At 68.2% G+C, this 115,343-nt stretch carries 99 protein-coding genes and 3 tRNA genes (2 of these 102 running past the window's edge); 60 read left to right on the top strand and 42 right to left on the bottom strand.

The window, feature by feature from the left end:
• Together ACWDZ6_RS04330 and ACWDZ6_RS04335 are read right to left on the bottom strand one after the other, a co-directional pair.
• Positions 1-638, bottom strand: partial view of a glycosyltransferase family 87 protein gene (locus tag ACWDZ6_RS04330; RefSeq protein WP_451501617.1) — the start only. Its footprint begins 886 nt before the window's first position; the window shows 638 of its 1,524 coding nt (coding positions 1-638); its start codon is at positions 636-638; its stop codon lies beyond the left edge, outside the window.
• A 114-nt stretch (positions 639-752) separates the two neighbouring features.
• A complete protein-coding gene (locus ACWDZ6_RS04335; protein WP_451501618.1) occupies positions 753-3,452 on the bottom strand; it encodes a transglycosylase domain-containing protein in 2,700 nt (899 codons plus the stop codon).
• 360 nt (positions 3,453-3,812) lie between these two features.
• On the opposite strand from ACWDZ6_RS04335, the gene ACWDZ6_RS04340 reads away from it, so the two are divergent.
• The 4 genes from ACWDZ6_RS04340 to ACWDZ6_RS04355 all read left to right on the top strand — a co-directional run bounded on the left by ACWDZ6_RS04340 (position 3,813) and on the right by ACWDZ6_RS04355 (position 7,636).
• Positions 3,813-4,529, top strand: a complete 717-nt coding sequence (locus tag ACWDZ6_RS04340; RefSeq protein WP_451501619.1) for a helix-turn-helix transcriptional regulator — start codon at positions 3,813-3,815, stop codon at positions 4,527-4,529.
• 58 nt (positions 4,530-4,587) lie between these two features.
• Positions 4,588-5,670, top strand: coding sequence for an inositol-3-phosphate synthase (locus tag ACWDZ6_RS04345; protein ID WP_326651126.1), 1,083 nt, complete (start codon positions 4,588-4,590; stop codon positions 5,668-5,670).
• A 77-nt stretch (positions 5,671-5,747) separates the two neighbouring features.
• Positions 5,748-7,016 carry an MFS transporter gene (locus ACWDZ6_RS04350; protein ID WP_451501620.1) on the top strand — a complete coding sequence of 423 codons (1,269 nt, stop codon included), beginning with the start codon at positions 5,748-5,750 and terminating at the stop codon, positions 7,014-7,016.
• A 50-nt stretch (positions 7,017-7,066) separates the two neighbouring features.
• Complete coding sequence (locus tag ACWDZ6_RS04355) at positions 7,067-7,636, top strand: LppU/SCO3897 family protein (RefSeq protein ID WP_451501621.1); 570 nt, start codon at positions 7,067-7,069, stop codon at positions 7,634-7,636.
• A gap of 91 nt (positions 7,637-7,727) precedes the next feature.
• On the opposite strand, the gene ACWDZ6_RS04360 is transcribed toward ACWDZ6_RS04355, so the two are convergent.
• Positions 7,728-9,176, bottom strand: a complete 1,449-nt coding sequence (locus ACWDZ6_RS04360; protein ID WP_451501622.1) for a CCA tRNA nucleotidyltransferase — start codon at positions 9,174-9,176, stop codon at positions 7,728-7,730.
• Positions 9,177-9,358: 182 nt separating this feature from the next.
• Between ACWDZ6_RS04360 and ACWDZ6_RS04365 the strand changes: the two genes are divergently transcribed.
• From ACWDZ6_RS04365 to trxA, 7 genes are all read left to right on the top strand, one after another.
• The gene (locus tag ACWDZ6_RS04365; protein ID WP_451501623.1) at positions 9,359-11,695 is read left to right on the top strand and encodes a DUF6049 family protein; all 2,337 of its coding nucleotides are present in this window, start codon (positions 9,359-9,361) and stop codon (positions 11,693-11,695) included.
• A gap of 45 nt (positions 11,696-11,740) precedes the next feature.
• A complete protein-coding gene (gene murJ / locus ACWDZ6_RS04370) occupies positions 11,741-13,894 on the top strand; it encodes a murein biosynthesis integral membrane protein MurJ (RefSeq protein ID WP_451501624.1) in 2,154 nt (717 codons plus the stop codon).
• 118 nt (positions 13,895-14,012) lie between these two features.
• Positions 14,013-15,713, top strand: a complete 1,701-nt coding sequence (locus ACWDZ6_RS04375; RefSeq protein WP_451501625.1) for a protein kinase family protein — start codon at positions 14,013-14,015, stop codon at positions 15,711-15,713.
• Between the two features lie 25 nt (positions 15,714-15,738).
• Positions 15,739-16,443, top strand: coding sequence for an RNA polymerase sigma factor SigM (sigM, locus tag ACWDZ6_RS04380; RefSeq protein WP_326651135.1), 705 nt, complete (start codon positions 15,739-15,741; stop codon positions 16,441-16,443).
• Positions 16,440-17,342 (top strand): zf-HC2 domain-containing protein, encoded by a 903-nt coding sequence (locus ACWDZ6_RS04385; protein ID WP_451501626.1) that lies wholly within the window; start codon positions 16,440-16,442, stop codon positions 17,340-17,342. Before sigM ends, ACWDZ6_RS04385 begins: the two co-directional genes overlap by 4 nt.
• A 126-nt stretch (positions 17,343-17,468) precedes the next feature.
• On the top strand, positions 17,469-18,443 hold the full coding sequence (trxB, locus tag ACWDZ6_RS04390; protein ID WP_366731411.1) for a thioredoxin-disulfide reductase: 975 nt from the start codon (positions 17,469-17,471) through the stop codon (positions 18,441-18,443).
• A gap of 53 nt (positions 18,444-18,496) precedes the next feature.
• The gene (trxA, locus tag ACWDZ6_RS04395) at positions 18,497-18,829 is read left to right on the top strand and encodes a thioredoxin (RefSeq protein ID WP_142214727.1); all 333 of its coding nucleotides are present in this window, start codon (positions 18,497-18,499) and stop codon (positions 18,827-18,829) included.
• Between the two features lie 75 nt (positions 18,830-18,904).
• On the opposite strand, the gene ACWDZ6_RS04400 is transcribed toward trxA, so the two are convergent.
• From ACWDZ6_RS04400 to rpmH, 9 genes are all read right to left on the bottom strand, one after another.
• On the bottom strand, positions 18,905-19,522 hold the full coding sequence (locus tag ACWDZ6_RS04400) for a GNAT family N-acetyltransferase (RefSeq protein WP_326651139.1): 618 nt from the start codon (positions 19,520-19,522) through the stop codon (positions 18,905-18,907).
• Positions 19,523-19,828: 306 nt separating this feature from the next.
• Positions 19,829-20,926, bottom strand: coding sequence for a ParB/RepB/Spo0J family partition protein (locus ACWDZ6_RS04405; protein WP_451501627.1), 1,098 nt, complete (start codon positions 20,924-20,926; stop codon positions 19,829-19,831).
• Positions 20,923-21,999 carry a ParA family protein gene (locus ACWDZ6_RS04410; RefSeq protein WP_366731414.1) on the bottom strand — a complete coding sequence of 359 codons (1,077 nt, stop codon included), beginning with the start codon at positions 21,997-21,999 and terminating at the stop codon, positions 20,923-20,925. The genes ACWDZ6_RS04405 and ACWDZ6_RS04410 overlap by 4 nt, the downstream gene beginning before the upstream one ends.
• 265 nt (positions 22,000-22,264) lie before the next feature.
• Entirely contained in the window at positions 22,265-22,981 is a 717-nt protein-coding gene (gene rsmG / locus ACWDZ6_RS04415) for a 16S rRNA (guanine(527)-N(7))-methyltransferase RsmG (RefSeq protein WP_451501628.1), read from the bottom strand.
• 113 nt (positions 22,982-23,094) lie between these two features.
• The gene (locus ACWDZ6_RS04420; protein ID WP_366731416.1) at positions 23,095-23,607 is read right to left on the bottom strand and encodes a Jag family protein; all 513 of its coding nucleotides are present in this window, start codon (positions 23,605-23,607) and stop codon (positions 23,095-23,097) included.
• An 18-nt stretch (positions 23,608-23,625) separates the two neighbouring features.
• Positions 23,626-24,891, bottom strand: a complete 1,266-nt coding sequence (gene yidC / locus ACWDZ6_RS04425) for a membrane protein insertase YidC (RefSeq protein WP_451501629.1) — start codon at positions 24,889-24,891, stop codon at positions 23,626-23,628.
• Positions 24,892-24,894: 3 nt separating this feature from the next.
• Complete coding sequence (yidD, locus tag ACWDZ6_RS04430) at positions 24,895-25,254, bottom strand: membrane protein insertion efficiency factor YidD (protein WP_351453947.1); 360 nt, start codon at positions 25,252-25,254, stop codon at positions 24,895-24,897.
• On the bottom strand, positions 25,251-25,622 hold the full coding sequence (rnpA, locus tag ACWDZ6_RS04435) for a ribonuclease P protein component (RefSeq protein WP_326651147.1): 372 nt from the start codon (positions 25,620-25,622) through the stop codon (positions 25,251-25,253). Before rnpA ends, yidD begins: the two co-directional genes overlap by 4 nt.
• 18 nt (positions 25,623-25,640) lie before the next feature.
• Positions 25,641-25,778 carry a 50S ribosomal protein L34 gene (rpmH, locus tag ACWDZ6_RS04440; RefSeq protein WP_006381191.1) on the bottom strand — a complete coding sequence of 46 codons (138 nt, stop codon included), beginning with the start codon at positions 25,776-25,778 and terminating at the stop codon, positions 25,641-25,643.
• A 365-nt stretch (positions 25,779-26,143) separates the two neighbouring features.
• On the opposite strand from rpmH, the gene dnaA reads away from it, so the two are divergent.
• The 12 genes from dnaA to ACWDZ6_RS04500 all read left to right on the top strand — a co-directional run bounded on the left by dnaA (position 26,144) and on the right by ACWDZ6_RS04500 (position 43,395).
• Positions 26,144-27,928, top strand: a complete 1,785-nt coding sequence (gene dnaA, locus ACWDZ6_RS04445; RefSeq protein WP_451501630.1) for a chromosomal replication initiator protein DnaA — start codon at positions 26,144-26,146, stop codon at positions 27,926-27,928.
• Positions 27,929-28,766: 838 nt separating this feature from the next.
• Positions 28,767-29,897 carry a DNA polymerase III subunit beta gene (gene dnaN / locus ACWDZ6_RS04450; RefSeq protein ID WP_366731420.1) on the top strand — a complete coding sequence of 377 codons (1,131 nt, stop codon included), beginning with the start codon at positions 28,767-28,769 and terminating at the stop codon, positions 29,895-29,897.
• Positions 29,898-30,034: 137 nt separating this feature from the next.
• Entirely contained in the window at positions 30,035-30,910 is an 876-nt protein-coding gene (gene gnd, locus ACWDZ6_RS04455; protein WP_326651151.1) for a phosphogluconate dehydrogenase (NAD(+)-dependent, decarboxylating), read from the top strand.
• A 30-nt stretch (positions 30,911-30,940) separates the two neighbouring features.
• On the top strand, positions 30,941-32,071 hold the full coding sequence (gene recF, locus ACWDZ6_RS04460; protein WP_451501631.1) for a DNA replication/repair protein RecF: 1,131 nt from the start codon (positions 30,941-30,943) through the stop codon (positions 32,069-32,071).
• Positions 32,068-32,622, top strand: a complete 555-nt coding sequence (locus tag ACWDZ6_RS04465; RefSeq protein ID WP_451501632.1) for a DUF721 domain-containing protein — start codon at positions 32,068-32,070, stop codon at positions 32,620-32,622. The genes recF and ACWDZ6_RS04465 overlap by 4 nt, the downstream gene beginning before the upstream one ends.
• 855 nt (positions 32,623-33,477) lie before the next feature.
• Entirely contained in the window at positions 33,478-35,544 is a 2,067-nt protein-coding gene (gene gyrB / locus ACWDZ6_RS04470) for a DNA topoisomerase (ATP-hydrolyzing) subunit B (protein ID WP_451501633.1), read from the top strand.
• Between the two features lie 41 nt (positions 35,545-35,585).
• The gene (gyrA, locus tag ACWDZ6_RS04475) at positions 35,586-38,177 is read left to right on the top strand and encodes a DNA gyrase subunit A (RefSeq protein ID WP_451501634.1); all 2,592 of its coding nucleotides are present in this window, start codon (positions 35,586-35,588) and stop codon (positions 38,175-38,177) included.
• 87 nt (positions 38,178-38,264) lie between these two features.
• Positions 38,265-38,813: a DUF3566 domain-containing protein gene (locus ACWDZ6_RS04480; RefSeq protein ID WP_451501909.1), complete on the top strand. Its 549-nt coding sequence runs from the start codon at positions 38,265-38,267 to the stop codon at positions 38,811-38,813.
• A gap of 59 nt (positions 38,814-38,872) precedes the next feature.
• Positions 38,873-38,949 (top strand) — tRNA-Ile (locus tag ACWDZ6_RS04485).
• 694 nt (positions 38,950-39,643) lie between these two features.
• Positions 39,644-39,778 carry a DLW-39 family protein gene (locus tag ACWDZ6_RS04490; protein WP_003958712.1) on the top strand — a complete coding sequence of 45 codons (135 nt, stop codon included), beginning with the start codon at positions 39,644-39,646 and terminating at the stop codon, positions 39,776-39,778.
• Positions 39,779-39,952: 174 nt separating this feature from the next.
• The gene (locus ACWDZ6_RS04495; RefSeq protein WP_451501635.1) at positions 39,953-41,950 is read left to right on the top strand and encodes a vWA domain-containing protein; all 1,998 of its coding nucleotides are present in this window, start codon (positions 39,953-39,955) and stop codon (positions 41,948-41,950) included.
• Positions 41,947-43,395 (top strand): hypothetical protein, encoded by a 1,449-nt coding sequence (locus ACWDZ6_RS04500; RefSeq protein WP_451501636.1) that lies wholly within the window; start codon positions 41,947-41,949, stop codon positions 43,393-43,395. The genes ACWDZ6_RS04495 and ACWDZ6_RS04500 overlap by 4 nt, the downstream gene beginning before the upstream one ends.
• 15 nt (positions 43,396-43,410) lie before the next feature.
• On the opposite strand, the gene ACWDZ6_RS04505 is transcribed toward ACWDZ6_RS04500, so the two are convergent.
• Both ACWDZ6_RS04505 and ACWDZ6_RS04510 read right to left on the bottom strand, forming a co-directional pair.
• Complete coding sequence (locus ACWDZ6_RS04505; protein WP_451501637.1) at positions 43,411-44,775, bottom strand: protein kinase domain-containing protein; 1,365 nt, start codon at positions 44,773-44,775, stop codon at positions 43,411-43,413.
• 46 nt (positions 44,776-44,821) lie between these two features.
• Positions 44,822-45,370, bottom strand: coding sequence for a helix-turn-helix domain-containing protein (locus ACWDZ6_RS04510; protein WP_326651161.1), 549 nt, complete (start codon positions 45,368-45,370; stop codon positions 44,822-44,824).
• Between the two features lie 181 nt (positions 45,371-45,551).
• On the opposite strand from ACWDZ6_RS04510, the gene ACWDZ6_RS04515 reads away from it, so the two are divergent.
• Together ACWDZ6_RS04515 and ACWDZ6_RS04520 are read left to right on the top strand one after the other, a co-directional pair.
• A tRNA-Ala gene (locus tag ACWDZ6_RS04515) sits at positions 45,552-45,624 on the top strand.
• Between the two features lie 214 nt (positions 45,625-45,838).
• Positions 45,839-46,255, top strand: a complete 417-nt coding sequence (locus ACWDZ6_RS04520) for a DUF6344 domain-containing protein (protein WP_451501638.1) — start codon at positions 45,839-45,841, stop codon at positions 46,253-46,255.
• 55 nt (positions 46,256-46,310) lie between these two features.
• Here the strand turns inward: ACWDZ6_RS04520 and ACWDZ6_RS04525 are convergent, their stop codons facing one another.
• Positions 46,311-46,991, bottom strand: coding sequence for a DUF5324 family protein (locus tag ACWDZ6_RS04525; protein ID WP_366731431.1), 681 nt, complete (start codon positions 46,989-46,991; stop codon positions 46,311-46,313).
• Positions 46,992-47,264: 273 nt separating this feature from the next.
• Here ACWDZ6_RS04525 and ACWDZ6_RS04530 point away from each other — a divergent pair, with 273 nt between their 5' ends.
• Both ACWDZ6_RS04530 and ACWDZ6_RS04535 read left to right on the top strand, forming a co-directional pair.
• On the top strand, positions 47,265-47,798 hold the full coding sequence (locus ACWDZ6_RS04530) for a peptidylprolyl isomerase (protein WP_326651164.1): 534 nt from the start codon (positions 47,265-47,267) through the stop codon (positions 47,796-47,798).
• 167 nt (positions 47,799-47,965) lie between these two features.
• On the top strand, positions 47,966-48,862 hold the full coding sequence (locus ACWDZ6_RS04535) for a rhomboid family intramembrane serine protease (protein ID WP_451501639.1): 897 nt from the start codon (positions 47,966-47,968) through the stop codon (positions 48,860-48,862).
• Between the two features lie 257 nt (positions 48,863-49,119).
• Here the strand turns inward: ACWDZ6_RS04535 and crgA are convergent, their stop codons facing one another.
• Entirely contained in the window at positions 49,120-49,377 is a 258-nt protein-coding gene (crgA, locus tag ACWDZ6_RS04540; RefSeq protein WP_326651166.1) for a cell division protein CrgA, read from the bottom strand.
• Between the two features lie 211 nt (positions 49,378-49,588).
• Here crgA and ACWDZ6_RS04545 point away from each other — a divergent pair, with 211 nt between their 5' ends.
• From ACWDZ6_RS04545 to ACWDZ6_RS04570, 6 genes are read left to right on the top strand one after another with little or no spacing between them, the layout of a single operon-like run.
• Entirely contained in the window at positions 49,589-50,332 is a 744-nt protein-coding gene (locus ACWDZ6_RS04545; RefSeq protein ID WP_451501640.1) for a DUF881 domain-containing protein, read from the top strand.
• 35 nt (positions 50,333-50,367) lie between these two features.
• Positions 50,368-51,054 (top strand): class E sortase, encoded by a 687-nt coding sequence (locus tag ACWDZ6_RS04550; RefSeq protein WP_451501641.1) that lies wholly within the window; start codon positions 50,368-50,370, stop codon positions 51,052-51,054.
• 56 nt (positions 51,055-51,110) lie between these two features.
• The gene (locus tag ACWDZ6_RS04555; protein WP_307662312.1) at positions 51,111-51,284 is read left to right on the top strand and encodes a hypothetical protein; all 174 of its coding nucleotides are present in this window, start codon (positions 51,111-51,113) and stop codon (positions 51,282-51,284) included.
• Entirely contained in the window at positions 51,281-51,919 is a 639-nt protein-coding gene (locus tag ACWDZ6_RS04560; protein WP_326651169.1) for an aminodeoxychorismate/anthranilate synthase component II, read from the top strand. The genes ACWDZ6_RS04555 and ACWDZ6_RS04560 overlap by 4 nt, the downstream gene beginning before the upstream one ends.
• A complete protein-coding gene (locus ACWDZ6_RS04565) occupies positions 51,916-53,109 on the top strand; it encodes a class E sortase (RefSeq protein ID WP_451501642.1) in 1,194 nt (397 codons plus the stop codon). Before ACWDZ6_RS04560 ends, ACWDZ6_RS04565 begins: the two co-directional genes overlap by 4 nt.
• Positions 53,110-53,142: 33 nt before the next feature.
• A complete protein-coding gene (locus tag ACWDZ6_RS04570) occupies positions 53,143-53,817 on the top strand; it encodes a class E sortase (protein WP_389180070.1) in 675 nt (224 codons plus the stop codon).
• A 95-nt stretch (positions 53,818-53,912) separates the two neighbouring features.
• On the opposite strand, the gene ACWDZ6_RS04575 is transcribed toward ACWDZ6_RS04570, so the two are convergent.
• From ACWDZ6_RS04575 to ACWDZ6_RS04605, 7 genes are all read right to left on the bottom strand, one after another.
• A complete protein-coding gene (locus tag ACWDZ6_RS04575; RefSeq protein WP_451501643.1) occupies positions 53,913-54,962 on the bottom strand; it encodes a restriction endonuclease in 1,050 nt (349 codons plus the stop codon).
• A gap of 208 nt (positions 54,963-55,170) precedes the next feature.
• Positions 55,171-57,135, bottom strand: a complete 1,965-nt coding sequence (gene pknB / locus ACWDZ6_RS04580; RefSeq protein WP_451501644.1) for a Stk1 family PASTA domain-containing Ser/Thr kinase — start codon at positions 57,133-57,135, stop codon at positions 55,171-55,173.
• Between the two features lie 168 nt (positions 57,136-57,303).
• The gene (locus ACWDZ6_RS04585; protein WP_389180079.1) at positions 57,304-58,773 is read right to left on the bottom strand and encodes a peptidoglycan D,D-transpeptidase FtsI family protein; all 1,470 of its coding nucleotides are present in this window, start codon (positions 58,771-58,773) and stop codon (positions 57,304-57,306) included.
• A complete protein-coding gene (locus tag ACWDZ6_RS04590) occupies positions 58,770-60,179 on the bottom strand; it encodes an FtsW/RodA/SpoVE family cell cycle protein (protein ID WP_389180081.1) in 1,410 nt (469 codons plus the stop codon). The genes ACWDZ6_RS04585 and ACWDZ6_RS04590 overlap by 4 nt, the downstream gene beginning before the upstream one ends.
• A 25-nt stretch (positions 60,180-60,204) precedes the next feature.
• Positions 60,205-61,701 carry a PP2C family protein-serine/threonine phosphatase gene (locus tag ACWDZ6_RS04595; protein WP_451501645.1) on the bottom strand — a complete coding sequence of 499 codons (1,497 nt, stop codon included), beginning with the start codon at positions 61,699-61,701 and terminating at the stop codon, positions 60,205-60,207.
• Positions 61,702-61,830: 129 nt separating this feature from the next.
• Entirely contained in the window at positions 61,831-62,352 is a 522-nt protein-coding gene (locus ACWDZ6_RS04600) for an FHA domain-containing protein FhaB/FipA (RefSeq protein ID WP_351453879.1), read from the bottom strand.
• Positions 62,353-62,362: 10 nt separating this feature from the next.
• Positions 62,363-63,211 (bottom strand): DUF3662 and FHA domain-containing protein, encoded by an 849-nt coding sequence (locus tag ACWDZ6_RS04605; RefSeq protein ID WP_366731445.1) that lies wholly within the window; start codon positions 63,209-63,211, stop codon positions 62,363-62,365.
• 316 nt (positions 63,212-63,527) lie between these two features.
• Between ACWDZ6_RS04605 and ACWDZ6_RS04610 the strand changes: the two genes are divergently transcribed.
• The 4 genes from ACWDZ6_RS04610 (at position 63,528) to ACWDZ6_RS04625 (ending at position 69,048) form a co-directional block, all read left to right on the top strand.
• Positions 63,528-63,611: transfer RNA gene (locus tag ACWDZ6_RS04610), tRNA-Leu, on the top strand.
• Positions 63,612-64,539: 928 nt separating this feature from the next.
• The gene (locus ACWDZ6_RS04615) at positions 64,540-66,573 is read left to right on the top strand and encodes an APC family permease (RefSeq protein ID WP_451501646.1); all 2,034 of its coding nucleotides are present in this window, start codon (positions 64,540-64,542) and stop codon (positions 66,571-66,573) included.
• Positions 66,574-66,664: 91 nt separating this feature from the next.
• Positions 66,665-68,353 carry a sensor histidine kinase gene (locus ACWDZ6_RS04620; protein WP_451501647.1) on the top strand — a complete coding sequence of 563 codons (1,689 nt, stop codon included), beginning with the start codon at positions 66,665-66,667 and terminating at the stop codon, positions 68,351-68,353.
• Between the two features lie 35 nt (positions 68,354-68,388).
• Entirely contained in the window at positions 68,389-69,048 is a 660-nt protein-coding gene (locus ACWDZ6_RS04625) for a response regulator transcription factor (protein WP_451501910.1), read from the top strand.
• A gap of 192 nt (positions 69,049-69,240) precedes the next feature.
• Here ACWDZ6_RS04625 and ACWDZ6_RS04630 read toward each other — a convergent pair whose 3' ends face one another.
• The gene (locus ACWDZ6_RS04630; RefSeq protein ID WP_451501648.1) at positions 69,241-69,855 is read right to left on the bottom strand and encodes an FMN-dependent NADH-azoreductase; all 615 of its coding nucleotides are present in this window, start codon (positions 69,853-69,855) and stop codon (positions 69,241-69,243) included.
• A 110-nt stretch (positions 69,856-69,965) separates the two neighbouring features.
• On the opposite strand from ACWDZ6_RS04630, the gene ACWDZ6_RS04635 reads away from it, so the two are divergent.
• The 4 genes from ACWDZ6_RS04635 (at position 69,966) to ACWDZ6_RS04650 (ending at position 73,195) form a co-directional block, all read left to right on the top strand.
• Positions 69,966-70,316, top strand: coding sequence for a winged helix-turn-helix transcriptional regulator (locus ACWDZ6_RS04635; RefSeq protein WP_451501649.1), 351 nt, complete (start codon positions 69,966-69,968; stop codon positions 70,314-70,316).
• A gap of 121 nt (positions 70,317-70,437) precedes the next feature.
• Positions 70,438-71,919 carry a DUF2252 domain-containing protein gene (locus ACWDZ6_RS04640; protein ID WP_451501650.1) on the top strand — a complete coding sequence of 494 codons (1,482 nt, stop codon included), beginning with the start codon at positions 70,438-70,440 and terminating at the stop codon, positions 71,917-71,919.
• Between the two features lie 33 nt (positions 71,920-71,952).
• Positions 71,953-72,786: a J domain-containing protein gene (locus ACWDZ6_RS04645; protein ID WP_451501651.1), complete on the top strand. Its 834-nt coding sequence runs from the start codon at positions 71,953-71,955 to the stop codon at positions 72,784-72,786.
• Between the two features lie 64 nt (positions 72,787-72,850).
• Complete coding sequence (locus ACWDZ6_RS04650) at positions 72,851-73,195, top strand: rhodanese-like domain-containing protein (protein ID WP_351452808.1); 345 nt, start codon at positions 72,851-72,853, stop codon at positions 73,193-73,195.
• Positions 73,196-73,224: 29 nt separating this feature from the next.
• On the opposite strand, the gene ACWDZ6_RS04655 is transcribed toward ACWDZ6_RS04650, so the two are convergent.
• The 6 genes from ACWDZ6_RS04655 to paaA all read right to left on the bottom strand — a co-directional run bounded on the left by ACWDZ6_RS04655 (position 73,225) and on the right by paaA (position 78,113).
• On the bottom strand, positions 73,225-74,382 hold the full coding sequence (locus tag ACWDZ6_RS04655) for an acyl-CoA dehydrogenase family protein (RefSeq protein WP_451501652.1): 1,158 nt from the start codon (positions 74,380-74,382) through the stop codon (positions 73,225-73,227).
• A 152-nt stretch (positions 74,383-74,534) separates the two neighbouring features.
• Positions 74,535-75,590, bottom strand: coding sequence for a 2Fe-2S iron-sulfur cluster-binding protein (locus ACWDZ6_RS04660; protein WP_451501653.1), 1,056 nt, complete (start codon positions 75,588-75,590; stop codon positions 74,535-74,537).
• Positions 75,591-76,139, bottom strand: coding sequence for a 1,2-phenylacetyl-CoA epoxidase subunit PaaD (gene paaD / locus ACWDZ6_RS04665; protein WP_451501911.1), 549 nt, complete (start codon positions 76,137-76,139; stop codon positions 75,591-75,593).
• Positions 76,140-76,147: 8 nt separating this feature from the next.
• Positions 76,148-76,864, bottom strand: coding sequence for a 1,2-phenylacetyl-CoA epoxidase subunit PaaC (paaC, locus tag ACWDZ6_RS04670; protein WP_451501654.1), 717 nt, complete (start codon positions 76,862-76,864; stop codon positions 76,148-76,150).
• Complete coding sequence (paaB, locus tag ACWDZ6_RS04675; protein ID WP_326651202.1) at positions 76,861-77,151, bottom strand: 1,2-phenylacetyl-CoA epoxidase subunit PaaB; 291 nt, start codon at positions 77,149-77,151, stop codon at positions 76,861-76,863. The genes paaC and paaB overlap by 4 nt, the downstream gene beginning before the upstream one ends.
• A complete protein-coding gene (gene paaA / locus ACWDZ6_RS04680; protein ID WP_451501655.1) occupies positions 77,148-78,113 on the bottom strand; it encodes a 1,2-phenylacetyl-CoA epoxidase subunit PaaA in 966 nt (321 codons plus the stop codon). Before paaA ends, paaB begins: the two co-directional genes overlap by 4 nt.
• Before the next feature lie 113 nt (positions 78,114-78,226).
• Here paaA and ACWDZ6_RS04685 point away from each other — a divergent pair, with 113 nt between their 5' ends.
• The 3 genes from ACWDZ6_RS04685 to ACWDZ6_RS04695 are packed head-to-tail and all read left to right on the top strand — an operon-like array spanning position 78,227 to position 81,011.
• Positions 78,227-79,144 (top strand): DUF5819 family protein, encoded by a 918-nt coding sequence (locus ACWDZ6_RS04685; protein WP_451501656.1) that lies wholly within the window; start codon positions 78,227-78,229, stop codon positions 79,142-79,144.
• Complete coding sequence (locus ACWDZ6_RS04690; RefSeq protein WP_451501657.1) at positions 79,141-80,337, top strand: HTTM domain-containing protein; 1,197 nt, start codon at positions 79,141-79,143, stop codon at positions 80,335-80,337. The genes ACWDZ6_RS04685 and ACWDZ6_RS04690 overlap by 4 nt, the downstream gene beginning before the upstream one ends.
• A complete protein-coding gene (locus ACWDZ6_RS04695; RefSeq protein WP_451501658.1) occupies positions 80,334-81,011 on the top strand; it encodes a TrmH family RNA methyltransferase in 678 nt (225 codons plus the stop codon). Before ACWDZ6_RS04690 ends, ACWDZ6_RS04695 begins: the two co-directional genes overlap by 4 nt.
• An 80-nt stretch (positions 81,012-81,091) precedes the next feature.
• Here ACWDZ6_RS04695 and paaN read toward each other — a convergent pair whose 3' ends face one another.
• Positions 81,092-82,753 (bottom strand): phenylacetic acid degradation protein PaaN, encoded by a 1,662-nt coding sequence (gene paaN / locus ACWDZ6_RS04700; protein WP_451501659.1) that lies wholly within the window; start codon positions 82,751-82,753, stop codon positions 81,092-81,094.
• 123 nt (positions 82,754-82,876) lie between these two features.
• Between paaN and ACWDZ6_RS04705 the strand changes: the two genes are divergently transcribed.
• Complete coding sequence (locus ACWDZ6_RS04705; protein WP_451501660.1) at positions 82,877-84,406, top strand: 3-hydroxyacyl-CoA dehydrogenase; 1,530 nt, start codon at positions 82,877-82,879, stop codon at positions 84,404-84,406.
• Entirely contained in the window at positions 84,403-84,996 is a 594-nt protein-coding gene (locus ACWDZ6_RS04710; RefSeq protein ID WP_366731476.1) for a TetR/AcrR family transcriptional regulator, read from the top strand. The genes ACWDZ6_RS04705 and ACWDZ6_RS04710 overlap by 4 nt, the downstream gene beginning before the upstream one ends.
• Before the next feature lie 72 nt (positions 84,997-85,068).
• Here the strand turns inward: ACWDZ6_RS04710 and ACWDZ6_RS04715 are convergent, their stop codons facing one another.
• A complete protein-coding gene (locus tag ACWDZ6_RS04715; protein WP_451501912.1) occupies positions 85,069-85,596 on the bottom strand; it encodes an Lrp/AsnC family transcriptional regulator in 528 nt (175 codons plus the stop codon).
• 227 nt (positions 85,597-85,823) lie between these two features.
• Here ACWDZ6_RS04715 and pdhA (ACWDZ6_RS04720) point away from each other — a divergent pair, with 227 nt between their 5' ends.
• The 7 genes from pdhA (ACWDZ6_RS04720) to ACWDZ6_RS04750 all read left to right on the top strand — a co-directional run bounded on the left by pdhA (ACWDZ6_RS04720) (position 85,824) and on the right by ACWDZ6_RS04750 (position 93,843).
• On the top strand, positions 85,824-86,963 hold the full coding sequence (gene pdhA, locus ACWDZ6_RS04720) for a pyruvate dehydrogenase (acetyl-transferring) E1 component subunit alpha (protein ID WP_451501913.1): 1,140 nt from the start codon (positions 85,824-85,826) through the stop codon (positions 86,961-86,963).
• Entirely contained in the window at positions 86,960-87,964 is a 1,005-nt protein-coding gene (locus tag ACWDZ6_RS04725) for an alpha-ketoacid dehydrogenase subunit beta (RefSeq protein WP_451501661.1), read from the top strand. Before pdhA (ACWDZ6_RS04720) ends, ACWDZ6_RS04725 begins: the two co-directional genes overlap by 4 nt.
• The gene (locus ACWDZ6_RS04730) at positions 87,964-89,379 is read left to right on the top strand and encodes a dihydrolipoamide acetyltransferase family protein (protein ID WP_451501662.1); all 1,416 of its coding nucleotides are present in this window, start codon (positions 87,964-87,966) and stop codon (positions 89,377-89,379) included. Before ACWDZ6_RS04725 ends, ACWDZ6_RS04730 begins: the two co-directional genes overlap by 1 nt.
• Before the next feature lie 87 nt (positions 89,380-89,466).
• Positions 89,467-90,381, top strand: a complete 915-nt coding sequence (locus tag ACWDZ6_RS04735; RefSeq protein ID WP_451501663.1) for an NTP transferase domain-containing protein — start codon at positions 89,467-89,469, stop codon at positions 90,379-90,381.
• On the top strand, positions 90,378-91,751 hold the full coding sequence (locus ACWDZ6_RS04740; RefSeq protein WP_451501664.1) for a molybdopterin molybdotransferase MoeA: 1,374 nt from the start codon (positions 90,378-90,380) through the stop codon (positions 91,749-91,751). Before ACWDZ6_RS04735 ends, ACWDZ6_RS04740 begins: the two co-directional genes overlap by 4 nt.
• Positions 91,748-92,827 (top strand): potassium channel family protein, encoded by a 1,080-nt coding sequence (locus tag ACWDZ6_RS04745; RefSeq protein WP_451501665.1) that lies wholly within the window; start codon positions 91,748-91,750, stop codon positions 92,825-92,827. Before ACWDZ6_RS04740 ends, ACWDZ6_RS04745 begins: the two co-directional genes overlap by 4 nt.
• A gap of 26 nt (positions 92,828-92,853) precedes the next feature.
• A complete protein-coding gene (locus ACWDZ6_RS04750) occupies positions 92,854-93,843 on the top strand; it encodes an NAD(P)H-quinone oxidoreductase (RefSeq protein ID WP_451501666.1) in 990 nt (329 codons plus the stop codon).
• A gap of 912 nt (positions 93,844-94,755) precedes the next feature.
• Here the strand turns inward: ACWDZ6_RS04750 and ACWDZ6_RS04755 are convergent.
• The 6 genes from ACWDZ6_RS04755 to ACWDZ6_RS04780 form a co-directional block, all read right to left on the bottom strand.
• Positions 94,756-95,298 (bottom strand): bacterial proteasome activator family protein, encoded by a 543-nt coding sequence (locus tag ACWDZ6_RS04755; RefSeq protein ID WP_351452849.1) that lies wholly within the window; start codon positions 95,296-95,298, stop codon positions 94,756-94,758.
• A 98-nt stretch (positions 95,299-95,396) separates the two neighbouring features.
• Positions 95,397-98,264, bottom strand: coding sequence for an FtsX-like permease family protein (locus ACWDZ6_RS04760; RefSeq protein WP_451501667.1), 2,868 nt, complete (start codon positions 98,262-98,264; stop codon positions 95,397-95,399).
• Positions 98,261-99,013 (bottom strand): ABC transporter ATP-binding protein, encoded by a 753-nt coding sequence (locus tag ACWDZ6_RS04765; protein ID WP_351452855.1) that lies wholly within the window; start codon positions 99,011-99,013, stop codon positions 98,261-98,263. The genes ACWDZ6_RS04760 and ACWDZ6_RS04765 overlap by 4 nt, the downstream gene beginning before the upstream one ends.
• Positions 99,014-99,143: 130 nt before the next feature.
• On the bottom strand, positions 99,144-99,860 hold the full coding sequence (locus tag ACWDZ6_RS04770; RefSeq protein WP_451501668.1) for a PadR family transcriptional regulator: 717 nt from the start codon (positions 99,858-99,860) through the stop codon (positions 99,144-99,146).
• Between the two features lie 84 nt (positions 99,861-99,944).
• The gene (locus ACWDZ6_RS04775) at positions 99,945-100,547 is read right to left on the bottom strand and encodes a hypothetical protein (RefSeq protein ID WP_451501669.1); all 603 of its coding nucleotides are present in this window, start codon (positions 100,545-100,547) and stop codon (positions 99,945-99,947) included.
• Between the two features lie 160 nt (positions 100,548-100,707).
• Positions 100,708-102,333: a protein kinase domain-containing protein gene (locus ACWDZ6_RS04780; RefSeq protein WP_451501670.1), complete on the bottom strand. Its 1,626-nt coding sequence runs from the start codon at positions 102,331-102,333 to the stop codon at positions 100,708-100,710.
• A gap of 395 nt (positions 102,334-102,728) precedes the next feature.
• Here ACWDZ6_RS04780 and ACWDZ6_RS04785 point away from each other — a divergent pair, with 395 nt between their 5' ends.
• On the top strand, positions 102,729-104,285 hold the full coding sequence (locus ACWDZ6_RS04785) for a protein kinase domain-containing protein (protein ID WP_366731492.1): 1,557 nt from the start codon (positions 102,729-102,731) through the stop codon (positions 104,283-104,285).
• Positions 104,286-104,365: 80 nt separating this feature from the next.
• Here the strand turns inward: ACWDZ6_RS04785 and ACWDZ6_RS04790 are convergent, their stop codons facing one another.
• The gene (locus ACWDZ6_RS04790; RefSeq protein ID WP_366731493.1) at positions 104,366-105,373 is read right to left on the bottom strand and encodes a phosphotransferase; all 1,008 of its coding nucleotides are present in this window, start codon (positions 105,371-105,373) and stop codon (positions 104,366-104,368) included.
• Positions 105,374-105,920: 547 nt separating this feature from the next.
• On the opposite strand from ACWDZ6_RS04790, the gene pdhA (ACWDZ6_RS04795) reads away from it, so the two are divergent.
• From pdhA (ACWDZ6_RS04795) to ACWDZ6_RS04815, 5 genes are all read left to right on the top strand, one after another.
• Entirely contained in the window at positions 105,921-107,069 is a 1,149-nt protein-coding gene (gene pdhA, locus ACWDZ6_RS04795) for a pyruvate dehydrogenase (acetyl-transferring) E1 component subunit alpha (protein ID WP_366731494.1), read from the top strand.
• A gap of 2 nt (positions 107,070-107,071) precedes the next feature.
• Entirely contained in the window at positions 107,072-108,052 is a 981-nt protein-coding gene (locus tag ACWDZ6_RS04800) for an alpha-ketoacid dehydrogenase subunit beta (RefSeq protein WP_451501671.1), read from the top strand.
• Between the two features lie 14 nt (positions 108,053-108,066).
• Positions 108,067-109,506 (top strand): dihydrolipoamide acetyltransferase family protein, encoded by a 1,440-nt coding sequence (locus ACWDZ6_RS04805; RefSeq protein ID WP_451501672.1) that lies wholly within the window; start codon positions 108,067-108,069, stop codon positions 109,504-109,506.
• A gap of 198 nt (positions 109,507-109,704) precedes the next feature.
• Positions 109,705-110,397, top strand: a complete 693-nt coding sequence (locus ACWDZ6_RS04810) for an HAD family hydrolase (protein ID WP_451501673.1) — start codon at positions 109,705-109,707, stop codon at positions 110,395-110,397.
• Between the two features lie 253 nt (positions 110,398-110,650).
• On the top strand, positions 110,651-111,379 hold the full coding sequence (locus ACWDZ6_RS04815) for a helix-turn-helix transcriptional regulator (RefSeq protein WP_326651231.1): 729 nt from the start codon (positions 110,651-110,653) through the stop codon (positions 111,377-111,379).
• A 9-nt stretch (positions 111,380-111,388) separates the two neighbouring features.
• Here ACWDZ6_RS04815 and ACWDZ6_RS04820 read toward each other — a convergent pair whose 3' ends face one another.
• From ACWDZ6_RS04820 to ACWDZ6_RS04830, 3 genes are all read right to left on the bottom strand, one after another.
• Positions 111,389-112,333: a Vgb family protein gene (locus tag ACWDZ6_RS04820; RefSeq protein WP_451501674.1), complete on the bottom strand. Its 945-nt coding sequence runs from the start codon at positions 112,331-112,333 to the stop codon at positions 111,389-111,391.
• 95 nt (positions 112,334-112,428) lie between these two features.
• Positions 112,429-113,781: a lipopolysaccharide biosynthesis protein RfbH gene (gene rfbH, locus ACWDZ6_RS04825; RefSeq protein ID WP_451501675.1), complete on the bottom strand. Its 1,353-nt coding sequence runs from the start codon at positions 113,779-113,781 to the stop codon at positions 112,429-112,431.
• 83 nt (positions 113,782-113,864) lie between these two features.
• On the bottom strand, positions 113,865-115,007 hold the full coding sequence (locus ACWDZ6_RS04830) for a nucleotide disphospho-sugar-binding domain-containing protein (protein WP_451501676.1): 1,143 nt from the start codon (positions 115,005-115,007) through the stop codon (positions 113,865-113,867).
• Positions 115,008-115,182: 175 nt separating this feature from the next.
• Here ACWDZ6_RS04830 and rfbB point away from each other — a divergent pair, with 175 nt between their 5' ends.
• Positions 115,183-115,343: the start of a dTDP-glucose 4,6-dehydratase gene (gene rfbB, locus ACWDZ6_RS04835; RefSeq protein ID WP_366731501.1), read on the top strand. It continues 814 nt past the right edge of the window; 161 of the gene's 975 nt are visible here — the first part of the coding sequence; its start codon is at positions 115,183-115,185; the stop codon falls past the right edge of the window.

Raw genomic sequence — 115,343 nt, forward strand, 5'->3', positions numbered from 1 at the left:
AGCATCGCGGCGGCCGTGAGCGCCACGGCCAGCAGATCCCAGTTGATGGTCGCGGTGAGCGCGAAAGCGGGCGCCAGGGCCACCAGCAGCGCGTCCCAGGGGCGGTGGCGATGTGTGCGGGTCACACAGACGGCGATGACCGCGGTACAGATCATCAGCATGCCCGCATTGACCATCCAGTACATCTGCTCCTGGTTCTGCATGGAGCCGCCGGCCACGTCGAGCCATGACGCGACCTGCATGAACAGCCCCGTCAGGACGGGGTATTCCAGGTACTCCATGTCCCCGGGCAACCGGTCGAAGTACGGAATGCGGCCTTCGGAGAAGCCGCGTCCCAGGTACAGGTGCGGAATGTCCGAGTAGCAGGCGTGCGTGTACTGCGAGCTGGCGCCCCTGAACCAGGCCCAGTCGTAACACGGCATCTTCTGCACCATGCCGAGCGCAAACATCCCGATCGCCACGAGTGCGACGACACGCACGGGAGTGAGCCAGCCGTTGCCGCCGCGCCGGGCCCAGCGGCCGGCGGGACCGCCGATCAGCTCGCTGCCGGCGGCGGCGACGGAGTCCCGCCACGTGGGCCGTACGTCCGGCCGGTCCTGGTACACGCTCATCTCATCTGCGCTGGGCATGCTGCACATCCTGCCGTACGGGGCTCGGGACAGGGCGAGGGCCGCCGCACCGGAGGCACAGGTTGCTGTGCGTACCGGGCGGCGGCCCTCGTGGCGTTGCGGAAGCCGGCCCTGGACCGGCTGCTAATTCCCGGAGCCGCCTCCGATGAAGCCTCCGTTGCCGTTGGTCCCTGGTGGTGTCGTAGACGGACTTGTCGAAGGCGTCCCGGTGGGTCCGCCGTTGGCTCCGCCCTTGCCGTTGCCGCCGCCATTGGCGCCACCCGCGGCGCCACACGTCCAGTCCTGCCACGGATCGCACGACTGGCTCGGGTCGGGAGAGCCGGACGGCGAGCTCGACGGCGAGCTGGACGGCGTCGAGGACGGGGTGCTGGACGGCGTGGCCGACGGCGTCGGGGCCGGGCTGGAGGCGCCCCCGCCCCAGACGGCCTCACCGATGGGCTCGGGGTCGGGGAAGCCCTCGGGGTTCGTGTTCTTGAGCGCGTCCCTCATGTACGTCTGCCAGATCTCGGAGGGGAACGACGCTCCGTGGATCTTGTCCTGGCCACCGGTGCCGTACATCTCGAGGAACTCGCGCTTCTTGTTCTTCTCGTTGTCGTCGAGCCGGTACATGTCGATGGCGGTCGACAGCTGCGGCGTGTAGCCGACGAACCAGGCCGACTTGTTGCCGTCGGTCGTACCGGTCTTGCCGGCGACCTGCCGGCCGGGGAGCCGGGCGTTCTTGCCGGTGCCCTCGGGATCGTCGACGACAGACCTGAGTACGTCGGTCACATTGCTCGCGACGGCCGTCGAGAAGGCCTGCTTGGTCCTGTCCTCGTGCTCGTAGACCGTCGTGGACTCATGCTCGACCTTTCTGACGGAGAACGGCTCGCGCTGCTTGCCGTTGGCCGCGAATGTCGAGTAGGCGCCGGCCATGCGGATGGCGCTGGGGGAGGAAATACCGATCGAGAAGGACGGGACGTTCGACTTGGACAAGGAGGTCTCGAGCAGGCCGGCCTTCACCGCCGCCTTTCTCACCTCCGGGATTCCGATGTCCATGCCCAGCTGCACGAAGGGCGAGTTGGCAGAGTGGATCATGGCTTCACGCAAGGTGATGTTCTTGAACGACTCGCCACCATCGTTGGTCTGCAGCCACTCCTCTCCCTTCTCGTTCTTCCAGATGGAACCGTTGTACTCCTTGATCTTGAGCTTGTTCTTGCCGTTGTAGACGCTCTTGTCGGGGTCGACGATCTTGCGGTAATCCGGCCCCTGGTCCTCGGGCCCCCTGGGATCGCGCACGCCGTTTTCCATCGCGGCCGCCAGGACAAACGGCTTGAAGGTCGATCCGACCTGGGCTCCGGTCTCGTTGGCGTTGTTGGTGAAGTGCTTGGTCGCGTCGTCGCCGCCGTAGATGGCAGCGATCGCGCCGGTCTTCGGGTTGACCGAGGCGCCGCCGAACTGCACAAAGGTGTCCGTGTTCGGGCGCTTCTTGGGCTTGATGTTGGCGTCCTGGACCTTCTTGACCGCGGCCTTCAGCTTTTCGACCTTGTCCCTCTCGAAGGTCGTGTGAATCTCGTAGCCGCCCTTCGCGAGGTCGTCGGCGTCGATGCCCCGGTCGTTGTTATTGAGGAAGTTGGACTTGGCAAGGTCCACCAGGTAGCCGACCTGCCCGCTCAGCTGGGCGTTCTTCTTGATCGGATCGGTCTTCGGGAGCTTTGTGAACGTGGCCCGCTTGGCGGCGGGGAGATGGCCGTCCTTGACCATCTCGTCGAGGATCCAGTTCCAGCGCTCGGTGGCGCGGGCCGTGTTGGCCTGGGGCGTCGCCGCAGGGTCGATGTCCACGGCGCCGGCCGGGTCGTAGTAGGTCGCGCCCTTGAGGAGCGAGGCCAGGAACGCGCACTGCCCGGCGTTCAGATCCTTGGCATTCGTTCCGTAGTACGTGCGGGCGGCGGCCTGGATGCCGTAGGCCCCCCGGCCGTAGTACGAGGTGTTCAGATAGCCGGCCATGATGTCCGACTTGTCCAGCTCGGTGCCGACCCTTATGGAGATGAACAGCTCCTTGAACTTACGGCTCAGGGTCTGGGACTGGTCGCCGAGCCGTGCGTTCTTCACATACTGCTGGGTGATGGTGGAACCACCCTGGGTCTGCCCGCCCTTGGCCATGTTCACCAGGGCTCGGCCAATACCCATCGGGTCGATGCCGGAGTCGGTCTTGAACGTCTTGTTCTCCGCCGAGATCACCGCGTTCTGCATGTCCTCGGGGATCTGCGCGATCGGGACGATCTGCCGGTTGATCTCACCGCCGGTGGCGGCCATCTGAGTGTCGTCGGCCCAGTAGTAGACGTTGTTCTGCGCCTCGGCCGTCTTGTTCGGGTCCGGAACGCCCACCATCGCGTACGCGATGGTGGCGGCGGCCATCAGACTGCCGACGAAGCCCAGGCACAGCCCGGTGACGAGCTTCCACGACGGCATCCACCGCCGCCATCCGTACTTGTTGTGGCGCGGGTAGTCGATCAGCCGCTTCTTGGACGGCCGCCCACCGCGGCCGGGACCGTCATGGCTCCCGCCACCGCCACCGCCGCCGCGTCGGCCGCCACCGCGACCTCCGTGGCCGGCGCCCACGCCTTCTTCCACGCGCCGGCGACCACCGCCGTTGCGCTGGGCGGCCCGGCGGGCTTCGGCGCGGCCGGTGTACGGACGCTCCTCGCCATACGAGGCGGAAGGGGAGCCTGACGTGGTACCCCGGTTCGGGGCTGCGCGGCGGCCAGCGGGCGGCTGGGCGGCGCGCCGGGCCCCGGCCCGTCCGCCACCCGGCTGCTGCGGCGGTTTGCGACGGTGCTCGCTCATCGAACGACTACTCCTCGGGCAGGCGAGACGCCTGGAAGCGGCAGTTGAGTTCCGGTCCCCCCGAAATGGATACGGACCAGCTCCGCAAGGAACTCATCCGCTGTGCATCCACGCCAAGGACGCTCACAGGCGTCACATGGTTCCCGGCGGTCTGCATGCCGCACAGACTACGCACGGTCGAAACCCACCTAGCGTCTAAATTCACTCCAAATCAGTCAAATCGCCCCCCATGAATTGACGATGTGACGCCGTTCACCATGACCCCTCTTGTCGCAACAGCAACGTCGTTCTATCGTGCTGATGTATCGACTCGATACATCAGCACGACATAAGAGGACCGGCACGGCGAGGGAGGCGACGATGAGCAGGCGCTCCGGCATCCTCGAGTTCGCCGTGCTCGGCCTTCTCCGTGAGGCCCCAATGCATGGGTATGAGCTGCGGAAACGGCTCAATACCTCGCTGGGGATCTTCCGGGCCTTCAGCTACGGGACCCTCTACCCCTGCCTCAAGACGCTGGTCGCCAACGGCTGGTTGATCGAGGAGCCGGGAAGCGCTCCTGAGGACGCCCTCGCCGCATCACTCGCAGGGCGCCGCGCCAAGATCGTCTATCGGTTGACCGCGGAAGGTAAGGAGCACTTCGAGGAGCTGCTCTCGCACACGGGCCCGGACACCTGGGAGGACGAGCATTTCGCGGCTCGCTTCGCCTTCTTCGGGCAGACGGAGCGCGAGGTGCGGATGCGGGTGCTCGAGGGCCGTCGCAGCCGGCTGGAGGAACGTCTGGAGAAGATGAGCGCCTCCCTGGCTCGTACCCGCGAGCGCCTCGACGACTACACGCTTGAGCTGCAGCGCCATGGCATGGAATCCGTGGAGCGCGAAGTGCGCTGGCTGAACGAGCTCATCGAGAGCGAGCGATCGGGGCGGGAACGGCGACTGCCCTCACCCGAGAACTCTGCTCAGCAGGACAACACACCTGGAGCGACGGGCGGCCTGCCCCGGCACAGGGGTGCCGAGTCGTCCGGGGGCACGTCCCCGGGACCCTCCACCCCGCCGGATCCGTCCGACGACACCGCCAAGTGAAGCTCTGCGATCCGCAGGGTTTCATCGGAATACCGAGATCACACAGGGAGCAACCGGAATGGGTTCGGTTCGTGTAGCCATCGTCGGCGTGGGCAACTGCGCCGCCTCGCTGGTGCAGGGCGTCGAGTTCTACAAGGACGCCGACCCGGCCGGCAAGGTGCCGGGTCTGATGCACGTCCAGTTCGGCGACTATCACGTCTCTGACGTCGAGTTCGTTGCCGCCTTCGACGTGGACGCCAAGAAGGTCGGCCTCGACCTGGCGGACGCCATCGGCGCCAGCGAGAACAACACCATCAAGATCTGCGACGTGCCGAACTCGGGCGTCACCGTCCAGCGTGGCCACACCTACGACGGCCTGGGCAAGTACTACCGCCAGACCATCGAGGAGTCGGCCGAGGCTCCGGTCGACATCGTCCAGACCCTCAAGGACAAGCAGGTCGACGTCCTGGTCTGCTACCTGCCCGTCGGTTCCGAGGACGCTGCGAAGTACTACGCGCAGTGCGCCATCGACGCCAAGGTCGGCTTCGTCAACGCTCTCCCGGTCTTCATCGCCGGCACCAAGGAGTGGGCGGACAAGTTCACCGAGGCCGGCGTACCGATCGTCGGCGACGACATCAAGTCGCAGGTCGGTGCCACCATCACGCACCGCGTCATGGCGAAGCTCTTCGAGGACCGGGGCGTCGTCCTGGACCGCACGATGCAGCTGAACGTCGGCGGCAACATGGACTTCAAGAACATGCTCGAGCGTGAGCGCCTGGAGTCCAAGAAGATCTCCAAGACGCAGGCTGTCACCTCGCAGATCCGCGACCGCGACATGGGCGCGGACAACGTCCACATCGGTCCTTCGGACTACGTGGCCTGGCTGGACGACCGCAAGTGGGCGTACGTCCGCCTCGAGGGCCGTGCCTTCGGCGAGGTCCCGCTGAACCTCGAGTACAAGCTTGAGGTCTGGGACTCCCCGAACTCCGCGGGCATCATCATCGACGCCGTCCGCGCCGCGAAGATCGCTATGGACCGCGGCATCGGTGGCCCGATCCTCTCCGCGTCCTCGTACTTCATGAAGTCCCCGCCGGTCCAGTACTTCGACGACGAGGCTCGCGAGAACGTCGAGAAGTTCATCAAGGGCGAGGTCGAGCGCTAAGCGTCCGTCCTGCTCAATCGCGGAGGGTCCCCGGGTAATCCGCCCGGGGACCCTCCGCGTATGTGACGCTTGCTCGCATGCCTGTCGTACGTGATCTGCGCGTACTCCTGCGCCTGAGTGACTTCCGCCGGCTGCTGACGGTCCGGCTGCTCTCCCAGTCGGCCGACGGCGTCTACCAGGTGGCGCTCACCGCGTATGTGGTCTTCTCCCCGGAGAGACAGACCTCCCCGGCCGCGATCGCCTCCGCCATGGCCGTGCTGCTCCTGCCGTACTCCCTGATCGGCCCCTTCGCCGGCGTCCTGCTGGACCGCTGGCAGCGCCGTCAGATCCTCCTGTACGGGAATCTGCTGCGGGCCCTGCTGGCCAGCAGCACCGCACTGCTGATTCTGGCCTCGGCGCCCGACTGGCTCTTCTACGCCTCGGCCCTGTCCGTCACAGCGGTCAACCGCTTTGTGCTGGCCGGCCTCTCTGCCGCGCTGCCCCGTGTGGTCGACGCCGACCGGCTCGTCATGGCGAACTCTCTCTCGCCCACGGCCGGCACCCTCGCCGCGACCGCGGGTGGCGGACTCGCCTTCGCGGTACGGCTGGTGTCCGAGGACTCCGATGCCGCGGTGGTGCTGCTCGGCTCTGCCCTATACCTCTGCTCGGCACTGGCCTCGCTACGGATGGCACGTGAACTGCTGGGCCCCGAGCAAGAGTTGGTGCAGCCACGGCTGACTGCCGTGCTGGCATCAACGGCGCATGGTCTCGTGGCCGGACTGCGGCATCTCTCCGAGCGGCGCAGGGCAGCCCGTGTGCTGGCCGCGATGACGCTGATGCGCTTCTGCTACGGCGCGCTGACGGTGATGGCGCTGATGCTCTGCCGGTACGCCTGGTCCGGCACGGAGTCGGACGGACTTGCGCTGCTCGGTCTGGCCATCGGCATCTCGGGGGCGGGGTTCTTCGCGGCGGCGGTGCTGACTCCGTGGGCGGTCGGCCGGGTCGGTCAGTACGGATGGATGGTGTGGTGCGCGGGGACGGCTGCCGTTCTCGAACCGGCGCTGGGGCTGCCGTTCGCCCCTGTACCGATACTGATCGCCGCGTTCGTCCTGGGGCTCATCACCCAAGGCGCAAAGATCTCGACGGACACCGTGGTGCAGACATCAGTGGACGACGCCTATCGCGGCAGGATCTTCTCCCTCTATGACGTGCTGTTCAACGTCGCCTTCGTGGGAGCCGCGGGAGTCGCCGCGCTGATGCTGCCCCCTGACGGCCGGTCGGTTCCCCTGGTCGTCGTGGTCGCGGTCATTTACGCGGTTGTCGCCGCAGCCATGGCCCGTTGGAGCCGTGTTGGCACGGTGCTATAGCGTGCCCGCGTCAAACAAACGATCACAAGCGTTCACGGGGGACTACCCGCATGACTTATCCGCCGCAGCAGGGCTCAGGCGCGTATGGACACCCTGCCCCGCACGCACAGCAACCCCAGCAGCCATACCCGCCGCAGCCCGGCTACGGATATCCGCAGCAGCAACAGCAGCCCTACCCGCCGCAGCCTCAGCCGGGGTACGGCCACCCTCAGCAGCAGGGGCAGCCCTACCCTCCGCAGCAGCAGTGGGGCGCACCGCCGCCCCCGGCGCCCTCATCCGGTGGCGGCGGCCTCGGCGCCAAGACCATCCTGAAGATCATCGTGGCCGTCATAGCCCTGATCGTCTTTGCGATCGTCTACTTCATGAGCCAGGACGACGCCGACAAGGCGGAAGCCGGCGACTGCATGAAGAGCAGCGGATCCACGGCCAGCGCCGATCTTGAGGTCGTGGACTGCGGCGACTCCAAGGCTGCCTACAAGGTCGTCGAGGTCCTCCCCAACACGACGGACACGACGCGCTGCGAAGGTAAGTCCGACGCCAGCTATGTCGAGCAGACACGCGGGGGAAGGCGCAGCTCGGGCACCCGATTCGTGCTCTGCCTGAACGAGATCAAGAAGTAGCCACATACGCCGAGGGGCGGTGTTTCACGTGAAACACCGCCCCTCGGCGTATCGAAGCGGCGCCATGTTTCACGTGAAACATGGCGCCGTTTCACGCTCCGTCCTGGGCCGCCCACCATTCCTTCAGCGCCGCGACCGCAGCATCATGCCCCATCGGCCCGTTCTCCAGCCGCAGCTCCAGCAGGAACGCATACGCCTTGCCGATCACCGGCCCGGGACCCACGCCCAGGATCTCCTGGATCTGATTGCCGTCCAGATCGGGCCTGATGGCATCCAACTCCTCCTGCTCCTGAAGCTGCGCGATGCGCTGCTCCAGCCCGTCGTAGGCCCGGGAGAGGGCGCTCGCCTTGCGCTTGTTGCGCGTGGTGCAATCCGAACGAGTCAGCTTGTGCAACCGGGTCAGCAGCGGCCCCGCATCACGTACGTACCGCCGCACCGCCGAGTCGGTCCACTCGCCGGCCCCGTACCCATGGAAGCGCAGATGCAGCTCGACCAGCCGCGAGACGTCCTTGACCATGTCGTTGGAGTACTTGAGCGCAGTCATCCGCTTCTTGGTCATCTTCGCGCCCACCACCTCGTGGTGATGGAAGGAGACCCGGCCGTCCTGCTCGAAGCGCCGCGTCCGCGGCTTTCCGATGTCATGGAAGAGCGCGGCCAACCTCAGCACGAGGTCCGGGCCCTCCTCCTCCAGTTCGATGGCCTGCTCCAGGACGATCAGGGAGTGCTCGTACACATCCTTGTGCCGGTGGTGCTCGTCGCTCTCGAGACGCAACGAAGGCAGTTCGGGCAGCACATGGTCCGCGAGACCGGTGTCGACGAGCAGCGCCAGCCCTTCGCGCGGATACGCGCAAAGGATCAGCTTGTTCAGCTCTTCTCGCACCCGTTCGGCGGAGACGATCTCAATGCGCTCCGACATCGCCTTCATCGCCGCCACGACCTCGGGCGCCACCTCGAAGTCCAACTGCGCGGCGAAGCGCGCAGCCCGCATCATGCGCAGCGGGTCGTCGGAGAATGACTCCTCGGGCGTACCGGGGGTCCGCAGGACACACGCGGCGAGATCCTCCAGACCGCCGTGCGGATCGATGAACTCCTTCTCCGGCAGCGCCACGGCCATCGCGTTCACAGTGAAATCGCGGCGTACGAGGTCTTCCTCGATCGAATCGCCGTAGGAAACCTCAGGCTTCCGCGAGGTCCTGTCGTACGCCTCCGAACGATAAGTGGTGACCTCGATCTGGTAGCCGTCCTTCTGGCAGCCGACCGTACCGAAGGCGATCCCGACCTCCCACACCGAGTCCGCCCACGGACGGACGATCTTCAGTACGTCCTCGGGACGGGCGTCCGTCGTGAAGTCCAGGTCATTGCCGAGCCGGCCGAGCAGTGCGTCCCGGACCGAGCCGCCGACCAGGGCAAGGGTGAACCCGGCCTCCTGGAAGCGGCGGGCCAGGTCGTCGGCGACAGGGGACACCCGCAGCAGTTCACTCACCGCGCGGCGTTGCACCTGGCTCAGTGCAGTGGGGTTGTCTTCATTGGCATTCGGCACAACAGAAAAGGGTACGTGCCCGGGCCGACCGGAGCGCCCCTGTTTCCGGCGGCACCGGAAGCACCCTTGCGATCATGTGGGGCACTCCGCGGCACTTCGGAGCCGCGCACCTCGTTACCATGCGTGGACGCAGGAACCGAGAAGCAACCAGAGGCACCAGACGACGAGGGACGGGCGAGCGCGTGGCCAAGGCGGCAGACTTCAAGGGGATGAGTCCTTCTCCTGCCCGCCGGTGGCTGCGACGGACAGCCTCCGTGATCACCGGCGCCCTGCTCGTGGCCGGGCTGCTGTGCGGTCCTGCCGCCCCTTCTCCGTATGCCGCCGACACCGCCGACGCCGCCACAAACTCCCGCACGGTCGATGTGTCTCTCGACACTCTTACACCGGTCGCCCCCGGTAAGAGCGACACACTCACCATCTCCGGCTCGGTGTACAACAAAGGCAAGCAGACCGTCACCGACGCTCAGGTCGATCTTCGGGTGGGGCCGGCACTGTCCAGCAGGACCGCCATCGACCGTGTCGGCGCGCGGACCGGCTATGCCTCGGGCATCGATGGTGAGCCGGTCGACGCCAAATACACGGTCAAGATCCCGAAGCTCCCCTCCCACATCAGCCGCGACTTCACCCTGTCGGTCCCGGTGAGTGAGCTCGGGCTCGACGACGACGGCGTCTACCAGCTCGGTGTGTCCCTGTCCGGTCAGACCCCGGCCGAGCCCTTCGAGCATGTGCTGGGCATCGAGCGCACCTTCCTGCCCTGGCAGCCCGAGGCCGCAGCGAAGAAAACCCAGTTCACCTATCTTTGGCCGCTGATCTCTTCGACGCACCTCACCTCGGAAACAGGGTCCGACGAGCAGCAGACCCCGGTCTTCGAGGACGAGACTCTGGCCAGGGAACTTGCCCCCGGCGGGCGACTCGAGCAGCTCGTCTCGCTCGGCAGCGATCTGCCCGTGACCTGGGTCATCGACCCGGATCTGCTGGCCACCGTCGATGCGATGACAAGGAACTACCGGGTCAAGAACGGGACCACCACAGTCGCGGGAAAGAACCAGGCCCTTGCCAAGCGGTGGCTGCGCTCCGTCGAAGCCGCAGTGCAGGGGCGCAAAGTCGTCGCCCTGCCGTTCGCCGACCCTGATCTGGCGTCCCTGGCACACCGCGGCAAGGACGTCTCCGGCTCGCTCAGCCATCTGCAGCCGGCCACCGAAGTCGCGGAGACGACGGTGGAGACGATCGTCCATGTGAAGCCGACCGTCGACTTCGCCTGGCCGGTGGACGGAGCGATCGACTCCTCGATCGTCGATGTCGCCACCTCCGCCGGCGCCCACAAGGTGATCGCCCGCAGCGACAGCCTGCGGGACGACCTGTCGTACACGCCCAGCTCGGCGCGGCCGATCGGCGGCGGGACGACGGCGGTGGTCGCCGACGACCGGCTCTCCACCGCTTTCCAGGGCGACATGCTCTCGACCGGATCTTCCACTCTCGCTGTGCAGGAGTTCCTCGCTCAGACGCTCGCTCTGACGCTGCAGGCCCCGGCCAAGGAGCGGAGCATCGTCGTCGCCCCGCAGCGGATGCCAACGGCGTCCCAGGCGCAATCCATGGCCGGCGCCCTGAAGGCCCTCAATGCTCAGCGGTGGACCCGGCCACTCGACCTGGTCGCAGCTGCGGGCGCCAAGCCCGACGCCGATGCCACGACCAGGGTGCCGCCCTCCTCCCGCTACCCCGGTCAGCTGAGGAAGCAGGAGCTGCCGGGCCAGGCGTTCCAGGACATCAGGACCACACAGAGCACCCTGGACAACTTCAAGGTCATCCTCACCGCACAGGACCGGGTGGTGACGCCCTTCGGACGGGCAATCGACCGGGAGATGTCCACGTCCTGGCGCGGCAGCCCCGCGGCGGCCCAGCAGTACCGCGACAGTGTGCGGAGCTACCTGCAGAGCCTCACCGAAGAGGTGCAGCTGATCGAGAAGTCGCAGGTGACCCTGTCGGGGCGCAGTGCGACCATTCCGGTCACCGTGCAGAACAAGCTGGTCCAGGGCATCGACCATCTGGTGCTGCGGCTGAAGTCGGACAACCCCACACGCCTCAGCCTCGACCACGACAAGGGCATCGCCGAGCAGCCGATCAAGGTCGAGGGCGGCCACAGTCAGTCGGTGAAATTCGCCGCTTCGGCCAACGCCAACGGCCCTGTGCAGATGACGGCCCAGCTCTACACCGAGGACGGCAAGCCGTACGGCCTGCCCATGGAGTTCACGGTGAAGGTATCCGAGATCACACCTACTGTGATGCTCGTCATCGCGGGAGGTGTCCTGCTGCTCGTCCTCGCAGGCGTCAGGATGTACAGCCAGCGCAAGCGCGCGGCTGCCCGCGAGGCGGCCGCGGAGGACCCAGAGGCTGCTGAGCGCACTGAGGGCTCGGAAGGTGACATCGACAGCCCCGATCCCGGGCAGGCGAGTGACCCGACACCGGACACCGGACCGGAAAGCGGCGACCCGTCGGACACGGGTGAGAAAGTGGACCGTTGAGCGATGTCTTGGCCGGCCGGCCGGGGACGATGAGGTGGGGTAGCAATGAACGCGCCGTACGACGGTGACCGCGGTCAGGGCGCGGGCGGAGACCCGATGGACCAGGTTCCTCCGCCGCCGCAGCCTGCCCCGGACCCGTACACACAGGACCCGTACGTCCAGGATGCCTACGCCCGTGATCCGTACCAGGCGCAGGATCTGTCCGCCCAGGACCCGGTGGCCGAGGCGCTCTACGACCGCGCCTCGCACCCGCCGCCTGCGGCTCCGGGCACATATCCGGAGCCGCAGGCGCTGTACCAGCAGCCGCCGACTCCGCAGCATGCCCCGGACCCCCGTGTCTGGGCACAGACCCCGCCGCCCGAGCCCGCCGGACCGTCGCGTCATCTCCCGTACGGGGAGAACGCCGGCACCACCCAGTTCACGGGCGTGGACGACTTGGTCACCCGAGCAGGCGAGGAGGAACCGGAGCCTGACGCGTTCGCGCACCTTTTCCGGGACCAGCAGGCCTCCGGTCAGCCCTCGCCCGATTCCGAGCCGATCCCGGCGACGCCCGCCCCCAAGAAGGCGAGCGGCCGGGTCTCCGGCCTGATGAAGTCCAGCGCGGTGATGGCGGCGGGCACCCTGGTCTCCCGACTCACCGGCTTCGTACGCAGCCTGGTGATCACCGCTGCGCTGGGCGCCTCACTGCTCGGTGACACCTACACCGTGGCGTACACCCTGCCGACGATGATCTACATCCTCACTGTTGGAGGCGGCCTCAACTCCGTCTTCGTGCCGCAGCTGGTGCGCTCGATGAAGAACGACGAGGACGGCGGCGAGGCCTACGCCAACCGTCTGCTCACCCTCGTCATGGTGGCGCTCGGAATCATCGTCGCCATCGCGGTATTCGCGGCACCACTGCTCATCCATCTGATGTCCGACACCATCGCCAGCAGACCGGCGGCCAACAGCGTCGCTGTGACCTTCGCCCGGTACTGCCTGCCCACGATATTCTTCATGGGCGTACACGTGGTGATGGGCCAGATCCTCAACGCACGTGGGAAGTTCGGCGCGATGATGTGGACTCCGGTCCTCAACAACATCGTCATGATCGCCACATTTGGCCTGTTCATCTGGGTCTACGGCACCTCTGCCGAATCCCAGATGGGTGTCCAGACGATCCCGCCGGAGGGTGTCCGGCTGCTGGGCATCGGGACCCTGCTCGGTCTCGTCGTCCAGGCCCTGTCGATGATCCCGTATCTGCGCGAGACAGGGTTCCGCTTCCGTCCCCGCTTCGACTGGAAGGGCCACGGGCTCGGCAAGACGGTCAAGCTGGCCAAGTGGACCGTGCTGTTCGTTCTTGCCAACCAGGCGGGTGTGCTGGTCGTTACCCAGCTCGCCACCGCCGCCGGTGAGGCTTCCGGGAGGTCGGGCGCCGGCATCCTCGCCTACACCAACGCCCAGCTGATCTGGGGCATGCCGCAGGCCATCATCACCGTCTCGGTGATGGCCGCCCTGCTGCCCCGCATCTCCCGCGCCGCCCACGACAACGACCCGGGGGCCGTGCGCGACGACATCTCGCAGGGCCTGCGGAACTCCGCGGTCGCCATCGTCCCGGTCGCGTTCGCATTCCTCGCCCTCGGCGTCCCGATGTCCACTCTCCTGTTCGCCTCCAGCGGCCTGGAGTCCGCCCGGGGGATGGGCTTCATCCTCATGGCGTTCGGTCTCGGCCTCATCCCGTTCTCCGTGCAGTACGTCGTACTGCGCGGCTTCTACGCGTACGAGGACACCCGCACGCCCTTCTACAACACCGTCATCGTCGCCGGAGTCAATGCAGCGGCCTCCGCGCTCTGTTACGCGGTCCTGGCGCCCCAGTGGGCGGTTGTGGGTATGGGCGCCTCCTACGGGCTCGCCTACGCCGTGGGCGTGGGCGTCGCCTGGCGTCGGCTGAAGAACCGGCTGGGCGGCGACCTGGACGGCTCCCGCATCATGCGTACGTACACCCGGCTCGGCATGGCCTCCGTCCCGGCGGCGATCGCCGGCGGCGCGGTCGCCTTCTTCGTCATGAAGGGGCTCGGCAACGGCGCCGGAGGCTCGCTCGTCGCGCTGGTCGCCGGCGGAACCGTGCTGCTCGGCGTCTTCTTCGTCGCCGCGAAGCGAATGCGCATCGACGAGCTCAACGCCCTGGTAGGCATGGTCCGTGGACGCCTCGGACGCTAGGGCAGCGAGTACCGCACAACCATCGTCGGCCGCCGTGTGTCGTGCATAGCGGCCGACTGTGGGCACAATTGGCATGGCTGTTGGATAGGGCGCAACGGATGGGGAGGCAGGAGCGACGGTGGCGGAACGTAGCACGGCTGCCGTCGACGTGGCCGAGAACAGCGGAGACGAACCGCTGACCGCGCAGGCGGACAAGGCCACGACCGACGGGGCGGCGGAATCCCAGAACTCGGCGGAGAAGACCGCACCGGACACGGGCAGCGAACGGCAGGACACCGAACCCGCCATCGCGGCACCCGAACTGCACAGTGGCCACAAGCTCGCCAGACGCTACCGCCTCGAGGAGTGCGTCACCCGTCTGGACGGATTCAGCAGCTGGCGTGCTGTCGACGAGAAGTTGCGTCGTGCGGTAGGAGTGCATCTGCTCCCGGCCGATCACCCGAGGGCGCGCTCCGTGCTCGCGGCGGCCCGCTCCTCCGCGCTCCTCGGCGACCCTCGATTCGTACAGGTCCTGGATGCCGTCGAAGAGAACGATCTCGTCTACGTCGTCCATGAGTGGATTCCGGACGCGACCGAGCTGACGGCTCTGCTCGCCATGGGCCCCATGGAGCCTCACGACGCGTACCAGCTGGTCGACCAGCTCTCCCAGGCCATGGCCGCGGCGCACCGTGAGGGCCTTGCCCACCTCAGGCTCACTCCGGGCGCGGTGCTGCGGAGCTCTACCGGGCAGTACCGGATCCGCGGCCTCGCGGTGAACGCCGCTCTGCGCGGAATCACCGCCGAGGGGCCGCAGCGCGCCGACACCGAGGCGATCGGTGCGCTTCTCTACGCGGCACTGACGCATCGGTGGCCGTACGAGAACGACGCGTACGGCCTCTCCGGGCTGCCCAAGGGCGTGGGGCTGCTCGCCCCCGACCAGGTGCGGGCCGGCGTTCACCGCGGTCTCTCGGAACTCGCCATGCGGGCCCTGGTCAACGACGGTGCCACCGCCTCCCGCCAGGAGCCGCCGTGCACCACGCCCGACGAGCTGGCCAAGGCCGTGGCAGCGATGCCGCGCATCCGGCCGCCGGAGCCGGCGTTCGCCTCACCACCGGAGTACCAGCGCACGACCTACCAGCAGGGCAACTACGCCCGTCCTGCGCCCCGCCCGGGCACAAACGCTGCCCAGCCGGTTCCCGCCCCTCCGGCACCGCTCCAGAGCCGCACCGGCAAGGTCCTCAAGTGGACCGTGGCCGCGCTTCTCATCGCCGCGCTGGGGCTGGGCAGCTGGCAGGTGGCGGACAAGCTGATCGACCGCGACAAGGACCGGGGCGATCCGGGCAACTCGCAGACGGACAGCGGCGAAAAGAACGCCGCGCCCGCTTCCGGCAAGCCGGTCGCCATCGCCGGTGCCCGTGACTTCGACCCGTTCGGGGATCATTCCGAGAAACCGGCCGGGATAAAGGACAGCTACGACGGCGACCCCGCGACCTACTGGACCACCGACGGCTACTTCCAGAGCGGGGACTTCGGACGGCTGAAGCCGGGCGTCGGCATCATTCTCGATCTCGGCAAGGTCCAGCAGGTCGGCACCGTGGACGTCTCGTTCCTCGGCGGAGACACCTCCGTGGAACTGCGGGCAGCGTCCGAAGATGCCTCGTCCGAGCCAACAACCCTCGACGGCTTCAAGAAGGTCGCCAACGGATCCGGTTCAAATGTGTCCCTCAAGCCCGGCGAGCCAGTGCGGGCGCGGTACGTTCTGGTCTGGCTGACCAAACTGCCGCAGAGCGGCGAGGGCAACTTCCGGGGCAAGGTCTCGGAGATCAAGATCACCAGCTGACGGCATCAGGGGAGGGGGCTCACCGTTGGACGACGCGACACTCGGCGACACAAGCGACCAGGACCTTCTGGCACGCCACGTCGCGGGGGACCCGGATGCCTTCGGTGAGCTGGTAAGGCGCCACCGTGACAGGCTCTGGGCCGTCGCCCTGCGCACTTTGGGCGACCGTGAGGAGGCTGCGGACGCGGTCCAGGACGCTCTTGTCTCCGCCTTCCGGGCCGCCCATACCTTCCGCGGCCAGTCCGCCGTCACCACCTGGCTCCATCGCATCACCGTGAACGCCTGTCTCGACCGGGCCCGCAAGGCTGCCTCGCGGAAAACCTCCCCCGTCGACGACACCGAAAGACTGGAGCAGCTCCTTGAGCCTCATGAGTCCGCCGAGGCTCCGGTCGAGCGTAAGGATGTCCACCGCGAACTAGTGGCCGCGCTGGCGAAGCTTCCCGTCGATCAGCGAGCCGCGCTGGTGCTGGTCGATATGCAGGGCTACCCCGTCGCGGAGGCGGCCCGCGTCCTCGATGTGCCCACCGGGACCGTCAAGAGCCGCTGCGCGCGTGGGCGGGCACGGCTGTTGCCCATGCTCACTCATCTGCGGAGCGACACCGGGGATAACACCGAGGTCAGCATGGGAAGGAACCGGACGCCGGGGACATCCGTCCCACCGGCGTCGGGACAAAGGGACGCAGGGCCGAATGACCCTGCAGCTGTGAAGGGCGGAGGTGGGCGCGCGTGACATCCACAGCCGACACGGCTCAGCACCCTGACGTTTCGGAGATCTCCGACCTCACCGAAGGTCTTCTCCCTCCGGAGCGTACGGCCGATGTGCGACAGCATCTCGACGGGTGTCCCCTGTGCGCGGATGTACGTACATCGCTTGAGGAGATCCGTGGGCTGCTCGGCACGCTTCCCGGAGCGCAACGGATGCCTGCCGACATCGCCGGTCGTATCGACGCCGCTCTGGCCGCCGAGGCTCTTCTGGACGCCACAGCGCCCGACGAAGCCACAGATGTTTCACGTGAAACAGCACCCGTTGCTCAGCAGACGGACATCACGTCGGCCGACCGGCCGGCGGGCCGCTCTCGCGCTGCCACCGGTCCCGGCCGCAGCCGCCAGACAAGGCGGCGCCGCACAGCCGTCCTCGGTGCCGTCTTCAGCGCGGCCGCAGTGGGCGTCAGCGTCGTGCTCTTCCAGTCCCTGCAGTCCACCAGCGACAACAGCGCAGACGCCGCGAAGAAGGAGTCAAGCGTCAGCTCCGCTGCCGGTGGCACCCACGACTTCTCCGAGCCCGGACTCCAGGGCCGCGTGAAGGCTCTGGTCGCCACCAGCCCCCGTCAGGGGGAGCCCAGGATGGAGAAGGGGCCGTCTCTCGACACCGAGTCCACCCCCGTCTCGCCCAAGCGCAAGCCGGAAGTGGCTGTGCCGCCCTGCATCCAGAAGGGCACCGGCCGGACTGATGCTCCGATCGCCTTCGAGCGAGGTCAGTACGGGGGCAGTAATGCCTACCTCGTGGTCCTGCCTCACCCCACGGACAGCGGTCGGGTCCAGGCATATGTGATCGACGCCGCCTGCGTCGACACCGCCCCCGCGCCGACTGGCAAGCTGCTGCTGACGAACACCTATCCTCGCCGCTGACACACCCCTCTGCGCCACTCGGACGTACCGGGAATGCAAGCCCCGTAGGATCCGTTGGGTGGGGTGAGAGTCATTGAACCGGCCCCCGTAGGCAGCAGGCAGTCCGCAGAAACGAGGAAACAACCCGTGAGCGACGTCCGTAACGTGATCATCATCGGCTCCGGGCCCGCCGGCTACACGGCCGCGCTGTACACCGCGCGCGCATCGTTGCAGCCGCTGGTGTTCGAGGGGGCCGTCACCGCCGGCGGTGCACTGATGAACACGACGGAGGTGGAGAACTTCCCCGGCTTCCGCGACGGCATCATGGGCCCGGACCTGATGGACAACATGCGCGCACAGGCTGAGCGCTTCGGTGCCGAGCTGGTCCCGGACGATGTCATCTCCGTCGACCTCACGGGCGAGATCAAGACCGTCACTGACACGGCAGGCACCGTTCACCGTGCCAAGTCCGTAATCGTCACCACAGGTTCGCAGCACCGCAAGCTCGGTCTGCCGAACGAGGACGCGCTCTCCGGACGCGGCGTCTCGTGGTGCGCGACCTGTGACGGCTTCTTCTTCAAGGACCAGGACATCGCTGTGATCGGCGGCGGTGACACCGCGATGGAAGAGGCCACCTTCCTCTCCCGCTTCGCCAAGTCCGTCACCATCGTCCACCGCCGCGACACCCTGCGCGCCTCCAAGGCCATGCAGGACCGCGCCTTCGCCGACCCGAAGATCTCGTTCGCCTGGGACAGCGAGGTCGCCACGATCCACGGCGAGCAGAAGCTCTCCGGTCTGACCCTGCGCAACACCAAGACCGCCGAGACTTCTGAACTTCCTGTGACAGGACTGTTCATCGCCGTGGGCCACGACCCGCGCACCGAGCTCTTCAAGGGCCAGCTCGATCTGGACGACGAGGGCTACCTGCAGGTCGAGGCGCCGTCGACGCGTACCAATCTGACCGGTGTCTTCGGAGCAGGTGATGTCGTCGACCACACCTACCGTCAGGCCATCACCGCCGCCGGCACAGGCTGTTCCGCCGCCCTGGACGCTGAGCGCTTCCTCTCTGCGCTCTCCGACGGCGAGAACGCCGCCGAGCCGGAGAAGACTTCCGCGGTCTGACCCCGCCCTGCACCATCCCCCTCACACTCCCGCAATGATGTAAGGAGGCCGCCGTGGCCGGCGCCCTGAAGAACGTGACCGATGACACCTTCGAAGAGGATGTCCTCAAGAGCGACAAGCCCGTACTGGTCGACTTCTGGGCCGCCTGGTGCGGCCCCTGCCGCCAGATCGCGCCGTCCCTCGAGGCCATCGCAGCCGAGCACGGCGACAAGATCGAGATTGTGAAGCTCAACATCGACGAGAACCCGGCCACCGCTGCCAAGTACGGGGTCATGTCCATCCCGACGCTGAACGTCTACCAGAACGGCGAGGTTGCCAAGACGATCGTCGGTGCGAAGCCGAAGGCCGCGATCGTCCGCGACCTCGAGGGCTTCATCGGCGAGTAGTACCGCGCCGCTGTTTCACGTGAAACACGAATGGGCTCATCCCTCACGCGGATGAGCCCATTCTCGCGTTCATACTCACAACGGCCGGAGCACCGGCTCCTTCTGAACAGCGCCGAGCAGCCGGTCCAACGCCAACTCCACGTCTTCCTTCCAGGAGAGCGTGGTCCGCAGTTCCAGCCTCAACCGGGGGTACGTCGGATGGGGACGCACGGTCTTGAAGCCCACGGCCAGCAGATGGTCGGCGGGCAGCACACAGGCGGGCTCCTTCCAGCGGGCATCACCGAACGCCTCGATTGCCCGGAAGCCACGCCGCAGTAGATCCTTGGCGACGGTCTGCACCATCACCCGCCCCAGCCCCTGCCCCTGATACCCCGGCATGATCCAGGCAGTCATCAGCTGCACGGCGTCCGGTGAAACAGGGCTCGTCGGAAACGCCGTGGAGCGCGGCACATACGCCGGAGGCGCGTAGAGAACGAAGCCGACCGGTACCTCGTCAACGTAGACGACCCTGCCGCAGGATCCCCACTCGAGCAGCACAGCCGAGATCCAGGCCTCTTTCTCCAGGCCTGGGGTTCCCGCCTTTACCGCGGCTTCTCCACTGACTGGATCAAGCTCCCAGAAGACACACGCACGACACCGCTTGGGAAGGTCCGAAAGGTTGTCCAGCGTGAGTGGTGCGAGCCGACGCCCCATGAAGGCCATTCCTCACTTCCCTCGCCTGCCGCGCTACGAGCGGCTGCCAGCGCGCTCCTCTCACGGAGCAGGCTGCTGACAAACCCGCCCACTGCCCCCAGGCCCAAGCCGGCTGTCACCAGCCGGCTGCGGCTTACCGATCGCATAGCCCCCGCCCTCCCTCTGAGGTGGATCAAGGTGGATGCGCTATACCAGAACGCATCGTATCCACCCAGCCCCGGCACGGGTACCGCGCGACGGCAAAGGGCAGGCCGTGTTCCTCCAACCATCGGACACGGCCCGCCCCTGGCGGCACTGCGGAAGGCCTCAGCCCTCGTCGCCCTCAACGGGCTCCTCGTCGAGTCCCTGCTCCAGGACTCGTCCCTCGCCTGGGGCGAGGGTGCCAAGAATCCTCTCCAGATCGTCTATCGACGCGAACTCGACAACGATCTTGCCCTTCTTCTGACCGAGGTCGACCTTCACTCGGGTCTCGAACCGGTCCGAGAGCCGTGAAGCCAGGTCGGTGAGCGCCGGCGACAGACGGGCACCGGCCCGCGGACTCTTCGGCTTGGACGTGCTCTTGGGGTTCGAGTTGATCAGGGTCACGATCTCTTCGACCGCACGCACCGAGAGCCCCTCGGCGACGATCCGGTGCGCAAGCCGGTCCTGCTCCTCGGAGTCCTCCACCGAGAGCAGCGCCCGCGCATGACCGGCCGACAGCACTCCCGCAGCGACCCTGCGCTGGACGGGAGGCGAGAGGCGCAACAGACGCAACGTGTTGGACACCTGCGGACGCGAGCGACCGATCCGGTCGGCCAGCTGGTCGTGCGTGCAGTTGAAGTCCTTGAGCAGCTGGTCGTAGGCGGCAGCCTCCTCCAGCGGGTTCAGTTGGGCACGGTGCAGGTTCTCGAGCAGTGCGTCCAGAAGGAGCTTCTCGTCGTCCGTGTGCCGGACAATCGCAGGAATTCTCTCGAGACCCGCCTCGCGGCAGGCCCGCCACCGGCGCTCGCCCATGATGAGCTCATAGCGCTCAGGCCCCGACTGCCTGACGACAACAGGCTGGAGAAGCCCCACTTCTTTGATGGAGGTGACCAGCTCCGCAAGAGCGTCCTCGTCGAACACTTCACGCGGCTGGCGCGGGTTGGGCGTGATGGTGTCGATCGGCAACTCGGCGAAGTGTGCGCCGGCCGGCTCCACCGGCTGCGGTACAGCCTCCGGTTCGGGCACAGGCGTGATCGCCTCCGGCGGAGGGGAAGCGTTGGGCAGTGTGGTCACCTTCGCCGCCGCCACACCACGTTCCGCGGTCAGCACCGGAGCCGCTCCCGGAGGGTTCGAGGCCCCGGAAGGGGGCACCGTCTTCTCCTGGGGAGCGGCAGGGATCAGCGCACCCAGCCCACGCCCCAATCCTCTACGTCGCTCGCTCACTGGATCCCCTCCGACATGTTCTGCTGGCTGTTCTGGCTGCCCACCTGGGCATGCTGCGGGTCGTAGTGGATCCCGACCCCCCGCAGCGCGATCTCACGGGCCGCCTCAAGATACGACAGGGATCCACTGGAACCCGGATCGTAGGTCAGCACCGTCTGTCCGTAGCTCGGCGCCTCCGAGATCCGCACCGAGCGCGGGATGCTCGTCCGCAGCACCTCGGTGCCGAAGTGGCTGCGCACCTCGTCGGCCACCTGGGAAGCGAGCCGGGTCCTGCCGTCGTACATGGTGAGCAGGATCGTCGAGACATGCAGGTCCGGGTTGAGATGACCGCGCACCAGATCCACGTTCCGCAGCAGCTGGCCCAGACCCTCCAGTGCGTAGTACTCGCACTGGATGGGGATCAGGACCTCAGCGCCGGCGACCAGGGCATTGACGGTCAGCAGACCGAGCGACGGCGGGCAGTCGATGAGGATGTAGTCCAACGGCTGCTCATAGGCCTGGATCGCCCGCTGCAGTCGGCTCTCCCGCGCCACCAGCGACACCAGCTCGATCTCCGCACCGGCGAGATCGATGGTGGCGGGGGCGCAGAAGAGACCTTCGACATCCGGGACGGGTTGGACCACCTCGGAGAGCGGTCTGCTCTCCACCAGGACGTCATAGATCGAGGGGACTTCGGCGTGGTGATCGATCCCCAGCGCCGTGGAGGCGTTGCCCTGTGGATCCAGGTCCACTACCAGAACGCGCGCGCCGTGCAGCGCGAGTGAGGCGGCGAGGTTGACCGTAGTAGTGGTCTTGCCCACGCCGCCCTTCTGATTGGCGACCACCATGATGCGTGTGTGCTCAGGTCGGGGCAGACCCTCACCGGCACGCCCCAGCGCCTCCACGGCCAGCTGGGCAGCACGGCCAATGGGGGTGTCGTCCATCGGGGGCGGTGTTTCACGTGAAACATCCTCCCCCGATGACTCGGTACGGGGACCGGGGACCGGATCGGTCATCGGTCCCGCGATGTTGGCGTCGGACCGCAAGGATTCACTCTCCTCGACTTCAGGCTCGCAATGAGCAGAGCCTGCCATGCTTTCGGGGTCGTGAACCAGCGAGGCCCCTGGTTCTGTGGAGGAATCCACCTCTGTGGACAATTCCGTAGCCCTCAAGAGGGGCTTCCGGTCCCGCATCGGGGCGGCAGCACGGCCGCGGCTGATGATTCCCTGCAGCAGTGAGCGACGTTTCACGTGAAACACGATGCACTCGCCGCAGGACTACAGCCGCACGACACTCCGAAATGCGTACGTATGGCAGCTTGTATGGAGCATCGCTGATAGACAGTACGGACTGTACGGATCAGCGACGCCGCCGGGTACGACTGGTCCGGGCAGCCTTGGCCCGCTTCGCCGCGAAGCGCACTCCGCCGGGACTCTCTCCGACTTCCACACGCACCACAGTGGAGAGCGGGTCGACGATCCCCTCACCGACGTGCAGCACTGAGGTCTCCACCACACCGAGCTTGCTCAGCGCAGCCCGGGCCCCCTGGAGTTCCTCCTCCGCGGTGTCGCCCTTAAGTGCGAGCATCTCTCCGTACGGACGCAGCAAAGGCACTCCCCAACCCGCCAGCCGGTCCAGCGGCGCCACAGCGCGCGCCGTCACCACATGCACGGGAGGCAGCTTGCCGAGCACCTCCTCGGCTCGGCCCCGGACGACGGTCACATGGTCCAGGCCGAGCAGTTCGACCACTTCCTGGAGGAAGTTCGTCCGCCGCAGCAGCGGTTCGAGGAGCGTGATCTTCAGGTCCGGCCGTACCAGCGCCAGCGGAATGCCCGGGAGCCCCGCCCCCGAGCCGACATCGCAGACCGTGACGCCCGCGGGCACTACCTCGGAGAGCACCGCGCAGTTCAGCAGATGTCGCTCCCACAGTCGCGGCACCTCACGGGGACCGATCAGGCCGCGCTTCACTCCCACGTCAGCGAGCAGCTCCGCGTACCGCACGGCCTCCGGAAACACCTCTCCGAATACCGTCCGCGCCTCTTCGGGCGCCTGGGGAAGCTCTGCTTCCTCCGTCACGGGAACCGTCCTTCCGTACCGCACTGTCGCAATGTGGACTGTGATGGCTGACTATCAGGCTGACAAAGATCGGCCCCGCCTGCGAACAGACGGGGCCGAGGAAACGATCGAGGTCAGGCCGGGAGTACGACGACGAAGCGCTGCGGCTCCTCGCCCTCGGACTCACTGCGCAGACCCGCGGCGGCGACCGCGTCATGCACAACCTTGCGCTCGAAGGGCGTCATCGGGTCCAGCTTCACCGGCTCACCGGTGCTCTTCACCTCGTCGGCTGCCTTTGCGCCCAGCTCGGCGAGCTCCGTGCGCTTCTTGGCCCGGAAGCCCGCGATATCCAGCATCAGCCGGCTCCGGTCCCCGGTCTCCCGGTGCACAGCGAGCCGCGTCAGCTCCTGGAGAGCCTCCAGGACCTCGCCGTCGCGGCCCACGAGCTTCTGCAGATCCCGGCTGCCCCGGTCGCTGATGATCGAGACCGCTGCCCGGTCCGCCTCGACGTCCATGTCGATGTCACCGTCAAGATCGGCGATGTCGAGCAGACCCTCGAGGTAGTCGGCCGCGATCTCCCCTTCCTGCTCGAGGCGGGTCAGGGTGTCGCCACTCTCGGCGGGGGCGGAGATGGTGCCTTCCGTCACGGATGGACTCCTTCTTGCTTACTTCTTGGACGACGGGTGCTTGGGCCGCTGCTGGCCCTTGCGCTGTCCGGACTTGGGCTGCTGGCGTGCGGAGCCTGAGGCAGGCTTGCCCGGTTTGGCGTCCTGCGGGGTGTCCTTCTGCAGCGAAGGCTTCGAGGCCGAGTCGGCGGCATCAGCATCAGTGTCCTTCACCGCGCCCGGGTGGGCAGCGGCGGACTGACGCTTCGCCTTGGTCTGGCGCTTGGGCTGCTGCCGCCTCTGAGCGGCGCCGCCCTCGGCCTCGGCCTCGGCGACGTCGCTCTTGGTCACCGTGCCGTCGGCCTGAGCGGCGAAGCCCGCTTTGGCAAGCCCAGAGATGAACCGGCGCTCGTTCTCGTTGCGGTCCGGGCCCTTGGCCACGATCGCCTGGATCACGTTCCGCTTCCGCCGCGACTTGACCTCGCTGTGAACGGTCACGCCCTTCAGCAGACGCTGCAGGTAGTGGTCCTGAGCCTTGCTGCCCGGCGTCGGGTTCTGGTTGATCACGAACATCTGCTGGCCCATGGTCCACACGTTGGTGGTCAGCCAGTAGATGAGGACACCGACGGGGAAGTTGATACCCATCACGGCGAAGATGACCGGGAAGATGTACATCAGCATCTTCTGCTGCTGCATGTACGGCGTCTTGACCGTCAGGTCGACGTTCTTCTGCATCAGCTGGCGCTGCGTGTAGAACTGCGACGCCGACATCATGATGATCATGACCGCGGTGACAATGCGCACATCGGTCAGCGAGGCACCGAGGGCAGCGACCTCCGACGTACTGTCCGTGAACTTCGACGCAAGCGGGGCACCGAAGATGTGTGCCTGTCGCGCACTGTCCAGCAGCGACTCATTGATGACGCCGATGGTCTTGCCCGAGGCGATGCTGGAGAGCACGTGGTACAGAGCGAAGAAGAACGGCGACTGCGCGAGGATCGGAAGACACGAGGAGAGCGGGTTGGTGCCCGTCTCCTTGTACAGCTTCATCATCTCTTCGGACTGACGCTGCTTGTCGCTCTTGTAGCGCTCCTGGATCGCCTTCATCTTCGGCTGGAGCGCCTGCATGTTCCGGGTCGACTTGATCTGCTTCACAAAGAGCGGGATCAGACAGATCCGGATGAGGATCACCAGCGACACGATGGACAGTCCCCAGGCCCAGCCCGTGTTGGGGCCGAAGAGCGCCCCGTAGACGGTGTGGAACTGGACGATGACCCACGAAACAGGTGTGGTGATAAAGCTGAAGAGACTGGCAATCGTGTCCACTAATCAGGCTCCTTGAGCATTTGGCGAGGTCTCTGCTGCCGGACTCGGGGGTTCGGGGGCCGACTCCCGGGGAGGCACATCGGCGGCGGAGTGCCCGCCCTTGCTGCCACGCAAGGCATCACGCAGCAGTTCGTGCCAACGCGGATGCTTGCGCGGCGGCACATGGTCCACGCCACCCGGCGACCATGGATTGCATCGCAGGATGCGCCAGGCGGTCAGCACGGTGCCCTTGACCGCGCCATGCCGGTCGATGGCTGTATATCCGTAGTGAGAACACGACGGGTAATACCTGCAGACAGGGCCCAGCAGCGGGCTGATCGTCCACTGGTACAACTTGATCAGAGCCAGCAGCGGGTACTTCATCGCGCGCCCCCTCCCAGCAGCCGCTGGAGGGCGGCATCCAGGTCTCGGGCCAGCTGTTCATAAGCGGCGTCGCCCGCACCGGGCAGCGCCCGTACGACCACCAGGCTACCGGGGGGCAGCTCGGGGAGCCGTTCCCGTATCAGGTGGCGCAGTCTCCGCTTGACCTTGTTGCGTACGACTGCGCCGCCCACGGCCTTGCTCACGACGAAACCCGCACACGTCGGGGGAGCGCTCTCCCCAGGCGCGTGCGGGTCCGTTGCACCGCTGTGTAGATGGACGACGAGGAGCGGGCGACCGGCCCTGCGTCCCCGGCGTACCGCGGTCGCGAAGTCCTCGCGCCGCCTCAGCCGATTCTCGGTAGGCAGCACGTCATGACCTGTAAGCGATCAGGCGGACAGGCTGGCGCGACCCTTGCCACGGCGGTTCGCAAGAATCGCGCGGCCGGCACGGGTACGCATGCGCAGACGGAAGCCGTGGGTCTTGGCACGACGACGGTTGTTCGGCTGGAAGGTGCGCTTGCTCACTCGGGGGCTCCAGAAATGATTCGTAGATGGCGGGACATCGCCTGGCTGTCACCGTGCGCCCACGAGTAGCTCGCGTATACGCCCGAGTGCACCGCTTCACGATCACAGACCGTGATCTTTGCCCATCGGAGGCAGGCGGCAGCAGCCATCGACAACTCGACCTGGTCACGGTACGCGCGGCTACGCCATCCGGTCAAACCAGCCCCATGACGGGGTCCACTATGCACAGGCTGTGGACAACAACTTGTACCGCGCGGCCCGGCCTGACTACCGTGGCTGAACTCCAAGTCCTTTCCTGCCTGTCTTCCCATCCCGTCCCGAGAACCACACATTCGTGGGAAGGGACCTGTGAGAGAGCGTGCCTTGTGGCTGACGTACCTGCCGATCTTGCCGCAGTGTGGCCACGAGTGCTGGAGCAGCTCCTCGCGGAGGGCCAGCAGGGCATCGAACCCAAGGACAAGCAGTGGATCGAGCGCTGCCAGCCCCTCGCGCTGGTGGCCGACACCGCTCTTCTCGCCGTTCCCAATGAATGGGGCAAGCGCGTCCTCGAAGGCCGGCTCGCCCCATTGATCAGCGAGACCCTCAGCCGTGAGTGCGGACGTCCGATCCGAATCGCCATCACCGTCGACGACTCGGTGGGCGAGCCGGCCCCGCAGACGCCGGCGCAACAGCAGCAGGCGCCCCGCTACCAGGGACAGCACGACGAACCCCGCCAGAACGACCCTTACGAGGGCTACGGGCACCGGCCCGGCGACGACGGACTGCCCACCGTCCGCCCTGCCTACCCCGAATACCAGCAGCACCAGCAGCAGCGACCGGAACCCGGCGCCTGGCCGCGTACCCAGGAGGACCTGTCCTGGCAGCAGCCGCGTCTCGGCGGCTTCCAGGACCGCGAGCCGTCCGCGGAGCAATGGCGCGAGCCGTACGCGACCTCCCGGCCGCGCCAGCCGCAGCACGACTACCGGCAGCCGCAACCGCCCGAGCGCCAGCAGTACGAGCAGCAGCGACCGGAGCGGCACGAGCTGCCTGAGCGCCAGGCCCCGCACCGCGGCGCTCCCGGAGGAGCACCCGGACCGCTGGGCGCGCAGCCGTCGCCGGCGCCCCGTCCCGGTGAGCCGCAAGCCCGCCTCAACCCGAAGTATCTCTTCGACACCTTCGTCATCGGTGCGTCCAACCGGTTCGCGCACGCCGCGGCCGTCGCGGTCGCCGAGGCGCCGGCCAAGGCGTACAACCCCCTCTTCATCTACGGGGAGTCGGGACTCGGAAAGACCCACCTGCTGCATGCCATCGGGCACTACGCGCGCAGCCTCTACCCCGGCACGCGGGTGCGGTATGTCAGCTCCGAGGAGTTCACGAACGAGTTCATCAACTCGATCCGCGACGGCAAGGGTGACACCTTCCGCAAGCGCTACCGCGATGTGGACATCCTGCTGGTCGACGACATCCAGTTCCTGGCGAGCAAGGAGTCGACGCAGGAGGAGTTCTTCCATACGTTCAATACGCTCCACAACGCCAACAAGCAGATCGTGCTCTCCTCCGACCGGCCGCCCAAGCAGCTGGTGACGCTGGAGGACCGGCTTCGGAACCGCTTCGAGTGGGGTCTGACCACCGACGTACAGCCGCCGGAGCTGGAGACGCGGATCGCCATCCTGCGCAAGAAGGCGGTGCAGGAGCAGCTCAACGCTCCGCCGGAGGTGCTGGAGTTCATCGCCTCGCGGATCTCCCGCAATATCCGCGAGCTGGAGGGTGCGCTGATCCGGGTGACTGCGTTCGCGTCACTCAACCGGCAGCCGGTGGACCTCGGGCTCACCGAGATCGTCCTGAAGGACTTGATCCCGGGTGGGGAAGACTCGGCCCCCGAGATCACCGCCAGTGCGATCATGGCGGCGACCGCCGACTACTTCGGTCTGACGGTGGAGGATCTCTGCGGATCCTCGCGCAGCCGGGTGCTGGTGACGGCACGCCAGATCGCCATGTACCTCTGCCGTGAGCTCACCGACCTGTCGCTGCCGAAGATCGGTGCGCAGTTCGGCGGCCGCGACCACACGACCGTGATGCATGCGGACCGCAAGATCCGTGCGCTGATGGCCGAGCGGCGCTCCATCTACAACCAGGTCACCGAGCTCACCAACCGCATCAAGAACGGCTGACAGGCCGGCACAGCAACCACTGAAGAGGCCTTCGAGGGCGCTCCGGGACGAAATCCCGGGGCGCCCTTTCTGCGTTCCGCAGCCGCCCCGCGGATGTGCGGTGTTCGAATACGCCGCCGCGGGGCGCGTTCTCCACAGATCTGGGGACGATCTTCCATCCACAGCCTGGGGACTGGGAAGTTGTCCAGATTGCATCCACAGGGGCGGTTGCCGAGACTTCATCACCGGAGGTCAGACGGCTGTGGATTTGTGGCCAACTCTGTTCCACAGGCTGTGGACACAGAAACCGTCCACAGGACGTGATCGATGTTGTCCACCGGCGACCCACAGGCTATGCCGCGTTGCCCACAGCTTCTCCACACCCCTGTCCACTGTTCGGCAACGAACCAGCAGGTCTCACCGTGTCGAGTGAAAGGCGTCACACCAACGAGGTCGGTTGGGCTGTGGGGAACCTGGGTAAAGCTGGGGACAGCGCTGGGGAGAAGTCCCCTCAGGCTGTGCATCGGATGTGCAGAACTTTCGGGCGTCCACAGAAGAGCCGGGTTGTCCACCGGCTCCACCCACAGGCCCGGTGGACAAAAAAACGGGTCTGACCTGCACAGATGACGTTATCCACGGTTTCCACAGGCCCTACTACTACTCCCACCTAGAGTTACCGGGAAATTCGCTTCGAAGAAGGCCCTGTGCACAACTGCGGCCCGGAGCGTCCAGCACCTCTTGCGACGACTTGACCCCGACCCGCACCGACTGTCGGTGCCGTACGTCAGACTGGTCCCCGGCGACACAGCCGACGACGAAGGCCAGCAGGGCGAGCGAGCAACAGCAGGAGGCGGTTCCGGTGAAGATCCGGGTGGAGCGCGATGTACTCGCGGAGGCGGTGGCCTGGGTGGCCCGCAGCCTTCCGGCCCGTCCGCCGGCGCCCGTACTCGCGGGCCTTCTTCTGAAGGCGGAGGACGGTGCCCTCAGCTTCTCGAGCTTCGACTACGAGGTCTCGGCCCGTGTCTCGGTGGAGGCGGAGGTGGATGAGGACGGCACCGTTCTGGTCTCCGGCCGACTGCTTGCCGACATCTGCCGCGCTCTCCCCAACCGCCCGGTGGAGATTTCCACAGACGGTGTACGAGCGACCGTGGTCTGCGGCTCCTCGCGGTTCACACTCCACACGCTGCCTGTGGAGGAGTACCCGGCGCTGCCGCAGATGCCGACCGCGACGGGCACCGTGCCCGGTGAGGTCTTCGCCTCTGCCGCCGCCCAGGTGGCCATCGCCGCCGGTCGCGACGACACGCTCCCCGTCCTCACCGGCGTACGCATCGAGATCGAGGGCGACAACGTCACTCTGGCGTCCACCGACCGTTACCGCTTCGCCGTCCGCGAGTTCCTGTGGAAGCCGGAGAACCCGGATGCGTCCGCCGTGGCGCTGGTGCCCGCCAAGACGCTGCTGGACACCGCCAAGGCGCTGACCAGCGGTGACACGGTCACACTGGCGCTCTCCGGCTCGGGTGCGGGCGAAGGGCTGATCGGTTTCGAGGGCGCCGGGCGACGGACCACTACCCGACTGCTCGAAGGCGATCTGCCGAAGTACCGCACGCTCTTCCCCACTGAGTTCAACTCGATCGCTGTCATCGAGACCGCGCCCTTCGTGGAGGCTGTCAAGCGTGTGGCGCTCGTCGCCGAGCGGAACACCCCGGTGCGGCTCAGCTTCGAGCAGGGTGTGCTGATCCTCGAAGCCGGTTCCAGCGACGATGCACAGGCTGTGGAGCGTGTCGACGCGAACCTCGACGGCGACGACATCTCGATCGCCTTCAACCCGACCTTCCTGCTCGACGGTCTGAGCGCCATCGACTCGCCGGTCGCCCAGCTGTCCTTCACCACCTCGACCAAGCCCGCGCTGCTGAGCGGCAAGCCGGCTGTGGATGCCGAGGCCGACGAGGCGTACAAGTACCTGATCATGCCCGTCCGGCTGTCCGGCTGAGCCTCCCGATCGGGCTGAGACGGTGTGACCCCGACGGGCCTGCTTCCACCCGAGCAGGCCCGTCGGGCCGTGCGTACCGGCCGGGCGTAGGCTCAATGCCGGGTACGAATCGGCATACAACGCTTAAGGAATCTGTGATGGAGCTCGGTCTCGTCGGCCTTGGCAAGATGGGCGGCAATATGCGCGAGCGCATCCGCCGCGCAGGCCACACTGTCATCGGCTACGACCGCAACCCGGACCTCGCCGATGTCCACAGCCTCGAGGAGCTTGTGGGCAAGCTGAAGGCCCCGCGAGTCGTGTGGGTGATGGTCCCGGCCGGCGCCGCGACCCAGTCCACCGTCGACGAGCTCGCCGATCTGCTCGAGCCTGGCGACGTGGTGGTGGACGGCGGCAACTCCCGCTGGACGGACGACGAGAAGCACGCGGTCGAGCTGGGCATCAAGCGCATCGGCTTCGTCGACTGCGGTGTCTCCGGCGGTGTCTGGGGCCTGGAGAACGGCTATGCGCTGATGTACGGCGGCGAGGCCGAGCACGTCGCGAAGGTCCAGCCGATCTTCGATGCGCTCAAGCCCGAGGGTGACTTCGGCGCGGTTCACGCGGGCAAGGTCGGCGCCGGTCACTTCGCCAAGATGGTTCACAACGGCATCGAGTACGCCATGATGCAGGCCTACGCCGAGGGCTGGGAGCTCCTGGAGAAGGTCCACTCCGTCACCGACGTACGCGAGGTATTCCGCTCCTGGCAGGCGGGCACGGTCATCCGTTCCTGGCTGCTCGACCTGGCGGTCAACGCGCTGGACGAGGACGAGCACCTGGAGAAGCTGCGCGGTTATGCACAGGACTCCGGCGAGGGCCGGTGGACTGTGGAAGCCGCGATCGACAACGCCGTGCCGCTGCCTGCGATCACCGCGGCGCTGTTCGCGCGGTTCGCGTCCCGTCAGGACGACTCCCCGCAGATGAAGATGATCGCGGCGCTGCGCAACCAGTTCGGCGGCCACGCGGTGGAGAGCAAGTAACCCTGAGCCGGGGGAGGTCGGCGTACATCCATGCACGTCACGCATTTGTCGCTGGCCGACTTCCGCTCGTACGCCCGGGTCGAGGTCCCACTCGACCCGGGCGTCACCGCGTTCGTGGGGCCGAACGGGCAGGGCAAGACGAATCTCGTCGAGGCGGTCGGCTATCTCGCGACGCTGGCCAGCCATCGGGTCTCGTCGGACGCTCCGCTGGTACGGATGGGGGCCGACCGCGCCGTCATCCGGGCTGCCGTCACGCAGGGCGAGCGCTCCCAGCTGATCGAGCTGGAGCTCAACCCTGGGAAGGCGAACCGAGCCCGTATCAACAGGTCTTCACAGGTCAGACCTCGTGATGTGCTGGGGATAGTACGGACGGTGCTGTTCGCGCCCGAGGATCTGGCGCTGGTGAAGGGCGATCCCGGCGAGCGGCGACGATTCCTCGACGAGCTGGTCACGGCGCGGTCGCCGCGGATGGCCGGGGTACGTTCGGACTATGAGCGGGTGCTCAAGCAGCGCAACACGCTGCTGAAGTCGGCAGCGATGGCGCGACGGCACGGCGGACGCGGGATGGATCTGTCGACGCTGGATGTGTGGGACCAGCATCTGGCGAGGGTGGGGGCGGAGCTGCTGGCACAGCGCATCGATCTGATCGCCGCGATGCAGCCGCTGGCGGACAAGGCGTACGAGGCGCTGGCGCCGGGGGGCGGGCCGGTTGCGCTGGAGTACCGTTCCTCCTCTGCCGGCGGCGGGGTCGGTGCGCACGGTCGCGACGAGCTGTACGCACAGCTGATCGGCGCGCTTGCGGAGGTGCGCAAGCAGGAGATCGAGCGGGGTGTGACGCTGGTCGGTCCGCACCGCGATGAGCTGGTGCTCAAGCTGGGGCAGCTGCCGGCGAAGGGGTACGCCAGTCATGGCGAGTCCTGGTCCTACGCGCTGGCGCTGCGGCTGGCTTCGTACGAGCTGCTGCGGGCCGAAGGCAATGAGCCGGTGCTCGTCCTGGATGACGTCTTCGCGGAGCTGGACACGCGGCGCCGGGAGCGGCTCGCGGAACTGGTGGCTCCGGGCGAGCAGGTGCTGGTGACGGCGGCGGTCGACGACGATGTGCCGGGGGTGCTGGCCGGGGCGCGTTTCACGGTGGCCGACGGGGAGGTGGAGCGCGTATGAGCGACAGGCCGGTGGGGTCCGGGGAGCCCGTGGAGTCGCCGAAGGTGCCCGAGTCGTCGGGCGTTGACCTGGCGCGGGTCGCGCTGCGCGCGGCGAAGGAACAGGCGAAGGCGCAGGGTGCGGCGGCTCAGCAGAAGAAGCAGGCCAGGCGGGGCGGCGGGCTGAGGTCGGGCGCGCGGGCGGACGGGCGTGATCCGCTGCCGCTCGGGGCTGCGATCAACCGACTGATCACCGAGCGGGGCTGGGAGACGCCGGCCGCGGTGGGCGGGGTGATGGGGCGCTGGCCGCAGATCGTGGGCCCGGACCTGGCGAACCACTGCGTGCCGCAGAAGTACGACGAGGACGAGCGTGTGCTGACCGTGCAGTGCGACTCGACGGCGTGGGCGACGCAGCTGCGGTTGCTGGCGCCGCGGCTGGTGGCGCGGCTGAACGAAGACCTGGGGCAGGGGACCGTAAAGCTGATCAAGGTGCTGGGGCCGGGTGGGCCGCCGCGGCGGTATGGGCCGTTGAGGGCGCCGGGGAGTGTGGGGCCGGGCGACACGTACGGCTGAGGGGGCCGTCTCCCCTTGCCCGCCCCTTCCCGAAACCGGGGGCTGCTGCGCCCCCGGGCCCCAGAACGCGGGGCTGCGCGCCGAGCCTGCTTTGTGCGGGCTTCGCGCCGAGATCCGACGTGGGGGTGGGGCGACTGCGCGTTGCTGCGGCGGCTTCGTGCCGCGGTAACGCCGGATGTCGCAGGTCGCCATTCATACCCGTCGCGGCGGCTTCCCGCCGCGACAGCCCCGCCCTACCGCTTTGTGCCGGGGCTCCGTGCCCCACTCGCCGGCACTGGTCTCGTGGTCGCTCCGGGGCCGTTCGCGGTGGCTTCGTGCTGTGAGCAGTCCTCCGTACCGCGTGCGGCCAGGCGCCCCTGCCCGATGGCGGGGGTGGTCTTCCCTGCAACCGCGGCAGTGACCCCGCCCGTGCCTGCTTTCCGCCAGGCCCGTGCCCCGCACGGTTTCCGGGAGCCCATCCCGCGCCCGTCGCGACAGCTTCGCGCCGCAGCAGCCCCGGCGCGCCCCCCTGTGCGCCGAGCTCGCCCCCGGAGCCCTCCCCCAGCCGTCGCCCCGCCGAACGCCGCCGCATCCCTGGGCAGGACGAGGCGGGAGAAAACGGGCGAGACATGTGAGGTGTCCCTCACGGTAGCGAGTGGTTGACAGGCCGAAGCGCTCAACGCCTGCGTGAGCCTCCTGAAGCCCCTTCCCGGATATGGGGAGTCGGACCGACATGGTTCAGGGCGGCACATGCGGACTCAGCTACCGGCAAACCCCCATTCGGGTCGGCGGTACCGGTAGACTGGTGAACAATCCCGCCTAGTCGCGGAACATGTCGAACGACGCAGCCGCTCCCGCTTGCCCGGAGAACGGCTTGTGCTGTGCCAGAAAGGGCGCTTCGTGGCCGATTCCGGCAACCCCAACGAGAACATTCCGTCCACTCCTGCCGGCGGCAACGGCGAGGTCACAGCCTCGTACGACGCCAGCGCGATCACCGTCCTCGAGGGTCTGGACGCGGTCCGCAAGCGCCCCGGCATGTACATCGGCTCGACCGGTGAGCGTGGACTCCACCACCTTGTGTACGAGGTCGTCGACAACTCCGTCGACGAGGCCCTCGCCGGGCACGCGAACACCATCGACGTCACGGTCCTTGCGGACGGTGGCGTACGCGTGATCGACAACGGTCGCGGTATCCCGGTGGACATCGTCCCGTCCGAGGGCAAGCCGGCCGTCGAGGTCGTGCTGACCGTTCTGCACGCGGGCGGCAAGTTCGGCGGCGGCGGCTACGCCGTCTCCGGCGGACTGCACGGTGTCGGTGTATCGGTCGTCAACGCCCTGTCGTCCAGGGTCTCCGTAGAGGTCAAGCGCGACGGCTACCGCTGGACGCAGGACTACAAGCTCGGTGTGCCCACCGCGCCGCTGTCGCGGAACGAGCCCACCGACGAGACCGGCACCACGGTCACCTTCTGGTCTGATGCGGACATCTTCGAGACGACCGACTACTCCTTCGAGACGCTCTCCCGCCGTTTCCAGGAGATGGCCTTCCTCAACAAGGGCCTGACCCTGAAGCTGACGGACGAGCGCGAGTCGGCGAAGGCCACCGTTGGTGCCGACGCCCCCGAGGAGCCGGACGAGGAGCCGCCCGCCCGCACGGTGGCGTACTACTACGAAGGCGGCATCGTCGACTTCGTCAAGTACCTCAACTCGCGCAAGGGCGAGCTGATCCACCCGACCGTCATCGACATCGAGGCCGAGGACAAGGAGCGTCTGCTCTCGGCCGAGATCGCCATGCAGTGGAACTCGCAGTACACCGAGGGTGTGTACTCCTTCGCGAACACGATCCACACGCATGAGGGCGGTACGCACGAGGAGGGCTTCCGTGCGGCCATGACAGGTCTGGTCAACCGGTACGCGCGCGAGAAGAAGTACCTGCGCGAGAAGGACGACAACCTGGCGGGCGAGGACATCCGCGAGGGTCTCACCGCGATCATCTCGGTCAAGCTGGGCGAGCCGCAGTTCGAGGGCCAGACCAAGACCAAGCTGGGCAACACCGAGGCGAAGACCTTCGTCCAGAAGGTCGTGCACGAGCACCTCACCGACTGGTTCGACCGCAACCCCAACGAGGCCGCGGACATCATCCGCAAGGCCATCCAGGCGCAGACGGCGCGTGTCGCGGCCCGCAAGGCGCGTGACCTGACCCGCCGCAAGGGCCTGCTGGAGTCGGCGTCGCTGCCGGGCAAGCTGAGCGACTGCCAGTCGAACGACCCGACGAAGTGCGAGATCTTCATCGTCGAGGGTGACTCCGCCGGTGGTTCGGCGAAGTCCGGCCGCAACCCGATGTACCAGGCGATCCTGCCCATCCGAGGCAAGATCCTGAACGTCGAGAAGGCACGGATCGACAAGATCCTGCAGAACACCGAGGTCCAGGCGCTGATCTCGGCCTTCGGCACCGGAGTCCACGAGGACTTCGACATCGAGAAGCTCCGCTATCACAAGATCATTCTGATGGCGGACGCCGACGTCGACGGCCAGCACATCAACACCCTGCTGCTGACCTTCCTGTTCCGCTTCATGCGGCCGCTGGTCGAGGCCGGGCACGTCTATCTCTCGCGCCCGCCGCTCTACAAGATCAAGTGGGGTCGGGACGACTTCGAGTACGCGTACTCGGACCGTGAGCGCGACGCGCTCGTCGAGCTCGGCAAGCAGAACGGCAAGCGGATCAAGGAAGACTCGATCCAGCGCTTCAAGGGTCTCGGCGAGATGAACGCCGAGGAGCTGCGTATCACCACGATGGACGTGGACCACCGTGTGCTCGGCCAGGTCACGCTGGACGACGCGGCACAGGCCGACGACCTGTTCTCCGTGCTGATGGGCGAGGACGTCGAGGCGAGGCGCTCGTTCATCCAGCGCAACGCCAAGGACGTCCGCTTCCTCGACATCTGAGTCGGTCTCAGCTGACCGCTTCGAAAGGATCTTGACCAGCAATGGCCGACGAGAACACTCCCGCCATCACTGAAGAAGAAGAGCAGGTACTGCGGATCGAGCCCGTCGGGCTCGAGACGGAGATGCAGCGCTCGTATCTCGACTACGCGATGTCCGTCATCGTCTCGCGTGCGCTGCCCGACGTACGGGACGGTCTCAAGCCCGTCCACCGCCGTGTGCTCTACGCGATGTACGACGGCGGCTACCGGCCCGAGAAGGGCTTCTACAAGTGCGCCCGTGTCGTCGGCGACGTCATGGGTACGTACCACCCGCACGGCGACTCCTCGATCTACGACGCCCTGGTCCGGCTGGCCCAGCCGTGGTCGATGCGCATGCCGCTGGTGGACTCCAACGGCAACTTCGGTTCCCCGGGCAACGACCCGGCCGCAGCCATGCGGTACACCGAGTGCAAGCTGATGCCGCAGTCGATGGAGATGCTCCGGGACATCGACGAGGAGACCGTCGACTTCCAGGACAACTACGACGGCCGCAACCAGGAGCCTACGGTCCTGCCGGCGCGCTTCCCGAACCTCCTGGTCAACGGCTCGGCCGGCATCGCGGTCGGTATGGCGACCAACATCCCGCCGCACAATCTGCGCGAGGTCGCGGCCGGCGCGCAGTGGGCGCTGGAGCACCCGGAGGCTACGCACGAGGAGTTGCTCGACGCGCTCATCGAGCGGATCAAGGGTCCTGACTTCCCGTCCGGTGCCCTGGTCGTGGGCCGCAAGGGCATCGAGGAGGCGTACCGCACCGGTCGTGGCTCCATCACGATGCGCGCGGTCGTCGAGGTCGAGGAGATCCAGAACCGCCAGTGCCTGGTGGTCACGGAGCTTCCGTACCAGACCAACCCGGACAATCTCGCGCAGAAGATCGCCGACCTGGTGAAGGACGCCAAGATCGGCGGCATCGCGGATGTACGGGACGAGACCTCGTCCCGTACCGGCCAGCGCCTGGTCATCGTGCTCAAGCGGGACGCCGTCGCCAAGGTCGTGCTGAACAACCTCTACAAGCACACCGATCTCCAGACGAACTTCGGCGCGAACATGCTGGCGCTGGTCGACGGCGTGCCGCGCACGCTGTCGCTGGACGCCTTCATCCGCCACTGGGTGCACCACCAGATCGAGGTCATCGTCCGGCGCACGAAGTTCCGTCTGCGCAAGGCGGAGGAGCGGGCGCACATCCTGCGCGGTCTGCTCAAGGCGCTGGACGCGATCGACGAGGTCATCGCGCTGATCCGGCGCAGTGACACGGTCGAGATCGCGCGCGAGGGCCTGATGGGTCTGCTCTCGATCGACGAGATCCAGGCCAACGCCATCCTCGAGATGCAGCTGCGCCGACTGGCAGCCCTGGAGCGGCAGAAGATCGTCGCCGAGCACGACGACCTGCAGGCCAAGATCAATGAGTACAACGCGATCCTGGCCTCGCCCGAGAAGCAGCGTCAGATCGTCAGCGAGGAACTGAACGTCATCGTCGAGAAGTTCGGCGACGACCGGCGTTCCAAGCTGGTGCCCTTCGACGGTGACATGTCCATCGAGGACCTGATCGCCGAGGAGGACATCGTCGTCACCATCTCGCGTGGTGGCTATGTGAAGCGTACGAAGACGGACGACTACCGCTCGCAGAAGCGCGGCGGCAAGGGCGTACGCGGTACGAAGCTGAAGGAAGACGACATCGTCGACCACTTCTTCGTCTCGACGACGCACCACTGGCTGCTGTTCTTCACCAACAAGGGCCGCGTCTACCGCGCCAAGGCGTACGAGCTTCCCGACGCAGGCCGGGACGCGCGCGGCCAGCATGTCGCCAACCTGCTGGCCTTCCAGCCGGACGAGCAGATCGCCGAGATCCTGGCGATCCGCGACTACGACGCCGCGCCCTATCTGGTGCTCGCCACCAAGGGCGGTCTGGTGAAGAAGACGCCGCTCAAGGACTACGACTCGCCCCGATCGGGCGGTGTCATCGCGATCAACCTCCGGGAGACGGAGGACGGCAGCGACGACGAGCTGATCGGCGCGGAGCTGGTGTCGGCGGAGGACGATCTGCTGCTCATCAGCAGGAAGGCGCAGTCGATCCGGTTCACCGCAACGGACGATGCGCTGCGTCCGATGGGGCGGGCGACATCGGGTGTGAAGGGGATGAGTTTCCGTGAGGGAGACGAGCTCCTCTCGATGAATGTTGTCCGGCCGGGTACGTTCGTGTTCACTGCCACCGACGGCGGGTACGCGAAGCGGACCGCTGTCGACGACTATCGCGTCCAGGGTCGTGGCGGCCTCGGTATCAAGGCCGCCAAGATCGTGGAGGACCGCGGTTCGCTCGTGGGTGCGCTGGTGGTCGAGGAGACTGATGAGATCCTCGCCATCACGCTCGGCGGCGGTGTGATTCGTACGCGAGTCAATGAAGTCAGGGAGACGGGCCGTGACACCATGGGCGTCCAACTGATCAACCTGGGCAAGCGCGATGCCGTGGTCGGTATCGCTCGTAACGCCGAGGCCGGTCGTGAGGCCGTAGAGGTCGAAGGGACCGTAGAGGCCGACGTTGAGACGGCCGAGGCGGCAGTCGAGGGCACTGAGCCCTCGGCCGGGGAGCACGAGGAGTAAAGCGTGAGTGGAGCCACGGGCGCCGGATCGGCCGCTTCCGGAGCGAGCGGTGCCCGTGGCCCTGCCGCGGATTCCCAGGGGGTTACGGTGGCGGGCGCCCGGGGGCCCCAGCCCCCGTACGAGACATACGGCGGCGAGCAGCCGGCGCAGCCGTACCACCCGCCCCAGGCGTATCCCTCGCCGCCGGGCATGGACCAGGCGCAGGGCGGACAGCAGGCGGGCACCGCTGTGCGGCGGCCGCGGACCGGGGCGCGTACGACGCCGCGCACCCGCAAGGCGCGGCTGCGGGTGGCCAAGGCCGACCCGTGGTCGGTGATGAAGGTCAGTTTCCTGCTCTCCATCGCGCTGGGCATCTGCACCGTGATCGCGGCCGCGGTGCTGTGGATGGTCATGGACGCTATGGGCGTCTTCTCCACGGTCGGCGGGACGATCAGCGAGGCCACCGGCTCGAACGAGAGCAATGGTTTCGATCTTCAGTCGTTCCTGTCGCTGCCGCGGGTGCTGGTCTTCACCTCGGTCATCGCGGTGATCGATGTGGTGCTGGCCACAGCGCTGGCGACGCTCGGGGCGTTCATCTACAACCTGTCCGCTGGTTTCGTCGGCGGTGTCGAGCTCACGCTGGCGGAGGACGAGTAACCGATTTTGGCGCTGCCAGGCACGTGCGCTAATCTTCAGAGGTCAGCGCAGAGCGCGGCGGGGCTATAGCTCAGTTGGTTAGAGCGCATCCCTGATAAGGATGAGGCCACAGGTTCAAATCCTGTTAGCCCCACCAGCCGAAAGACCCCCAGGTGATCAAGCCTGGGGGTCTTTTGCATCAGTAGCCGACATCAGCCGATGAGCGGATCTTCCGATGGTCGGTGAGCAGAGCCACAGCCTCACGCCGATCGCTCGCCCGCCATCTTCCGCTCGAGCTCCAGCAGGAACGCCGTTCCTCCAGCGCGCCGGCACACAACTTGAGCAGGGTCAGCACGGCCTGATACGACTCGGTCGTGAGGTCTGTCGGCACCAGGCCGTCGCCATCGCGCTGTACCTGTCGTGGTCCTGATGAACGACTACCACGAGCGGGCCCGGATCGACTTCGGCATCCCCCGAGATGCCGTCCCCCACGGTGCTCGTCGGGCGCACGCACCGTGTCAGGCCCGGTGTTTTCCCAACATCAGCGCCTGACAACAACAGGCACGAACGGCGACGGTTACGGCCGAACCCAAGCGGCCACCTGCCCAGGTGAAACGGCTGCATCCCTTGGCGTAGCAGGGGTGAGACCGACCTGACAAGGATGAGGCCACAGGTTCAAACCCCGTTGGTCCCCCAGTTGTGTTTCGGCCCGGACGGAGATTCTCCGTCCGGGCCGATCGCTTTCTCCGAAGCCGTAGTTGGGGCGCACGCAGGTCACCGATCGGTATCGGTCGGTGTGTATAGTCGGGCGCCAGAAGTCCTCATACGTCAAGGAAAGACGAGGTCGCGCGGTGAAGAAGCTTCTCCTGGTCGCACTGGCCGCCATCGGCGGGCTCCTCGTGTACCGCCAGATCCAGGCGGATCGCGCCGAGCAGGATCTGTGGACGGAGGCGACCGACTCCGTGCCCGCAGGTTCGGGTGTGTGAGACGCAGCAGTCTTGGATCACTGAGCCCCGGTCGCAGAAGCGGCCGGGGCTTCGTGTTGCCCGGGCCAGGGTGGCCGGTGCTGTTGCGGGACCGTGACAACGCCCCTCTTGAGTTCACCTACGCAAATCACTAGGTTGCAAGAGCAAACTTTGGGGTTTCGGAGGGGGACACGGGTGAAGGCACGACTGGGCTGCCGGGCGACGGTGGCAACGATCAGCGTGGCACTGCTCGTCCTGGCGGTCGGGCCGCTGTCCGCGGCGAGCGCGGCGGGGCAGGCAGAGGCGGGGCGGGCAGCGCAGCCTCGGCAGGCAGGGCAGCAGGCAGAGACGCCGGACGGAAAGAGCGGCCTCGTGATGGTGCTCGACTCCTCCGGCTCCATGGCCGACGACGACGGCACGGGCCGGACCCGGATGGAATCCGCCCGCACGGCCGTCGGAACCGTCGTGGACGCCCTTCCGGACGGCTTTCCCACCGGCCTGCGGGTCTACGGCGCCGATCGGCCCAAGGGCTGCACCGACACCCGACTGGCCCGGCCCGTGCGGCCACTGGACCGGGCGGCCATGAAGCAGGCTGTGGGCGCCGTACGACCCAAGGGCGACACTCCCATCGGGCTGTCACTGCGGAAGGCCGCCCAGGACCTGCCGAAGTCCGCGGACGGCGCGATCGGGACACGCACGATCCTGCTGATCTCCGACGGCGAGGACAACTGCGGCTCCCCCCAGCCCTGCGAGGTTGCCGAGCAGCTCTCCAAGGACGGTGCAGGGCTGCGTATAGACGCCGTCGGCTTCCAGGTGCGGGGCGCGGCACGGCAGCAGCTGGAGTGCATCGCGAAGGCGGGCAACGGCCGCTACTACGACGCGCCGGACGCCAAAGCGCTCGCCCGCCAGCTGCAGCGCTCCGCACAGCTGTCCGCGGCCGGCTACCGCTTCCGCGGCAAGCCGGCCGAGGGCGCGCTGAAGCGGAACGCGGCCCCCGCTCTCGTACCGGGGCAGTATCTGGACACCATCGGACCCGGCGAGCAGCGCTACTACGCGGTCGACCTGGACGCCGGATCGACTGCGGACTTCTCGGCGACGGCGGTGCCTCAGCCCGGGGCGGCGGTCGACACCTTCGACGTCCTGCGCACCAGCATCGCGTACGGCACCGACAGTTCCTGCGGGAGCAGCACCGAGCGCTTCTTCCAGAAGGAGGGCGCGACCCCGCTGACCTCCGCAGTCGCCCGGATCCCGAGCGATAAGGGCACAGGCGGCTGTGACAGGGCCGGACGGTACTGGCTGGTCGTCGAGCGGGAGAGCAAGAAGAACTCGGACGCCGCGCGCTGGCCGCTGGAACTGACGTACGGGAACGAGAAGCCCCTGGCCAAGGATGTGACGCCCGCTCAGTCGCAGCCGGAGTACGGGCAGGGCGACAAGGACGCCCTGCTGCCGACCGGGGACCCTCGGGACGTGACGGGCGGCACCGGCTTCAACGACGCCAAGGAACTCGGGCAAGGCGTGTGGCGGGACAAGATCCTGCCGTCGCAGACGCTCTGGTACAAGGTCCCGGTCGGCTGGGGGCAGCAGCTCCGGTACGACGTGGAGTTCGCCAACGAGCCGAGCGTGGAAGGCTCTTCCTCCGTCTGGTCCTACGGAGCCACGCAGGTCTTCACGCCGGACCGGGCGCCGGTCGGCGGCGGCACCGGGGAGTTCAGCCCGCAGAGCATCTACAACGGCCGGCCCATGGCGCTGGAGATGGGCACTGTGCCGGTTGCCTGGACCAACCGCCACGAGTCCAGCCCCAACGTCGTCCCGGTGCACACCAGAGGCGGTTTCTACATCGCCGTCACGCTGGGTGCGAAGGCGGCCGAAATCGCCGAGAACCCCCACATCGGTGTGGTGGTAAGGGTGGCGGTGCTGGGCGACGAACTGGCAGGGCCGCAGCACGACGCTCCCGCCCTGGCGAAGAAGGCGGACAAGCAGGGTGATTCGGCCGCCCGCGAAGACAGCGAAGCGGCCGCCGGGGCAGGATGGACCGGCACTGAGGCCGCGACGGCCGCAGGCGGCGCGGTCATCCTGGTCGCGATCCTCGTACTCGTACTGGTGCGGCGCAGGTCAGCCATGAGTACGGGCGCCGATGCGGTCACACACACGGCCACGGACACGGGTACCGACACAACAAGGAGAAGCGCGTGAAGAGGCAGCGCGGCAGAGGCCGGGTGACGCTGGCCTGCATGGCGGCGATGTGCGCGGTGGCGGCGCTGTCCGGGCCGTCATGGGCGGCCGGCGAACCCAATCCGTACTCCTTCGACAGCGCGGCGAAGCCCGTCCAGGGCACGGCGTCCAACACCGCCGGGCCGCCCCTCAAGGCCGGATCGACCTACAAGGACTCGATCAGACGCGGCGAGAAGCGTTACTACCGCGTCGATCTGGACGACAGGACCAACGCGTACATCTCTGCGACGGCCGTCCCGAAGCTGGCCACGAAGGTTGCGTACTCGGACAAGCTCACGGTGAGCATCGAGGACCGCTCGGGCGTCAAGTGCAGTGACAAGTACGCCCAGTTCGGCTCCGCCGAGTACGCCCGGCCGGTCGCCGCCTACGCGTACCGGACGATCGACAAGGAGAGCAGCAACTGCCAGGAGGCCGGCACGTACTACGTTCTCCTGGAGCGGACCAGCGATGTGACCTCCACGCCCGAGGCATGGGACGTCGAGATGCGTTTCGCCTCCGAGCCCGGGCTCAAGGAGGCCGCTCCTACCGCACCGGCCGAGAACTGGCCCTCCGCATCTCCGGCGGCTCCCGCGGGCGGCCCGAAGAAGCGCACGGGCGGAACGAGTTTTTCCGACGCCACTAGCCTGAAGGAGGGCGAGTGGCAGGACGAGATCACCCCGGGCCAGACGCTCTTCTACCGGGTGCCGGTGGACTGGGGGCAGCAGATCTTCGCCAGCGCCGACCTCGGTACCAGCACGGCGCCCGACAGTGCCCAGAGCGTCAGTCAGGCGCTCGTGCTGGCCTTGCACAACCCCGCCCGCGGGTACGTGCAGAACAACGGGAACGTCTACTACGACGGCAAGCAGAAGTCGGTCGCGCTCGACCCGCTGCCTCCGGTGGCATACGAGAACCGGTACGACTCCGACAGTTCCACCAGCGCCATGCGCTTCGCCGGCTGGTACTACCTGTCGGTCACTCTCAACCCGGAAATCGCCCAGGAGTACGGCAAGAAGGCGATTCCGCTGACTCTTCGGGTGAACGTCGAGGGCGCGGCGACGGGTGCTCCGGCGTACGCGGGGCCGGCCGGGGACTTCCAGGTCACCCAGGAGGACGAAGAGGCCGCGGACAGCGGGAAGAGCGCTCCTGAGGCGGCGAAGAGCGACACGATGAAGCTGGTCGCCGCTGCCGGGATCGGCGCGGGGGCCGTGCTGGTGCTGGGGCTCGGGGCGTGGATGCTGCTCGCGCGGCGGCGGCCGGCTGCGGTGCCGACTGCGCCCGCTCAGTTCCCGGCTCATGGGCAGGTGCCCGGGCAGGTGCCGACGCACGGGCAGACGCCGACGCAGGGGCAGACGCCGGGGCAAGGTCAGGGCCAGGGCCAGGCGTCCGGCCAGGCGCCGGGGCAGTACGGCTCGCCCCCCGCCTGGTAGTTCGGGCCTGGCGGCTCAGGCCTGGGTCAGCGCCCAGATGCCGACCGCGAAACAGAGCAGCGCAATGATCAGCACCGGGACCGCAACCTTCGGGGGCGGTCCCGGCCGCTTGTGGGCCGTCTGCGGAACCGGCACGTGTGGGAGCGGAACCTGCGGGCTCTGAGCGGTGTAAGCACGAGTAAGAGCTTGTTCGTACTGCACCGGGGCAGTGGGGGCGGTCTGACCGGTCGGGGACTGCGCGGGCTGTTCGGGCGCGGGGGCGTAAAGAGGGGAGGCGCTGTGCACCGGTACGGGGGTGGGGGTCGGTGTTGGTTCCGTGGCCGCAGGCATGGGGGGAGGAGTGGACGGCTGCGCCGTGTACGGGAGTTGTGCGGGCGGCTGCTGAGGTGGCGGCGCCAGATGGAAGCTGCCCGTCTCCGACGGCGGAAGCGGCTGCTGCGCGGGAGCCTGGACAGACTGTTGCACGGGGGCCTGGGGCCGCTGAGCTGCCTGGGGGGCAGCGACAGGACCGGTGGGGCCGAATCCGGCGGGAAGCGGGCCGATCTGGTCGAAGACCTCGACCGGCTCGTCATCGGCACCTGTGTCCGGAAGCAGCTCGACGGCAGCCGTGAGCGCCTTGCGCGCCCCCGTGGCGGTACGGAACCTCACCTGCGGATCGGGCTGCAACAGACCGGCCAGCACCTGCCACAGCGGTTCCGGGATGCCTTGGGGTGCGCCCGGAGTGCCGTGGTTGGCGAAGTGCTCGACAAGAGCCCTGGAGTCGGGCTTCTGGCCCTGGAGGAGATAGAGCGCGACCAGACCGACCGCGAAGAGATCCGCCGTGAAGTCCGGCTCCGCGCCGAGCATCTGCTCGGGCGCGAAGTAACCGGGCGTGCCCACCACATAGTTGGTCTCGGTCAGCCGCGGTTCGCCCTTGCGCATGGAGATCCCGAAGTCGGACAGCCGCAGATGCGGCCGCCCGGCTCCAGTGGCCTCGAGCAGGATGTTGGCCGGCTTGATGTCGCGGTGCACGACCCCCTCCGCGTGCACCGCGGCCAGTCCGGACAGCAGCTGATCGAGCAGGGTGCAGACAAAGCGGGGCGGCAGTGGACCGTAGTCGCCGATGACGTGCGCCAGCGACCCACCGCTCACCAGATCCATGGTGAACAGCACCTTGTCGTCGTCCGCGGCCCAGCTGGCCGGGGCGAGTACATGAGGATGATCGATCCGCAGGGCCTGCTCGCGGACGAAGCGCAGCAGCGTGTGCGCATCGCTCTGCTGGAGGACCTTGGCTGCCACATAGCGACGCCGCCGGTGGTCCCAGGCACGCCAGACCGCGCCGACACCACCGCGTCCGATCGGGTCGATCAGTTCGTACCGACCAGCGAAAACCTCACCCATCGCGCTGCGCCCGCTCCCCGTTCCCTAGTGAGGCCGTCTGCCTCGGTCAGCTCTGGTGCGACTCGTAGTGGGCGACCGCGTCGGCGGTGCGCCCCGCGCCGTACACCCGGAGGAACTCTGCCAGCTCGGGGTGGCTCGGTGCGAGGGAGTCCGCCGCATCGATGATGTCGCCCGCGGCCGCCACCGACCGCAGCAGCGACTGGATCTCGCGTACGACACGGCGCACCGTCGGCGCACCCGAGCTGCTGGTGCTCTGGCTGGTGCCGGTCAGAACGGAGCCGCCCTGGGACTTCTTGACCTCTTCCATCCGGTCGGTGGCCTCGGCGGCGCTGACACTGCCGTCGGCGACCTGACTCGCCAAATCCTGCAGCGCCTGGACCCGTTGGACCACCGCGGGGTTACCGATCTTGGCGCGCTGGCCGCTCATCAGCTGGGAGAGCATGGGAGCCGACAACCCGAGTACCGACGCGAGCCGGGCCTGGTTCAGACCGAGATCATCGATGAGCCGGCGGAAGAGCGCCCCCAGCGGCTCTCCGTACCAGCTGCGCTGCAGCTCTCTGGCTCTGGCGGTCGTTTCCTGCTGAGCTGCGTCCATTGCGTCTCCCCATCGCTTCCCCAAAGCGGGCTTCGCTGCTGCGAACCACGTCGAGCATCTTACGGAGAGTGGTCGCCCACCGGGAGTCCCAATCCTTTTGCAGGATCCGGGGGGTGACCCGGTACTCTGGTCTGCGGCGGTGGCCGAGGCAGGTATCTGCTCGGTCCTACCCAACCCTTCCGGGGCCTTAGCTCAGTTGGTAGAGCGCTGTCTTTGCATGGCAGATGTCAGGGGTTCGACTCCCCTAGGCTCCACAGCACCGAAGGCGCTCCGACCTGTCCAGGACAGGTCGGAGCGCCTTTTTGCTGGCTTGCGGCCGGCTCACGCGGCGGATCAGGCCATCACTGGACCGTCCGGGTGGTGTTCATCCGAAGAACTGCCCAGCGGCGGCGTCGCTCCCCCACTTCTCGAGATGCGTACACATCATGAGAAAGGTATGTAGATCGCTCAACCCGAAAGCGAGGGGTCATGACCGCCTGCAAGGTCAAGAATCTGTGGACCGCATTCATTGCCGCGTTCTTTGCGCTGCTTGCCTCGATGGGACTGACCACCGCGGCCACCGCCGCGCAGCAGCCCGCCCCGCAGACACCGGATCAGCCGGCCCTGCCGAGCCTGCCGAAGCAGATGCGTGCGCAAGCCCTACGGACGACGTTGCCCGCGCCGAGTACGCGATGGAGCCCGACGCCACGCGACAGGTCACTGCCGCCCACGATCAAGCAGCGTATTCGCGCCGAAGCCCACGGCTCCTCGCCCGCCACCCGGCATCTCCACGCGATCGACGCCGATGCCGACGACTCACCGGGCTGCGCCTCCGGGGCCGCGTCCACCGCCGGGTCCGGGCCCGCCTCCGCGTCCGCCCCGGAACCGGCGCTCGCCGCCGCATGAGGCGCCGGGAGCACTCACATCTCCCGGCGCCACTGGCCACAGGGGCGGTATGCGGTCAGCGGAGATCGTCGCGATCCCCAGCCTCCGCCTCGTTCTGCTTAGCCTGCACCTCAGGGTCGAGATCATCCTGTCCACTGCCGTCGACGGACGACAGCGGGGCGCGGTCGGAGACCTCCGTGGCAGCAGGCGGTTCCACCAGCCAATCGGGGTTGGCCTGCTTGTCCCACCACTTCCAAGCGGCGACAGCTCCACCGGCCAGCACGCCGATGACGGCGAGACCCTTCGCGAGCCGTGCGGCCTTGGACCGCCGTTCGTGCTTCCTCACCAGCTTCTGAATCTCCTTGGCCGTCACCTGTCCGCGCAATGCGGCCAGCGCGGCAGCCGAGCGGGCCATGGCCTCCTCCCGTACAGGCTGAGCGACCGCCACCGCGTGCTCGACACGCGGAACGGTGTAGTCCGCCGCCTGACGAGCGGCCTTCCGAGCCTTGTGCGCGGCTCGGTGCGCGGCCTTGTCCACTTTCGGCGGCACATGCGGCGCGACAAATACGTCGTACTGAACACGGGCCTGACCAGCGGCCTTCGAGACTGTGGGCGCCAGCCGTTCGCGGGCCTCCTGCGCATAATGCGCGGCCTGCTCCTTGGCCGTCCCGGCGTAGGGCGCCACCACTTCCGCGGCGTGCAGGACGCTCTCCTTCGCCGTACCGGTCGCGGCGCGCACGCTGTCCATGCGGGTCACGGGATCCTCCTCATCGGTGGCGTTCTGGGGGTCTGGGGTTTATTCCCAGTTGGGCACAGTTTCGCCTTTCCACCCGTTTGAAAATCATGCCTGTTGAGTGCCGCCTCGGCATGTGGGGCGGGCATCCGGGTCATGTAGGGAGCTTGCGGACGACGATGCCACGGTTCGCCTCATAACGCGCCGCTCCGGCGATGACTCGGCGGCTTTTATCCGTAGGCGTCTCCCCCGTGCGAGGATCGACGGACCTCAGAGAAGACTTACGGAAGGCAGATCGTGGCCGAGCAGCTTTACGCCACCTTGAAGACCAACCAAGGTGACATCGAAATCCGGCTTCTGCCGAACCACGCGCCCAAGACCGTCAAGAACTTTGTCGAGCTCGCCCAGGGCGAGCGTGAGTGGACCCACCCGGCGACCGGCAAGAAGTCCACGGACAGGCTGTACGACGGTACGGTTTTCCACCGTGTGATCGGCGGCTTCATGATCCAGGGCGGCGACCCGCTCGGCAACGGCACCGGCGGCCCGGGCTACGAGTTCCAGGACGAGTTCCACCCGGACCTCGCCTTCGACAAGCCGTACCTGCTCGCCATGGCCAATGCCGGCCCGGCCACCAACGGCTCGCAGTTCTTCATCACCGTGTCGCCCACCGCCTGGCTGACCCGCAAGCACACCATCTTCGGTGAGGTCAGCAACGACGCGGGCAAGAAGGTCGTGGACGCCATCGCGGGCGCCCAGACCAACCCGCGCACCGACCGCCCGCTCAACGACGTCGTGATCCAGTCGGTCGTCGTCGAGACCCGCGAAGGCTGATCCCCGGGGCCTGGCCCCCGGGTGCGGCCTCGGACGTGAGCCCGGGCTCGGCCCTGCGCCGATTCTGAGTGTGAGCCCGGGCTTGGTCCCCAGGGGAACCATTTCGCGCCGCCCGTCCGTAAGGATGGACGGGCGGTGTGTTGAGTCAGGGAGATTGAGGGGACCTCATGGACCAGGCGTCAGGCAGTCCACAGGAGCCGCAGGACGCGCACGGCCTGCCGAGCTGCTACCGGCATCCGGGTCGCGATACGGGCATCCGCTGCACCCGCTGCGAGCGGCCGATCTGCACGGACTGCATGGTCAGCGCATCGGTCGGATTCCAGTGCCCGGAGTGCGTGCGTACCGGATCGGGCACGGGGCACGCACCGTCCGCGAACCAGCCGCGGACGGTCGCCGGGGGTTCTGTCGCCACTGATCCGCGACTGTTGACCAAGATCCTGATCGGGCTCAACCTGGCCGTCTTCCTGGTGCAGCTGTCGGTCGGGGACCGATTCACCGACCAGTTCGACTTGATCGGGCGGGCCTTCGTCCCGGAGCTCGGATCGGTCGAGGGCGTCGCCGAAGGACAGTGGTATCGCCTGGTGACGGCGATGTTCCTGCACGGCGGCTACGTCCACATCGCCTTCAACATGCTCAGCCTGTGGTGGATCGGTGGCCCGCTGGAAGCTGCCCTGGGCCGCGTCCGCTACCTCGCCCTCTATCTGCTCTCCGGCCTGGCGGGCAGTGCGCTGACGTATCTGATCGCCGGCTCGAACGTGCCGTCGCTGGGCGCCTCGGGTGCCATCTTCGGACTGTTCGGCGCGACCGCCGTTCTCATGCGCCGGCTGAACTACGACATGCGGCCGGTCATCGCGCTGCTGGTGATCAACCTGATCTTCACCTTCGGGTGGGCCAACATCGCGTGGCAGGCCCACGTCGGCGGGCTCGTTGCCGGTGTCGTGATCGGGTACGCCATGGTGCACGCGCCGGCTGAGCGCCGCACCCTCGTCCAGGTCGGGACCTGTGCACTTGTCCTTCTGGCGACGGTGGGGATGGTGCTGGCCAGGACCGCTTCGCTCACCTGAGCGTGACCTTTCCCCAAAGTTGTCCACAGCGTGTGTCGGATCTTGTGCATGCTGTGGGGAACAAGCGTGCCCCTTGTCGCTGAGCTGGGCTTTCCCAGGAGAGACAAGGGGCGGGTCGCTTCACCAACATGGCCGATGCAGTCACACTGGCGTCAACGCTCCGAGAGTTATCCACAGATCGTCAGACCTTTTCCCCTGCTGTGGACAACGCTGTGGATAACCTCAGGGCAGAGCTTGACGGGCGGGCTGCGAAACGGCTACTTCCACTGGGTGGAGACGCCGAAGCCGGCGGCGATGAAGCCGAAGCCGGCGACGATGTTCCAGTTGCCGAAGCTCTTGATCGGCAGATCGCCCTCGGTCACATAGAAGAGAACGATCCAGGCGAGCCCGATGAGGAACATCGCGAGCATCACCGGTGCGACCCAGCTGCGGCTTGTCAGCTTTATGCTCGTCGCCTGCTTCGATGCCGGCGGCGGCGTGAAGTCGGCCTTCTTGCGGATACGTGACTTCGGCACGAGGGACTCTCCTGTCGATGCGCTGCGTGACCGCGCAGGGAACTGTGGCTGGCGCCGGGGCTGGAGCGAGGGGGAACACTGCTGCCCCCGGGCGTCCGTTAGCGTAGTGCTTCCGCGGCGCCTGAGGAGATAAGGGTACGTTGAGCAATTCTGCCGACTTCCCCAAGGGCCGGTTCACCGCTGCGACGGAGAGGGAGAGGGGCGAAGTCCGATGAGGGGTGGTGGCTGGGTGACGGGCAAGACGGTCCGGCTGCTGACGGCTGCTGTCTTCGCTCTCGCCGGGCTGATCTTCGTCACGAGCTTCAACACCGCCAAGGGCACCAATATCCGTACGGACGCCTCGCTGCTGAGGCTCTCCGACCTGATCGAGCAGCGCAGCACCAAGAACGGTGCTCTCGATGAGTCCACCGCGGCGGTACGCGACGATGTCGACGCCCTTGCCCGGCGCGACGACGGCTCCACCAAGGCCGAGGACCTGAGGCTGAACGCCCTGGAGCAGGCCGCGGGCACCAAGAAGATCAGCGGGCCGGCCGTCACCGTCACCCTCAACGACGCCCCGCCGAACGCACAGGCCGCCCCCGGCTACCCCGAGCCGCAGGCCAATGACCTGGTGATCCACCAGCAGGATCTGCAGGCCGTCGTCAACGCCCTGTGGAAGGGCGGCGCCAAGGGCATCCAGGTCATGGACCAGCGGCTGATCTCCACCAGCGCCGTGCGGTGTGTGGGAAACACGCTGATCCTCCAGGGCCGCGTCTACTCTCCGCCGTACAAGATCACCGCTGTAGGTGACCCGAGTGCCCTCAAAAAGGCGCTCACCGTCTCCCCGGCGATCCAGAACTACCAGCTGTATGTGAAGGCCTACGGTCTCGGCTGGAAAGTCGGCGAGCATGAGGCGGTGACTCTCCCCGGCTACTCGGGCACAGTGGATCTCCACTACGCGAAGCCCGTGGGGTAGTACCGGGCTGGGCTGGGCAGTGCTTGGGGGAGCCGGTGTCGGTGCGTCTGATCGTCAGGACCTTCAGCGAACTCTGCATCACCGTCGGCACCTTGATCATGCTCTTTGTGGTGTACGTGCTGTTCTGGACCGGTATCAAGGCCGGCAGTGCCACGGACAGCCAGATCGACCAGCTCCAGGACAGGTGGTCGCAGGGTCCGTCCGCGGCTCCCGCGCCCGATCGCACAGTGACTCCCGGCCCGAAGGCCTACGAGGACGGAAAGCCTTTCGCGGTCATGTACATCCCCCGTTTCGGCACGAGCTGGGACTGGCCTGTTCTGGAGGGCACCGAGGTGCGTACCCTCCACAAGGGCCTCGGCCACTACACCTCCACCGCCGCGCTCGGCGGCAGCGGCAACTTCTCGGTCGCCGGCCACCGCCGCACGTACGGCGACCCGTTCAAGGACTTCCCGAAGCTGCGTCCCGGGGACGCGGTCGTACTGACGGACGGTACGACCTGGTTCACGTACCGCATCGACAAGAGGCCCTACCGGACCGTGCCGAGCGATGTCGGCGTCATCGACCCCGTCCCGGGCAAGTCCGGATTCGACGGCCCGGGACGCTATCTGACGCTGACCACCTGCGATCCGGAATGGGGCAGCAGCCACCGGCTGGTCGTCTGGGCGCATCTGGACGCCACCCAGCCTGTGACCGACGGCAAACCGGAAGCTTTGCGCAGCTGACCCATGTACCTCTGCAGCCCTTTAGTCTGGTGCGGTACCGAACGGAAAGGGACAGCATGTACGGCTGGATCTGGCGGCATCTGCCGGGCAACGCATGGGTGCGGGCGTTCATCTCGCTCGTGCTCGCTCTCGCGGTCGTCTACGTGCTGTTCCAGTACGTCTTCCCGTGGGCGGAGCCGCTGCTCCCGTTCAACGATGTGACGGTCGACGGGGCGGGGGCGGCCCGATGAGCGCACGCATCCTCGTCGTCGACAACTACGACAGCTTCGTCTTCAACCTCGTCCAGTACCTGTACCAGCTCGGCGCCGAGTGCGAGGTCCGGCGCAATGACGAGGTCGAACTCGCGCACGCGCAGGACGGTTTCGACGGCGTACTGCTGTCCCCCGGTCCCGGAGCGCCCGAGCAGGCCGGTGTGTGCATCGACATGGTGCGGCACTGCGCGGACACCGGGGTTCCGGTCTTCGGCGTCTGCCTGGGGATGCAGTCGATGGCGGTGGCGTACGGCGGTGTGGTGGACCGGGCCCCCGAGCTGCTGCACGGCAAGACCTCGCTGGTCACGCACGAGGGCAAGGGCGTCTTCGCCGGGCTGCCCTCGCCGTTCACCGCGACCCGCTACCACTCGCTGGCCGCCGAGCCGGCGGATCTGCCGGACGAGCTGGAGGTCACGGCGCGGACGGCGGACGGCATCATCATGGGGCTGCGCCACCGTGAACTGGCCGTCGAGGGCGTGCAGTTCCACCCCGAGTCGGTCCTCACCGAGCACGGCCATCTGATGCTCGCCAACTGGCTGGAGCAGTGCGGCGACACCGGGGCGATCGGCCGTTCGGCGGGGCTCGCACCGGTGGTGGGCAAGGCCTTGGCGTGAGCGCCGCAGGCCCTGAGGACGGGTACGACCCGCTGACGGACCCGCTGCCGCCGGGGGAGCACGGCTCGCCGTGGTTCCGGGCGCCGGGCGTTCCGGAGCCGGAGGAGCCGCAGCCGCAGCCTCAGGAGTGGTCCGGATACGGCCAGTACGACGTGGGCGATCCTGAGGGCTATCAGCGGGACTGGTACGTACAGCCGGAGCCGATTCCAGCGCCGCAACGACCGTCCGCGCTGCAGCCAGTGTCCGCGCCGCCACCGGAGCCCGCGCCGATGCAGGCGACCGGCCCGATGCCCGTACCGGACGACGAGACCGTCGCGCTGCGTACGTCGGACACGCGTCGCGCGGCAGAGACTCCTGCCGGTCCAGGGCGGGCCGAGCGCCGCAAGGCGGCCAAGGGCGGCCGGGGCCGTAGGCGGTCTCAGCCCGCTGCCGCCGCTGCCACCGCCTCGGCCGACTCCGGGTCCGGGTCCGCCAAGCCTCTTTCGCGTGTCGAGGCCCGCCGTGCCGCGCGTGCGCTCAAGGACAGCCCCGCCGTCATCGCCAGCCGTGCCATCGGCGAGCTCTTCATCTCCTTCGGCGTGCTGATGCTGCTGTTCGTCACGTACCAGCTCTGGTGGACGAACATACGCGCGGGGCAAGAGGCCGGCCAGGAGACGAACAAGATCCAGGACGACTGGGCGAAGGGCCGTAAGCCCGGCGTGTTCGAGCCCGGCCAGGGCTTCGCCATCATGCACATCCCCAAGCTGGATGTGGTCGTCCCGATCGCCGAGGGCATCAGCAAGCACAACGTCCTCGACCGCGGCATGGTCGGTCACTACGGCGAGGGCAAGCTCAAGACCGCGATGCCCGCTGACAAGTCGGGCAACTTCGCGGTCGCGGGGCACCGCAACACTCACGGTGAACCGTTCCGTTACATCAATCGTCTCAACCCGGGGGACCTGGTCGTCGTTGAGACTCAGGACGCGTACTACACGTACAAGACGGTGCGTACCCTCCCCCAGACCTCGCCGTCGAACGTAGGAGTGATCGGTCCCGTGCCGGCCGGCTCCGGATTCACCGAGCCGGGCAGGTACATCACGTTGACGACGTGTACACCGGAATTCACGAGTACGTATCGATTGATCGTGTGGGGCAAGATGGTCGAGGAACGGCCGCGCAGCAAGGGCAAACCCGATGCGCTTGTCGGCTGAACGCTGTGGGACTTCAAGACGGGAACAGGTGCAGTGTCACGTGCGCGTAGCCGGATCGCCGGCGCCATCAGTGTCTTCGGCGAACTGCTGATCACCGCGGGCTTGGTGCTGGGGCTCTTTGTCGTCTACTCACTGTGGTGGACGAACGTTCTCGCCGACCGTGAGGCCTCCAAGCAGGCCAACCGGATGCGCGACGGCTGGAACGGCGCTCCTGGCGCGCTCGACACCAAGGGCGGCATCGGCTTCCTCCACGTGCCCGCCATGAACAACGGCGAGGTGCTCGTGCGGGAGGGCACCGACACCAAGAGCCTCAACAACGGCATCGCGGGCTACTACGCGGACCCGATCAAGTCGGCGCTCCCCTGGGACAGCAAGGGCAATTTCACGCTGGCCGCGCACCGGGACGGGCACGGGGCGAAGTTCCACAACATCCACAAGCTGAAGAACGGCGATCCGATCGTCTTCGAGACCCGGGACACCTGGTACGTCTACAAGGTCTACAACGAGCTCAAGGAGACCTCCAAGTACAACGTCGATGTGCTGAGGCCGGTCCCGAAGGAGTCGGGGAAGTCGAAGCCGGGCCGCTACATCACGCTGACGACGTGCACGCCCGTCTACACCTCGGACTACCGCTACATCGTGTGGGGCGAGCTGGCGCGTACGGAGAAGGTCGACAAGGACCGTACGCCGCCGGTGGAACTGCGCTGACAGACCTCCTTGAAGGACACCAGTCGTTCCAGGCCGACCGGGGCCCGATGTCGCAACTGCCTTTGCGGCTTCGGGCCCTTTCTGTGCCGCGTCGGCTATCCGAGTGCGTTCAGCGCCGTGCCCGCGCTCCAGGCCTCCAGCAGCCCTCGGTGTACCGCGGTGACACCGCCCTCGGCTGAGATGTTGAGGGCGTCCCGGGTGAACGGGCACGTCGCTACGTAGAGCGCGACGTCGGCCTTGTGCAGCACCTTGGCGGCCCCGAGGAACTTCTGGACGTCGGGGCTCGTCACGGAGTTGTGGGGCGCGAACCTCTTGCACTGGACGACGACCGGTCGTCCGTCAGGGGTACGCCCGGTGATATCCACGCCCCGGTCACCATGACCGCCTCGTACGACGACGTCGGTGCAGCCGTCGCGGCGCAGCAGGCCGGCGATGTGCTCCTCGAACTCGGAGCCGTTCATGGCGTCGATGGCGGCCGTGACTCCGGCGAGTGGCCGGTCTTTCCGTGGGCCTTCGAGCCGCCGCAGCCGAGTGTGGTGGTGGCAGAGTCTGCGCTCGACGCGTTGGATGTCCTGGCGTAGGGCGATAAGTTCCTTTCGGTGTTCGCCCGAATTCTCGATGAGGGCGTTGAACATGGGGACGACGGCCGTGCCGAGGATGTGGCTGATGCGCCGGTCGATGTGGTCGTCGAGGGAGTCGGCGGGACTGTGGACGGAGTTGTCCACAGGTGCGGTGCAGGCCATGTACTCCATGTCGAGGAGGTACGTGCGCACCTGACGTGCGACTTCGCTGTCGCGGAGGAGCATGGCGACGTTGAGGACCGCTCGACGTGGCCAGATGGCCATCCCCGAACGGGGCTGTGGATAACCTTCACGATAGGAGCTCAGCGTGAGTTCCTTAAATTCCTGCAGCTCAGCGCCGCGCAGGACCCGTAGACCGTTTGCCTCGAGCTCTTCACGGTGCCGGCTGAGAAGGTTGTTGATCACAGTCTCGGCGACCTCGAAGTAGGCGGCGACCATCGCCGTCGTCACATGTATGCCATCCGGCAGCAGCGACAGCGCCTTGACCCTCTCAAGCACTTCTGTCCGCGCGACCACACCCTCGCGCAGCGACCTCGACTCCAGCAGTACAGCTTCGTTGAGCACGTGCCCGCCCCTGTCTACTCGTGTAACTGGCGCTGCGGCGGTGGAGCCTGAGTCCCCGCCCCATCCGGCCCAACGAGTCAGGACATATGAAGACACGACCGATGGTCGAGAACGTGCGCGACGTGGTCGACGGCACAGGCAGAAGCCCCGGCACCCTTGGTCGGGTGCCGGGGCTCTTCCGTACGGAATACGGGGCGCGGAGGGGCCGCTAGCCGAAGATTCCCCCGTTGCCGCCGCCGTTCCGGCCACCGCCGCCGTCACCGGCGATGGTCCTCACATTGACCTGCTGATTCGGCGTCGCAGGCTGACCGGCCTGCGGGTCCTGGATGATGACCTTGGCGTTGTCGTCGCTCGGGCCGTCGACGGTGCCGAGCTGCAGTCCCGCCTGGGCGAGGAGCTGCTTGGCCTGGCCGAGCGTCTGGTTGAACAGCTGGGGCACCTGGGCGGTCTGCTGCGGTGGTCCCTTGGAGACCTTCAGCGTGACCGTGGCTCCCTTGGCGGCCTTCGAGTTGCCCGGCGGGTCCTGCTCGGTGACCTGACCCGCGGGCTGCTCCGCGTCGATGTCGTTCCGGACAACCGTGAACCCGAGGGTCTCCAGCTGGTTCTTGGCGGCGTCGAACTGCTGGCCCACGACCGGAGGTACGTTGATCTTGGTCTGCTTAGCCACGGTGAGGGTGACCGTCGAGTTCTTTTCGGCCTGAGAGCCGCCCTGTGGGTCCTGGCTGAGCACTGTGCCCGGCTCCCGGTCGGACTCGATCTCCTTGGTCTCGACCTTGAAGACCTTGCTCACCAGGATGTCCGTCGCCTTGTCGACCGGCTTGTCGGTGACGTCGGGGACCTCGATCTTGGGGGCGCCCTCGGAGACGACGACCTGGACCGTCTCTCCTTGATTCATTTTGCCGTCTTTGGGGGTCTGGCTGCAGATGCTGTTCTTCGGCTGGTCGCACCGCTGAGTGCCCGACTTGGCGATCTTGACGCCCGCGTTGATCACCAGCTGTTCGGCTTCCGGGTACGGCTTGCCCACGAGCAGCGGCACCGGCACCTTGCTGCTGCCGTCGGTGCCGCCGAAGACGGACTTGCCGATCAGTACCGCTCCGACCAGCACCAGGATGCCCGCGAGTACCAGCAGGATCGTGGAGGTGTTCGACTTCTTCTGGCGGCGACGGTCCGGGCGGTCGTCATAGCCGCCGTAGCCGCCGTCGTCCGGGTTCACCGGCGGGAGCATCGAGGTCTGGCCCGCCGGGTCGGTCTGGCGCAGTGCCGTGGTCGGCTGGTCGTCCGGGGCGTAGCCGCCGTAGCCGGCCGCGCCCATCGCCGCCGTCGCCGCGACCGGCTGGCCGTCGAGGCAGGCCTCGATGTCGGCGCGCATCTCGTCGGCCGACTGGTAGCGGTAGTCGGGGTCCTTGACCAGCGCCTTCAGCACGATCGCGTCCATCTCGGGCGTGATCTCGGGGTCGAAGTTGCTGGGCGGCTGCGGCTCTTCCCGTACGTGCTGATAGGCGACCGCGACGGGAGAGTCCCCGACGAACGGCGGCCTGACCGTCAGCAGCTCGTAGAGCAGACAGCCGGTGGAGTAGAGGTCGGAGCGGGCGTCGACCTGCTCGCCCTTGGCCTGCTCCGGGGAGAGGTACTGGGCGGTGCCGATGACGGCCGCGGTCTGCGTCATCGTCATTCCGGAGTCGCCCATCGCGCGGGCGATGCCGAAGTCCATGACCTTGACCTGGCCGGTGCGCGTCAGCATGACGTTCGCCGGCTTGATGTCGCGGTGGACGATGCCGGCGCGGTGCGAGTACTCCAGTGCCTGGAGGATGCCGATGGTCATCTCGAGCGTGCGCTCGGGCAGAAGTCTGCGCCCTGAGTGCAGCAGCTCTCTGAGCGTGGACCCGTCGACGTACTCCATCACGATGTACGGGATCGAGACCCCGTCGACGTAGTCCTCGCCCGTGTCGTAGACCGCGACGATCGCCGGGTGGTTGAGCGAGGCGGCCGACTGGGCCTCACGGCGGAACCGGGCCTGGAAGGACGGGTCACGGGCAAGATCGGCCCGCAGCGTCTTCACGGCGACGGTGCGGCCGAGCCGGGTGTCGTGGGCGAGGTAGACCTCCGCCATGCCACCACGGCCGAGCACCGAGCCCAGTTCGTACCGGCCGCCCAGGCGACGCGGCTCTTCCATAGCTGTTCCAGCCCTCTCCGTCAGTCCCGACCGCACCCGTGTGTGGTCCGGCGGTGTGCTGTTCGCGCATACGCTACCGGGCACGCCGTACCTGATCCGCCCGTGACGGTCACCTGATACCCGACCGGTATCGCAATGTGCAGGTATGGACGCCGGACGTGATCCGCGTCACTTCTTGCTGTCCAATACCGCCTGCATCACGTCGCGGGCGATGGGACCGGCGAGACCGCCGCCGGTGATGTCGTCGCGAGAGGTGCCGCTGGAGTCCTCGACGACGACGGCCACGGCGACCGGCGATCCGCTGTCGGTCTTCGCGTACGAGATGAACCAGGCGTACGGCCGCTTGCTGTTGTTCTCGCCGTGCTGGGCGGTACCGGTCTTGCCGCCGACCTTCACGCCGTCGATTTTGGCCTTGCCGCCGGTGCCGCTCGGGCTCTCGACGACGTTCTCCATCATCTGCTGGAGAAGCTGCGCGTTCTTCGGGGAGAGCGGGCGGCTCATCTCCTGCGGCTCGTTCCTCTTGATGACTTCGAGGTTGGGCGCTTCCAGCCGGTCGATCATGTACGGCTTCATCAGCTTGCCGTCGTTGGCGATCGCCGCGGAGACCATGGCCATCTGGAGGGGAGTGGTGGCGGTGTCGAACTGACCGATGGAGGACAGCGCGTTACTGGAGCGGTCCATCGTCTTGTTGTAGACGGAGGAGGCCGCGCGCACCGGGGTGTCGATCTCGGGGTTGTTGAAGCCGAACTTCTGCGCCGTCTCCAGCATCTTGTCCCGGCCGACCTTGTCACCGAGCTTGGCGAAGACGGAGTTGCAGGAGACCTCGAGCGCCTTCATCAGGCTGGCGTTCTCGCAGCCGTTGGCGTGGTTGACCATCGGCGTGCGCGTGTTGGGCAGGATGTACGGCTCCGGGGTGTCCGTCGCCGCGTTGATGTCGTCGATCTCGCCGTGCTCCAGCGCGGCGGCCGCGGTGACCACCTTGAAGGTGGAGCCGGGCGGGTAGACCTCGCGCAGCGCGCGGTTGAGCTTCGGCTTTTCCTTGTCCTTCTCGAGGGCGTTCCATGCCTTCTCGTCCTTGCCGGAGTAGCCGGCGAAGGTGGAGGGGTCGTAGGAGGGAGTGGAGGCCAGTGCGAGGATCTTGCCCGTCTTGGGGTCGATCGCTGCGACGGCGCCCTTCTTGGAGCCGAGGCCCTTGTATGCGGCCTTCTGCGCGGCGCCGCTGAGGGTCGTGACGACGTTTCCGCCCTTCTTCTCGTCGCCGGTGAACATCGCCATCGTGCGGTCGAAGAAGAGCTGGTCGGAGTTGCCGGTGAGGATGCCGTCCTCGAGCTTCTCGATCTGGTTGGCATCGAATGCCTGGGAGGCGTACCCGGTGACAGGGGCCCACATGGGGCCGTTGACGTAGGTGCGCTTGAACTTGAAGTCGGTGTCGTTGGTCTCGACGGAGCCGGTGATGGGCTTGCCGTCGACGATGATGTTGCCGCGCTCGGCGGCATACCGCTCGATCAGGACGCGGCGGTTCTTCGAGTTCGTGTTGAGGTCGTCGGCCTGGACGTACTGGAGCCAGTTGGTGCGCACCAGCAGGGCAAGGACGAGGAGTCCGCAGAAGATCGCGATCCGGCGCAGGGGCTTGTTCACGGTCGGACCACCTGGGTCATCTCGGCGTCGGGGGACGGAGCGGGAGCCGGCGCGGGACGGCGCGCGGTGTCGCTGATACGGATCAGGATGCCGATCAGCGCCCAGTTGGCGATCACGGACGAACCGCCGTACGCCACGAACGGCATGGTCATTCCGGTGAGCGGGATGAGGCCCATGACACCGCCGGCGACGACGAAGACCTGGATGGCGAAGGCACCGGAGAGGCCGATCGCCAGGAGCTTGCCGAAGGGGTCGCGGGCGGCGAGGGCGGTTCGTACGCCGCGCTCCACGATCAGGCCGTAGACCAGCAGGAACGCCATCATTCCGGCCAGGCCCAGCTCTTCACCGAAAGTGGAGAGGATGAAGTCGGAGTTTGCGGCGAAGCCGATGAGGTCGGAGTCGCCCTGGCCGAGGCCGGTGCCGAGGGTGCCGCCCGAGCCGAAGGACATCAGCGCCTGGCCGATCTGTTCGCTCTGTGCCCAGGTCTTCTCGGCGAACGGGTTGAGCCAGAAGTCCACGCGCTGCTGGACGTGCGGCTCGAAGGAGGCGACGCCGACCGCGCCGACCGCGGACATCAGCAGACCGAAGACGATCCAGCTGGTGCGCTCGGTGGCGACGTACAGCATGATCACGAAGAGGCCGAAGAACAGCAGCGAGGTGCCGAGGTCGGTCTCGAAGACCAGGATGAGGATCGACATCGCCCAGACCATCAGGATCGGTCCGAGGTCACGGCCGCGAGGCAGATACAGGCCCATGAAGCGGCGGCTGGCCAGCGCGAGGGCGTCCCGCTTCACCATCAGGTAGCCGGAGAAGAAGATCGCAATGATGATCTTCGCGAACTCGCCGGGCTGGATGGTGAAGGGACCGAGGCTGATCCAGATCTTGGCGCCGTTCACCGCCGGGAAGAACACCGGCAGGATCAGCAGGATGAGGGCTGCCGCCATCGAGATGTACGTGTAGCGCTGCAGGATGCGGTGGTCCTTGAGCAGGATGAGTACGCCGACGAAGAGGGCGATGCCGATCGCGGAGTACATCAGCTGCTTGGGGGCGTCCGGGCTGAAGCCTCCGAAGAGCTTCTCGGCGCGCTGGATCAGCCGGGGCGACTGGTCCAGTCGCCAGATCATCACCAGTCCGAGGCCGTTGAGCAGTGTGGCCAGCGGAAGCAGCAGCGGGTCGGCGTACTTGGCGAACTTGCGCACCGCGAGATGGGCCACACCGGCGAGCAGGCCGAGCCCGATGCCGTATCCGAACACTCCGGCAGGCAGTTTGCCGTCGAGTGCGAGTCCCACGTTGATGTACGCGAACACCGGAATGACGACTGCGAAGGCGAGCAGCATCAGTTCGGTGTTGCGGCGGCTCGGTGCGTCGATCGCGCCGATCGTGGTGGTGTTGGTGACAACGCTCATGGTGGAGAAGGCCCCTTACGGCCGATTACTGCTTTCCGCAGTTCGAGGCCAGCTTCTGCTCCTCCTCCGAGAGGGTGGGACCCGGAGAGGGAGTGGCTGCGGTCGGCTTGGTCTTGGCGTTCTGGGTGGTGGGCTTGCCGGTGGTGCCACCGGCCTCGCCCTCACCGGGCGGTGGAGTGCTCGCGCGGTCGGCGGCGTCGCGGCGCTGCTCGTCCTTCTTGCAGGCAGTGGCCTGGTCGGCGAGTTCCTGGACCTTGGTGCGCGCCTTGTCGAGGCTGTCCTCGGTGATCGTCGCCTCGACCTGCTTGCGCTGGTAGGGCGGGAGGTACTTGAGTTCGATCTCGGGGTGGTCCTTCTGGACCTTCGAGAGTGAGACCCAGGCGAGGTCCTGGCTGATGCCCTGGTAGAGGGCGACGTGCTCGTTCTTGGAGCCGACGAAGTACTGGGTCTGGGTCCAGCTGTAGCCGCCGTACAGACCGCCGCCGAGGACTGCCAGCGCGAGCACGGTGTACAGAGATCTCTTCAGCCACCTGCGGCGGCCGCGGGGCTTGATGAAGTCCTCGTCGGAGTATGCGCCGAAGCTGCCCTCGGGCGGCATTCCGCCGTAGCCCATGCCGTCGCCGCTGCCGGGCGGGCCGAAGCCGCCGGAGGACTGCGGCGGGAGGGGGCGGCCGAGGCCTGCCGCGCGGCCCGCCGGGGTCTGCATGGCGCCGCCGTCGTTCAGCTGGAGCTGGTTCTCGGCGACCGCGCCGACGACGACCGGGGTGTCGTTGAGCTGTCCGGCCAGGGTGTCGTTGGAGTCGGTGTCGAGGACGTCCGCGACGATGCAGGTGATGTTGTCGGGGCCGCCGCCGCGCAGTGCGAGCTGGATCAGCGCCTGCACGGTCTCCTGCGGGCCCTGGTAGTCGGCGAGGGTGTCTTCCATCGTCTGGTGGGAGACCACGCCGGACAGTCCGTCGGAGCAGATCAGGTACCGGTCGCCGGCGCGGACCTCACGGATGGAGAGATCGGGCTCGACATGGTCGCCGCTGCCCAGTGCGCGCATCAGCAGGGAGCGCTGCGGGTGGGTGGTGGCTTCCTCTTCGGTGATCCGGCCCTCGTCGACCAGCCGCTGCACCCAGGTGTGGTCCTGGGTGATCTGCGTCAGCACGCCGTCGCGGAGCAGATAGGCGCGGGAGTCGCCGACGTGGACGAGGCCGAGTCGCTGGCCGGTCCACAGCAGGGCGGTGAGCGTGGTGCCCATGCCCTCGAGCTGGGGATCCTCCTCGACCATCAGCCGCAGCTGGTCATTGGCACGCTGTACGGCCGTGCCGAGCGAGGTGAGGATGTCCGAGCCGGGCACGTCGTCGTCGAGCGTGACGAGTGTGGAGATGACCTCCGAGGAGGCGACCTCGCCGGCGGCCTGGCCGCCCATGCCGTCGGCAATGGCCAGAAGGCGGGGGCCGGCGTAGCCGGAGTCCTCGTTGCCCTCCCGGATCATGCCCTTGTGCGACCCGGCGGCGAAGCGCAGAGACAGACTCATGCGCACCTCGCCCGTCGGCTCGGGGTACAGCCGGTCTCGAGCCACACTGCCCACCCTCCGGTCGGGAGCCCGTCCCGGTCCGCTGTCGGGACCGCTGCGGCTCGCTCGCTCCGCTCGCTCATTGTCGTACTACTTCCGCAGCTCGATGACGGTCTTGCCGATGCGGATCGGCGCGCCCAGCGGAATCGGTGTCGGGGTGGTGAGTCGGGTCCGGTCGAGATATGTGCCGTTGGTGGACCCGAGATCCTCGACGATCCACTGGCCGTCACGGTCCGGGTAGATCCTGGCATGACGGCTGGACGCGTAGTCGTCGTCCAGCACGATTGTGGAGTCGTGTGCCCGGCCCAGGCTGATGGTCTGGCCCTGCAGCGCCACCGTGGTGCCCGTGAGGGTGCCTTCGGAGACGACGAGTTTGCTGGGCGAACCACGGCGCTGGCGGCCTCCGCCGCCGCCGGCCTGCTGGCGCTGCTGCGGTGGCGCAGCAGCCTGGCGCGCCTGCTGCGGACGGGCGTCGGCATTGCGGCGTGAGCCGCGTTGCGTGACGCGCGTACCGAACAGGTCGCTGCGAATGACCTGAACGGCCACGATAACGAACAGCCACAGTACGGCCAGGAAACCTAGCCGCATGACCGTCAGGGTCAGCTCTGACATTGCCCCCGCTTCACCCTTCGGCTTGCCGGTAAACGATGGTGGTGCTGCCCACGACGATCCGCGAGCCGTCGCGGAGCGTAGCGCGGGTGGTGTGCTGCCCGTCTACCACGATGCCGTTGGTAGACCCGAGATCCTGGATCGTCGAGGGCGTTCCGGTCCGGATCTCACAGTGCCGGCGCGAGACGCCGGGATCGTCGATCCGCACATCGGCGTCGGTGCTGCGACCCAGCACCAGCGTCGGGCGGGAGATCTGATGGCGGGTGCCGTTGATCTCGATCCAACGTCGTACTTGGGTGCTCGGCATCGGTCCTGGACCGGGTGCCGGGCGTCGGTCCGCGACGGGCGCGGGGCGGCCGGCGCCCGGAGGGGGCGCGGCCGGCATGGGAGGTGCGGCAGTGGGCGGGTAGCCGTAGCCGCCGCGGGCGCCGCCCTGGGGGGCGGCGGGACCGGGGGCTGCCGGAGCCCGCTCCGGCGACTGTGACGTACTCGACGCGAGAGTGCGGCTGCGCACGCGGTACAGACCGGTGTCGAGGTCGTCCGCTTTCTCCAGGTGGACCTTGATGGTGCCCATGAAGGTGTAGCGCTGCTGCTTGGCGTAGTCGCGGACCAGTCCGGAGAGTTCGTCGCCGAGCTGGCCGGAGTACGGGCTCAGGCGCTCGAAGTCGGGCGCGCTGAGCTCGACGATGAAATCATTGGGCACGACGGTCCGCTCGCGGTTCCAGATCGTCGCGTTGTTGTCGCACTCGCGCTGGAGTGCGCCGGCGATCTCGACGGGCTGGACCTCGGACTTGAACACCTTGGCGAAGGTGCCGTTGACCAGACCTTCGAGTCGCTGCTCGAACTTCTTCAGGACTCCCATGAGGCACCTCCTCCGTCGTTGCCGTCCTGGTACTGCTTACTGATCGTATCCACGCGTCGGGAAATCGGCTGGTTCCCCTTGTCTGCCCCATCGATGAGTGTCACCTCTCACACGGATCGTAGAGGCGGCCTCCTGCCAGTGTCCCGCACCCAGGGTGCACCCATGAGGAGCGGGGGGTTGCCGCCTCCGTTCCCTCTGTTCGCCGACCGGGTCTGCCAAACAATCGGATGTGAATCCACCCTGTGCCGCGTGCTAATCTTCTCGAAGTCGCCAGGCGCTCACACCGGACAGGTGGGGGCGGGCGGCAACACCCAATGCGCGGGTGGCGGAATAGGCAGACGCGCTGGATTCAGGTTCCAGTGCCCGAAAGGGCGTGGGGGTTCAACTCCCCCCTCGCGCACAAAGAGAAACCGACGAAACGGGTCTCTACCAGTGACGAAAGTCCTGGTGGGGCCCGTTTCTCGTTGTTTCGGAGCACGTGGCTGCCCGGGCGCGGAGCGGTTCGGGCGTTTTACGTGAAAGAGACCACATCGTGGCATACCTCACGATGCGGGCCCTGATCTTCAGATGATGCTCATCCGGTGCGACTGGAGCTGATCGCCGGCCGGTGCGAGGTGGCCGGTGGGGGCCGACCCGGCGGCTGGTTCTCCGCCTGTGGTGTCTGCCCTTCCTGGTCGCCGTGCTCGAAGGCCTGCCAGTGCCCGGCGCCCTCTGCGGGGCTGCGGCGGCGGGGACGGTGACGCTGCGCCGACGGCATGCCGTGACCGTCCGGCCTGTCCGTGCTGCTGAAGCTCACGCGGAGCGGCATGGTCATCCACCGGTACGCGGAGAAGGGCCCCAGCCGGCGCGGCAGGGCGGTGCTCAACGGCCTGGGCGCTCTGCTCACGGGTGTCCCGGCATTCGTCGTCACTGCGGTCGGCGACGGTTACGGTGCTTTGACCGAGCGGGTCATCGCCATGACGCCGGCCGCGCAGACCGAAGGCATCGTGCTCGACCCGATCTGCACCGGACGCGCGACTGGCCGGCCTGGTCGCCGCAACCGAAGCCGGCGACATCGTCCCAGGACAGCGCACGATCCTTCTGCACTCGGGAGGTCTTCCCGGGCTCTTCGGCCACCCGGCCACGCTCGCGCGGGCAGCAGCCGCGCTCACCGCCGGAGGCTGGTTCGTCCGCGCGGGCCGTCGGCCGCGAATACCTGCTCCGGGCGGCCGCTGCGGGATCAATTGCTCCATATGTACGCAGCGGTGGGGAATCCTAACGAGTTCATGATGCCTGTCCCCCTATCGGAGTCGTGCTGCTGCGCAGGTGCCGCGGCTTACGCTCGCGCCGTGTTCAACGTGACAGCAGTTCTCAAACGGCTGGTCATCGGCCGCGCCATGCGCAGTGAGGAACTGGGCGAGACGCTGCTGCCCAAGCGTCTCGCCCTGCCGATCTTCGCTTCCGACCCGCTGTCCTCGGTGGCTTATGCCACCCAGGAGATCCTGCTGGTGCTCACCCTTGGCGGGCTGGCCTATCTGCATTTCACGCCGTGGATCGCGGCCGCGGTCGTCGCGCTGATGACGGTGGTGGTGCTCTCCTACCGCCAGGTCGTGTACGCCTACCCGAGCGGCGGCGGATCGTACGAAGTCGCCTCGACGAACCTGGGCCCCTCCGCCGGTCTGGTGGTCGCCGCCTCGCTGCTCGTCGACTATGTGATGACCGTGGCCGTCTCGGTCGCCTCCGGGGTCGACAACGTCATTTCGGCCGTCCCCGCCCTGGTCGACTACCGGGTGGTGATGGCGCTGGTCTTCGTCGCCGTCCTGACCGCGATGAACCTGCGCGGGGTGCGCGAGTCCGGCCAGGCGTTCGCCACCCCGACGTATCTGTTCATCGGCGGGGTGCTGATCATGGTCGGCACGGGCCTGTTCCGCTATCTGCTCGGCGACGCACCGGTGGCCGAGAGCGCCGCGTACGGCATCAAGCCGCAGCCCGGGGACGCGAGCCTGACCGGGCTGGCCCTGATGATGCTGGTCCTGCGCGCCTTCTCCAGTGGCTGTACGGCACTGACCGGTGTGGAGGCGATCTCCAACGGTGTGCCGGCGTTCCGCAAGCCCAAGTCGAAGAACGCGGCGGCCACCCTGGCCGCGATGGGCATCATCGCCATCACCATGTTCGTCGGCGTCACCACCCTCGCCATCGTGTCCAAGGTGCACATCACCGACGACGCCTGCCGGCTCACCGGTCTGACCGACTGCTCCTCGTACACCCAGCGCACCGTCATCGCCCAGCTCGCCGCCGCCGTCTTCGGCGGCGAGAACAGCGTCGGCTTCTACTTCATCCAGGCCGCCACTGCCCTGGTCCTGATCCTCGCCGCGAACACGGCCTTCAACGGCTTCCCGCTGCTCGCCTCGATCCTTGCCCAGCACCGCTATCTGCCGCGCCAGCTCCACAACCGTGGCGACCGGCTCGCCTTCTCCAACGGCATCCTCGCCCTGGCGGTCGTGGCCGGTCTGCTGCTGTGGGCGTACAAGGCGAATGTCACCAGCCTCATCCACCTCTACATCCTGGGCGTGTTCACCTCCTTCACGCTCTCCCAGACGGGCATGGTCCGGCACTGGAACCGTGAGCTGCGCACCGAGATCGACCCGGTGCTACGCCGCCGCCACCACGTCGCCCGTGTCATCAACGCCACCGGCGCGGTCACGACCTTCCTGGTCCTGGTCATCGTGCTGGCCACCAAGTTCACCCAGGGCGCCTGGCTGGCAGTACTCGCCGCGATCGTGCTCTGGGTGATGATGCGGGGCATCCGCCGTCACTACGACGCCGTCGCGGCGGAAATGGCGGTCACCGACCCGCGCAGCGAGATGATGCCGCCCTCCCGCGTACTGGCCATCGTGCTGGTTTCCACCATCCACAAGCCCACCCTGCGAGCACTGGCCTACGCCCGCGCCTTCAGGCCCGACCATCTGGAAGCACTCACCGTCGCGGTCGACCGCGACGCGGCTCTCGAGCTCCAACGGCAGTGGGAGAACTACGAGATCCCGGTACCGCTCAAGGTCCTCGACTCCCCGTACCGCGAGATCACCAGATCCGTCCTGGAGTACGTGCGCTCGATCCGGCGCGAGAGTCCGCGGGACGTCGTCGCCGTCTTCATCCCCGAGTACGTCGTGGGCCACTGGTGGGAGAACCTGCTGCACAACCAGTCCGCGCTGTGGCTCAAGAGCCGCCTGCTCTTCACCCCTGGGGTCATGGTGACCAGCGTCCCCTGGCAGCTCACCTCCTCCGCCCGAGCCGACCACCCCGCCGCCCGTGCCCCCGGCTCCGTCCGCCGCGGAGAACCCACCACGCCCGAACAGAGCGAAGACGTCAGCACGCATCAGTAACCGGGCAGGCTTCAGCCGCGCGACGTTCGTCGCTGCCGCGTACGACGAAAGTGGGCCGTGCGCAGCGGGGTTGGCTGCCTAGAGTTCGGGCGTGGACGCGTCATCGAAGTTGCGGGCGGGCTGGCAGTGGCTGGCGGCGCCCGAGTTGTGGTCGCGGCGACGGACCGCCGGCGAGGCGGTGCTCGCGCTGGTGCTCGGCCTCATGGCGGCAGGGACCGAGGAACTGCTGGGCGGCGAAGGGCTGCAGCTGCTCGCCGTGGGGGCGGCGGCCGCGGTGCTGTCGCTGCTGCGACGGCGGATGCCCGCGCCGGTGCTGCTGGTGGCAGCTGCGCTGGGGCCGATTCTGAGCGGTTTCGCCGCGCTGCTGATGGTCGTGGGGTGGTCGGCGGGTCGCAGGATCGTGGGCGCCGGGCGGACGCTGGCGGCGTTCACCGTCGCGTACGTCTTCTGTGTCGCCTCCACTCTCGTGGACGTCTGGTCGCAGCAGGCACCGCTGAGCTTCGTCCTGTTCACCACTCTGTACTTTCTGGCGACGACGGTTGTGCCGGGTCTGGCCAGCCGGTACTGGACGCAGCGCAGGACCCTGCTGCATGCGCTGCAGGAGCGCAATGCCCAACTGCTGCGTGAGCACGCGATGGTGGCGGGGCAGGCGCGGCTGCGTGAGCGGCAGCGGATCGCGCAGGACATGCACGACAGCCTCGGCCACCAACTGGCGCTGATATCTGTGCACACAGGGGCGCTGGAGGTGGACCGCGAGCTGACGCCGCGGCAGCGGGAGGCGGTAGGGGTGCTGCGGGGCGCCTCGGTGACCGCGATGCACGAGCTGCGTGAGGTCGTCGGGATTCTGCGGGACGGGGTCGAGGGGCCCGCGCCGGTGGACGAGCCGGGGCGGTCCGCGCGCGGAACAGCCGGGATCGAGGGGCTCGTCGGGGCGGCGCGGGTGGCGGGGAACACCGTGGAGCTGCGGCGTACGGGCGAGGTGCGGCCGCTTGCCGCGGCGGCCGATCATGCGGCGTACCGCATCGTGCAGGAGGCGCTGACCAATGCGTACAAGCACGCTCCCGGCGCGCCGATCGGTGTCGAGCTGCGGTACGAGCCCGACTCGTTCGTCGTCGAGATCGTCAATGGGGCTGCTGGGGGCGTGACGCAGGGCGAGGTGGTGAGCGGCGGACAGGGGCTGACCGGACTGCGTGAGCGGGCGCGGCTGGTCGGCGGCATGGTGCATGCGGGGCCGGCGGACAGTGGGGGCTTCCGGGTGGCGGGCGTGCTGCCCTACGGGGTGGTGGAGGCGGCGCCGTTCGTCGCCGCGGAGGACGACTTCCGCCAGCAGTCGCCGAAGGCCGCGCTCGGGGACGGTGCTTCCGTCATGGACTGGACCGTCTCCGAGCGGGAGCAGGCGATAGGCGGCCGTGGCCGGAGCAGCGGTTGGGCACTGGGTTGCGGAATCGCGCTGGCCGCTGTGCTGGTGCTGGCGGCGGCGGGCGTCTTCGGGCTGTTCTTCCTGGTGAGCTCCGTGAACAAGGGGATGATCGACCCGGGAGAGTACGAGCGAGTACAGATCGGGGCGGACGAGGACGAGGTCCGCGACCGGCTGCCGAGCGGGGACACGATCACGACGACCGGGCTGGCCGGAACGGGTCCGAGAGAGCCGGAGGGTTCTGAGTGCCTGGTGCTGATGTCTTCCGAGGTGGGGCACAACGTCGACACCGAGCCGGTGTTCCGGTTCTGCTTCAAGGGCGGCAAGCTGATCGAGAAGAAGGCCTATGAGGCCAGCCGGTAGGCGCAGCGAGGTGCGGGGTGGAAGTGGGGGTGGCTGTGACGGGGTCGCTGATCCGGGTCGTCATCGCTGATGACGAGCCGCTGATAAGGGCCGGGATCCGGATGATCCTCACCTCGGACCGCGAGATCGAGGTCGTTGCCGAGGCGGCGAACGGCCGTGAGGCGATCGATCTGGCCCTTTCGCACAGCGCCGATGTGGTGCTGCTCGATATCCAGATGCCGGTGATGGACGGGCTCACCGCCTTGGGGGAGCTGCGCAGGACTCTCCCAGCGGCGCGGGTGATCGTACTGACGACCTTCGGCGAGCGGGAGAACGTACTGCGAGCGCTGGAGGGCGGGGGCGCGGGGTTTCTGCTGAAGGACACGGCGCCTGCGGAACTGATCCGAGCGGTGCGGGCGGCCGCCGCGGGCGATGCGTATCTCTCTCCCGGCGCGACCCGGCATGTGGTGGACCAGCTGTCCTCGGGCCGGGCGGCGGCGCGCGGTGAGGAGGCACGGGCGCGGGTCGCAGGGCTGAGCGGGCGCGAGCGGGAGGTGCTGGCGCTGCTCGGGGAGGGGCTGTCCAACGCGGACGCCGGTCGGCGGCTGCATATGAGCGAGGCGACGGTGAAGACGTACGTGAGCCGGATCCTGGCAAAGCTCGAGTGCGAGAACCGCGTGCAGGCGGCGCTGCTGGCGCGCGACGCGGGGCTGTGAGCGCTGGGTCGCGACGCGGTACGGGGCGGTGACCCGCGGATGCTGATCGCCGGACGTTGATCGCCGGACGTTGATCGGGGCGGTCCGTGAGCGACGTTTCACGTGGAACATCCGTGCTGGCTGCTTCACGTGAAACGCCCGCGGAGGTGCCTCGGTTCATCCCCCGCGGGCGCTTGTGTTCGGTGCGCGCGATCAGGCGGCGAGGCGCGCGGCCAGCTCCTTGCCCTTCTGGGTGGCCTCGTCCAGTGCCTTGGTGCGGGAGGCGTCGGCGAGCGGGATGAGCTCAGCCATTTCCGGCCTGGAGTGAGCCAACGTCAGCTCGGGGACGATGAAGTCGACCTCGGCGCCGAGCATGCCGGTGAACACCTTCTCCAGGTAGTTCTGGACGAACTCGAAGTCCTCGCGCGGGGTGCCGGGGGCGTAGGAGCCGCCGCGGCTGGCGACGACGGTCACCGGGGTGCCGGCCACCGGGCCGTCGGGGACGCTCGCGTTGTGACCGACGACGATCACCTGGTCAAGCCATGCCTTGAGGGTCGAGGGGATCGTGAAGTTGTACATCGGTGCGCCGATCAGCACGGCGTCTGCCGCTTCGAGCTCGGCGGCGAGCTCGGCGCGCAGGGGGTTGTCGATGCCCGCGGAGACGGCGGCGATGTCCAGATGGGGCAGGGGGGCGGCGGCGAGGTCGCGGTAGACGACCTTGCCTTCGGGGTGCTGCTCCTGCCAGGCCTGGACGAACGCCGTGGTGATGTCGCGGGAGGCCGATCCCTGGGGGAAGACGGCAGAGTCGAGATGCAGCAGCGTGGCCATGAGGTGCTCCAGGGAGAGTTGCGAGGGTACTGAAATTCCGTATGCAGCTATGGATAGCATAGTCACTTATTTTTAGTAAGTCCCTGGGGTTGGCGCAGTACTCTGAGGGCATGGCTGAACACAGTGACGATGCGTGCAAGAAGGTCGATGGGGGCATCACGCGCGTCTTCGAGCTGCTCGGCAAGCGCTGGACCGGGCCGATCGTCTCGGTGCTTATGCAGCACGCGGTGCACTTCGCCGAGCTGAGGCGAGCCATTCCGGGGATCAGCGAGCGCATGCTCTCGGACCGGCTGGCCGAGCTGGGCGCGGCGGGGCTGGTGGTGCGAGAGGTCGACGAAGGGCCGCCGCTGAGGGTCGCCTACCGGCTGACCGAGGCCGGGGCCGCGATGGAGCCCGCGCTCAAGGAGCTGGCGCTGTGGGCGGAGACGTATCTGGGACACAGCGGCGCGAACGGCTGCTGAGCCCGATCGGGGCTGCTCCCCGCGTTATCCACGTTGTCCACAGGGGGAGACGGTCGTGACCGGCAGCGGTACGGTCTCTGGTAGTTGATGTTGAAGTCTTACAACGGGGAGGCACCGCGTCATGAGCGAGGCTGGGACGGTGACGCCGGTGCAGCGACCGGAGTCGGGCGGCGGCGGGGCAGATTCCAGCCACGGACGCATTCCTGTGGTGGCCGGGTTTGCGCGGCGCACGGCGGACGGGACGGCTGCAGCCCCCGGTACTGCGCGGTCGCCGAAGGCGGAGGGCAAGGCGCTTCGGGACAGGATCCCGCGGTCCTCGCACGACTCGCTGGTGCTCGCCGTGGAACGGCCCGGTGCGGTCCAGGCCGTCGAGGAGTCGAGCCGGGGCCGGGTGCCGGAGCTCACACCGATACGGGTGGGCCGGATGACCGCCACCCCCTTCGCCTTTCTGCGCGGCTCGGCCGGGCTGATGGCCCACGACCTGGTGGGCACACCGGTCACCGGGGTGGGCGCGCAGATCTGCGGTGATGCGCACGCGGCGAACTTCGGGCTGTACGGCGACGCGCGCGGCCGCCTCGTGATGGATCTGAACGACTTCGACGAGACCGTCGTCGGCCCGTGGGAGTGGGACCTCAAGCGGCTCGCGGTCTCACTCGTGCTGGCGGGGCGTGTGGCAGGCGCGGACGAAACCGTCTGCCGGGCGGCCGCGTTCGACACCGTTGGGGCGTACCGGCGCACCATGCGGCTGCTGGCGAAGCTGCCGTCGCTGGACGCGTGGAATGCCATCGCCGACGAGGAGCTGGTCTCCCACACGGACGCGCGGGATCTGCTCGGCACCCTGGAGCGGGTCTCGGCGAAGGCTCGGAACAACACGAGTGCGCGCTTCGCCGCCAAGGCGACGGAGGAGTGCGGCGACGGCGGACGGCGCTTCGTGGATGCGCCGCCGGTGCTGCGGCGGGTACCGGACGCGGAGGCGGCAGCCGTTGCCTCCGCACTCGCGGAGTACCTGGCCACCGTGTCGGAGGACCGGCTGCCGCTGCTCGCGCGCTACGCGATCCAGGACGTGGCGTTCCGGGTGGTGGGGACCGGGAGCGTCGGCACCAGGTCGTATGTGGTGCTGCTGCTCGACCACCGGGGCGAAGCGCTGGTGCTCCAGGTGAAGGAGGCGCGGGCCTCGGCGCTGGTGCCCCATCTGCCGGCCGCCGGGTTCGCGGTCGCGGATGCGGAGCACGAGGGGCGCCGGGTGGTGCTCGGCCAGAAGCGGATGCAGGTGGTCAGCGACATCCTGCTGGGCTGGACGACGGTGGACGGACGGCCGTTCCAGGTGCGGCAGTTCAGGAACCGCAAGGGCAGTGTGGACCCGGCGGCGCTCGCTCCTGACCAGGTCGACGACTACGGGCGGATGACAGGCGCGCTGCTGGCCAGGGCGCATGCGCACAGCGCCGACCCGCGGTTGATCGCCGGGTACTGCGGCAAGAACGAGGAGTTCGACGAGGCGGTCGCCGGCTTCGCCGTAACCTACGCGGACCGTACGGAGGCGGACCACGAGGAGCTTCTGGCGGCGGTCAAGAACGGTCGGATAGCCGCTGAGCTGGGGGTGTGACGGGGGACTCCGCCACGCCCGTAGGCTGGACGGGTGACCGAGGATGCACCCGGGGGGCCGACGACCCGGAATGACGAAGAGCAGGACGCGCAGACGCGGCCCGAGGCCCGGCTGGACAAGGCGGTGCGCGCGGCCGAGCAGGCGCTGATCGAGTTCGAGATCGCACTGGAGACGTTCCGGGTGGAAGTGGAGAACTTCTCCCGACTGCATCACCAGAAGCTCGGTCCGATGTACGCGCGCCTGGACGAGCTGGAGGCCCAGATCGCGGAGGCCCGGGCCGCAGCCACCGGCGACCCGGAGGATCTGCGCAAGGCACAGGAAGCGCGGGCCATGGTGATGCCCATGCCCGGGGTCGACGAGCTCTTCCACGACTGGATGGACTCCGACGGCCTGTCCCCCGAGGCAGCCGCGATGCTGAACGATCAGCCCGTACGGGCGCCGAAGCGGGTGCGGCCGAGCGAGGAGGCCCGCAAGCTCTACCGTGAGCTGGCGCGCAAGGCGCATCCGGACCTGGCCCAGGACGAGACGGAGCGGGCGCGGCGTGATGAGTTCATCACGCGGGTGAACGCCGCGTACGCGCTCGGGGACGCGGCCATGCTGCGGGAGCTGGCCGAGGAGTGGGCGGCCGGGCCCGTGCCTCCTGAGCAGCAACTCAGTGAGAGCGAGGAGCTCTATGCCCGGCTCGAGTGGCTGTCGCAGCGCAAGGAGCTGCTGACCGAGGTCGCCCGGGAGCTGGAGGAGAGTGCGATCGGCGCGATGCTGCGGATGGCGCCCGACGACCCGGACCGGCTGCTGGAGGAGATCGCCGAGCAGCTGCTGGCACAGGTCGCCGAGCGTGAGGCGGAACTGTCCGGAATGGTGCAGTAGGTTGCCCGAGGCTTCTCAGAAAGCCTCTGACCCTGCTGCGAACGCACGAGAGAAGGCATGACCCATGAATTTCGCCCCACTGCCCTCGGTGGACGTCGCGGCGGTACCTTCCGGCGGCCTGGTGCTGGATGTCCGGGAGAACGACGAATGGGCGTCCGGGCATGTCGAGGGCGCGCTGCACGTCCCGATGAGCGACTTCGTGGCCCGCTTCGGTGAAGTGACCGAGGCAGTGGCCGACGGCCGCCGGGCGTATGTGATGTGCCGCGTCGGCGGCCGGTCCGCGCAGGTCACGCAGTATCTGGTGCAGCAGGGCATCGATGCCGTGAACATCGACGGCGGCATGCTCGCCTGGGAGGGCGCCGGGCGTCCGATGGTCACTGACAACGGCGGCCCGGCCTCCGTCCTCTGAAGCTTTGCCGGCCGTGCGTCGGCGATCCGCTAGCCGAGGGGATGGGCGGCCAGCAGATCGCCGAGGGCCTCCTCATGGGCCGCGGCCGGACCGAGTGAGAGCTCGAGCTGCTTGGCCCACGCGTGGTAGCGGTGCAGCGGATAGTCGGTGTCCGCGCCGAAGCCTCCGTGCAGATGCTGTGCGGTCTGGACGACGCGGCGTACACCCTCCGAGGCCCAGATCTTCGCCACCGCGACGTCGCCTGCCACAGGCAGCGGACCGCCGACCCCGGGGTCACGGGGCGACGGGGCCAATCTCCAGGCCGCCTGCCAGAGGGTCGCTTCCATCGCGCGGAGATCGATATAGCGGTCGGCCGCCTGGACTGCGACGGCCTGGAACGTCGCGACCGGGAAGCCGAACTGCTCGCGTTTGCCGGTGTACGCACTCGTCATGGAGAGCACGCCCTCGCCGAGTCCGAGCGCGAGTGCGCAGGTCCCGGTGGCGAGGAGCTGGCGCAGCCAGTCCCAGGCGCCCTCGGCGTCGATCAGTTCGCTGCTGTCGATCCGCACGGAGTCCAGGCTGACCTCGGCGAAGCGCTCGCCGCTGGTGGAGATCTGCTCGGCGAGAGCGATACCTTCCCGGTCCCGGGGGACCAGCGCGAACACGGCACGGCCCTCATCGGTGTGTGCCGGTACGGCGATCCGGTCCGCGGCTTGCGCCCAGGGCACGCCAGTCTGCACGCCTTCGAGCACCCAGCCGTCCCTGTGCTCGCTGTCCGGGCGTGCGGTGACGGCGAGCTCGGCGGGGTCATGGCCGGTGCGGCCGTTGGCGCCGACGGTCAGCACCAGCTCGCCGCGGCCGATCCGGGGAAGGATCTCGTCGCTCAACTCCGCCCTGCCGTAACGCTCAACGGCCATGGCGACCGCGCTCGTCTCCAGCAACGGCACCCGTGCCAGCACCTTCGCGGACTCGCGCAGTACCAGGCAGAGCGCTATGGGGTTGAGACCGGCCCCGCCGTGGTCCGGCGACAGAACCAGACTCAGCAGATCGGTGTCCGCGAGCTTGGCCCACAGAGGTCTGTCGAACTCCTCGGCCACCGCGCCCGGAGTGAGCGCGGGGCTCGGCACTCCGTCCGGCGCGACGCCCGAGAAGACCGCCTTCGCTGCCTCGACGGCCGCCTGCTGCTCCTCGGTGAAGGTGAAGTCCACTGCCTGTCCTCCCACGCACCGGCGCTGCCCGAATCAGTTCCTGACGGACCGTCAAGATAGAACACGTTCTTGAAAAAGAACACAGCCCTGAAAGGAACATGGCCCGGAAGGAACGACAGCGAGGTCGGAGGCTCAGTAGCGGTCGGTCGTCGTCAGCGGTCGAAGTCCAACTCGACCTCCGGCGTGGCCGGATGGGACTGGCAGGCCAGTACATAGCCCGCGTCGGTCTCCTCCGGCTCCAGCGCGAAGTTGCGGTCCATGCGTACCTCGCCCGAAACCAGGAAGGCCCTGCAAGTGCCGCAGACCCCGCCCTTGCACGCGTACGGAGCGTCCGAGCGGCTGCGCAGCACTGTCTCCAGCAGCGATTCCCCTTCCTGTACCGGCCACTTGCCGGACCGGCCGTCGAGGGTCGCGGTGAGTGAGGCGTGGGCCGGGGCGGTCACCGACGCCGAAGCGCGCGCGGAGCCGTCGTCGACATGGAAGATCTCCTCGTGGATACGGCTCCGGTCCACGCCGAGCCCGCGCAGCGCGCGCTCGGCGCCCTGGACCAGGCCGAAGGGGCCGCACAGGAACCAGCCGTCCACGTCCGCCACCGGAAGCAGAGCCGGCAGCAGTCCGGTCAGCCGCTCCTGGTCGAGCCGTCCGGACGGCAGACCTGACTGCTGTTCCTCCCGGGAGAGCACAGTGACCAGCTGGAAGCGGTCCGGGAAGCGGTCCTTCAGATCGGCGACCTCATCCAGGAACATCGTGGACGCCGCGGTGCGGTCGCTGCGTATCAGACAGAACCGGGCCTGCGGTTCCCGCGCCAGCACGGTCGCCGCCATCGACAGCACGGGGGTGATGCCGCTGCCGCCGACGACCGCTGCGAAGTGCCCGGGACGCGGCGCGAGGAGAAACCGGCCCATCGGAGGCATCACCTCGACGGTGTCACCCACGGTGAGCTCTTTGAGCGCATAAGTCGAGAACTCGCCACCGTCGACCAGCCGGATGCCCACGCGCAGTACCGGGTCACTGCCGGCCGGGGCGGCCGGAGCGCAGATGGAGTACGTACGACGGATCTCCTGGCCCTGCACGAGTCGGCGCAGGGCGAGATGCTGACCGGGGGTGTGGCGGAAGGTCTCCCGCAGCCGGGGCGGCACCTGGAGGGTGACGGCGACCGAGTCGTCCGTGAGCTGTTCGACCTCGCTGACCCGGAGCGAATGGAACATCTACAACTCCTTGAAGTGGTCGAAGGGTTCGCGGCAGGCGACGCAGCGGCGCAGTGCCTTGCAGGCGGTGGAGGAGAACCTGCTGAGCAGCTCGGTGTCGGTCGATCCGCATTGCGGGCAGCGCACGGAGAGAGTGAGCGGCACCGGTCCCTCCGCAGCGTGTGAGCGGGGCGGGGCTATTCCGAACTCGGCGAGCTTGCGCCGTCCTTCCTCGCTGATGTCGTCCGTCGACCAGGCCGGGGAGAGGACCTTGATCACCGAGACGTCCGGTATCCCGTGATCGTGCAGAACCTGCTCGATGTCCGAGGTCATGGCCTCGATCGCCGGGCAGCCGGTGTACGTGGGGGTCAGCTCGACCTCTACCCTGCCGGGTCCGAGGATCTGGACTCCGCGAAGCACGCCGAGCTCCTCCAGCGTCAGCACCGGCAGCTCCGGGTCGGGCACGGAGCCCGCGAGCCTGCGCAGTTCGGCCTCGAGCCGCGTATCGGTCCCGGTCGGGGTCCTGTTTGTCGTCCCGGCAGAGGCCCCGGCCGCGGACTCAGCTGTCATCATCTCGGTCACCATGACGCCCCCGGATGGCTTCGGTGCAGATGCTGCATCTCGGCAAGCATCCGCCCGAAGGACTCGGTGTGCAGACCCTGACGTCCGGCGCCCGCCGCCCATCCGCCGGACCGCGGTCCGCCGGGCACGGTCAGTGTCGCCCGCTCCAGGACCGCGGTGACGGTCTCGAGCCAGCTGTCCTGCAACGACTGCCAGTCGATGTCCAGCCCGTCGACCGGCTGGAACATCTCGCCGGTGAACCGCCACAGCGCGTCGCACGCCCGCTGCATCCGCTCATGGCTCTCGTCCGTGCCGTCACCGAGCCGCTCGGTCCAGTGCTCGGCGTGGTCCTGGTGGTACGCGACCTCCTTGACCGCCTTCGCAGCGAGCCCGGCGAACTCACTGTCCCCGGCCGCCAGCCGTCCGTACAGCAAGCGCTGGTAGACGGAGAAGTAGAGCTGGCGGGCGATGGTGTGCGCGAAGTCGCCGTTCGGCTGCTCGACCAGCTGGAGATTGCGGAAGGCCCGCTCCTCGCGGAGATACGCCAGCTCGTCCTCGTCACCGACGAGAGAGAGCAGCACCCGTGCCTGGCCCAGCAGGTCCAGCGCGATATTGGCGAGGGCGACCTCCTCCTCCAGCACGGGCGCATGGCCCGCCCACTCCCCCAGCCGGTGCGAGAGCACCAGCGCATCGTCGCCGAGAGCGAGTGCCGCGGCATTCACCGTCGTGGTCACAGGTGCTTCACCCCTTCCGGGATCTCGTAGAAGGTCGGGTGCCGGTAGGGCTTGTCGCCGGCAGGCTCGAAGAACGAGTCCTTCTCGTCCGGCGAAGAGGCGGTGATCTCCGTGGAGGGCACCACCCAGATCGAGACGCCTTCGTTCCGCCGGGTGTAGAGATCGCGGGCGTTGCGCAGGGCCATCTCGGCGTCCGGGGCGTGCAGGCTTCCCGCGTGGGTGTGGGACAGCCCTCGGCGCGAGCGCACAAAGACCTCCCACAGCGGCCAGTCGGTCGAGCTGCTCATGCTGTCGCCTCCCCGGGCTTCACGTGCTGTGCTTGGTGCTTCGTGGCGTACGCAGCGGCCGCGTCCCGGACCCAGGCGCCCTCTTCGTGCGCCTGCCGGCGCTGGGTGATCCGCTGTTCGTTGCAGGGGCCGTTGCCCTTGAGGACTTCCTGGAACTCGGACCAGTCGATCGCGCCGAAGTCGTGGTGCTCCCGTTCCTCGTTCCACCGGAGATCGGGGTCGGGGAGGGTGAGGCCCAGGGCTTCGGCCTGCGGGACGCAGATGTCGACGAAGCGCTGGCGCAGCTCGTCATTGGAGTGCCGCTTGATCTTCCATGCCATGGACTGCGTCGAATGGGCCGACTCGTCGTCCGGGGGGCCGAACATCATCAGCGACGGCCACCACCAGCGGTCCACCGCGTCCTGCGCCATCTCACGCTGCGCGGGCGTCCCGCGGGAGAGGCTGAGCAGCAGCTCGTACCCCTGCCGCTGGTGGAAGGACTCCTCCTTGCAGATCCGGACCATGGCGCGGGCGTACGGGCCGTAGGAGCAGCGACAGAGCGGCACCTGGTTGGTGATTGCCGCGCCGTCCACCAGCCAGCCGATCGCGCCGACATCGGCCCAGGTCAGCGTGGGGTAGTTGAAGATCGAGGAGTACCTCTGGCGGCCGGCGTGGAGCTTGTCGAGCAGCTCGTCGCGGCTCGTGCCCAAAGTCTCGGCGGCGCTGTACAGGTACAGCCCGTGGCCTGCTTCGTCCTGCACCTTGGCCATCAGGATCGCCTTGCGGCGAAGCGAGGGCGCCCGCGTGATCCAGTTCGCCTCGGGCTGCATTCCGATGATCTCGGAGTGGGCATGCTGCGCCATTTGGCGCACCAGCGTGGCCCGGTACGCGTCCGGCATCCAGTCGCGTGGCTCGATGCGCTCGTCGGCGGCCACGGCGGCGTCAAAAACCGCCTCGTACGTATCCGCAGTCACTGCCGTCATCCGGGCCCCCTACCGACCGATCGTTCGGTTCATTGACTTCAATGGTGAGTCGACGGCCCGTAGGGTGTCAACCCTGTGGATAACTGAGGTGGACCGATGGGGATCGGGGCGGGATGGACTCCTACGAGGACGCAGACGTCGAAAGCGCCAGGAGTCTGAGCTCCCGGCCGCAGCCCGGTGACCCTCCCCAGCCCGCTGACCAGCCCGAATGCCAGCCCGGGACCGATTATCGGTCCGAGTCCGAGTCCGAGTCCGAGTCCGAGTCGGAGACCGAGACCGAGACCGAGCCCGAGACCGAGTCCCTGAGCGAGCCCGAGTCCCGGCCCGATCAACAGCCCCGGTCCGAATCCCGGTCCGGACCCGCCCCCGTCACTGGCATGGCGGCGCTTTCCCTCCCCTACCAGGTGGCCGCCGCCGTCTCCCTCGCGATCGTCGGCGCCCTCGCCTGCGTCCACCTGGCCATGGTGTTTCTGCATGTCGCGCCTTCCAACACCGTGACCAAGCAGTACGGCGAGGCGGTCGACGGCTGGGTCTATCCCGAGTTCGAGCAGAACTGGAAGCTCTTCGCTCCCAACCCGCTCCAGCAGAACGTCGCCGTGCAGGTCAGGGCCGAGTACACCGTCTCCGACGGCAGCCGCAGAAGCAGCGACTGGATCGACCTCACCGCCGAGGACGCCGGAGCGATCCGCGGCAACCTCCTCCCCAGCCATGTCCAGCAGAACGAGCTGCGCCGGGGCTGGGACTTCTACGTCAATTCGCACGACAACGACAACCGCCCCAACGGCCTGCGAGGCCAGCTCTCCGAGAGCTATGTCCGCCGCATCGTGATGCAGCGACTGGACGCGCACGATCTGGGCGGCCCCGTCGAGCGCATCCAGCTCAGGTCTTCGACCCGCTCGGTCAAGGCCCCGCAGTGGAGCGACGAGAAGATAGACACCCGCCCCGTCCACCGGGTCCTCCCCTGGTGGACGGTGACCGCCGTGGATCTGCCCGGGGGAGTCCGTAACGGTCGTACGGAGGCGGGGACGTGAACCACACCGTCGACGGCAGGGTCGCCCGCACCGTCCAGCGCGTCACCTCCACCGCCCTCGGTCCCTACCAGAGCGCGACGATACGGATCGGCTTCGCCGCCGGCTGGCTGCTCTTCCTCCTGCGCGAGCTGCCCAACCGCCACGAGATGTACGGGCCCGACAGTCCGTGGAGCTGGGAGATGTCGCGGCAGCTCATCGCGGGCAATGACTCCTTCACCGCGCTCATGTGGTCGGACAGCACCCTCTGGTTCGAGATCGTGTACGGCGTCGCCGTGCTGTCCAGCCTGCTGCTCATACTGGGCTGGCGTACCCGCACCATGTCCGTACTCTTCATGATCGGCGTTCTGTCACTGCAGAACCGCTCCATCTTCATGGGCGACGGCGGCGACAACGTCATCCATCTGATGGCGATCTATCTTGTCCTGACGCGTTGCGGACACGTCTGGTCCCTGGACGCGCGCCGGGCGGCGCGGGCCGCGGTCGCCACTGTCCCCGGCCTGCCACCCCGCGACCGGGTCGGACCCGCGCTCTGGGTGGTGCTGGGATTCGGCCTGGTCAGCGCCACTTTTCTGAACCAGACCGGCTCCTTGATACTGCTGCTTCTCTGGGGACTGTGGGTGGCACAGGGGCTGTGGTGGATGGTGAGCCGGTACGCCCCGTACAGCGAGCCGCGCACCCTGCTGGATGTTCTCGCCAACCTCGCGCACAACGCCGCGCTCGTCGTCATCATGGCCGAGGTCTGTCTGATCTATGCGACGGCCGGCTGGTACAAGATCCAGGGCTCGCGCTGGCAGGACGGTACCGCGCTCTACTACCCGCTCAAGCTCGATTACTTCACGCCGTGGCCGGCCCTCTCCGACCTGCTGGCCTCGGGCGGCGTGATGGTGATGGTCCTGACGTACGGCACGGTCATCGTCCAGGTCGCCTTCCCCTTCACGCTCTTCAACCGGCGCGTCAAGAACGTCCTGCTGGCGGCCATGATGCTGGAGCACGCCGCGATCGCCGTGCTGCTCGGACTGCCGTTCTTCTCGCTCGCGATGATCGCCGCCGACGCGGTCTTCCTGCCTACCGCCTTCCTGGTCTGGCTGGGTGGCCGGGCCGTGCGGGGGCGGGACCTGATGTTCTCGCGGGTGGATCCGGCGCCGCGGCAGCGGCAGGGAAGCCAGGAGCAGCCCCGTACGCTCGTCGGGTGAGTAGCACCGAGGAACCGATTCAGTACGACGAGGCCGCCTTCTTCCAGGGCAAGCAGAGCGTCCCGGACGAGGTCGGCGTCGGGCCGCACCCGCGGCCGTGGCCGCAGGACGCGCGGTACGACCCCGAGCTACTGGCCGAGGGCGACCGGCGCAATGTGGTCGACGAGTACCGGTACTGGACGCGCGAGGCGATCGTCGCCGACCTGGACACACGGCGACACGACTTCCATGTGGCCGTGGAGAACTGGGGTCACGACTTCAACATCGGTTCCGTGGTGCGTACCGCCAACGCCTTCCTGGCGAAGGAGATCCACATCGTCGGCCGTCGGCGCTGGAACCGGCGCGGGGCCATGGTCACCGACCGGTACCAGCATGTGCGACACCACCCGGACACCGAGTCACTGACCGCCTGGGCTGCGGCCAAGGGTCTGCCGATCATCGGGATCGACAATCTGCCGGGATCGGTGCCCCTGGAGCGGACCGAGCTGCCGCGGCGGTGCGTGCTGCTCTTCGGGCAGGAGGGCCCCGGACTGACGGAGGAGGCGCGCAAGCACGCGGCGATGGTGTGCTCGATCGCGCAGTTCGGCTCGACCCGCTCGATCAACGCGGGTGCGGCGGCGGCGATCGCGATGCATGCGTGGGTGCAGCGGTACGCGGAGATCCCGTCCCCGTAGGGGCATGTGGTGAGCGGCGGCGATGCCGTGCCCCGTACGGTCGGTACGGAGCACGGCCTGTTCTGCCGCCACATCCGCCGTCACGCCTGGCGGCGGACCTCCACCACACGGAATCGGTTCGAGACGAACGCTCCGTCGCACAGTGCCGCGTTCGCCGCCGGGTTGCCGCCCGAGCCGTGGAAGTCGGAGAACGCCGCGGTCTGGTTGACGTACACCCCGCCCGTCAGATTCAGCGACAGCTGCGCCGATTCGTCCAGGCAGACGTCCTCGATCGCGCGCTCCGTCTCCGCCGAGGTGGTGTACGCGCCGACCGTCATCGCGCCCTTTTCGCGGATCGTGCGCCGAAGCAGCTCCAGCGCGTCCGCCGTCGAGTCCACGGCCACCGCGAACGACACCGGGCCGAAGCACTCCGACATGTACACCGCTTCGGCGTCGGGCTTGGCGCCGTCGAGCTTGACGACGACCGGCGTACGGACGACAGCGTCCGGGAAGTCCGGGTTGGCGATCTTCCGTGACGGAAGAGCCACTTCACCCAGTCCGGAAGCCGCCTCCAGGCGCCCCTTCACATCGGGGTTGACCAGCGCACCCAGCAGGGCGTTCGCCCGAGCGTCGTCGCCGAGCAGACCGCCCACCGAGGCCGCGATATCGGCGACCACCTCGTCGTACGACTTGGGTCCGGCGTCCGTCGTGATGCCGTCCCTCGGGATGAGGAGGTTCTGCGGGGTGGTGCACATCTGGCCGCTGTAGAGCGACAGCGAGAAGGCCAGGTTGGAGAGCATCCCCTTGTAGTTGTCGGTGGAGTCGATGACGACGGTGTTGACGCCGGCCTTCTCGGTGTAGACCTGGGCCTGGCGGGCATTGGCCTCCAGCCAGTCGCCGAAACCGGTCGACCCCGTGTAGTCGATGATCTTGATCTCGGGGCGCACCGCGAGGGTCTTGGCGATCCCCTCGCCCGGAAGCTCGGCGGCCAGACAGACCAGGTTCGGATCGAAGCCTGCCTCGGAGAGCACCTCGCGGGCCACGCGCACCGTGAGCGCGAGCGGCAGAATCGCGCGGGGGTGCGGCTTGACCAGGACAGGGTTGCCGGTGGCCAGCGAGGCGAACAGCCCCGGGTAGCCGTTCCACGTGGGGAAGGTGTTGCAGCCGATCAGCAGGGAGATACCGCGGCCCGCTGTGGTGAAGGTCTTCCGCAGCTCCAGCGGGTCGCGCTTGCCCTGCGGCTTGGACCACTCGGCGGCGGCCGGCGTGCGGGTCTGCTCCGCGTAGGCGTATGCGACGGCCTCCAGGCCGCGGTCCTGGGCGTGCGGGCCGCCCGCCTGGAACGCCATCATGAAGGCCTGACCGCTGGTGTGCATCACCGCGTGCGCGAATTCGTGGGTGCGGGCGCTGATGCGGGAAAGGATCTCCACGCAGACCAGAGCCCGCGTCTCGGGGCCGGCCTCGCGCCAGGCGCCCATGCCCGCGCGCATCGCGGGCAGCAGAACATCCATGTCCGGGTGCGGGTACTCGATGCCCAACTCCGGGCCGTACGGCGAGACTTCGCCGCCCGCCCAGCCGTCCGTGCCTGGCTGGTCCAGCTCGAAGCGGGAGTCGCGAAGGGCCTCGAAGGCCGCGAGTCCGTCGGCCGGCGCAGTGTCGCCGTAGGCCTTGGGGTGCTCGGGATGCGGGGACCAGTACGCGCGGGTGCGGATCGCCTCGAGGGCCTGGTCGAGCGTGGGCCGGTGGGTCTCGGTCAGCTGCATGAAGGACCAACTCCTCGTCGAGCTGGGCAGGGAAGGATTGACAGAGTTAGAGTAACCGAACGATCGGTCGGTACAAGGGGGCCTGTCAAACCTGTGGACAACTCATCGGGGAGGATCACTCCCATGACCGCCATCGAGCCCATCGACGCCATCGGCGAGAGCCGTACCGTCGCCGTCGTCGGCGCCGGCACCATGGGGCAGGGCATCGCCCAGGTCGCCCTCGTTGCCGGACATCCCGTACGTCTCTACGACGCCGTTCCCGGACGGGCGGCCCAGGCCGCGGAAGCCATCGGCGCGCGCCTCGACCGGCTGGTCGAGAAGGGCCGGATGGACGCCTCCGCGCGCGACGCGGCCCGCGCGCGACTGCATCCGGCCGCCGATCTTGCCGAGCTCGCCGACGCGGCGCTCGTCGTCGAGGCGGTCCTCGAGCAACTCGCGGTCAAGCAGGAGCTGTTCACGGCGCTGGAGAAGATCGTCGCGGACGACTGCCTGCTCGCCACCAACACCTCCTCCCTCTCCGTCACGGCCGTCGCCGGCGCCCTGGAGCGCCCAGGCCGCTTCGTCGGACTGCACTTCTTCAATCCGGCGCCCCTGCTCCCCCTCGTCGAGGTCGTCAGCGGCCATGCGACCGACGAGGAGACGGCCACGCGCGCGTGGGCGACGGCGGCGGCCTGGGGCAAGACCCCGGTGCGCTGTGCCGACACCCCTGGTTTCATCGTCAACCGCGTCGCCCGCCCCTTCTACGCGGAAGCCTTCGCGGTGTACGAGGAGCAGGGCGCCGATCCCGCCACCATCGACGCGGTCCTCAGAGAGTCCGGTGGGTTCAGAATGGGCCCCTTCGAGCTCACCGATCTGATCGGCCAGGACGTCAACGAGGCCGTCACACGTTCGGTGTGGGAGTCCTTCTTCCACAGCCCCAAGTTCCTCCCTTCCCTCATGCAGCGCCGTCTGGTCGAGGCGCGCCGTCTGGGCCGGAAGTCCGGCCACGGCTGGTTCTCGTACGCGGAAGGGGCGACGAAGCCCGCTCCGCACACCGCGGAGCCGGCGGACGCCCCCGAGTACGTCGTGGTCGAGGGCGATCTGGGGGCCGCCGGGGAGCTGATAGCGATGATCAGCGACGCGGGCATCATGGTGCGGCGCGAGGACGAGGACAAGGGAACGCGGCTGTTGCTGCCCAGCGGAGGCCAGCTGGTCCTCGCCGACGGCCAGACATCCGCCGAATTCCGGGATGTCGTCTACTTCGATCTGGCACTCGACTACCGGTCCGCGACCCGGATCGCCCTGTCCGCCGCCGACAGCGTCCAGGAGCAGACGCTCAAACAGGCGACCGGCCTCTTCCAGGCGCTCGGCAAGCAGGTCAGCGTCATCGGTGACGTACCGGGCATGATCGTCGCCCGTACCGTCGCGATGCTCGGCGACCTGGCACTGGACGCGGTCGCCAAGGGGGTCGCGACCGCGGAGGACATCGACACGGCGATGCGCCTCGGGGTCAACTACCCTCTGGGACCGGTCGAATGGAACGCAAAGCTCGGACCGGACTGGGCGTGGGAACTGCTCGGCAACCTTCATGAGAGCGTGCCGACCGGACGCTACGCCCGGTCTCTCGCCCTCCATCAGTGGTCGTACGAGACCTCACAGGAGGACGCCTCATGACCACCGCCAAGCGCGACACCTACACCCCCGAGACACTGCTGACCGTCGCCGTCCGGATCTTCAACGAGCGCGGGTACGACGGCACGTCCATGGAGCATCTCTCCAAGGCGGCCGGCATCTCCAAGTCCTCGATCTATCACCATGTCGCCGGCAAGGAGGAGCTCCTGCGGCGTGCGGTCAGCCGGGCGCTCGACTCGCTCTTCGCGATCCTCGACGAGCCGGGCGCCGTACGGGGACGGGCCATCGAGCGGGTCGAGTACGTGACCCGGCGCACCGTGGAGGTGCTGATGGCCGAGCTGCCCTATGTGACGCTGCTGCTGCGCGTACGGGGCAACACGAAGACCGAGCGGTGGGCGATGGAGCGGCGCCGCGAGTTCGACCAGCGGGTCGCCGACTTGCTCAAGGCGGCCGCGGCGGACGGCGACCTCCGCGCGGACATGGACATCCGGCTGGCGACCCGACTGCTCTTCGGCATGGTGAACTCCCTGGTGGAGTGGTACCGGCCGCATGCGGGTGGCGGCTACGACGGCGACCAGGTCGCCGAGGCGGTCGTACGACTGGCCTTCGACGGGCTGCGCACGGACTCCTAGAGCCGACGGTGCCGAGTGCGGCCATGGTTCATTGAGCGGGCCGGCCCACTGGACCCACCGGGTCGGCCGGGTCTACAGCAGCGGCTCGGCATCCGGGGGCGGCTCCGCGATCTGCCCCGGGCCCGGATCGAGATCCGTCTCCTCGAAGACCAGCAGCGTGCGCGTGGACAGCACTTCCGGGATGGACTGGAGCCTGGTCAGGACGAGCTCGCGCAGCGTGCGGTTGTCCGGGGTGTGCACCAGCAGGAGTACGTCGAAGTCTCCGCTGACCAGCGCGATGTGGGTGGCGCCGGGCAACGCCTGCAGCTGCTCGCGCACCGTGCGCCAGGAGTTCTGCACGATCTTGAGCGTGATGTAGGCGGAGGCTCCCTGACCTGCTCGTTCATGGTTCACACGCGCGCTGAAGCCGCGGATCACACCGTCGTCGATGAGCCTGTTGATACGGGCGTAGGCGTTCGCGCGGGAGACGTGGACCCGTTCGGCCACGGAGCGTATCGAGGCGCGCCCGTCCGACTGCAGGATGCGCAGGATGTCTCGGTCGATGGCGTCGAGCGGTCGCGGCGGAGGTGCCTGATCCGCGCGGTCACCGCTCTCGGCCATTTGTTCAGCTGCCATATCCCCCCGCCTCCCTGGCATGGACGACCTGTCTCCATCTCAGGCTGTGGAGAACCGTTTGTCCACAGGCTGAAGGCGCCTGTAGCCAAAATGCGTCCACGACCGAACAATCGGTAGGTGAGGCGCGACACACTCGCGCCATTTCGCCATTGCTTTGTCATTGCTTTCGTCGTCGCTCCCACGAGGAGGTGCTCGCGTTGAGAAAGAGCAGCATGACGGTCCAGGAGCTCCCCGGTGCCGCTGCCGCCTACCGGCCCACCCCGCCCCCGGCGTGGAAGCCCCGTACCGACCCCGCACCACTGCTCCCGGATCCGGAGCCGTACCGCGTGCTCGGCACGGACGCCGCAGCCGGTGCCGACCCCGAGCTGCTGCTGCGGCTGTACGCGGAGCTGGTGCGCGGCCGCAGGTACAACGTCCAGGCGACAGCCCTGACCAAGCAGGGCAGGCTGGCCGTCTACCCGTCGAGCACCGGGCAGGAGGCGTGCGAGGTGGCGGCCGCACTGGCGCTGGAGGAGCGGGACTGGCTCTTCCCCAGCTACCGCGACACCCTCGCGGCCGTGGCGCGCGGTCTCGACCCCGTACAGGCGCTGACGCTGCTGCGCGGAGACTGGCACACCGGCTACGACCCGCATGAGCACCGCATAGCGCCCCTGTGCACGCCGCTGGCCACGCAGCTGCCGCACGCCGTGGGCCTGGCGCACGCCGCGCGGCTCAAGGGCGATGACGTTGTCGCGCTCGCCATGGTCGGCGACGGCGGCACCAGCGAGGGCGACTTCCACGAGGCGTTGAACTTTGCCGCCGTGTGGCGGGCCCCCGTGGTCTTCCTCGTCCAGAACAACGGCTTCGCCATTTCGGTGCCGCTGGCCAAGCAGACGGCGGCCCCTTCGCTGGCCCACAAGGCCGTGGGGTACGGCATGCCCGGTCGGCTCGTCGACGGCAACGACGCGGCCGCGGTCCACGAGGTGCTCGGAGAGGCCGTGGCGCGGGCCAGGCGCGGTGGCGGTCCTACGCTCATCGAGGCCGTGACGTACCGCATCGACGCCCATACGAACGCCGACGACGCGACCCGCTACCGGGGCGAGAGCGAGGTCGAGACCTGGCGTGCACACGATCCGATCCGGCTGCTGGAGCGGGAGTTGACAGAGCGAGGTCTGCTCGACGAGGACGGCATACGGGCGGCTGCCGAGGCGGCCGAGACGATGGCCGCGGCGCTGCGCGACGGGATGAACGCAGACCCGGTGCTCGACCCGATGGACCTTTTCGAGCATGTCTACGCCGAGCAGACGAGCCAGCTGCGGGAGCAGGCGGCACTGCTGCGGGCCGAGCTGGACGCGGAGGGAGAGGCGCGATGACCACGGCCGCGGTGAAGCCCGCTTCCATGGCTCAGGCCTTGCAGCGCGCGATGCGCGACGCGATGGCCGAGGATCCGTCCGTTCATGTGCTGGGGGAGGACGTCGGCACGCTCGGCGGAGTCTTCCGGGTGACGGACGGGCTCGCCAAAGAGTTCGGCGAGGACCGCTGTACGGACACACCGCTCGCCGAGGCGGGCATCCTCGGCGCCGCCGTCGGTATGGCGATGTACGGGCTGCGGCCGGTCGTCGAGATGCAGTTCGACGCCTTCGCCTATCCGGCGTTCGAGCAGCTGATCAGCCATGTGGCGCGGATGCGGAACCGCACTCGGGGCGGTATGCCGCTGCCGATCACTGTGCGCGTGCCCTACGGCGGCGGAATCGGCGGTGTGGAGCACCACAGCGACTCGTCCGAGGCGTACTACATGGCGACTCCGGGGCTCCATGTCGTCACGCCGTCGACGGTCGACGACGCGTACGGGCTGCTGCGTGCCGCGATCGCCTCCGACGACCCTGTGGTCTTCCTGGAGCCGAAGCGGCTGTACTGGTCGAAGGCGCAGTGGTCGGCGGATACGCCGTCCGTGGTCGAGCCGATAGGCCGGGCCGTCGTCCGGCGTCCCGGGCGCAGCGCCACCCTCATCACCTACGGGCCGTCGGTACCCGTCTGCATGGAGGCGGCGGAGGCCGCCGCGGCCGAGGGCTGGGACCTGGAAGTCGTCGATCTGCGCTCGCTGGTGCCCTTCGACGACGAGACCGTCTGTGCGTCCGTGCGGCGTACGGGCCGGGCGGTCGTCGTCCATGAGTCCACCGGCTTCGCCGGTCCCGGAGGGGAGATCGCCGCACGGGTGACGGAGCGCTGCTTCCACCATCTGGAGGCGCCGGTGCTGCGGGTCGCGGGGTTCGACATTCCGTATCCGCCGCCGATGCTGGAGCGGCATCATCTGCCGGGAGTGGACCGAGTGCTGGACGCGGTGGCGCGACTGCAGTGGGAGGCGGGGAGCTGATGGCCCAGGTGCTCGAATTCAAGCTCCCGGATCTCGGGGAGGGGCTGACCGAGGCGGAGATCGTCCGTTGGCTGGTGGCCGTGGGCGATGTCGTCGCGATCGACCAGCCGGTCGTCGAGGTCGAGACGGCCAAGGCGATGGTGGAGGTGCCGTGCCCGTACGGGGGCGTGGTGACCGCGCGCTTCGGCGAGGAGGGCACGGAACTGCCGGTCGGGGCGCCCCTGTTGACGGTCGCGGTCGGTGCTGTGGAACCGGTCGGTTCCGCGGGATCCTCGGGCTCGCCCGACTCCGCGGGATCCGGCGGAGAGTCGTCAGGCAATGTGCTGGTCGGTTACGGGACGGGGGCGCCGGCTGCCCGCAGGCGCCGTATCCGGCCTGCCGCGCCTGTTGCGGCCGCGCCTGCTGCGCCCAGGCCTGTCGCAGCTCCGGCGCCTGCCCCGGCTCCGGCGCCTGTTGAGGCGCGGGTCGAGGCTCCGGCGCCTGTTGAGGCGCGGGTCGAGGCTCCGGCGCCCGCCGAGCATGTGACGCAGGACGGGCCCGTGCCTGTCATCTCGCCGCTCGTCCGCAGGCTCGCCCGTGAACACGGCCTCGATCTACGCCGGTTGACCGGCTCAGGGCCGGACGGTCTGATCCTGCGAGCCGATGTCGAGCGCGCCATGTGCGCCGCCGACGCGACTGCCGCGCCGGAGCCTGCCGTGGCCACCACCGCAGTAGCCTCCGGTACGCGCGGTGAGCGCGTACCGCTGCGTGGCATCCGCGGGGCCGTGGCCGACAAGCTGTCCCGCAGTCGACGCGAGATACCCGACGCCACCTGCTGGGTCGACGCGGACGCGACCGAGCTGATGGCCGCGCGGGCCTCGATGAACGCCGCGGGCGGTCCGAAGATCTCGCTTCTGGCGCTGCTCGCCCGGATCTGTACCGCCGCGCTCGCCCGCCACCCGGAGCTGAACTCCACGGTGGACCTGGAGGCCCGGGAGATCGTGCGCCTGCCCGAGGTGCATCTCGGGTTCGCGGCCCAGACCGAGCGAGGACTGGTCGTCCCCGTCGTACGGGATGCGCACAGCCGCTCGGCCGAGTCGCTGACCGCGGAGTTCGGGCGGCTGACGGATGCGGCCAGGGACGGAACGCTGACTCCGGCGGATCTGACCGGCGGGACGTTCACGCTGAACAACTACGGCGTGTTCGGCGTCGACGGTTCCACGCCGATCATCAATCACCCGGAGGCGGCCATGCTCGGCATCGGCCGGATCGTGCCCAAGCCATGGGTGCACCAGGGCGAGCTGGCCGTCCGCAAGGTCGTCCAGTTGTCGCTGACCTTCGACCACCGGGTCTGCGACGGCGGCACGGCAGGCGGTTTCCTGCGGTACGTGGCCGACTGCGTGGAGCATCCGGCAGTGCTGCTGCGCAGCCTGTAGATCCACCGGACGGCCCACCCCGTCCACATGTCAAGAGAGATCCAAGCGGGGCTCCCCGCCCGCGCGATCGCGGCCCATACTGCAGGGATGACCGCGTATGACGCCATCGTGCTCGCCGGAGGTGCCGCGAAGCGGCTGGGCGGCGCCGACAAGCCTGCGGTGAGCGTGGGCGGGCGGGCCCTGCTCGACCGTGTGCTCGGCGTGTGCCGTGATGCGGGGTGCACCGTTGTCGTCGGGGGCCGCCGGGCCACCGCGCGTCCCGTGGTCTGGGCGCGCGAGGACCCTCCGGGCGGTGGGCCGCTCGCCGCGCTGGACGCCGGCGTGCGGCAGATCGGGGCACCGGCCGTCCTGGTGCTCTCCGCCGATCTGCCGTTCCTGGGGGAGCGGACGGTGCGGCAGCTGATCGGCGCCCTCGACACAAGCGGGCGGGAGGCGGCCCTGCTCACCGATGCCGGCGGCCGTGACCAGCCCCTCGTCGCGGCGTACCGCACCGAACCGCTGCGCCGTGAACTCGCGCTCCTCGCCACCGAGTACGGGAGTCTGACGGGGCTGCCGTTGCGTTTGCTGACCCAGGAATTGGACCTCGCCCGGATCGCCGCGGAGCCGCTCGCCTCTTTCGACTGCGACACCTGGGAGGACATCTCCGCAGCCCGGGCCCGTATCAGGGAGCATGGGAACGTGCTGGACGAATGGATCACCGCAGTCAAGGACGACCTCGGCATCGATCTCGATGTCGACACCGGCGCCCTGCTCGACCTCGCCCGGGACGCCGCGCATGGCGTCGCGCGCCCCGCCGCGCCACTCACCACCTTCCTGGTGGGCTACGCAGCCGCCAAGGCGGGCGGCGGGCCGGAGGCGGTCGCCGAGGCCGCCCGCAAGGCCGCCGCACTGGCCGCGCGCTGGGCCGACGAGACCGATCAGGCCGCCGTCGGCACCGGGGCCGGTCCGGCCGCAACAGGCGAGAAGCCCACCGACGACACCGACGAGGTCGACGCCGGATGACTGGTCGGGGCCATGAGGTCGACGCTGCTGACGGAGCCATGGACGAGCCCGATGCGGACGGCGTCGAGGAGGCCCTCGCGCTGGTCGGCAGCCAGACCCGGCGGCCGTCGCCCCCCGTCCCCGGCGCGACCCGGCACCGCGCCACCCCCTGGCCCGATGCCCGCGCTCTCGCCGTACGTCTTGGGCGCGCCGCTCCGCCCCGCACTCGGCGTGTGCCTCTCGAGCAGGCCCTCGGCCGGATTCTCGCGGAGCCGTTGACCGCGCTCTGTGATCTGCCCTCCTTCGACACCTCCGCGATGGACGGCTGGGTCGTCGCGGGGCCCGGCCCATGGGCCGTTCGGGGTGACGGCCCGATCCTGGCCGGGCACGCCGATGCCCCGGCGCTCCCTGACGGAACGGCCGTACGGATCGCCACCGGCGCCCGTATTCCGCCCGAGGCCACCGCGGTGATCCGCACCGAGCACTGCCGCACCGACATGGACAAGAGCCAGCTGTACGCCGAGCGCGAGGTGGTCCCCGGCCAGGACATCCGGCCGCGCGGACAGGAGTGCCGCTCCGGCGACCAACTGTTGCCCGCCGCGTCCCTGGTGACCCCCGCGGTACTCGGCCTGGCCGCGGCCGCCGGCTACGACGAACTGCTCACGGTCCCCCTGCCCCGTGTCGAAATCCTCGTCCTCGGCGATGAACTCCTCACCGCCGGACTCCCCCGCGACGACCTCATCCGCGACGCCCTGGGGCCGATGATCGGCCCCTGGCTGCGCGCTCTCGGCGTCGGGGTCATCGCCACGCGCCGTCTCGGTGACGACGCCGAAGCCCTCCACCAGGCCATCACCACCTCCGAGGCCGACCTCCTCCTGACCACCGGTGGCACGGCCGCGGGTCCGGTCGACCATGTCCATCCGGTGCTTCGCAAGGCGGGCGCGGAGCTGCTGGTCGACGGAGTAGCCGTACGCCCGGGCCATCCGATGTTGCTGGCCCGGCTCGCCCCGGACCCGAACCGGCCCGACGGTTCACCGGACAGATACCTGGTGGGCCTGCCGGGTAATCCACTCGCTGCCGTCTCCGGGCTTCTCACCCTCGCCGAGCCGCTGTTGTGCGCACTCGCTGCCCGACCCACCCCTTCCTCCTATCGCGCCCCCGTACGTGACGAGGTGCAGGGGCACCCGTACGACACCCGCCTTGTGCCCTTCGTCCACCGCGCCGACGAGCTGGTCCCGCTGCACTACAACGGACCGGCCATGCTGCGCGGTATCGCCGCCGCCGATGGACTTGCCGTCGTGCCCCCGGGCGGCGCGCGTGCCGGCGACGAGCTGGAGGTCCTCGATCTGCCCTGGGCGCCGTCGAACGCCCAGGGTGGGTGTTTCACGTGAAACTTCCCGGTCATGACGCCATGGCCCGCGGTGCCGACGAGCACCTGGTCACCAGCCGGGTGAAACTTCCCCGCCGTATTGTCGAGCGCCCGCTCCGCCAGGTCGCCAAGCGGGTGATGATGGCGCTGGGGGTGCTGGCGCTGACGGTGCTGATCGTCTGGTCCGACCGGACCGGATACCACGACAACTCCGACAATTCCGTCGATTTCCTCGACTCCGTCTACTACGCGACGGTGACGCTCTCCACGACGGGATACGGCGACATCGTCCCGTACAGCGCCGGAGCCAGGCTCACCAATGTGCTGCTGGTGACGCCGCTTCGTGTGCTCTTTCTGATCATTCTGGTCGGTACCACTCTTGAGGTCCTCACAGAGCGGACCCGGGAGGAATGGCGGCTGAATCGCTGGAGGCTTGGCTTGCGTGAGCACACGGTCATCGTCGGCTTCGGCACCAAGGGACGGTCCGCGATTCAGACGCTGACCGCCACGGGGCTGAAGAAGGAACAGATCATCGTCGTCGACCCCAGCACCAAGGTGATCGAGGCCGCCAATGCCGAGGGCTATGTGGGGGTGATCGGCGATGCGACCCGCAGCGATGTGCTGATCCGCGCCGAGGTGCAGAAGGCACGTCAGATCGTCATCGCGACACAGCGGGACGACACCGCGGTTCTGGTCGCGCTGACCGCGCGCCAGCTCAACCGGGGTGCGAAGATCGTCGCCGCGGTGCGCGAGGAGGAGAACGCGCCGCTGTTGCGTCAGTCAGGCGCGGATGCGGTGATCACCAGCGCGAGCGCGGCCGGCCGGCTGCTGGGCCTGTCCGTGCTCAGCCCCAGCGCGGGAACGGTGATGGAGGACCTGATCCAGCAGGGCAGCGGCCTCGACCTCATCGAACGGCCGGTGACCAAGGCCGAGGTGGGCCGCAGTGTGCGGGAGACCGACGATCTGGTGGTGAGCGTGCTGCGCGGGCACCGGCTGATCGGCTACGACGACCCGGCGGCGAGTCCGCTGCAGCTGACGGATCGCGTGATCACGATCGTGCGTGCGTCGAACGTCCAGCCCCTCAACACCTCTGAGTAGGCCCACCCCGGAGTAGCCTCGCGGCCATGCATGCGATCACGATTCCCGAACCTGGTGGCCCCGAAGCGCTTGTGTGGGCCGAGGTGCCCGATCCCGTACCCGGCGAGGGAGAAGTCCTCGTCGAGGTCGTCGCGAGTGCCGTCAACCGTGCCGATCTGCTGCAGCGCCAGGGCTTCTACGATCCGCCCCCCGGCTCCTCCCCGTACCCCGGCCTCGAGTGCTCGGGCCGGATCACCGAGCTCGGGCCAGGTGTCTCGGGCTGGGCCGTGGGCGACGAGGTGTGCGCGCTGCTGGCGGGTGGCGGTTACGCGGAGAAGGTCGCCGTGCCGGCGGGGCAACTGCTGCCCGTGCCGAAGGGGCTCGATCTTGTCACGGCCGCGGCGCTGCCCGAGGTGACATGCACGGTGTGGTCGAACATCTTCATGATCGCGCACTTGCGGCCGGGTGAGACGCTGCTGGTCCAGGGTGGTGCGAGCGGTATCGGCACGATGGCGATCCAGCTCGCGAAGGCGGTGGGTGCACGGGTGGCCGTCACCGCGGGTGGGCCCGAGAAGCTGGCGCGCTGCGCGGAGCTGGGCGCGGACATCCTGATCGACTACCGCGAGCAGGACTTCGTCGAGGAACTGCAGAAGGCGACGGACGGGGCGGGCGCGGACGTCATCCTCGACATCGTCGGCGCGAAGTATCTGGACCGGAACGTGAAGGCGCTGGCGGTCAACGGCCGCCTTGCCGTGATCGGCCTGCAGGGTGGCGTCAAGGGCGAGCTGAACCTGGCGACGCTGCTCGGCAAGAGGGCCGCCATCACGGCGACGTCGTTGCGGGCCCGCCCGCTCGGCGAGAAGGCGTCGATCGTGGCGGCCGTACGGGAGCATGTATGGCCGCTGATCGAGGGTGGCCGGGTCCGTCCGGTGGTGGACCGCACGGTTCCGCTGCCGGACGCGGCGGGGGCGCACCGGGTGCTGGAGTCGGGCGCGAATGTCGGCAAGGTGCTGCTGGTGGCGCCTGCGGCGGGCTGAGCCCACCCGCCCGGCCCTCGTGGGGGTACGAGGTACCCCCACGCCCCGGCGCGGTCCGGCATCGCCGCGGCTGCTGGGGTCTTCTGATCGCCGTCGGCTGCCGCGGCGGCTTCGCCGCACGGTTCGGGCGGGGCGACAGGTCGCCGCGGGTGGGGCGGTCCTTCCGATCCGTCGGCGGCTGCCCCGCGGCGGGCAAATGCGTCGGTCGGCTGCCCGCTGTGCCAGCACGGGTGTGGGTGTTGGCGTAGATCCGATTGGCGCCGGCCGGCGGTGGCGGTAGCAGTTCGGGCTACTGCGACCCCACGGGCGTCGGCCGGCGGTGGCCGTCCTGGGCGCGGGCAGAGAAGGTGCGGCGCGTGTCCGACCCGTCGACCGGTGCGCCAGGCGCGGTGTGGGTGGGGCGTAGACCCCGGCCGGGACGTGGGGGGTAGCAGTCTCGGGCGACCGTGACCCGTGACCCGTGACCGGCGGGCGCCGGTGGCGGTTGCGCCGTCTGGGGCGCGGGGCGACAAAGGTGCGGCGCGTGTCCGATTTGGCGGCGGCTGCCCTGCGGCGGGCAAGGCCGGTCGGCTGCCCGGTGTGCCAGGCGCGGGTGTGGGTGTGGCGTGGACCCGGCCGCCGGTGGCGGTAGCAGTCTCGGGCGACCGCGACCGCGACCGCGACCGCGACCGCGACCCCGCGGGCGCCAGCCGGCGGTGGCTCCGTCTCGGGAGCGGGCCGACAGGGTGCGGCGGCTTCCCGCGCGGTGCGGGCACGGTGGTTTCGGGGTGCCGCGTCGCACCCGGCCGCCCCGGCCGCCCGGCGCCGTGCCCGGCCCACGGACGCGGACACATGGATGTGTGGGGGGTGCCGAAGCACCCCCCACACCTGAGTCATACAACAGCGGCGTCGCGGCCCGTCGGGCCGACGGCCCTACAGGTACGGTCCCGAGCGGATCGCGCCGTGGGGGCCCTCTTCCTCCGACTCGTGGAGGGCGCCGGGCGGGAGGGCGCGGCGCATCTGTTCGAGTTGGGCGCGGGCGGCCATTTGCTGGGCGAACAGCGCCGTCTGGATTCCGTGGAAGAGACCCTCGAGCCAGCCCACCAACTGCGCCTGCGCAATGCGCAGTTCAGCCTCGGAGGGGATCGCCTCGTCGGTGAAGGGGAGGCTGAGGCGTTCGAGTTCCTCGACAAGCTCCGGGGCGAGGCCGTCTTCCAGCTCCTTCACGGAGCTGTGGTGGATTTCCTTGAGCCGGACCCGGCTCGCCTCGTCCAGAGGAGCTGCCCTGACTTCCTCCAGCAGCTGCTTGATCATGCTTCCGATGCGCATGACCTTCGCAGGCTGTTCGACCATCTCTGTCACCGGGACCTCACGCGACTCGTCGTCACCGTCACCGCCGCCGAGAGCCATGCCGTCCTGTCCCACGACAAAGACATGGGGGCTCTCCTGCGACCGTTCATTCCTCGGCATCTCCATGCCGCCATTCTCTCGCATCAGTGCCTCACCACACGGTGTGCCCCCGTACGAGGGTGATCCACCCTCGTACGGGGGCACAAAGCGCCTGGTTGCGCCGGTCAGGTCGCCTCGCGGCGGGACAGCGCCCCACGGGAGCGGGTGACCACTGCCGCCAGGAGCGCGGCGCCCAATGGAACGGCTATGAGCAGCGCGGCCAGGGTTCCCCAGGGCACGATGATCGGTACATACGGTGCCGAGTGGACCGAGCCGAAGCCCTGGTCCAGCGCCTCCTGGTAGAACTTCAGCTGCTGGCGCTTCTCGGCGAGCAGCAGCCCGACCGCCGGGAGCACACCCGCCGCCGAGCCGAGCAGCACACCCATCGTGGCCACCACACCGCACTGGAACCCGCTGAGCGTCCTGCGGACCCGCGGCGGCGCGCCGACCGCTGCGAGCGTCTTCAGATCGGCCTCGGCGTCGGCCTGGGCGAGGCCCGTCGCGATACCGGCCGCACCGATCGTGATCAGTCCGGCGAAGACGGTCAACGCCAGCAGGATGATGCTGTTCTCGCTGGTGTAGCCCTCCTCGACATGGAGCTCGATGTTGGAGCCGGTCTTGTCGAGCTCTCCGTCCAGCCGCTGGCGCTGCTCGCTGCTCGGCATCCTGTCGGTGGAGTAGTACGCGCCGAGCGGGACGGTGGTCACACCGGCGGCCTTGGCCGCGACAGCCGGAACGATCATCGAGATGCCGTACGAGTTGGGCTCACCGGTGACCTGGTGCGTGGAGAACGTCTTGATCTCGCCGGGGGTCTCCTTGCCCTTCGACGCGGCCTCGTCGGCTTTCTTGATATCGGTGACCAGACGGATGCTGATCTTTCCCTTGGTGTCCAGGTTGCGCTTGTCGAACGAGACGATCCGCCCGGCAGCAAGTGCCTTCTCGGCAGTAGCGTCCTCGATTCCGAGCACCTTCAGCAGCTTCGCGTCGCCGACCAGCACACCGCTGTCGGCGTAGATGGAGCCCGCGCCCGAGCGCTCCTTGCAACGCCAGTCGTCGCTGAGCTTGCGGCGTTCGGCCTTGCTGAACTTCGACGCAGGGTCCTCATCCGGCTTGGCCGGGTCGGTCATCCACAGCGGGCACTGGTTGGCCCTGGGCACGACGACCTCGTAGCGTCCGCAGCCCTCTTCACCGCCGTACATCGAGCAGTTGGACTTCCCGACGGAGATACGGTCCACGTCGGCCCGTACGTCGATCGGCAGCAGCTTCTGCACGGTGGCGCGCACCGCGGGCATGTCCCGTCCGCCGGCCTCGTCGAGCATCACGGAGACCGCCCCGTGCGGCAGGCGTGCCTCGTACTGGGCCCGGCCCTGGGCGTCGTTGCTCGCGGCGTAGGTCGCCACGGCCACCGTGCCCGCGACGGCGGCCAGTACCGCGGCCACGGCGGGAGCCGTACGGCCCCGGTTGCGTACCGCGTCGCGCAGCGCGAGGCGCGGCGAGAGCGGAAGGATGCGTCCGGTCCGGCCGAAGAGGCCCACCAGGGCGGGGGTCAGTGCGACCACGCCCAGTTCGGCGATGGCGCTGCCGCCGGCGACCACCGCGGACTGGTCGGTCATCGTCGACCCGTAGAGCGCGATCACAGCGCCCAGACCGACCGCGATCAGTCCGATCACCGGGAGTACCCGGCTGCTCTTGCGTACACCGCGACGGCCGGTGAGGGATGCGAGAACGCTCTGCCGGGAGGAGGTGATGGCCGGGACGATCGCGGCCATCAGGCCGGTGAACACGGCGAGCAGCCCGATGCCGAGCAGCTCCAGCGGCCGTACGTCGAAACTGCCGAAGCGCTTGCCCATGTAGTCCTCGAGCAGCGGCTGCAGCACGAAGGTGAGGAGTAGGCCGAGAATGGTGCCGACCACGGCCGCGGCGAACCCGATCACCAGACCGCCGGCGAGGACGATGGCACGGATATGGCGCCGGTCACCGCCGTTGGCGCCGACCAGGCCGAGCTGGCGGCGCGAGCGCCGGGCGCCGACCGCGAAGGCGGGCCCTGCCAGCAGGCAGATCTCCAGCATCGCGAGCCCGACGACGGTGCCGACGGCCGCGAGGGCCGCGGCCTTGGCGGCCGTGCTCTCCTCGTAGTCGCCCCAGCCCTCTTGCTGGTAGATCGGGATCTCGGACTTGGCCGGCGGGTCGAGGGCGACGGCGCGCGAGTTGACCTTCACACCCTTGGCATTGGCCTGCTTGACCATGTTCCACGTGAAACCACCGGAGAGGCTCACCAGCTGTGTGGTGGTCGTTTCGGTGCCGGGCAGTCCGGACTTTTCGAGAGCCTTGTCGAGTGGGGCGAGCAGCGCGCCGGGCAGCGCGTTGACCTGGTCGGTCTTCAGCGCGTCGGGGAGCTCGTACGCACCGACGATCTTGTACTCGCGGTCGAGTCCGCGCGCTGTGAGCGTGGAGCCCACCTTCAGACCGCTGGACTCCAGGAAGTGCGTAGTCGCGGCGACCTCGTCGGCAGTCCGCGGGAGCCGACCGTGGTCGACGGCCATGATGCCCTTGGCTATCGGGTCCGAGGACTTCAACTCGCGGATCTCGGTGTTCAGCAGACCGTGCGTGGTGCGCAGCTTGCCCGAACCCATCGAGTCCGTCAGGGACTTGGCGCCGGCCGGAAGCGCCTTGTTGATATCGGTCCTGCCTTCGGGCCACGGCTTGTTCTCGAAGTCCCCCACCGGGGTGGAGCTGTTGGCGTCCGGTGTCTGCATGATGGGCAGAGCGCCGTAGCCGGGGTCCGCCAGCCGCGCGTCGGCCGCCCCCAGCGAACGCGCAAGGCTCTGCTCGGTGGAGAGTTCGGCGCTGCGCAGGGTCAGATCCGCGGCGCTCACGCCGAGGATGGGAAGGGCGATCATGGCCAGGACGAGAAAGCTGCGTCCCTTGGAGCGCCAGGCGTCGCGGCGGGCGATACGGATCGCGGCCCGCCAGGAGTGGTACCAGGTCATCACAGTTCTGCCGCCTGGCCGGAGAGCAGCGAGTCGGCCTGGCTGCGGATGGTCTGGTCGACGACGGCGCCGTCGCGCAGGAAGACCACGCGGTCCGCCCAGGCCGCGAAGCGCGGTTCGTGAGTGACGAGAATGCCGGCCGCACCGCTGTCACAGCGTGAGCGCAACAGGGCGAGAACGGACTCGCCGGTCTCGGAGTCCAGCGCGCCGGTCGGCTCGTCGGCGAGGACGAGACGCCGCTCGCCGACCAGGGCCCGAGCGATGGCCACCCGCTGCTGCTGACCGCCCGACATCTCGTCAGGGAAGCGGTCGGCGAGATGGCCGAGGTCCATCTCCTCCAGCGCGGCGACGGCCTCGGTACGGGCCTTGCGCGCGGAGATCCCGTCGAGTTCGCGCGGCAGGGAGACGTTCTCGGCGGCGGTGAGGGCCGGGATGAGGTTGTAGTCCTGGAAGACGTAGCCGATGCTGCGTCGGCGCAGGGCGGCGAGCGTCTTGCGCCCGGCGGTGGTGATGTCGGTGTTTTCGACGATCACCCGACCCGAGGTGGGCGCGTCGAGGCCGCCCGCGATGGTGAGCAGCGTGGACTTGCCGGAGCCCGACGGGCCCATGACCGCGACGAGTTCGCCGGGAAAGACATCGAGGTTGATGCCGCGCAGGGCATGCACCTCGGTGGCGCCGCTGCCGTGGACACGGGTCAGTTGCTGGAGTTGCAGCACGGGCTGCTGCGATGACTGTGACTGGTGGTCGGACATGGGAAGGGTCCCCCTTGGACGGATGGCGCACGTACGAGCGGACGTACAGAGACTCGGTGGTCGGTGACGGGGCGGCTCGATGGCTCGAGATGAGCGGGGAGCCGCAGGAAGCGCGGGAAGCCCGGCGGGACTACGCCGGCGGTGCGGGCCGTGCGTGCGCCGGAGACGCGGGCTGTGTCGAGGACGCGGGGTGCGGCGGCGATGTGGATTGCGGCGGAGATGCGGATTGCGGCGGCGATGTGGTCTGTGGCGGGGGCGAGGTCGGGGAAGCTGCCGTCGAGTGTCCGGCTGCCCGCTCGGCCGCTGTGGAGAGGCGGATCAACCGCACCTCGCAGTGGTCGAGCCAGCGCGCCTCGGCCTCGGTCTGGAAGATCAGCTGCTCCAGGACGAGCAGCCAGGCCACGTCGTCACGCTCCTGCGAGCGCGCGCCCTCGAGGGCGGCTAGTGCCTGTGCCTTGAGCCGGGTGTAGTCCTGCATCGCCTTCACGGTGTGGTGGCGCTGGGCCTGGATGACGGCACGGATGTCCACGCCCGGAGTACCGACCGCCATCGCGAGCTTGATGGCCAGCTCGTCACGCGGCGGACTGCTGCGGTCCACCGGCGTCTCGAACCAGCTCCTCAGCTCGGCGCGCCCGGCGTCGGTGATGACGTACAGCGCATGCCCGGCGTCGTCCTCGCCGCTCTGGGCGACCATGCCGTCGCGCTCCAGGCGGCTGAGGGTCGTGTAGACCTGCCCGACGTTGAGCGGCCAGGTGGCACCGGTGCGCGACTCGAACTCCGTACGGAGCTGGGAGCCGTAGCGAGGGCCGGGCTCGAGGAGGGCGAGAAGCCCGTGACGGATGGACATACTCAGTATGTATACCGAGTATGGCCGACCCGGCAACCACCGAAAGGCGGAGCCTGTGGGTCCGTCTTGAGGGGGACATGACGATCAACGGCGCCTCAGCCGCACGCCCAGGAAGCCGATTCCGAGCCCCATGAGCGTCATCCCCGCCCCCAGCGACAGCGGCGAGATCTGGCGCCCGACGACCTCGGGGACCGCCTGCGGAGCCTGCTGACGTGCGGCCGCGGGGAGGGAAGGCGTCGGAGTGGGCAGCGGATCCTCCTGAAGATCCTCCTGCTTGTCCGTCTCGAGTTCCTCATCCTCCGCGGGAGGGGGCTCGGAGGCGGACAGTCCTGTATCGGACGGGTCGGCAGATGCGGATGGTGAGGAGGGCGCCGCGGCAGACGGCGTACGGTGCGGTCGGTCCGGATGTTCCTGATGCTCCTGACGTTCCGGTCGGTCCGGATGTTCCGGCCGGTCCGGGTGCTCCTGGGTCTCGGAATCACTCGGGCTCGTGCTTCTGGGTGACCGCCCCGGCCGCGGACGTCCCTCCCCGGCATGCCGCCCCGCGAGGGACTCCGAGCCGCTCGGCGCGGCCGTGGGAGTGCGGTCGGGGGTCTCGGACTCCTCGTCGGCGTACGCGCAGGGCGTTGCCAGCAGCACGAGTGACGCGACCGTGATCGCGCACTGTGTGCGGAGCCTTGGAGTCACCGGGTGACCCCCTCCCGTGCCGAGTCGCCGAGATATCGGACTCAGCGTCACATGTCATGACGTTTCCGGCATCTCGAGGCAAAGGAACGGGGAACGGCCCGGCACGCGAAGCGCGTGCCGGGCCGTTCCCCGTGAATGCCGTGAATGCCGTCGGGTCGGGCTAGCCGGCCTTGCCCGTGGAGATCGTGAGCTCGAACTCCTGGCTCTTCGGTACGACAGCCTCGCCGGAACTCGGGTACTGCATGATGACGGCGTCCTTGGGGTACTGAGGGTTGTTCTCCTCGGTCACCTTCCAGGTCCAGCCGGCGGCCCGCAGGCAGTCCTTGACCGAGAGGAGGTCCTTGTAGAGCAGTTGGGGGGCCTGGACCTTCGCCGGGTCGGTGCCGTCCTCCGACGCTTCCGAGCACTTCGTCGCGTCGATGGTCCGCGTACGGTCCGGGCCCAGGACCCCGGCCTGCGCCGACTCGCTCGAGCTCGGGTCATCGCCCGCGTTGTCCCCGCCCCCGCCACCCGGGTCCTTGTTCAGCGCGATCGCCGCGATCAGACCGCCGATCGCCAGCAGGGCCACCACGATGGCCCCCACGATGACCGGCATGTTCCTGCCACTGCCGCTGCCGCCCGAAACCGGCTGCGGATGTGGCTGCGGCGAGATGGTGTACGGAGGCGGCGTCGAGGACACCGGGCCAGCCGTCTGGTACGCCGATACCGGTGCGGGCGTCTGCGGGTACCCGTAATGCGGCGTGGGGGCCGAGGTCGGCGCGCCGTAGGGACCCGGCTGGTACGGCGTCTGCACGCTCTGCGGAGCCGGAGCCGGAGTCGACTGATCCAACGGCGGGAAGACCGCGGAACCGACGCCCGCGCCACTGCTCGGCGGAGCGCCACCGATGATCACCGGCGCGCCCGTCTGCCCGGCGCCCGCCACCCGCGCGCACTCGTCGCGCATCGCCGCTGCGCTGGGGAAACGTTCGTTCGGGTTCTTCTTCAGCGCCCGTGCCACCAGCGCGTCCATCGCCGGAGTGACGGAACGGTTGATCGTGGACGGAGCGACCGGCTCCTCCTGCACATGCGCGTACGCGATCGCCAGCGGCGAGTCCGCGTCGAAGGGGATCCGCCCGGTCAGCAGTTGGAACAGCATGATGCCGACCGAGTAGAGGTCGGACCGCGCGTCGACACCGCGTCCCAGCGCCTGCTCGGGCGACAGATACTGCGGCGTTCCGACCACCATGCCGGTCTGCGTCATCGAGGTGACCCCCGACTGCATGGCGCGCGCGATGCCGAAGTCCATCACCTTGACGATGCCGCGCTTGGTCATCATCACGTTGCCGGGCTTGATGTCGCGATGAACCAGACCCATTTCATGGCTGGTCTCCAGCGCGGCCAGCACATCGGCCGTCACCTTCAGCGCCTTGTCCGCCGGCATCGCGCCGTACTGCTGGATGTCCGCCTGCAGCACGGATCCCAGCGGCTGGCCCTCGACGTACTCCATGACGATGTACGGCATCAGCGAGCCGTCGAGCTCGTCCTCACCGGTGTCGAAGACCGACACGATATTGGTGTGCGACAGCTTGGCGACGGCCTGCGCCTCGCGCCGGAAGCGCTCGCGGAAGGACTGCTCGCGTCCCAGCTCCGTGTGCAGCGTCTTGATGGCGACCTGGCGGTCCAGCGCGGAGTCGTACGCCAGATATACGGAGGCCATACCGCCTTCGCCGAGCAGGTCGCGTAGCTGATACCGGCCGCCCGCTACGGAACCACCCGCGTAGCGGCCCTGTGCGCCGTCCTGGCTCATGACTGTGCATCCCCCTCGGCGCGACGGCTCGGTGGTCCGCGATGGTCCGCGTTGCCCGCTGATCTGTGCGCTGTGCTGTGTGATGTGTGCCGCGTGAATCTGTGCCCCGGACCGGTATTCCGTGATCCGTATTACGGGGCAAGTCTGCCCGAGGGGCCCTGCACGTCAAGCCAGGTGCCCGTTCCGTGACCGTACGCACAAGAAGCGTCTCGGAAGCGTTACAGGAAGAGCATGGAATTTGCCTGCCCGTACCGGCAGCAGGTTTGATGGCCGGTCCATCTCGAATCGGGCCTGTCGCGCGGAGGCTGTAGCGTGACGTGGCACAGCACCCCGAGGAACACAGCGAACACCCGCACGCACAGTACGCACGCGGACAGAAACGACGGCGAGGACTGATGGCACCCGATCCCGAAGCAGGCGGCGGCGGATCGCCGGATGCGGCGGACTCCTGGGGCATCGGCGGAGTGGTCGGCGACGGCCGCTACCGCCTGACGCACCGTCTCGGACGCGGCGGTATGGCCGAGGTGTTCGCGGCTGAGGACGTAAGGCTCGGTCGCACTGTCGCGGTCAAGCTGCTCCGCTCCGATCTCGCAGAGGACCCGGTCTCCAAGGCCCGCTTCACGCGCGAGGCACAGTCGGTCGCCGGCCTCAACCACCATGCGGTGGTGGCGGTGTACGACTCCGGCGAGGATGTGGTGGGCGGTCAGACCGTCCCGTACATCGTGATGGAGCTGGTCGAGGGGCATACCATCCGCGATCTGCTCCTCAACGCGGAGGCCCCGCCGCCCGAGCAGGCATTGATCATAGTCTCCGGAGTACTCGAGGCGCTCGCGTACTCGCACCAGCACGGAATCGTGCACCGCGACATCAAGCCGGCCAACGTCATCATCACCAACTCCGGTGCGGTGAAGGTGATGGACTTCGGCATCGCGCGGGCCCTGCACGGCGCTCAGTCGACGATGACCCAGACCGGCATGGTCATGGGTACGCCGCAGTACCTCTCCCCCGAGCAGGCGCTGGGCAAGGCCGTCGACCACCGCTCCGACCTGTACGCCACGGGCTGTCTGCTGTACGAACTGCTCGCGCTGCGGCCCCCGTTCACCGGCGAGACCCCGCTCTCGGTGGTCTACCAGCACGTCCAGGACATCCCGTTGCCGCCGTCCGAGGTCTCGGACGTGGTGCCGCCGGAGCTCGACGGACTGGTCATGCGCTCGCTCGCGAAGGACCCGGACGACCGGTTCCAGAGCGCGGAAGAGATGCGCGGCACGGTGCAGTACGGACTGCAGATGCTGCAGCAGCAGGGCAGCCACACGGGCACCTGGAACACAGGTCCGGTCGGGATGCACGATGGCGCCATCACCCCGGCGATGGGGATGACGGGGCCGACCGCGATGGGTCATCCCGTGCACGGCGAGACGTCGCAGAGCCCGATCCTGCCGCCGATGAACCCGAACGACGGCGGATACGACGGCGGTCACCGCGACGGTCGCGGGGGCAAGGGCGGCGGCCGCGGAAAGATGTGGCTGTTCGCCGTGCTCGCGGTGCTGGCGATCGCGGGAGGCATCGCCTTCGCGGTGGACAAGGCGAACCACAGCAGCAGCAACCAGAAGGACGGCACGACGGTCACTCAGACCCCCTCGACGCCGGAGGACTCGCCGACCCCGTCCCAGGAGCAGACCGAGCAGAGCGAGGAGCCGGACACCTCCACGGGCGGCAATCAGGAGCCGAGCGAGCAGCCCTCCTTCAGCGATTCGTACACGCCCACCGATCCGGGGACACCGACCGACGATCCGACGACGGCCGATCCGACCGATCCGACCGACGGTCCGACCGACAACCCGACCGAGCCGACGGACGAGCCGAGCTCGCCCGGCGGCACAACGGGCAGCGGCGGCGACCCGGGTGGGACGCCGGGCGGTCAGGCAGGCACCCCGGGCGGCCTCGGCGGCTGACGCGGCCCAAGCCGCCATGCCGTACGCGCCGTTGACCCCGCTCGCCCTGCAGACCTCGTCCCCGATCTCGTTCGCGCCGCTCATCCCGCGAAGGCTTCGCACACCGCCTCGTACTCTCTCGTCCACCACACCGCCAGGGCCGACGCCGCAGGAAACTGCGGGTCGGCCCTTCGGTCGTGCAACTGGTAGCGCCAGCGCAGTATCCAGAAGTCGTTGAGCCGCTCCCACCACACGCGGTGCACGGCGGCCGCGAGTTCCGCCGCGTCTGCCCCGGCCGCTCGCCGGTAGGCCTGTGCATACGCCCGTACCTTCGTCAGTTCCAGCTCCCCCGCCGGTTGGACGAAGAAGATCGCCGCGGCCCGCACCGCCTCCTCGGCGCGCGGCTGCACCCCCAGCCGGTCCCAGTCGACGATCGCGGCCGGCTCGCCGCCCCGGTAGAGCAGATTCAGCGGGTGGAAGTCGCCGTGCACCCAGCCCCCGGCGGACGCCGGCGGGGGCCTGCGGTCGGAGTGGAGCTCCAGCAGCGCCCGCCGCTCGAGCAGCCGGTGCTCGGCGAGCGTGTCGAAGGCGTCCCGGGGCCGGGCCGCCCGCGCCAGCGCCAACAGCTCGTCGATCAGCGCGAAGGTCTCCTTGGGATCGGCGCTCTCGTACTCCCGCCGCTCCGTGGCGTCCACCGGCATGACCTGTTCCAGACAGGTGTGGACGAGTCCGAGGAGCGAGCCGAGCCGCGTCGACTGGACGGCCGTCAACTGGGTCCCGTCGCGGTGTCGTCCGTCGATCCAGGGATGGAGGGCGTAACACCGTCCGCCGATCACCGCGACCGTGTCGCCGTGCGTGTCCTCGACGGGCGGTGCGACCGGTACGCCGAGGGCCCCGAGCCGCTGGGTGGCGCGGTGCTGGCGGGCGATGGACTCGCGGTCGCCGTCGAGGTGGTGCTTGAGGAAGTAGGAGCCACGGGTGGTGGCGAGCCGGTAGCCGCGGTTGAGCAGGCCCTGGGTGACGGGCTCGCAGGAGAGCGGTTCGCCCGTGTCCTGGTAGCGGCGCAGGAGTGCACCGACGGGTGGGGCAGTTGCAGATGAGCGCGGCACTCGCCAGATGTTAGATCACGCAGCGTGGCGGGGTGACGGCTCTTCGGGATAATCCAGCCTGTGCGCGGTCACGAAGTGCGGCTCGACGCGTATGGAGACCGGATCGAAGCCCTCGCCGACCACATCGGCGCCATCCTCGACCGAGGCGGCTCAGCGGCGCCGCAGCGCTCAGTTTCGTAGCTATCCAGCGTAAATAGACTGATTTTTCCAGCTTCACGCGAGAAAGCGGTCTCACCCATCTACTCTTCCCGTGCCCGGGGTCTGCGGGATAACGTGCCGGTGTTCCGGCGGCCTGCAAGGCTGTGACCAGTGGTTGTTCCCGTATTTCTCGATTTACTTGGAAATCCAAGCAAAATCGCAGGTCAAATGGGGTTTCGCAGTAATGCGACACACTGGGTAACGTGCCTTTGGCAGGGCGCTCGCCGGGGCACCTGTCACGCCTGATCCCGGCCGAGCGGCACCCACCCCGTGCACGGGTACGGATACCAGGCGAGCCGCACTGGTTCCCGGCGGACCCCGGGGGCCGGACCGACGGAGGAGCACGCACGTGACCGTGGAGAGCACTGCCGCGCGCAAACCGCGACGCAGCACCAAGCGCGTCAGCGCCGCGAAAGAGCCGCAGCGTTCCGAGCCCCAGCTCGTACAGCTGCTGACGCCCGAGGGTGAGCGCGTCGAGCACCCCGAGTACGAGATCGACCTGACCCCGGACGAGCTGCGCGGGCTTTACCGGGACATGGTCCTGACCCGCCGCTTCGACGCCGAGGCCACCTCTCTGCAGCGGCAGGGCGAGCTCGGACTGTGGGCGTCGCTGCTGGGCCAGGAAGCCGCACAGATCGGCTCCGGCCGGGCGCTGCGCGATGACGACTATGTCTTTCCGACCTACCGCGAGCACGGCGTCGCCTGGTGCCGTGGGGTCGACCCGACCAATCTGCTCGGCATGTTCCGCGGTGTGAACCACGGCGGCTGGGACCCCACCACCAACAACTTCCACCTGTACACGATCGTGATCGGCTCGCAGACGCTGCACGCCACCGGCTACGCGATGGGCGTGGCCAAGGACGGCGCCGACTCCGCCGTCATCGCCTACTTCGGCGACGGCGCGTCCAGCCAGGGCGATGTGGCCGAATCGTTCACCTTCTCCGCGGTCTACAACGCCCCGGTCGTCTTCTTCTGCCAGAACAACCAGTGGGCGATCTCCGAGCCGACCGAGAAGCAGACCCGCGTGCCGCTCTACCAGCGCGCGCAGGGCTTCGGCTTCCCCGGCGTCCGGGTCGACGGCAATGACGTACTCGCCTGCCTGGCCGTGACCCGATCCGCGCTGGAGCGGGCCCGCCGGGGCGAGGGCCCGACCCTGGTCGAGGCGTTCACCTACCGGATGGGCGCGCACACCACCTCGGACGACCCGACGAAGTACCGGGCGGACGAGGAGCGTCAGGCCTGGGAGGCCAAGGACCCGATCCTGCGGCTGCGTACGTATCTGGAGAACGCCGGCCATGCCGACGAGGCGTTCTTCGCGTCCCTGGACGAGGAGAGCGAGACGCTCGGCAAGCGGGTGCGAGAGGCGGTGCGGGCCATGCCCGACCCCGACCACTTGGCGATTTTCGAGAATGTCTACGCAGACGGGCACGCCCTCGTCGACGAGGAGCGCGCCCAGTTCCTCGCGTACCAGGCGTCCTTCGCCGAGGAGGGCAACTAGTCATGGCCGTACAGAAGCTCCCGCTCGCGAAGGCGCTCAACGAATCGCTGCGCAAGGCTCTCGACACCGACCCCAAGGTCCTGATCATGGGTGAGGACGTCGGCAAGCTCGGCGGCGTCTTCCGGGTCACCGACGGACTGCAGAAGGACTTCGGCGAGGACCGGGTCATCGACACCCCGCTCGCCGAGTCGGGCATCGTCGGCACGGCGATCGGTCTGGCCCTGCGCGGCTACCGGCCCGTCGTGGAGATCCAGTTCGACGGCTTCGTCTTCCCCGCGTACGACCAGATCGTCACGCAGCTCGCGAAGATGCACGCCCGCGCGCTCGGCAAGATCAAGATGCCGGTCGTCATCCGCATTCCGTACGGCGGCGGCATCGGCGCGGTCGAGCACCACAGCGAGTCCCCGGAGGCGCTCTTCGCGCATGTCGCGGGCCTCAAGGTCGTCTCGCCGTCCAACTCCTCCGACGCGTACTGGATGCTCCAGCAGGCCATCCAGAGCGACGACCCGGTCATCTTCTTCGAGCCGAAGCGGCGCTACTGGGACAAGGGCGAGGTCGATGTCGAAGCCATCCCTGGTCCGCTGCACAAGGCCCGGATCGCCCAGAACGGCTCCGACATCACGCTCGCCGCGTACGGGCCGATGGTGAAGGTCTGCGTCGAGGCGGCGGCCGCCGCCGCCGAGGAGGGCAAGTCGGTGGAGGTCCTGGACCTGCGCTCGATGTCCCCGATCGACTTCGACACCATCCAGACGTCGGTGGAGAAGACGGGCCGGCTCGTCGTGGTCCACGAGGCCCCCGTCTTCTACGGCTCCGGTGCGGAGATCGCCGCTCGTATCACCGAGCGATGCTTCTACCACCTGGAGGCCCCGGTGCTGAGGGTCGGCGGCTACCACGCCCCGTACCCGCCGGCGCGCCTCGAGGAGGAGTACCTCCCGGGACTCGACCGGGTGCTGGACGCCGTCGACCGCTCGCTCGCGTACTGAGGAGTGCCGTGACCATGACTCAAGACACTTCACTTCGCTTCCGCGAGTTCAAGATGCCCGATGTGGGCGAGGGACTCACCGAGGCCGAGATCCTCAAGTGGTACGTCCAGCCCGGTGACACGGTGACGGACGGCCAGGTCGTCTGCGAGGTCGAGACGGCTAAGGCGGCCGTGGAGCTGCCGATCCCGTACGACGGTGTGGTGCACGAGCTGCGCTTCGAGGAGGGCACCACCGTCGACGTCGGCACTTCGATCATCACGATCGATGTGGCGCCGGGCAGCACCGACGCACCTGCCGAGGCAGTGGTGGAGACGCCTGTCGCGCCCGTCGCCGAGGAGGCAGCGCCCAAGGGCCGCCAGCCGGTCCTCGTCGGCTACGGCGTCGCGGAGACGTCCACCAAGCGCCGGCCGCGCAAGCCGGCTGCCGGCCAGGCTGTTCCCGACCGGCCGGCTCCCGAGGCCGCGAGCACGTACTACCCGCAGGCGCCCGCCGCCGCGGCGGTGCAGGGCGAGCTGAACGGCCACGGCGGCACCGCCACCGCGGGCCGCCCACTCGCCAAGCCCCCGGTCCGTAAGCTCGCAAAGGACCTGGGCATCGATCTGGCGACGGTCACTCCGACCGGTCCCGACGGCGTCATCACACGGGAGGACGTCCACGCGGCGGCCGCTCCGGCTGCCGCTCCGGCGCCCGTGCCCGTACAGGCCCAGCCGGAGCCGGTTCAGCTGGAGCCGGTCGCGCCTTCGGCGGGCGGTGCGCGGGAGACACGTATCCCGATCAAGGGCGTACGGAAGGCCATTGCTCAGGCGATGGTCGGCAGCGCTTTCACCGCGCCGCATGTCACGGAGTTCATCACGTTCGACGTGACGCGGACGATGAAGCTCGTCGAGGAGCTCAAGGCCGACAAGGACATGGCGGGGCTGCGGGTCAATCCGCTGCTGCTGATCGCCAAGGCGCTGCTGGTCGCCATCAAGCGCAACCCGCAGGTCAACGCCGCCTGGGACGAGGCCAACCAGGAGATCGTGCTCAAGGAGTACGTCAACCTGGGCATCGCGGCGGCCACACCGCGTGGCCTGATCGTCCCGAACATCAAGGACGCGCACGCCAAGACGCTGCCGGAACTGGCCGCCGCGCTGGGTGAGTTGGTCTCCACCGCCCGCGAGGGCAAGACGACTCCGGCGGCGATGCAGGGCGGCACGGTGACCATCACCAACGTCGGCGTCTTCGGCGTCGACACCGGTACGCCGATCCTGAACCCCGGCGAGTCCGCGATCCTCGCGGTCGGTGCCATCAAGCTCCAGCCGTGGGTCCACAAGGGCAAGGTCAAGCCGCGTCAGGTCACCACGCTCGCGCTCTCCTTCGACCACCGTCTGGTCGACGGCGAGCTGGGCTCCAGGGTGCTGGCGGACGTCGCCGCGATCCTGGAGAACCCGAAGCGGCTGATCACCTGGGCCTGATGCGTCAGGCACGATCCACAGGTCTGATGCGTCAGGTCTGAACCGCAGGTCACAAGGCCCGGGCACGCGACGCCCGGGCCTTGTTGCGTGACCGTTCGGTGTGCTCGAAGGAGCAGCCCGACCTGCCCTTGTCCGTCACCCCATGACTGGGCAGGCTCGGGCGGGGCCGCACACGATGACGGGGGATGGGGGAGCATCATGACTTCTGCGCGCCGTTCGGCGTTCTTCGATGCCGACGAGACGGTGATCACTGCCAAGAGCATGTTCGCCTTTCTGCGCCACTGGATGGCTCAGAACGGAGATTCCGGTTCCGGGTACGACAGGGTCATGGCGGACATCAGAGCGCTGGCCGCCGACAACGTCGACCGCAGCGAGATCAATCGCACCTACTACCGGCTTTTCAAGGGCGTGCCTCAGCGGGAGCTGGTGGCGGCGGGCCGCGATTGGTACGACGGGTACCGGAACGGGCCCGGCGCATTCGTCGGGGCCACGCTCGACGCACTGGACAGGCATCGCGCGGCCGGGGATCTGATCTGCCTTGTCTCCGGCTCGTTCCGTGCTGTTCTCGAGCCGCTTGCCGAGGAGATCACGGCGGAAACCATCCTGTGCACCGAGCCCGTGGTCGGCGAGGACGGGCTCCTCACCGGTGAGGTGCACCAGCCGATGATCGGCGCGGCGAAGACCGCCGCGGTGGCCGGTGTGATCGCCGCCCACCGCCTCTCACCTGCGGATTGCTATGGGTACGGCGACCATCTGTCCGACCTGGGGCTGCTGGAACAGGTCGGTAACCCGCATGTTGTCGATGTCGACCCGGCGCTGGTGGCCCTGGCGAAGGAGCGGGGCTGGCCGGTGCTGCCGGCCGCTCCCGCGGCTCTGCGGCAGCGCGACTGACCCCCGACCGTACCGCGGCAATTCATTCTGAATTAACCCCCGGAATTTTTGCGCCGGGGGTTCTTTCGTTCTCTTTCCTGTCGTGTTGCCAATTCATTAACGGAATCACCGGACGAGTCATTCGGGTATGCGCATTCGGACCAATGGTTATCCGGTAAACTTTTTTAGTACCCCTTTCAAATTTTCCATGGTGAGCTATATCACACGGGATGGCTGAATCTCGTCGGTATCCTTGACTTGTGCGCGGAGTCGGATGACCGCCGGCGCGCATCAAAGCAACAGGGGGGTAGTCTTGCTGGGCGTCTCGGAAATCAGGGAAAGAGAGATCTGTGTACGACGCGTCGTCGTGGCAATCGGGAATGGTCTGCTGCGTTACGGCGTCGAGAGGATGCTTCAACTGCCATCGGAAGTCGAGGTACGTTCCCTGCCCGGGATCGTCGACGCGCTTTCCGACGGTCTCGACGAGGGCGACATACTCATCGCCCTGCTGGGCGAGGTCGACGATACGGTGGCTGCGAAATTACGCAGGAACGAGGAGCGCGGTGTACGCATCATGCTCCTCATCGAGGACGACGATCTCGTAGATCTGCCCAAGGTGACCGGTATCAGGGCCGGTTTCGTGAAGATCAACGGGATCAACGAGGACACTCTGAACAAGGCTCTGGATGCTGTTGCCAGGGGGAACGTGCCCATCCCTCCCGAGCTCGCTCAGGATCTGCTTCTGCTCGCGACCCGGCGCAACGACGCTCCGCGGGGTCAGCTGAGGCTGACCCCGCGGGAGCAGGAGGCGCTTGTTCTCATGGTCGAGGGGCTGAGCAACAGGCAAATTGCCCGCCGGCTTCAGATATCTGAGCACGGTGCCAAGCGCCTGGTTGCCAATATTTTGGCAAAGATGGACTGCAACAATCGCACACTCGCTGTTTCGAGGGCGCTCCGCGAAGGCCTCTACGAGCGTTATGTGAAATCCCTGGGAATGAACTGACAAGACCCTCTACGAGGGAATATCGTAGAAGGCTGAATCACCCCAGGTCGCTGTCGCAAGGTGGCCCTCGGTATCGATGCCGAGGGCCACTGGCGAACTCAGCCCGGTCATGACGGACGTGACCGAACCATCCGTCTCCACCCGCTTGATCCGACCGGCCGCGCGATCGGTGACATAAACGGAACCCGCCTTGTCGGCCACGATTCCCACGCCCAGCCCGTCGAAGTCGTCGGAGTGGGTTTCCACCGTCCCGTCACGCTTGACGCGGGACAGCACACCACCCTCGTAATTCGATACATAGATCGTTCCGTCGGCGGTCTCGACCACACCCACCGGCGTGCGCAGCCCATCGGCCACCTTGCTGCTCTTCCCGTCCGGGGAGACGCTCATGAGCTCATCGGTCGCCCGGTTGGTCACCAGCAGGTTCTGCCGGGAGTCGAAGCTGATGCCGGTCGGTGTGTGGAAGCCGGAGGCGAATCTCTCCTTCTTCCCCGCGGCCGTGACGCGGTAGACGACATCGGCGTCGTAGTCGGCGATGTAGAGCGCGCCCTGCCCGTCCACGGCCAGACCGGCGGGGGCTTCCAGACCGGCGGCGTAGACGGAGCGCTTTCCGTCGCGGGTGATCCGCTCCACCGTGCCGGCGGACCAGTTGGACACGAACACCGAGCCGTCCCGGCCGTAGGCGAGACCGGTCGGCGACGAGAAGCCGGTGTACTTCGGCTTCCCGGCCTTCACCGGCTTCGCGGCAGGCCTGCCCTTGCCACCGGCGCCGCTGCCGGCGGTGTCACCGCCGCTGCCCGTGCCGCCGGACCCGGTCGGAGGGCCGGAGGACACCGAGGAACCCGGTGTCCGCGACGCGCTGCCGCGAGCCGCGTCGTCGTCGCTTCCACAGGCCGCCACGGAGGACATCAGCAGGCCGCCCACGAGAAGCCGCGGAAGGAGTGAGGAACGCATGACCACCTCTTGGGGGGAGTGGATGAGTGCGCCGACAGACAACGTACGAGTTGGAGCGCACTTCATCGCAAGTGCCGACCGGAGTGCGGGACGACTCAACGCCCCTTGCTGCGTACGAAATCGGTCACGGACTGCGCCATGTAGTCGATCTTCTCGTCGCTGAGGCCGGGGTGCACGCCGATCCAGAAGCTGTGCTCCGTGATGATGTCGCTGTTGGTCAGATCGCCGGCCACGCGGTAATTGGTGCCCTGGTACGCCGGGTGCCGGGTCAGATTGCCCGCGAAGACCTGACGCGTGCCGATGCTCCTCGCCTCGAGGAAGGCCACCAGCTCACGGCGGGTGAAGGGCGCGTCGGGCAGCACGGTGAGCACAAATCCGAACCAGCTCGGCTCACTGTTCGGCGTGGCGCTCGGCAGCAGCAGACCGGGCACATCCGCCAGCGCGTCGTGCAGCCGCTGCCAGTTGCGCCGGCGGGCCTCGACGAAGACGGGCAGCTTGGCCAGCTGGGTCAGACCCAGCGCGGCCTGGCTGTCGGTCGCCTTGAGGTTGTAACCCACGTGCGAGTAGATGTACTTGTGGTCGTAACCCTCGGGCAGTGTGCCGAGCTGCCAACGGAACCGCTTGGCGCACTTGTTGTCCTCGCCGGGCGCGCACCAGCAGTCCCGGCCCCAGTCGCGCAGCGACTCGACGATGCGCGCCAGATGCAGGTCGCTGGTGGAGACCACCCCGCCCTCGCCCATGGTGATGTGGTGCGCGGGATAGCAGCTGAGCGTCGACAGATCACCGAACGTTCCGGTCAGCCGGCCCTCGTAACGAGCGCCCAGCGCATCGCAGTTGTCCTCGACGAGCCACAGTTCGTGCTCCTGGGCCAGCTCCGCGATCTCGCGTGCCGCGTATGGATTTCCCAGCGTGTGGGCGAGGGAGATCGCCTTGGTCTTCGGGCCGATCGCCGCGGCGATCGTGTCGACGCTCGCGTTGTACGTGCCGAGTTCGGTGTCCACGAACACCGGCACCAGGCCGTTCTGCAGCACCGGGTTGACGGTGGTCGGGAAGCCCGCGGCGACCGCGATCACCTCGTCGCCCGGAACCAGCCGCCGGTCGCTGAGCTGCGGTGACGTGAGTGCGCTGATCGCCAGGAGATTGGCGGACGAGCCGGAGTTCACCAGGTGCGACTTGCGTACGCCGATGGTCTTGGAGAAGCGGCTCTCGAATTCCTGCGCGGACCTGGCCGCGACGATCCGCATCTCGAGTGCGGCCTCGACGAGCGCGACACGGTCCTCGTCGTCGAAGACCGGGCCGGAGGAGTACAGCGGAGTGACACCGGGCACGAACGGCCGGTCCGACTCTTCGGACTGGTGGAACTTGCGTACGGCATCGAGGAGCTGGGCTTTGGCCTCTTCGCGGCTTTCCGAGCCAGGCGCCTGGCTCTGTACGGGTGCGCTGGTCACACTGGACCCCTTGTCTTGTCTTCGTCGGGAGAGAGAAAGCAGGGCCGATCGCGATCGGCGGTGCGGATGCGGGGCTGGGCTGGTCAGCGTGTCTCGGTTTCGAAGGCCGTCTCGAGCAGGCGGACCGTCTCCTCGAGACCGGCGCGCGCGGCGTTGGCGTGTCGCAGCCGCCACGCGACCTCCTGCAGGCCGGGGTCCTCCAGCACGCTGTGCATGGATGCCCTGATGGCCTCCACCGAGGCCTCCTCCGGGTGCAGTACGTGCGCGGCCCCGACCGCCGCGATCCGGTCCGCGTGCTGGTACTGGACGCACATCTGCGGCAGTCCGAGCTGAGGAATGCCCGCGACGGTCGCGGCCATCGCGCTGCCCGCGCCGCCGTGGTGGATGACGGCGGTGCAGGACGGCAGCACCTGTGAGAGCGGCAGTGTGTGGATCAGCCGGGTACGCGCCGGACGGTCACGCAGCTGGTCCAGCTTGATGTGGTCGCCGACCGCGATGATCACATCGATGTCGAAGGCGGTCAGCGCCTGGACGGTGCGCTGGAGCACGTTGGCGTGGTCGCCACCGATCGGCGCGTTGCCGAGGGTGACGAGCACCCGCGGCGCCTCGGGCTCCTCGAACAACCAGTCCGGCATCAGGCCGGCCCCGTTGAAGGGGACGTACCGGCTGGGGACGGCGTTGGCCGGCGGGGTCCGCCACTGCAGCTCGGGCGGGCAGTTGTCGATGATCTTCCAATGGGTGTGCGACTCCTCGCCGAGGCCCCACTTGCGGCGCACGGGCCGCAGCGCCTCGGCGATCGGCTCGTCGACCGCGGTGTCCGCCAGCAGCCCCCAGCCGTGCAGAACCGTCGGCACGCCGATCAGGTCGGCCGCCAGGGGAGCCGCGTACTCCCAGTCGGTGCACACGATCAGATCGGGCCGCCAGGACTTCGCCAGCGCCACGGTCCGGTCCACGGTGCGCTCGGTGGCCGGCACGTAGTAGTCGATGATGTGGTCGGTCAGCTCCTCGATCGACGAGCCCTGCTGGGCCCTCCGCGTGCCGAGGTCGCCCAGCCGGAAGTCCTCGGCGACCGCCACGGACGAGATTCCCGCCTCGGCGGTGAGCCGCGCGAACCTGTCGGGCAGCGCGGCCAGTACCTCGTGACCGGCGTTCCGCAATGCCCACAGCGTCGAAATCATTGGATAGAGATGCCCCTGGTTGGGAGCACTGGTCGCCAGAATTCGCATTGCTCGAACATAAGGAATCCATATTCCATCGGTCAATGCCCGCCAATTATCAGTCCTTTGGGTGTAGCCGTCTGGTGCATGCCCTCACGGGCAGCCCAGAAGCGCCTTGTCGGGCGGACGGTGGCGCTGGCAGGGTCGTCGGCAATCGTCCTCGAATGCTGGACAGGTGAATTCCATGCGCATTCTGGTTACCGGCGGGGCAGGTTTCATTGGTTCGCACTATGTGCGCAGCCTCCTCGGCAACGATCCGAACGGCCGCGCGGTGGAACGGCTCACCGTGCTCGACAAGCTGACCTATGCCGGAGACAAGAGCAATATCGCGCCACATCTGGCCGA

The sequence above is a fragment of the Streptomyces sp. NPDC002926 genome (genome assembly GCF_053591755.1).

Bases quoted from the DNA above. Each gene is read 5' to 3' on its own strand.
- ACWDZ6_RS04710 (WP_366731476.1), top strand. From the start codon at position 84,403: ATGACCACCGCCAAGCGCGACACCTACACCCCCGAGACACTGCTGACC.
- ACWDZ6_RS04600 (WP_351453879.1), bottom strand. From the start codon at position 62,352: ATGTCAGAGCTGACCCTGACGGTCATGCGGCTAGGTTTCCTGGCCGTA.
- ACWDZ6_RS04590 (WP_389180081.1), bottom strand. From the start codon at position 60,179: ATGAGCGTTGTCACCAACACCACCACGATCGGCGCGATCGACGCACCG.
- ACWDZ6_RS04535 (WP_451501639.1), top strand. From the start codon at position 47,966: ATGGACCAGGCGTCAGGCAGTCCACAGGAGCCGCAGGACGCGCACGGC.
- paaB (WP_326651202.1), bottom strand. From the start codon at position 77,151: ATGAGCAGCTCGACCGACTGGCCGCTGTGGGAGGTCTTTGTGCGCTCG.
- ACWDZ6_RS04505 (WP_451501637.1), bottom strand. From the start codon at position 44,775: ATGGGTGAGGTTTTCGCTGGTCGGTACGAACTGATCGACCCGATCGGA.
- ACWDZ6_RS04555 (WP_307662312.1), top strand. From the start codon at position 51,111: ATGTACGGCTGGATCTGGCGGCATCTGCCGGGCAACGCATGGGTGCGG.
- ACWDZ6_RS04800 (WP_451501671.1), top strand. From the start codon at position 107,072: ATGGCCGTACAGAAGCTCCCGCTCGCGAAGGCGCTCAACGAATCGCTG.
- ACWDZ6_RS04335 (WP_451501618.1), bottom strand. From the start codon at position 3,452: ATGAGCGAGCACCGTCGCAAACCGCCGCAGCAGCCGGGTGGCGGACGG.
- ACWDZ6_RS04560 (WP_326651169.1), top strand. From the start codon at position 51,281: ATGAGCGCACGCATCCTCGTCGTCGACAACTACGACAGCTTCGTCTTC.
- paaN (WP_451501659.1), bottom strand. From the start codon at position 82,753: ATGCAGCTGACCGAGACCCACCGGCCCACGCTCGACCAGGCCCTCGAG.
- ACWDZ6_RS04350 (WP_451501620.1), top strand. From the start codon at position 5,748: ATGCCTGTCGTACGTGATCTGCGCGTACTCCTGCGCCTGAGTGACTTC.
- paaD (WP_451501911.1), bottom strand. From the start codon at position 76,139: ATGACAGCTGAGTCCGCGGCCGGGGCCTCTGCCGGGACGACAAACAGG.
- ACWDZ6_RS04510 (WP_326651161.1), bottom strand. From the start codon at position 45,370: ATGGACGCAGCTCAGCAGGAAACGACCGCCAGAGCCAGAGAGCTGCAG.
- ACWDZ6_RS04750 (WP_451501666.1), top strand. From the start codon at position 92,854: ATGCATGCGATCACGATTCCCGAACCTGGTGGCCCCGAAGCGCTTGTG.
- ACWDZ6_RS04605 (WP_366731445.1), bottom strand. From the start codon at position 63,211: ATGGGAGTCCTGAAGAAGTTCGAGCAGCGACTCGAAGGTCTGGTCAAC.
- recF (WP_451501631.1), top strand. From the start codon at position 30,941: ATGCACGTCACGCATTTGTCGCTGGCCGACTTCCGCTCGTACGCCCGG.
- ACWDZ6_RS04740 (WP_451501664.1), top strand. From the start codon at position 90,378: ATGACTGGTCGGGGCCATGAGGTCGACGCTGCTGACGGAGCCATGGAC.
- ACWDZ6_RS04725 (WP_451501661.1), top strand. From the start codon at position 86,960: ATGACCACGGCCGCGGTGAAGCCCGCTTCCATGGCTCAGGCCTTGCAG.
- ACWDZ6_RS04400 (WP_326651139.1), bottom strand. From the start codon at position 19,522: ATGGGGCGTCGGCTCGCACCACTCACGCTGGACAACCTTTCGGACCTT.
- ACWDZ6_RS04345 (WP_326651126.1), top strand. From the start codon at position 4,588: ATGGGTTCGGTTCGTGTAGCCATCGTCGGCGTGGGCAACTGCGCCGCC.
- ACWDZ6_RS04755 (WP_351452849.1), bottom strand. From the start codon at position 95,298: ATGGAGATGCCGAGGAATGAACGGTCGCAGGAGAGCCCCCATGTCTTT.
- murJ (WP_451501624.1), top strand. From the start codon at position 11,741: ATGAACGCGCCGTACGACGGTGACCGCGGTCAGGGCGCGGGCGGAGAC.
- ACWDZ6_RS04810 (WP_451501673.1), top strand. From the start codon at position 109,705: ATGACTTCTGCGCGCCGTTCGGCGTTCTTCGATGCCGACGAGACGGTG.
- ACWDZ6_RS04820 (WP_451501674.1), bottom strand. From the start codon at position 112,333: ATGCGTTCCTCACTCCTTCCGCGGCTTCTCGTGGGCGGCCTGCTGATG.
- ACWDZ6_RS04715 (WP_451501912.1), bottom strand. From the start codon at position 85,596: ATGGCCGAGAGCGGTGACCGCGCGGATCAGGCACCTCCGCCGCGACCG.
- ACWDZ6_RS04595 (WP_451501645.1), bottom strand. From the start codon at position 61,701: ATGAGTCTGTCTCTGCGCTTCGCCGCCGGGTCGCACAAGGGCATGATC.
- ACWDZ6_RS04410 (WP_366731414.1), bottom strand. From the start codon at position 21,999: ATGGCAGGCTCTGCTCATTGCGAGCCTGAAGTCGAGGAGAGTGAATCC.
- ACWDZ6_RS04685 (WP_451501656.1), top strand. From the start codon at position 78,227: ATGGACTCCTACGAGGACGCAGACGTCGAAAGCGCCAGGAGTCTGAGC.
- pknB (WP_451501644.1), bottom strand. From the start codon at position 57,135: ATGGAAGAGCCGCGTCGCCTGGGCGGCCGGTACGAACTGGGCTCGGTG.
- ACWDZ6_RS04780 (WP_451501670.1), bottom strand. From the start codon at position 102,333: ATGAGCCAGGACGGCGCACAGGGCCGCTACGCGGGTGGTTCCGTAGCG.
- ACWDZ6_RS04465 (WP_451501632.1), top strand. From the start codon at position 32,068: ATGAGCGACAGGCCGGTGGGGTCCGGGGAGCCCGTGGAGTCGCCGAAG.
- ACWDZ6_RS04340 (WP_451501619.1), top strand. From the start codon at position 3,813: ATGAGCAGGCGCTCCGGCATCCTCGAGTTCGCCGTGCTCGGCCTTCTC.
- ACWDZ6_RS04735 (WP_451501663.1), top strand. From the start codon at position 89,467: ATGACCGCGTATGACGCCATCGTGCTCGCCGGAGGTGCCGCGAAGCGG.
- ACWDZ6_RS04545 (WP_451501640.1), top strand. From the start codon at position 49,589: ATGAGGGGTGGTGGCTGGGTGACGGGCAAGACGGTCCGGCTGCTGACG.
- ACWDZ6_RS04730 (WP_451501662.1), top strand. From the start codon at position 87,964: ATGGCCCAGGTGCTCGAATTCAAGCTCCCGGATCTCGGGGAGGGGCTG.
- ACWDZ6_RS04630 (WP_451501648.1), bottom strand. From the start codon at position 69,855: ATGGCCACGCTGCTGCATCTCGACTCTGCCGTCTTCCCCCAGGGATCG.
- ACWDZ6_RS04805 (WP_451501672.1), top strand. From the start codon at position 108,067: ATGACTCAAGACACTTCACTTCGCTTCCGCGAGTTCAAGATGCCCGAT.
- ACWDZ6_RS04355 (WP_451501621.1), top strand. From the start codon at position 7,067: ATGACTTATCCGCCGCAGCAGGGCTCAGGCGCGTATGGACACCCTGCC.
- paaA (WP_451501655.1), bottom strand. From the start codon at position 78,113: ATGACGGCAGTGACTGCGGATACGTACGAGGCGGTTTTTGACGCCGCC.
- gnd (WP_326651151.1), top strand. From the start codon at position 30,035: ATGGAGCTCGGTCTCGTCGGCCTTGGCAAGATGGGCGGCAATATGCGC.
- ACWDZ6_RS04520 (WP_451501638.1), top strand. From the start codon at position 45,839: ATGACCGCCTGCAAGGTCAAGAATCTGTGGACCGCATTCATTGCCGCG.
- ACWDZ6_RS04705 (WP_451501660.1), top strand. From the start codon at position 82,877: ATGACCGCCATCGAGCCCATCGACGCCATCGGCGAGAGCCGTACCGTC.
- ACWDZ6_RS04650 (WP_351452808.1), top strand. From the start codon at position 72,851: ATGAATTTCGCCCCACTGCCCTCGGTGGACGTCGCGGCGGTACCTTCC.
- yidD (WP_351453947.1), bottom strand. From the start codon at position 25,254: ATGAAGTACCCGCTGCTGGCTCTGATCAAGTTGTACCAGTGGACGATC.
- ACWDZ6_RS04785 (WP_366731492.1), top strand. From the start codon at position 102,729: ATGGCACCCGATCCCGAAGCAGGCGGCGGCGGATCGCCGGATGCGGCG.
- gyrA (WP_451501634.1), top strand. From the start codon at position 35,586: ATGGCCGACGAGAACACTCCCGCCATCACTGAAGAAGAAGAGCAGGTA.
- ACWDZ6_RS04635 (WP_451501649.1), top strand. From the start codon at position 69,966: ATGGCTGAACACAGTGACGATGCGTGCAAGAAGGTCGATGGGGGCATC.
- ACWDZ6_RS04640 (WP_451501650.1), top strand. From the start codon at position 70,438: ATGAGCGAGGCTGGGACGGTGACGCCGGTGCAGCGACCGGAGTCGGGC.
- ACWDZ6_RS04770 (WP_451501668.1), bottom strand. From the start codon at position 99,860: ATGTCCATCCGTCACGGGCTTCTCGCCCTCCTCGAGCCCGGCCCTCGC.
- ACWDZ6_RS04830 (WP_451501676.1), bottom strand. From the start codon at position 115,007: ATGCGAATTCTGGCGACCAGTGCTCCCAACCAGGGGCATCTCTATCCA.
- ACWDZ6_RS04765 (WP_351452855.1), bottom strand. From the start codon at position 99,013: ATGTCCGACCACCAGTCACAGTCATCGCAGCAGCCCGTGCTGCAACTC.
- pdhA (WP_451501913.1), top strand. From the start codon at position 85,824: ATGACGGTCCAGGAGCTCCCCGGTGCCGCTGCCGCCTACCGGCCCACC.
- ACWDZ6_RS04660 (WP_451501653.1), bottom strand. From the start codon at position 75,590: ATGTTCCATTCGCTCCGGGTCAGCGAGGTCGAACAGCTCACGGACGAC.
- ACWDZ6_RS04815 (WP_326651231.1), top strand. From the start codon at position 110,651: ATGACCGCCGGCGCGCATCAAAGCAACAGGGGGGTAGTCTTGCTGGGC.